Annotated in this window: 105 protein-coding genes and 1 other RNA gene (1 of these 106 only partly in view); 31 read left to right on the plus strand and 75 right to left on the minus strand. The window is 35.8% G+C overall.

What is annotated here, in order from left to right; all coding sequences use genetic code 11:
* The 28 genes from rfbC to AC4IF5_RS12290 all read right to left on the minus strand — a co-directional run.
* Positions 1-330, minus strand: partial view of a dTDP-4-dehydrorhamnose 3,5-epimerase gene (rfbC, locus tag AC4IF5_RS12155; RefSeq protein WP_490734849.1) — the 5' portion only. 216 nt of this gene lie to the left of the window's left edge; the window shows 330 of its 546 coding nt (coding positions 1-330); it begins with the start codon at positions 328-330; its stop codon lies beyond the left edge, outside the window.
* A 15-nt stretch (positions 331-345) separates the two neighbouring features.
* Complete coding sequence (locus tag AC4IF5_RS12160) at positions 346-915, minus strand: sugar transferase (protein WP_490734851.1); 570 nt, start codon at positions 913-915, stop codon at positions 346-348.
* Positions 916-929: 14 nt separating this feature from the next.
* Positions 930-2063, minus strand: a complete 1134-nt coding sequence (locus AC4IF5_RS12165) for an aminotransferase class I/II-fold pyridoxal phosphate-dependent enzyme (RefSeq protein WP_490734853.1) — start codon at positions 2061-2063, stop codon at positions 930-932.
* A 1-nt stretch (position 2064) separates the two neighbouring features.
* Complete coding sequence (locus AC4IF5_RS12170) at positions 2065-2706, minus strand: acetyltransferase (RefSeq protein WP_490734855.1); 642 nt, start codon at positions 2704-2706, stop codon at positions 2065-2067.
* 2 nt (positions 2707-2708) lie between these two features.
* Positions 2709-3320: a sugar transferase gene (locus AC4IF5_RS12175; RefSeq protein WP_490734857.1), complete on the minus strand. Its 612-nt coding sequence runs from the start codon at positions 3318-3320 to the stop codon at positions 2709-2711.
* Between the two features lie 50 nt (positions 3321-3370).
* A complete protein-coding gene (locus AC4IF5_RS12180) occupies positions 3371-4552 on the minus strand; it encodes an O-antigen ligase family protein (protein ID WP_490734859.1) in 1182 nt (393 codons plus the stop codon).
* A gap of 28 nt (positions 4553-4580) precedes the next feature.
* Complete coding sequence (locus AC4IF5_RS12185) at positions 4581-5813, minus strand: glycosyltransferase family 4 protein (RefSeq protein WP_490734861.1); 1233 nt, start codon at positions 5811-5813, stop codon at positions 4581-4583.
* Between the two features lie 6 nt (positions 5814-5819).
* Positions 5820-7064: a hypothetical protein gene (locus AC4IF5_RS12190; protein ID WP_490734863.1), complete on the minus strand. Its 1245-nt coding sequence runs from the start codon at positions 7062-7064 to the stop codon at positions 5820-5822.
* 28 nt (positions 7065-7092) lie between these two features.
* The gene (locus AC4IF5_RS12195) at positions 7093-8919 is read right to left on the minus strand and encodes a hypothetical protein (RefSeq protein WP_490734865.1); all 1827 of its coding nucleotides are present in this window, start codon (positions 8917-8919) and stop codon (positions 7093-7095) included.
* A gap of 7 nt (positions 8920-8926) precedes the next feature.
* Positions 8927-10078 carry a glycosyltransferase gene (locus tag AC4IF5_RS12200; RefSeq protein WP_490734867.1) on the minus strand — a complete coding sequence of 384 codons (1152 nt, stop codon included), beginning with the start codon at positions 10076-10078 and terminating at the stop codon, positions 8927-8929.
* A 6-nt stretch (positions 10079-10084) separates the two neighbouring features.
* Entirely contained in the window at positions 10085-10918 is an 834-nt protein-coding gene (locus AC4IF5_RS12205; RefSeq protein WP_490734869.1) for a hypothetical protein, read from the minus strand.
* A 1011-nt stretch (positions 10919-11929) separates the two neighbouring features.
* On the minus strand, positions 11930-13201 hold the full coding sequence (locus AC4IF5_RS12210; RefSeq protein ID WP_490734871.1) for a lipopolysaccharide biosynthesis protein: 1272 nt from the start codon (positions 13199-13201) through the stop codon (positions 11930-11932).
* A 90-nt stretch (positions 13202-13291) separates the two neighbouring features.
* Positions 13292-14302 (minus strand): Gfo/Idh/MocA family protein, encoded by a 1011-nt coding sequence (locus tag AC4IF5_RS12215; protein ID WP_490734873.1) that lies wholly within the window; start codon positions 14300-14302, stop codon positions 13292-13294.
* A 10-nt stretch (positions 14303-14312) separates the two neighbouring features.
* Positions 14313-14885, minus strand: coding sequence for an acyltransferase (locus tag AC4IF5_RS12220; RefSeq protein WP_490734875.1), 573 nt, complete (start codon positions 14883-14885; stop codon positions 14313-14315).
* Positions 14886-14897: 12 nt separating this feature from the next.
* Positions 14898-16022 (minus strand): DegT/DnrJ/EryC1/StrS family aminotransferase, encoded by a 1125-nt coding sequence (locus AC4IF5_RS12225; protein WP_490734877.1) that lies wholly within the window; start codon positions 16020-16022, stop codon positions 14898-14900.
* 36 nt (positions 16023-16058) lie between these two features.
* Positions 16059-17249: an L-2-hydroxyglutarate oxidase gene (lhgO, locus tag AC4IF5_RS12230; protein ID WP_490734879.1), complete on the minus strand. Its 1191-nt coding sequence runs from the start codon at positions 17247-17249 to the stop codon at positions 16059-16061.
* Positions 17250-17255: 6 nt separating this feature from the next.
* Positions 17256-18551, minus strand: coding sequence for a nucleotide sugar dehydrogenase (locus tag AC4IF5_RS12235; RefSeq protein ID WP_490734881.1), 1296 nt, complete (start codon positions 18549-18551; stop codon positions 17256-17258).
* A complete protein-coding gene (locus AC4IF5_RS12240; protein WP_490734883.1) occupies positions 18551-20950 on the minus strand; it encodes a GumC family protein in 2400 nt (799 codons plus the stop codon). The genes AC4IF5_RS12235 and AC4IF5_RS12240 overlap by 1 nt, the downstream gene beginning before the upstream one ends.
* A 6-nt stretch (positions 20951-20956) precedes the next feature.
* The gene (locus tag AC4IF5_RS12245; protein WP_490734885.1) at positions 20957-21778 is read right to left on the minus strand and encodes a polysaccharide biosynthesis/export family protein; all 822 of its coding nucleotides are present in this window, start codon (positions 21776-21778) and stop codon (positions 20957-20959) included.
* Between the two features lie 37 nt (positions 21779-21815).
* On the minus strand, positions 21816-23744 hold the full coding sequence (locus AC4IF5_RS12250; protein ID WP_490734887.1) for a polysaccharide biosynthesis protein: 1929 nt from the start codon (positions 23742-23744) through the stop codon (positions 21816-21818).
* A 552-nt stretch (positions 23745-24296) separates the two neighbouring features.
* Entirely contained in the window at positions 24297-24755 is a 459-nt protein-coding gene (locus AC4IF5_RS12255; protein ID WP_490735070.1) for a regulatory protein RecX, read from the minus strand.
* Positions 24756-24813: 58 nt separating this feature from the next.
* A complete protein-coding gene (gene glyA / locus AC4IF5_RS12260) occupies positions 24814-26079 on the minus strand; it encodes a serine hydroxymethyltransferase (protein ID WP_490734889.1) in 1266 nt (421 codons plus the stop codon).
* A gap of 150 nt (positions 26080-26229) precedes the next feature.
* Positions 26230-27135 carry an NAD(P)/FAD-dependent oxidoreductase gene (locus AC4IF5_RS12265; RefSeq protein ID WP_490734891.1) on the minus strand — a complete coding sequence of 302 codons (906 nt, stop codon included), beginning with the start codon at positions 27133-27135 and terminating at the stop codon, positions 26230-26232.
* Between the two features lie 154 nt (positions 27136-27289).
* Positions 27290-28813: a glycosyltransferase family 39 protein gene (locus AC4IF5_RS12270; RefSeq protein ID WP_490734893.1), complete on the minus strand. Its 1524-nt coding sequence runs from the start codon at positions 28811-28813 to the stop codon at positions 27290-27292.
* A 142-nt stretch (positions 28814-28955) separates the two neighbouring features.
* A complete protein-coding gene (locus AC4IF5_RS12275; protein ID WP_490734895.1) occupies positions 28956-30167 on the minus strand; it encodes an efflux RND transporter periplasmic adaptor subunit in 1212 nt (403 codons plus the stop codon).
* A 122-nt stretch (positions 30168-30289) separates the two neighbouring features.
* Positions 30290-31561: an ABC transporter permease gene (locus AC4IF5_RS12280; protein WP_490734896.1), complete on the minus strand. Its 1272-nt coding sequence runs from the start codon at positions 31559-31561 to the stop codon at positions 30290-30292.
* 98 nt (positions 31562-31659) lie between these two features.
* The gene (locus AC4IF5_RS12285; protein ID WP_490734897.1) at positions 31660-32889 is read right to left on the minus strand and encodes an ABC transporter permease; all 1230 of its coding nucleotides are present in this window, start codon (positions 32887-32889) and stop codon (positions 31660-31662) included.
* A 99-nt stretch (positions 32890-32988) separates the two neighbouring features.
* Complete coding sequence (locus tag AC4IF5_RS12290) at positions 32989-33678, minus strand: ABC transporter ATP-binding protein (protein WP_490734898.1); 690 nt, start codon at positions 33676-33678, stop codon at positions 32989-32991.
* A 424-nt stretch (positions 33679-34102) separates the two neighbouring features.
* Between AC4IF5_RS12290 and AC4IF5_RS12295 the strand changes: the two genes are divergently transcribed.
* From AC4IF5_RS12295 to AC4IF5_RS12320, 6 genes are all read left to right on the plus strand, one after another.
* On the plus strand, positions 34103-35077 hold the full coding sequence (locus AC4IF5_RS12295) for a ribonucleotide-diphosphate reductase subunit beta (protein WP_041461620.1): 975 nt from the start codon (positions 34103-34105) through the stop codon (positions 35075-35077).
* A 136-nt stretch (positions 35078-35213) separates the two neighbouring features.
* The gene (locus AC4IF5_RS12300; protein ID WP_490734901.1) at positions 35214-35504 is read left to right on the plus strand and encodes a hypothetical protein; all 291 of its coding nucleotides are present in this window, start codon (positions 35214-35216) and stop codon (positions 35502-35504) included.
* A gap of 54 nt (positions 35505-35558) precedes the next feature.
* Positions 35559-37217: a ribonucleoside-diphosphate reductase subunit alpha gene (locus AC4IF5_RS12305; RefSeq protein WP_490734903.1), complete on the plus strand. Its 1659-nt coding sequence runs from the start codon at positions 35559-35561 to the stop codon at positions 37215-37217.
* A gap of 265 nt (positions 37218-37482) precedes the next feature.
* Positions 37483-39639, plus strand: a complete 2157-nt coding sequence (locus AC4IF5_RS12310; protein WP_490734905.1) for a T9SS type A sorting domain-containing protein — start codon at positions 37483-37485, stop codon at positions 39637-39639.
* A 100-nt stretch (positions 39640-39739) separates the two neighbouring features.
* Entirely contained in the window at positions 39740-40630 is an 891-nt protein-coding gene (locus tag AC4IF5_RS12315) for a DUF72 domain-containing protein (RefSeq protein WP_490734907.1), read from the plus strand.
* 167 nt (positions 40631-40797) lie between these two features.
* Positions 40798-41028: a hypothetical protein gene (locus AC4IF5_RS12320; RefSeq protein WP_490734909.1), complete on the plus strand. Its 231-nt coding sequence runs from the start codon at positions 40798-40800 to the stop codon at positions 41026-41028.
* A gap of 48 nt (positions 41029-41076) precedes the next feature.
* Here the strand turns inward: AC4IF5_RS12320 and AC4IF5_RS12325 are convergent, their stop codons facing one another.
* The 6 genes from AC4IF5_RS12325 to AC4IF5_RS12350 form a co-directional block, all read right to left on the minus strand.
* Entirely contained in the window at positions 41077-41676 is a 600-nt protein-coding gene (locus AC4IF5_RS12325) for a hypothetical protein (RefSeq protein WP_490734911.1), read from the minus strand.
* A gap of 150 nt (positions 41677-41826) precedes the next feature.
* Complete coding sequence (locus AC4IF5_RS12330; protein ID WP_490734912.1) at positions 41827-42471, minus strand: HD domain-containing protein; 645 nt, start codon at positions 42469-42471, stop codon at positions 41827-41829.
* Complete coding sequence (locus tag AC4IF5_RS12335) at positions 42468-43313, minus strand: alpha/beta hydrolase family protein (RefSeq protein WP_490734914.1); 846 nt, start codon at positions 43311-43313, stop codon at positions 42468-42470. The genes AC4IF5_RS12330 and AC4IF5_RS12335 overlap by 4 nt, the downstream gene beginning before the upstream one ends.
* Before the next feature lie 88 nt (positions 43314-43401).
* Positions 43402-44292, minus strand: coding sequence for a PfkB family carbohydrate kinase (locus tag AC4IF5_RS12340; RefSeq protein WP_490734916.1), 891 nt, complete (start codon positions 44290-44292; stop codon positions 43402-43404).
* A 67-nt stretch (positions 44293-44359) separates the two neighbouring features.
* Entirely contained in the window at positions 44360-44995 is a 636-nt protein-coding gene (locus tag AC4IF5_RS12345; RefSeq protein ID WP_490734918.1) for a DUF4241 domain-containing protein, read from the minus strand.
* Between the two features lie 92 nt (positions 44996-45087).
* The gene (locus AC4IF5_RS12350) at positions 45088-47703 is read right to left on the minus strand and encodes a valine--tRNA ligase (RefSeq protein WP_490734920.1); all 2616 of its coding nucleotides are present in this window, start codon (positions 47701-47703) and stop codon (positions 45088-45090) included.
* Between the two features lie 128 nt (positions 47704-47831).
* Between AC4IF5_RS12350 and AC4IF5_RS12355 the strand changes: the two genes are divergently transcribed.
* Complete coding sequence (locus AC4IF5_RS12355; protein ID WP_490734922.1) at positions 47832-48296, plus strand: DUF1573 domain-containing protein; 465 nt, start codon at positions 47832-47834, stop codon at positions 48294-48296.
* 209 nt (positions 48297-48505) lie between these two features.
* Positions 48506-49375 (plus strand): polyphosphate kinase 2 family protein, encoded by an 870-nt coding sequence (locus AC4IF5_RS12360; protein WP_490734924.1) that lies wholly within the window; start codon positions 48506-48508, stop codon positions 49373-49375.
* 95 nt (positions 49376-49470) lie between these two features.
* Here the strand turns inward: AC4IF5_RS12360 and rnpB are convergent.
* An RNA gene (gene rnpB / locus AC4IF5_RS12365) (RNase P RNA component class A) lies at positions 49471-49812 on the minus strand.
* A 273-nt stretch (positions 49813-50085) separates the two neighbouring features.
* Here rnpB and AC4IF5_RS12370 point away from each other — a divergent pair.
* Genes AC4IF5_RS12370 through AC4IF5_RS12380 form a run of 3 tightly spaced genes read left to right on the plus strand, consistent with a single transcriptional unit; the run spans position 50086 to position 52926 of the window.
* On the plus strand, positions 50086-50577 hold the full coding sequence (locus tag AC4IF5_RS12370; RefSeq protein WP_309428301.1) for an RNA polymerase sigma factor: 492 nt from the start codon (positions 50086-50088) through the stop codon (positions 50575-50577).
* Positions 50570-51244, plus strand: coding sequence for a DUF8845 family protein (locus AC4IF5_RS12375; protein WP_490734926.1), 675 nt, complete (start codon positions 50570-50572; stop codon positions 51242-51244). The genes AC4IF5_RS12370 and AC4IF5_RS12375 overlap by 8 nt, the downstream gene beginning before the upstream one ends.
* A gap of 59 nt (positions 51245-51303) precedes the next feature.
* A complete protein-coding gene (locus AC4IF5_RS12380; protein WP_490734928.1) occupies positions 51304-52926 on the plus strand; it encodes an AMP-binding protein in 1623 nt (540 codons plus the stop codon).
* A 68-nt stretch (positions 52927-52994) separates the two neighbouring features.
* On the opposite strand, the gene rpoN is transcribed toward AC4IF5_RS12380, so the two are convergent.
* The 10 genes from rpoN to AC4IF5_RS12430 form a co-directional block, all read right to left on the minus strand.
* Entirely contained in the window at positions 52995-54458 is a 1464-nt protein-coding gene (gene rpoN, locus AC4IF5_RS12385; protein ID WP_490734930.1) for an RNA polymerase factor sigma-54, read from the minus strand.
* A gap of 159 nt (positions 54459-54617) precedes the next feature.
* On the minus strand, positions 54618-56066 hold the full coding sequence (gene asnS, locus AC4IF5_RS12390; protein ID WP_490734932.1) for an asparagine--tRNA ligase: 1449 nt from the start codon (positions 56064-56066) through the stop codon (positions 54618-54620).
* Between the two features lie 239 nt (positions 56067-56305).
* Positions 56306-57295, minus strand: coding sequence for an HlyD family secretion protein (locus AC4IF5_RS12395; RefSeq protein ID WP_490734934.1), 990 nt, complete (start codon positions 57293-57295; stop codon positions 56306-56308).
* Positions 57296-57611: 316 nt separating this feature from the next.
* A complete protein-coding gene (locus tag AC4IF5_RS12400) occupies positions 57612-59816 on the minus strand; it encodes a peptidase domain-containing ABC transporter (RefSeq protein ID WP_490734936.1) in 2205 nt (734 codons plus the stop codon).
* On the minus strand, positions 59813-60862 hold the full coding sequence (gwsS, locus tag AC4IF5_RS12405; RefSeq protein ID WP_490734938.1) for a grasp-with-spasm system SPASM domain peptide maturase: 1050 nt from the start codon (positions 60860-60862) through the stop codon (positions 59813-59815). The genes AC4IF5_RS12400 and gwsS overlap by 4 nt, the downstream gene beginning before the upstream one ends.
* A gap of 141 nt (positions 60863-61003) precedes the next feature.
* Positions 61004-61954 (minus strand): ATP-grasp domain-containing protein, encoded by a 951-nt coding sequence (locus AC4IF5_RS12410; RefSeq protein WP_490734939.1) that lies wholly within the window; start codon positions 61952-61954, stop codon positions 61004-61006.
* A gap of 29 nt (positions 61955-61983) precedes the next feature.
* A complete protein-coding gene (locus AC4IF5_RS12415; protein WP_490734941.1) occupies positions 61984-62931 on the minus strand; it encodes a hypothetical protein in 948 nt (315 codons plus the stop codon).
* Between the two features lie 15 nt (positions 62932-62946).
* Positions 62947-63117: a hypothetical protein gene (locus tag AC4IF5_RS12420; protein ID WP_157837402.1), complete on the minus strand. Its 171-nt coding sequence runs from the start codon at positions 63115-63117 to the stop codon at positions 62947-62949.
* A gap of 12 nt (positions 63118-63129) precedes the next feature.
* Complete coding sequence (locus AC4IF5_RS12425) at positions 63130-63324, minus strand: hypothetical protein (protein ID WP_490734943.1); 195 nt, start codon at positions 63322-63324, stop codon at positions 63130-63132.
* A 249-nt stretch (positions 63325-63573) separates the two neighbouring features.
* Positions 63574-65316 carry a helix-turn-helix domain-containing protein gene (locus AC4IF5_RS12430; RefSeq protein WP_490734945.1) on the minus strand — a complete coding sequence of 581 codons (1743 nt, stop codon included), beginning with the start codon at positions 65314-65316 and terminating at the stop codon, positions 63574-63576.
* 205 nt (positions 65317-65521) lie between these two features.
* Between AC4IF5_RS12430 and AC4IF5_RS12435 the strand changes: the two genes are divergently transcribed.
* Genes AC4IF5_RS12435 through AC4IF5_RS12450 form a run of 4 tightly spaced genes read left to right on the plus strand, consistent with a single transcriptional unit; the run spans position 65522 to position 70980 of the window.
* Positions 65522-65707 (plus strand): hypothetical protein, encoded by a 186-nt coding sequence (locus AC4IF5_RS12435; protein ID WP_490734946.1) that lies wholly within the window; start codon positions 65522-65524, stop codon positions 65705-65707.
* Between the two features lie 7 nt (positions 65708-65714).
* Complete coding sequence (locus AC4IF5_RS12440) at positions 65715-67910, plus strand: prolyl oligopeptidase family serine peptidase (RefSeq protein WP_490734948.1); 2196 nt, start codon at positions 65715-65717, stop codon at positions 67908-67910.
* Positions 67911-70148: a lantibiotic dehydratase family protein gene (locus AC4IF5_RS12445; RefSeq protein WP_490734950.1), complete on the plus strand. Its 2238-nt coding sequence runs from the start codon at positions 67911-67913 to the stop codon at positions 70146-70148. It begins immediately after the preceding gene.
* Positions 70141-70980, plus strand: coding sequence for a thiopeptide-type bacteriocin biosynthesis protein (locus tag AC4IF5_RS12450; RefSeq protein WP_490734952.1), 840 nt, complete (start codon positions 70141-70143; stop codon positions 70978-70980). The genes AC4IF5_RS12445 and AC4IF5_RS12450 overlap by 8 nt, the downstream gene beginning before the upstream one ends.
* Positions 70981-71851: 871 nt before the next feature.
* On the opposite strand, the gene AC4IF5_RS12455 is transcribed toward AC4IF5_RS12450, so the two are convergent.
* Both AC4IF5_RS12455 and AC4IF5_RS12460 read right to left on the minus strand, forming a co-directional pair.
* Positions 71852-72427, minus strand: a complete 576-nt coding sequence (locus tag AC4IF5_RS12455; RefSeq protein ID WP_490734953.1) for a hypothetical protein — start codon at positions 72425-72427, stop codon at positions 71852-71854.
* 4 nt (positions 72428-72431) lie between these two features.
* Positions 72432-73070, minus strand: coding sequence for an LA_2272 family surface repeat-containing protein (locus tag AC4IF5_RS12460; protein WP_490734955.1), 639 nt, complete (start codon positions 73068-73070; stop codon positions 72432-72434).
* A gap of 105 nt (positions 73071-73175) precedes the next feature.
* Between AC4IF5_RS12460 and AC4IF5_RS12465 the strand changes: the two genes are divergently transcribed.
* Positions 73176-74105, plus strand: a complete 930-nt coding sequence (locus AC4IF5_RS12465) for a helix-turn-helix domain-containing protein (protein WP_490734957.1) — start codon at positions 73176-73178, stop codon at positions 74103-74105.
* A 23-nt stretch (positions 74106-74128) separates the two neighbouring features.
* Here AC4IF5_RS12465 and rimM read toward each other — a convergent pair whose 3' ends face one another.
* The 4 genes from rimM to AC4IF5_RS12485 form a co-directional block, all read right to left on the minus strand.
* Entirely contained in the window at positions 74129-74671 is a 543-nt protein-coding gene (gene rimM, locus AC4IF5_RS12470; protein ID WP_490734959.1) for a ribosome maturation factor RimM, read from the minus strand.
* Positions 74672-74685: 14 nt separating this feature from the next.
* Positions 74686-75249: a 30S ribosomal protein S16 gene (locus tag AC4IF5_RS12475; RefSeq protein ID WP_490734960.1), complete on the minus strand. Its 564-nt coding sequence runs from the start codon at positions 75247-75249 to the stop codon at positions 74686-74688.
* A 186-nt stretch (positions 75250-75435) separates the two neighbouring features.
* Positions 75436-75945 (minus strand): nitroreductase family protein, encoded by a 510-nt coding sequence (locus AC4IF5_RS12480; RefSeq protein ID WP_490734962.1) that lies wholly within the window; start codon positions 75943-75945, stop codon positions 75436-75438.
* Positions 75946-76048: 103 nt separating this feature from the next.
* Complete coding sequence (locus AC4IF5_RS12485; protein WP_490734963.1) at positions 76049-76498, minus strand: hypothetical protein; 450 nt, start codon at positions 76496-76498, stop codon at positions 76049-76051.
* A gap of 132 nt (positions 76499-76630) precedes the next feature.
* On the opposite strand from AC4IF5_RS12485, the gene AC4IF5_RS12490 reads away from it, so the two are divergent.
* The gene (locus tag AC4IF5_RS12490) at positions 76631-76990 is read left to right on the plus strand and encodes a DUF805 domain-containing protein (protein ID WP_490734965.1); all 360 of its coding nucleotides are present in this window, start codon (positions 76631-76633) and stop codon (positions 76988-76990) included.
* A gap of 118 nt (positions 76991-77108) precedes the next feature.
* On the opposite strand, the gene AC4IF5_RS12495 is transcribed toward AC4IF5_RS12490, so the two are convergent.
* The gene (locus AC4IF5_RS12495) at positions 77109-77633 is read right to left on the minus strand and encodes an SRPBCC family protein (protein WP_490734967.1); all 525 of its coding nucleotides are present in this window, start codon (positions 77631-77633) and stop codon (positions 77109-77111) included.
* A gap of 211 nt (positions 77634-77844) precedes the next feature.
* Here AC4IF5_RS12495 and AC4IF5_RS12500 point away from each other — a divergent pair, with 211 nt between their 5' ends.
* From AC4IF5_RS12500 to AC4IF5_RS12520, 5 genes are all read left to right on the plus strand, one after another.
* Positions 77845-79863, plus strand: a complete 2019-nt coding sequence (locus AC4IF5_RS12500; RefSeq protein ID WP_490734969.1) for a M3 family metallopeptidase — start codon at positions 77845-77847, stop codon at positions 79861-79863.
* 187 nt (positions 79864-80050) lie between these two features.
* A complete protein-coding gene (locus tag AC4IF5_RS12505) occupies positions 80051-80434 on the plus strand; it encodes a hypothetical protein (protein ID WP_490734970.1) in 384 nt (127 codons plus the stop codon).
* Between the two features lie 29 nt (positions 80435-80463).
* Complete coding sequence (locus tag AC4IF5_RS12510) at positions 80464-80664, plus strand: YqaE/Pmp3 family membrane protein (RefSeq protein WP_490734972.1); 201 nt, start codon at positions 80464-80466, stop codon at positions 80662-80664.
* A gap of 21 nt (positions 80665-80685) precedes the next feature.
* On the plus strand, positions 80686-81417 hold the full coding sequence (locus tag AC4IF5_RS12515; RefSeq protein WP_490734974.1) for a class I SAM-dependent methyltransferase: 732 nt from the start codon (positions 80686-80688) through the stop codon (positions 81415-81417).
* Between the two features lie 122 nt (positions 81418-81539).
* A complete protein-coding gene (locus AC4IF5_RS12520) occupies positions 81540-82643 on the plus strand; it encodes a serine hydrolase domain-containing protein (protein ID WP_490734976.1) in 1104 nt (367 codons plus the stop codon).
* 45 nt (positions 82644-82688) lie between these two features.
* Here the strand turns inward: AC4IF5_RS12520 and AC4IF5_RS12525 are convergent, their stop codons facing one another.
* Entirely contained in the window at positions 82689-84125 is a 1437-nt protein-coding gene (locus tag AC4IF5_RS12525) for an MFS transporter (protein WP_490734978.1), read from the minus strand.
* Between the two features lie 39 nt (positions 84126-84164).
* Positions 84165-84728, minus strand: a complete 564-nt coding sequence (locus AC4IF5_RS12530) for a TetR/AcrR family transcriptional regulator (RefSeq protein ID WP_490734980.1) — start codon at positions 84726-84728, stop codon at positions 84165-84167.
* Between the two features lie 142 nt (positions 84729-84870).
* Between AC4IF5_RS12530 and AC4IF5_RS12535 the strand changes: the two genes are divergently transcribed.
* The 5 genes from AC4IF5_RS12535 (at position 84871) to AC4IF5_RS12555 (ending at position 89181) form a co-directional block, all read left to right on the plus strand.
* Complete coding sequence (locus tag AC4IF5_RS12535; protein ID WP_490734982.1) at positions 84871-85539, plus strand: hypothetical protein; 669 nt, start codon at positions 84871-84873, stop codon at positions 85537-85539.
* Positions 85540-85550: 11 nt separating this feature from the next.
* Positions 85551-85928 (plus strand): VOC family protein, encoded by a 378-nt coding sequence (locus tag AC4IF5_RS12540; protein WP_490734984.1) that lies wholly within the window; start codon positions 85551-85553, stop codon positions 85926-85928.
* Between the two features lie 143 nt (positions 85929-86071).
* Complete coding sequence (locus tag AC4IF5_RS12545; RefSeq protein WP_490734986.1) at positions 86072-86695, plus strand: hypothetical protein; 624 nt, start codon at positions 86072-86074, stop codon at positions 86693-86695.
* Positions 86696-87132: 437 nt separating this feature from the next.
* Positions 87133-88332: a tyrosine--tRNA ligase gene (tyrS, locus tag AC4IF5_RS12550; RefSeq protein WP_490734988.1), complete on the plus strand. Its 1200-nt coding sequence runs from the start codon at positions 87133-87135 to the stop codon at positions 88330-88332.
* Between the two features lie 408 nt (positions 88333-88740).
* A complete protein-coding gene (locus AC4IF5_RS12555) occupies positions 88741-89181 on the plus strand; it encodes a GNAT family N-acetyltransferase (RefSeq protein ID WP_490734991.1) in 441 nt (146 codons plus the stop codon).
* 281 nt (positions 89182-89462) lie between these two features.
* Here AC4IF5_RS12555 and AC4IF5_RS12560 read toward each other — a convergent pair whose 3' ends face one another.
* The 8 genes from AC4IF5_RS12560 to panD all read right to left on the minus strand — a co-directional run bounded on the left by AC4IF5_RS12560 (position 89463) and on the right by panD (position 97097).
* Complete coding sequence (locus tag AC4IF5_RS12560; protein ID WP_490734993.1) at positions 89463-90974, minus strand: helix-hairpin-helix domain-containing protein; 1512 nt, start codon at positions 90972-90974, stop codon at positions 89463-89465.
* A 5-nt stretch (positions 90975-90979) separates the two neighbouring features.
* Complete coding sequence (locus AC4IF5_RS12565) at positions 90980-92206, minus strand: PP2C family serine/threonine-protein phosphatase (protein WP_490734995.1); 1227 nt, start codon at positions 92204-92206, stop codon at positions 90980-90982.
* A gap of 80 nt (positions 92207-92286) precedes the next feature.
* A complete protein-coding gene (locus tag AC4IF5_RS12570; protein ID WP_490734997.1) occupies positions 92287-93330 on the minus strand; it encodes a TerY-C metal binding domain-containing protein in 1044 nt (347 codons plus the stop codon).
* An 18-nt stretch (positions 93331-93348) separates the two neighbouring features.
* Positions 93349-93987 (minus strand): vWA domain-containing protein, encoded by a 639-nt coding sequence (locus AC4IF5_RS12575; protein WP_490734999.1) that lies wholly within the window; start codon positions 93985-93987, stop codon positions 93349-93351.
* 87 nt (positions 93988-94074) lie between these two features.
* Positions 94075-94749, minus strand: coding sequence for a TerD family protein (locus tag AC4IF5_RS12580; RefSeq protein ID WP_490735001.1), 675 nt, complete (start codon positions 94747-94749; stop codon positions 94075-94077).
* A 33-nt stretch (positions 94750-94782) separates the two neighbouring features.
* Positions 94783-95358: a TerD family protein gene (locus AC4IF5_RS12585; RefSeq protein ID WP_490735003.1), complete on the minus strand. Its 576-nt coding sequence runs from the start codon at positions 95356-95358 to the stop codon at positions 94783-94785.
* 302 nt (positions 95359-95660) lie between these two features.
* Positions 95661-96743, minus strand: a complete 1083-nt coding sequence (locus AC4IF5_RS12590; RefSeq protein WP_490735005.1) for a lysylphosphatidylglycerol synthase transmembrane domain-containing protein — start codon at positions 96741-96743, stop codon at positions 95661-95663.
* A gap of 3 nt (positions 96744-96746) precedes the next feature.
* Positions 96747-97097, minus strand: coding sequence for an aspartate 1-decarboxylase (gene panD / locus AC4IF5_RS12595; protein ID WP_002976902.1), 351 nt, complete (start codon positions 97095-97097; stop codon positions 96747-96749).
* A 399-nt stretch (positions 97098-97496) separates the two neighbouring features.
* Between panD and AC4IF5_RS12600 the strand changes: the two genes are divergently transcribed.
* Positions 97497-97787 carry an HU family DNA-binding protein gene (locus AC4IF5_RS12600; protein ID WP_027379880.1) on the plus strand — a complete coding sequence of 97 codons (291 nt, stop codon included), beginning with the start codon at positions 97497-97499 and terminating at the stop codon, positions 97785-97787.
* Positions 97788-98027: 240 nt separating this feature from the next.
* Here the strand turns inward: AC4IF5_RS12600 and pdxH are convergent, their stop codons facing one another.
* Positions 98028-98669 carry a pyridoxamine 5'-phosphate oxidase gene (gene pdxH, locus AC4IF5_RS12605; RefSeq protein ID WP_490735008.1) on the minus strand — a complete coding sequence of 214 codons (642 nt, stop codon included), beginning with the start codon at positions 98667-98669 and terminating at the stop codon, positions 98028-98030.
* A 24-nt stretch (positions 98670-98693) separates the two neighbouring features.
* Between pdxH and AC4IF5_RS12610 the strand changes: the two genes are divergently transcribed.
* Together AC4IF5_RS12610 and AC4IF5_RS12615 are read left to right on the plus strand one after the other, a co-directional pair.
* The gene (locus tag AC4IF5_RS12610) at positions 98694-99242 is read left to right on the plus strand and encodes a YqgE/AlgH family protein (protein WP_490735010.1); all 549 of its coding nucleotides are present in this window, start codon (positions 98694-98696) and stop codon (positions 99240-99242) included.
* Positions 99243-99345: 103 nt separating this feature from the next.
* Positions 99346-99927: an N-acetylmuramoyl-L-alanine amidase family protein gene (locus AC4IF5_RS12615; RefSeq protein WP_490735012.1), complete on the plus strand. Its 582-nt coding sequence runs from the start codon at positions 99346-99348 to the stop codon at positions 99925-99927.
* Positions 99928-100011: 84 nt separating this feature from the next.
* Here the strand turns inward: AC4IF5_RS12615 and AC4IF5_RS12620 are convergent, their stop codons facing one another.
* From AC4IF5_RS12620 to AC4IF5_RS12675, 12 genes are all read right to left on the minus strand, one after another.
* Positions 100012-100827, minus strand: coding sequence for an aminotransferase class IV (locus AC4IF5_RS12620; protein ID WP_490735014.1), 816 nt, complete (start codon positions 100825-100827; stop codon positions 100012-100014).
* A gap of 78 nt (positions 100828-100905) precedes the next feature.
* A complete protein-coding gene (locus AC4IF5_RS12625) occupies positions 100906-101292 on the minus strand; it encodes an START-like domain-containing protein (protein ID WP_101239698.1) in 387 nt (128 codons plus the stop codon).
* 188 nt (positions 101293-101480) lie between these two features.
* On the minus strand, positions 101481-102656 hold the full coding sequence (locus AC4IF5_RS12630; protein ID WP_490735072.1) for an aspartate aminotransferase family protein: 1176 nt from the start codon (positions 102654-102656) through the stop codon (positions 101481-101483).
* Between the two features lie 130 nt (positions 102657-102786).
* Positions 102787-103563 (minus strand): hypothetical protein, encoded by a 777-nt coding sequence (locus AC4IF5_RS12635; protein WP_490735016.1) that lies wholly within the window; start codon positions 103561-103563, stop codon positions 102787-102789.
* 1 nt (position 103564) lies between these two features.
* Positions 103565-104392, minus strand: coding sequence for a hypothetical protein (locus tag AC4IF5_RS12640; RefSeq protein WP_490735018.1), 828 nt, complete (start codon positions 104390-104392; stop codon positions 103565-103567).
* A gap of 1 nt (position 104393) precedes the next feature.
* A complete protein-coding gene (locus AC4IF5_RS12645) occupies positions 104394-105296 on the minus strand; it encodes a hypothetical protein (protein ID WP_490735019.1) in 903 nt (300 codons plus the stop codon).
* A 765-nt stretch (positions 105297-106061) separates the two neighbouring features.
* Complete coding sequence (locus AC4IF5_RS12650; RefSeq protein WP_490735021.1) at positions 106062-107804, minus strand: OstA-like protein; 1743 nt, start codon at positions 107802-107804, stop codon at positions 106062-106064.
* A gap of 3 nt (positions 107805-107807) precedes the next feature.
* Positions 107808-108281, minus strand: a complete 474-nt coding sequence (locus AC4IF5_RS12655; RefSeq protein ID WP_002976876.1) for a Fur family transcriptional regulator — start codon at positions 108279-108281, stop codon at positions 107808-107810.
* A gap of 67 nt (positions 108282-108348) precedes the next feature.
* Positions 108349-110340, minus strand: a complete 1992-nt coding sequence (locus AC4IF5_RS12660) for a KUP/HAK/KT family potassium transporter (protein WP_490735023.1) — start codon at positions 110338-110340, stop codon at positions 108349-108351.
* Between the two features lie 113 nt (positions 110341-110453).
* Positions 110454-111434, minus strand: a complete 981-nt coding sequence (locus AC4IF5_RS12665) for a pyruvate dehydrogenase complex E1 component subunit beta (protein ID WP_490735025.1) — start codon at positions 111432-111434, stop codon at positions 110454-110456.
* Positions 111435-111886: 452 nt separating this feature from the next.
* Entirely contained in the window at positions 111887-112306 is a 420-nt protein-coding gene (locus tag AC4IF5_RS12670) for a DUF2147 domain-containing protein (RefSeq protein WP_490735027.1), read from the minus strand.
* 283 nt (positions 112307-112589) lie between these two features.
* Positions 112590-114518 carry an LTA synthase family protein gene (locus AC4IF5_RS12675; RefSeq protein WP_490735029.1) on the minus strand — a complete coding sequence of 643 codons (1929 nt, stop codon included), beginning with the start codon at positions 114516-114518 and terminating at the stop codon, positions 112590-112592.
* Positions 114519-114607: 89 nt separating this feature from the next.
* On the opposite strand from AC4IF5_RS12675, the gene AC4IF5_RS12680 reads away from it, so the two are divergent.
* On the plus strand, positions 114608-115321 hold the full coding sequence (locus AC4IF5_RS12680) for a CDP-alcohol phosphatidyltransferase family protein (protein ID WP_490735031.1): 714 nt from the start codon (positions 114608-114610) through the stop codon (positions 115319-115321).
* Positions 115322-115343: the final 22 nt, after the last annotated feature.

Here is a 115343-nt window from a genome sequence, read left to right on the forward strand (position 1 = left end):
CTGTAATTTATTTTCTGCAGTAAGTTCAATTCCGAACCATTTCCCAAATGTAGGAGAATCTTCTCTAAGATCTACCGCAACGTCCCACACACTTCCTTCAAGACATGACACAAGCTTTGCCTGGGCATGTTCTCCTTTCTGAAGGTGGAGACCTCTCAATACTCCATAAGAAGATTTGGAAATATTATCCTGTACGAAATGTCCGTTCATTCCGGTAAGTTCTTCAAATCTTTTTTCGTTGAATTTTTCAAAGAAATAACCTCTTTCGTCTTCAAAAACGGTGGGTTCTATGATGTAGCAATCTTTAAGCGGGGTTTCTTTAATTTTCATGATGGTAAGAAAATTCTATTTCAATAGGGTTATTAATGTTTTAAACAAAATTTTAGTATCATTTCTGAAAGATATATTTTCTAAATAATCCAGATTCATTTTTACTTTATGGGGAAATACTATTTCATCATTATACTTTAATGGATCTTTCTGGTCTTTCAGGAGATTTTCTTCATTTCTATATTGTATGCTTGCTTCACAGGTGAGTCCCGGCTTCAGTTCCAAAACCTTTCTTTCCGCTCCTGTAAGTTTATCATAATATCCTTCTATATCAGGCCTGGGGCCTACAAAGCTCATTTCACCTTTCAGAATATTAAACAATTGAGGAAGCTCATCCAATTTAAACTTTCTGAGCGTCTGCCCGATCCTGGAACAGGTCCTTTTTTCCTCATGAATTGTTTTAAATTTAAAAATAGTAAAAGGTTTTCCGTACTGTCCTATTCTTTTCTGGAAAAAAATGCCGTTGGAAGAGGTGTCGAAGCTTGCGATAATAAACAGAATGATCAGTAACGGTATCAGGAAAATGGTCAATATTACCGCAAAGATAAAGTCAAGCACAACTTTCCAATATGTATACCGATTCATCAAATCCAAAGATATTAAATTCCAAAATAATTATGGATTACATTTGCAATTCTGCTTCTGTCTTCATCTGACAAATTGGAACCTGAAGGCAGGCACAATCCGTTATCAAAAAGTTTTTCGGAAATATTTCCTCCGTAATACGGAGCATTTTCAAAAACCGGCTGTAAATGCATTGGTTTCCAAAGCGGCCTTGATTCTATATTATCTTCTAAAAAAGCAAGTCTTAAGCCTTCTCTTTCTTTTCCTGTATCAGGATCAATGATTATGGCTGATAACCAATGATTGGAATAGAAGTCACCTCCCGGCTCTGAAAATACGGTCACTCCTTCAACATTTTTAAAAATCTCAAGATAGAAATCATGCATGGCTCTACGGGCTGCAATTCTGTCTTTAAGAACTTCCATCTGCCCTCTCCCAATACCTGCTACGATATTACTCATTCTGTAATTGAAGCCAATATGCGAATGCTGATAATGAGGGGCATTATCTCTTGCCTGCGTTGAAAGAAAAACAGTTTTATCCTTATCTTCCTGAGTATGGCAAACTAAAGCTCCTCCTCCTGAAGTAGTAATAATTTTGTTTCCATTAAAGCTTAAGACTCCAAAGCGTCCGAATGTCCCACAGGCCTGTCCTTTGTAAGTAGAGCCAAGAGCTTCGGCTGCATCTTCTATTACCGGGATCTGATATTCTGCAGCAACGGCAATAATTTCATCCATTTTTGCAGGCATACCATATAAGTGAACCACAATAATTGCTTTAGGCTTTGTTCCTTTTTGTATTCTGTCTTCAATGGCACCTTTCAGAGCTTTCGGGCACATATTCCATGTATCCGGCTCACTGTCTATAAAAACAGGAGTTGCTCCGCAATAGGCAATAGGATTGGCTGAAGCGGAAAATGTCATCGACTGGCAGATCACCTCATCTCCATGCTGTACTCCGCATTCAATAAGAGCAAGATGCAATGCTGCTGTTCCTGCGGAAAGCACAGCTACTTTTGTATTTTCACCTAGAAACTGCTCCAGGTCATCTTCAAATCCATTCACATTAGGCCCCAATGGTGCCACCCAGTTCTCTGCAAACGCTTCGTTGATATATTTTAATTCATTGCCTCCCATATGCGGGGATGACAACCAGATTTTCTGTTCCATATTATTCATGAAATTTTATAGGTTTTGCAGGAATTCCAACTGCTGTACAATTTGCAGGTAAACTTTTATAAACTACAGCTCCTGCCCCAACAATAGTATTTTCGCCAATCTCAAGAAGGTTTATTATTTTCGCTCCTGTTCCTACATATACAGAGTCATTTACAATTACTTCACCTGAGATATTTACTGTAGGCATAAATGAGCAGTAATTCTTTATCGTTGTATCGTGCCCTACCGTACAGGAAAGATTAAGAATAACAAAATCTTCGATTTCAATATCAACCGTAATAATAACACCGGCACAAATAATATTCCCTTTCCCTATTCTTGTATTATCTTCTCCGATAATGACTGACGGATGTATTAAAGTCGGATACTCAATATGGTGATTATTTATTCCCTGAATGATCTTTTTCTTTGTTTTGGGGTCTCCTATAGCTACTGCAATACATAAAGGAAAGTCTACTTCATTTATTTTTTCGATCTTTCCTAAATAAGCAACTCCGTTGATATTATGATCATAAGGCTTGTCATCATAAAAACCCAGAATTTCATACTGTTTTTCTTTTTGGTTGATATGATCGATCAGCATTTTTACCTCACGTCCAAATCCTCCTGCTCCAATAATTGCTATTTTTTTCATATTTAAATATTTCTATTTCCTTTAAACGGTTCCATCGTTGCTTGTCCTTCTTGTGAAATACCTTCTCTGATAAATACTTTTTTTACTGTTAAAAATAAAATTTTCACATCTAAGATAAATGATAAATTATCAACGTACCAAACGTCGTAGTCAAATTTTTGATCCCACGAGATAGCATTCCTTCCATTGATTTGTGCCCAGCCAGTAATTCCCGGTCTCACTTCGTGCCTTCTTGCCTGATGTTCATTATACAATGGTAAGTACTGAACCAAAAGAGGTCTCGGCCCAATAAGTGACATATCTCCTTTTAAAACATTGATCAACTGCGGGATTTCATCCAGAGATGTTTTACGAACAAATGCTCCCATTGCTGTCAATCTTTCCGCATCTGATAACAGGTTTCCATTTGGATCCTTTTTATCATTCATGGTCTTAAACTTTATAATTTTAAATATCTTTCCATTTTTCCCAGGTCTTAATTGGAAGAAAAAAGGTTTACCATTATTGGAAATTAGCAACCCCAACATCACAATAAGAAAAATGGGAAGCAGAAAAATAATCCCCGTGAGAGAAAATATAAAGTCAAAGATTCTCTTTAAATAATTTTTATACATTTTTAAAAGTTAGAATGGGTTTATTACTTCTATATTCTGTCAACATTCCCTTATTTTTTTTCTGTATTTGCACTCAAGCTGATTCCTATAATCATCGAACTAAAATACAAAAATTCCGGTATATCAAAAAGATTGCAAGAAGTCTGTACCAAAGTAAAATATTGCAAGAATAAAACAAAAATCAATTTATAATATATATTTCCTTTTTTAATGTTCCAGAATATATCAGAATTCTTCAATACGGGCAAAAACTTTAAAAAATAAATAATAAACCCTAAGATACCGGTAGACATTAATAATTCCAGAAAAATATTATGTGGATAGCCTCCATCCTCATACAATACTCTTCCACCAAAAAACCAATTTGAATTAAAGATTTGAAGAGCTCTGCTGAACAGAGGTTCTCTGCTGGTGGTATCTCCAAGTACTATCCATTTATATACCCTATTAAGGCTTATTATTTGTCCATTACCATAGTGTTCATGCAAAATAACCACACCTATAAAACCTATCATCAGAATAGCAACAGACCACAAATATTTCCTATTTCCTTTTAAAACAAACAAATAAGAGGAGCACACAAAAACAGCGACGATAGGGCTTCTTGCAATAGATTCAAAAACATTAAATAACCCCAAAAAAAGACAGAACAATAAAAGAAATATATTTTTATAATTTCCCCTGCAAAATAATAATAAAAATAACGATATGATGTATAATGAAGCTCCTATATGTCCGTACATAATATAATATGTACTGAAAATAAAGTCTGATTCGAAATAATTGTATATATAACTTATAATGAGAAGAACAGATAAAACCATAACACTGTACTCTGCTATGCTTTTAAAGTTTATTCCACTATAGTCAATACATAATAATGCAAAACTTGGTAAAAATGTAATAAAAATAATTCTGAAAACATATTCGCTCTCCAATAAGCTTACTTCTTCATTAAAAGAATAATTATTAAAAGAGTAGATAAGTTTGATCAGATAATAAATCCAAAATACAACAAGACTTATAACTGAAATATTTTTAAAAGTAATATTCCTTCTTTCTTTGTATATAATAAATAAAGAAAAAATAATAATAAACACTCTGTAGGATATAGAGAAAACTCTGCTATCCATACCAAGAGGTTTAGCAAAAGAAATAGCAATGACATTGCCCAAAATAAAAGACAGCAGGAATAGTTTATAAATGAAGTCATTATGGATAGTAACCTTCATAAAGAAGCCTTATGTTGTGGGGTTAATATTATTTCTTTTGTTTATTAGACTGCAATAATATCGCATCAATATATTGCTTACCTAATAACGGATATGTTCTGTTTTCAAAGATCCACTTTCTTCCGTTGTATCCAATCCTAGTCCTTTCTTCTACACTCATCTCTGCATAATATAAGATTGCCTTCTTAATGTCTTCTGCAGAAGTACTCTTGATAAACTGACCACAATCAGCTTCATTAATCATGGAAGGGTATCCCGTATAAGAGGCTATAATAGGTTTCGCAGCCAGCATATATTCTACCACTTTGTTCATAGACTGCCCGTACTCCCATACTTTTGAATCTTTGGTAGATAAATACAAGATATCACAGACCTGAAGGAAGTATTTAACGTCATTTTGTTGAATCCTCTGCAAAAAAGTTACATTCGAGCAATCTTTTAATTGTTCTTCATATGTTGCTCTAAGGTCTCCACTGCCAACAAGCAAAAAATGAATATTACTGTTGTTTTTCATCAATTGTATAGCTTCAATAAAAGACTCCAGTGCATTGGTAACTCCCATACTGCCCGCATACCCAATGATTACTTTATTCGGAGGTACTATCTCTGAAAATGGATTTTTTTCCTGCAGGAACTCCTCAGAATAATTTTCAGGATCAAATCCTAACGGAGAACAATGAAACGGTTTTTTATATCCTAATATTTGTTCTACATGCAGATCAAGTCTGGGCATCGTACCTGCAACCAGATCAGCTTTTTTGTACCCGAACTTTTCTATGAACCCTATCAATAAAACAAGTGGATTCCATTTGGAAAACCCGGCTTCTTCAGTCATCGTTAAGGGCCAGATATCACGGATTTCAAAAACTAAAAAGCTGCCAAACTTTCTTTTCAGATAATATCCATAGATTATAGAAAAAATAGAAAGTGATGAGATAATAACGATATCAGGCTTGGCAAGTTTAGAAAGATTCATTGAAAAAAGCTTCCGTTCAAAATCAAGCCAGGACAGGATTCTATCTATAGACGCTGTTCTAGTATATTTTTTTGTTTTAATCCATTTTATAGCGACTCCATCCTGCTCTTCATCATTATATATCTTATCCGTTTCAGGACAATTGGTAAAATGATTTGCATCTGATGTTATTAATAAAGCTTCATTCTCTAATTTTTTAAACTCTCTCGCCAGATAAAAAAGGCGTGATGGAGCTTTTGCATATTGAGGTGGTGAAGCATATTTTGAAATTAACCAGATATTCATCCGTGTTTATTTTAAATTTACAATTTCTTGAAAATATCCTTTATTATCATTGATATAAGGATTATGACCAGAGTAATAAGAATATTTAAGAGAAATCCTTTCATACATTAAATTGACTTCATCGGTATTCAGCATTTTCCACCATCCATAGAAAATATGAGAATAATCTTCAGATGGCAGCAATCCTTTATCTCCTGCTTTAAGGTTACTTCTAAAGTGACTATTATTTCCATCCACAAAATTATTGAAGGTATAAATTCCATCTTTAGAATTATACACCGCAATATTGTTCAATAATTGTTGAGAAAGCATTTTATTTAGTTTTTCCAGATAAGCAAATTTTGATTTATCAGATTGAAAGGCAAGTTTCAGAAGATATAGATAAGCAGGCATTCTAGAAAAGTGGGATGAATCCCAATTAACACTTTCATTATTTTTTAAGGCAACATCCTGATAATTAGGATGATCTTTCCAAACATTCGGTTGTAAATACCAGACATTATCTTTGATTACTACTTTTTTCCGCATCACTTCATAAAATTCATTTTTAATCGTTATCAAATCTGATGTAACCCTGAGCCCAGCTTCTTTTTCTATGAGTGAAAGACTAACACCTGTCGCCATAAGATAAAGTTCAAAATCGGTAATTGCACTATAATAACTCATATTTCCATTATACTGCCCACTCAGTAAATACTGTATCCTTTGTTTTGCGCCATAAAATCTTGTAGACTCTGCATCCCAAACGTTTGCGTAAGTATTATTCCAATAGTTTAACACTTCTTTTTTAATGAAATTAAACATTTTGGTGTTTTCCACATTGCCACGTATACCACTTCTTCTTAAATATTCAGAAACTGTAAAATAGAAAGTTCTTTTACTTAAATCATCTACATCTGATCTATTTTTTATGGTAAGCAACGTATTATAAGTAAAAAATATCTGCAATCTTTTTATCACTTCCTGATTTTTAGTATCATAAGCATATTGTATCGGAATATATAAAAAAGCAGCACAATCATAAGGGGCATTTGGCCAATTCGTCATTTTTGTTTCGGAAGCAAAAATATCATTATAATGATTGATCAGATTAATGATTTCTGTAACTGCCAGATCTTTTTGTCTGAATACAGACTCATCCGATATCAAAGAAGTTCTACTTACAGATGCTTGTACCATCGAGCAAATGCCGATGGTACCAAACAAACAAATAAGAATAAACCTCAGTTTGTAAATTAATAATTTTTTCATCTTATAGATAGATATTTAGAACTATGCTCTATTCCTTATACAATTTTGGAATACTATTAACTATTTTTATCACACGATCAAAATCAAGCCCCAAAGTATCTAAATACCATCTGATATTTTGGTAACGGGGAGCATTTTCTATTTCAACAAGTTCTAAAGCTCTTTCTCTGGTCATTTGTCCCTCTCTGATCTGATTACTTCTAAAAGTATCATGCTCTGTAAAGCCAGCTACCGTATAATATACATAGTTGTAAAATGCAGCAGTACCATCACCAATTCTCCATGTAGTAGTAGTATCTATTGCTTTTTCCCAATTATAATCGTTTAAAAGCGTATTATCTACCTGCTCTTCATCCCATCTCCAGTAATCGAAAATATGGTAATAATCTTGCTTTTCGGTAAAGCTACGATAATATTCACCAGAAAGGGTATCCCAAAGTGAGCTATTGAAATATCCGGGACTCTCCATCATCGCTCTGAATCTTTTGGAGTGATATCTCAGCTGCTTCATGGCACCATGGCTATATACTCTTTTTTCTTCAAAGTCTGGTTCAATGCCTAAGAATCCTGTTTTAAAATGAGTTACTTCCAGTGGATTTACTCCCCAAAGGTTTAGATTGATTCCGGTTTGTTTCTTTATGCTTTCAACGTACCTGAAGAAATGTTTATCTCCTGCTGTAAGCATTGCCATCATTCCTAAATGTGGTGATTTCAGCCATGCTTCAAGGTTCATTCTGATGTTCTTTCTTTTAAGTGAAATATCGGCAGCGACAATAATATTTTCTACTCCCAGATCTGCACACATACGGCTGATATTCCTTCTTCCTAAATCCGTTACCATTCCCCAGTCATAAGTATAGGTAACCGGTTTCATTTCCAGTTCCTTTACGATAAGGTGCAATCCGTAGCAGCTATCTCTACCTCCTGAAAAAGGAACGATACAGTCTAATTCTTTTCCTTTTCTACGATATGGTTCAACCAATTTAAATAATTCTTCTTTCGGTTTTGGATTATTTCTTGGTTTGTAATTTTTACAATAGTTACATACACCAGCTTCATCAAATTTTATAAAAGGCATGGTTTCCGGAAGTATACATTTCGTACATCTTTTGATGTTCAGCTTTTTATATTCCAGCAAACCCTCTTCAATGGTATTAAATTTAAACTCAGGAATTAAATTTTCTACTCTGCTTTTTTCATCTACAATTGTCAGCTTTTCACTTGATACGGGTATATCAAGAATTAAGGCCTCATCTTTGATTTGACTAATGTTTTCACACCCAATAATTTTAAGTCCATAGTTTTCTGAGGCAAAATAAGTTTTACCTTCATTATATCCAACATATAAACTACCATTATTAGAAAAAAGAAGCAGCTTTCCTTTTTCCGGTAACACGAGAGCACATGCAACGACACCTTTACATAAGGAAAGAATCTCATTGGGAAGGTCTTCGACTTTTCCCTCTTTACTCAAAAATTCTTCAGCAATGGCTACGATAGCCTCAGAATCAATTTTCAGCTGTCTGGTTACAGATAACTTACTCCACACTTCTTCTTCATTGACAATAATACCATTATGTATGGCGCATATATTGTCCCTAACTACCGGCTGGTTATCTCCCAAACCATTAGTGATCAATCTACTATGTCCTAATACGATATGATTATCATAAGGTTTAACTTTATTCAACAGTTTCTCAATACTGTAGTCTGCCCTATTTACTTCATAGTGATTGTTTTGATAATAAATCAAACCACTGGAGTCCACTCCTCTTTGTTCGGAATGTTTTACCAGAGTTTGAAATTTATGCTTATTTATACTTGTCTTCGATACGACACCAAAAATTCCACACATTTGTTTTTTATTTTTTATTTTTTAAAATATTATTATACGTTTTTAATAACTCACTTTCCTGAAAGTTCCAGCTAAGCGGGTAAAGATCTTTTTTTATTCTGTTACCTAAATCTAAATATTCAATATCTTTTACAATTTCAAATAAGCTTTCAGCATTTAAGCTACTGCATTTTCCTAAATTGTATTCTTCAACAACATTTTTAATATCTGGAAAATCTGATGCTAAAATATATAATTCTGAAAAGGCATATTCAAATAATTTATTTGGTAAGCAATAATAATCACTTAAAGAAACAGCTTCTACTAAACAAAGCCCCACATCTGCTGAAGTTGAAACCTCTACCACCTGATGATGAGGGACTGCCGGATGATAATGGATATTAGCATTATTGTATGCTGCCTTTTTTATTTCATCAACATATTCACCATATCCTATAAATACAATATGAGCATCTATTTCTTTTCTCTGGAAAACATCCAAGTACAAATTTACACCTCTTCCGGCTTCACTTATTATTCCCAGATATAAAAATATTTTTTTACCTTCAGGAATATTAAATTTTTCTCTGAGATAATTATTTTTATTGTTTTCTTTGTAAGAAGAGTCAAGCAAAGGAGAATTCAATATCAGAACACTTTTCTTCTCACCCAAATGCTTATTATACCACTCAATAATTGAAGGGCTTACACTGATCAGGATATCAATATCTTTCCACATTATTTTTTCAATGAAAAGGGTATACTTTGAAAGTATTTTCGATTGGCCAGCTTTATCTGATTCAAGTTCATGCGCATCGTAGATCAACTTTGATCCACTAAATAATTTGATAACTTTCGCAATGGGTAAATATAATGTATCATGACAATGGATAATATCCGGCTTATACTTAATTCCTGGAAAAACCATTCTAATAAATGCCTCTATAAGATTCAGAAAATATCTGATAGGTCTTGGCAAAAATTTCAGATTTTTTGTAGCAATATTAAATACCCTGATAAAAGGAATGTGTTCCGTTTCATATTTGTGCCCTTCAGAGTCATCAATACCATAGGCTACTAAGGTGGTGTTTTCAATCTTTTTTACCGCCTTCAGCTCCTTTAAAATCCTGCTGTCATACCGGATATCTGTAGGAGAAATATGTAAGATTTTCTTATTCATTTATTTTTATTTAGATCTAGGCATTAAATAAAGCAAAAAGCAAACGGCCAGAAACCCACCTGAAATAAGTGCTGTAAAAAAAGCACCATTGATAAACAGAACTCCAAAAGAAAAACTAGAAATCAAATATATTCTTGCGTCTAATTTAAAGCTTGACATATCAAATACTCTAAAGAAATAAGCTCTCAAAAAGGGAAATACCAGTAGGGAAACCCACCCAAATTGTGCATAATCATTTCCAATCAAACCTGTATTGGAAGACATATCCGGGTCATTAAAATAAGTTGCCGCTATTATATAAGGGGAGTTATTTTTATGATTTACATTGGTCTCAAACCAATGTCCGAAATGTTCTCTAAGATAAAGTAATTCATGAGTTGAAAAATAATCATAATGAAAGTAGGCTAATAGTGTAGGCGTAAAAAAGGTTCTTGAATAAAGACCAGCAATACTGATTTGAACACTCTCACTTCCAAATTCCACAAAAAATATCAAAATAAGATTGAACCCAATAAATGCATGAAGAAGATACTTGTTATATTCTTTCTTATAAAAAAAATAAATAAATATGGTCAATATCAACAATACGAAATCTGTCTTATGTGCACCAAAAGAATACATCATTAAGCCAAAGAAGAAAAACAAACAGCTTAGAAAAACATTTTTTTGTATCAGATAATACATAAAAGAAATTGTAATAAACATACTTGCTATCGGCCGGAGATAATTAATGAATGAAGGCATATTTAATTCACTGACTTTCGCTCGTATTTCATACACTTCTTCAAAATCAAATTTAATATTAAAACCATTATATATAACGGAAAAAACGATCATCATCAGTACCACTGTATATAGGAAAATTTTAAACAAAATCATCGATTGGGAGTTGTCAAAAATTTTGTAATATTTCACGTTTCCGTATCTTACATAAAACAAAAAGAGAAGAGCACTATATAAAACACTATATAAAAAAAACTCAAAATTATCAGTATATATACAAAAAGTTAAATTGGGTAAAAAGTATAATAGATAAATCAACATAAGAATTAAGCTTGCGGGCGTGTCTTTCTCTAAAATCTTTTTAAAAAAATAAGTATAAAATACTATAGCAACGTAAGAAAGGTTATTAATTGTATGACTAAACTCTCTTATATAACCAAGATATCCGTAATGTACAGATATTGAATTAACATAGAGATAATCTAAAGATAATTTATATATAATAAAAAATATTAATAGTGTAAAATACTTCATAGCAATAAAAAAATCAGGACTTATTAAATAATAAATATCTAAATAGAATTACTCCCACATAAATCCATATAAATAAATCGATAGTAGAACTCTTTTTCCTTTTAACTAATACACCACTTGAATAATGAGAAAAACATGCGGAAATAACAAATGCAAAGTATCTGTATTTTATTATAATATGGTGAAATTCTCTATAAATCAACTTTCTCTTTTGTATTATAAGGTAAAACATTATGAATATAGTAGCTACAAAATTAGGGATCACATAAGATGATACCAAAACCCAATATGATAATTTTATATAATAACCAGAAAGTATAATTATACCTACAAATAGAGAGTTTAGTATCATTGATTTACTTATAATATTCAGCAAGCCTTTTTTTATAAGAATATCTTTTGGCACACTATATAAGGATCGGCTAAATATGAGCATTGGTATGATTAAAAAATTAGGAATCTATATTGAAAAATAAAGTTGAAATAAATATAATGAAAAAAAGAAATCATCGATGTAGTAATACTTAAAAAGTGTAAACTTGTTGATAAATAATGACATACTCCTCAATTATATTTATTTTTATTATTTCTAATTTATACAGAATCATTAGTTCCTGAAATTTTGTATGAATTAAAAATTAGTATTATATTAAAAACAGAAGCTGAAATCGTGAAAAAGATCAGCGAAATATATGCATCTGCAAAAATCACATAACCAAACAAAATCATTATAAACCCTAAAACTGCATTAAGCAATTGAAGTTTCATAAGCAACTTTTGCTTTCCTCTTATATAATAAATTGAACTAAGAGGTGTAGCAATAAATTCAAAAAATAAAAAAATTGAAATAACTTGTGAATATTCGCCTGCCACATACCATTGTTTTCCAAAAATCAGGCTAAACAAAAATTTACTCGTTAAAAACAGAAACAAATATACCGGCAATGAAAGAAACACTAATTTCTTCATTGTAGAAAGGTACAGATCCCTACAATTCCCCTTTATTCTGATCTCATCTATGGCTTCATTCCTGAAAACATTACTGATCGCACTGGTGATGACAATATTAGGGATTCTTATTATCCTGTTTGCCATAGAAAAAAAGCCTACCACAGTGGTACTATATAATACAGAAAATATAACCGGTATAAATTGTTGACTGGCCACTAACGACAAATCCGAAAATGTCATATATTTTGGAAAAGAAGAGTATTGCAATGCTATACTTCTCACTCCATTTTGTTTCATTACATGTTTTATTATTTTATTTTCGGTTAATATATGATAAAAAACACCCACCAGAATACCTATCATCAAAGCTAATATAAGTCCTGATTTCACATTGAAAAATCCCAATATGAGACTCGCTAACGTTGTACTAATTATCTGTAAAGTAGTAGCAATAGTAATAGTTTTGTATGACTTTTTTCTTTGTTTCCAGTAATTTAATGCTGAAAAAACAGCAATAGAAAAAATATAAAAAGGAGCCCAATAATATTCGTCCTGAGATAAAAATATATCTTTATCTAAAACTTTCAATATATATTTCACTATTATTATCAGCAACAAATAGATGAGAGAGACAAAACAGCCGATAATTACAATTAATTTTATAATTTTATACGAATCCTCGTTTGATTTCGGAAGCCCAATTGCCAGTTCATATCTTCCTGTAGAAACAACAGCCAAAAAAGCAGTAACGCTTGTAAATATTGCCAAATTCCCAAAAGACTCTACCGGATAAATTCTCGATAAAAAGGGAGAGGCTAAAATAACTAAAATTTGTCCAATTATAGTACCTGAAGCCAGTGTTGTGACTCCCTTAAAAAAGTTATCTTTGAATATACGTAAAAGTTTCTCTTGCAAAATATTAGTTTAAAGTTTTTGAAATACGCCTTAATTGATAACCTACTTTTTAGAATATACTAGCACACTTCTATCATTATAATATTATAATTACTTAAGACTATAAATCCTTTCAATAATATCTACTACTTTCAATCCTTCCAAGGCATTAGTAGTAATTGTATTTCTCCCTTTTAGCACATCTACAACATTTTCAATAATATAATGATGATTTGCTGCAGATCCTTTATAAGCTCCGTAGTCATTCCCTGGATTTGTTGGAGGTAATTCCGGCATTACATAATCTTTTACATTACAAACCTCCACTTTATCCATATATTGCCCTCCAATTTTCACTGCACCATTTTCAGCAATGATCGTCATAGAGCTTTCAAGATTCTGATTCCAAACTGAAGTGGAATAGTTTAAAGACCCCATTCCTCCATCTACAAAATCAAAGCTTACAAAACCTGAATCTTCAAAATCCGTAAGATTTTTGTGATTAAAGTCTGCGAACTTCGCCTGGATATTGGTGATATCACCGAATAACCAATACATGATGTCTATAAAATGGGAAAACTGTGTAAACAAGGTTCCTCCATCCAGATCTTGTTTCCCATGCCATGATTCCGGTTTATAATATCTGTCGTCACGGTTCCAGTAGCAATTAAGCTGAACCATATATATTTTCCCAAGTCTCCCGCTTTCTACCATTTCTTTGACCCATGCAGAAGGTGGAGAATATCTGTTTTGCATAACGGCAAAAACCTGCTTATGTTTATGTAGTGCCTGGAAAATAAGTTTTTCAGCGTGTCGTTTTTTCAAAGCTATCGGCTTTTCTACCACCACATGTTTTCCGGCATCGATAACTTTATAAGACTGTTCGAAATGAAACCCGTTTGGAGAAGCAATATTAATAACATCAACCCCGATTCCAGAATTCAGAAATTCATCCAATGATGCAAAAAAAGGAACATCATAATTTTCTATTCCCAGTACAGACTTATCTTTCACATCGATCAATGCAACCAATTCGCATTCCGGATTTCTTGAGATCATTTCGGCATGTCTTTTTCCAATATGCCCGCAGCCAACTACTGCAAATTGTATTTTTTCACTCATTTGTATGTTTTTAAATTTTTGAAACCTTATTATTTTCTAATTTGTATTTTTCTCCGCTTTCTTCACAAACGGCAATATTTTCTGCATCAAATTGAAGCCTGTGCCCAAATTCGCTCATCCACCCCATTTGTCTGGCAGGGTTTCCTACCACCAATGCATAATCCGGTACTTCTTTTGTGACCACAGCACCTGCTCCAATAAAAGCAAACCGGCCAATATTATGTCCACAGACAATCGTTGCATTAGCTCCTATAGATGCCCCTTTTCCAACATGTGTTTTCAGATATTCATTCTTTCTGTTTACTGCACTTCTTGGATTTATTACATTGGTAAAAACCATTGAGGGACCTAAAAAAACATCATCATCACATGTTACCCCTTCATAGATAGAAACATTATTCTGAACTTTCACATTCTTTCCTAAGACTACTTTAGGTGAGATGACAACGTTCTGACCAATGTTACATTTTTCACCCAAAATGCAACCTGTCATAAGATGTGAAAAGTGCCAAATTTTGGTTCCGTTTCCTATTTGACATCCTTCGTCAATAACGGCTGTTTCGTGTGCAAAATAATCCGACATATCTGCTTTATATTAATTAAAATAATTCTTAATTTCTGTAACAATAACATCCAGTACTTCCTGATCAAATTCTGTATGTACAGGAAGTGAGATCACTTCTGCACAAAGCTGTTCTGTAACCGGAAGACTAAAACCCTCTTCTACATACGGAAGAAAAGCTTCCTGTTTGTAAAGAGGTAAAGGATAATACACCATACTTGGGATACTTTTTTCCGCCAAATATTTTTGCAATCCATCTCTTTTTCCATTCTTCACTCTAAGTGTATACTGATGAAATACATGGGTAGAATTTACGGATCTTTTCGGAATCTGAACTTCTGAAATACCAGCCAGATTTTTATCGTAATAATCTGCCATTTGATTTCTGGCAGCAGAATATTCATCCAAATAATTAAGTTTAACTTTTAGGACAGCCGCCTGAATTGTATCCAGTCTGGAATTACATCCTAAAACTTTGTGGTGGTATTTTTTCTCCTGGCCATGGTTAGCAATCATTCTGATTTTTAACGCCAACTCATCATCATTGGTCATTATTGCGCCTCCATCACCATAGCATCCAAGATTTTTTGATGGGAAAAACGAAGTACATCCAATATCCCCGATAGTTCCTGTTTTTCTTGTAGTTCCATCAGAGAATGTATAATCAGAGCCTATTGCCTGGGCATTATCTTCAATAACAAAAAGATTATGTTTTTTTGCAAACTCAACGATCTTCTCCATATCAGCACTTTGTCCGTATAAATGAACTGGTACAATTGCTTTGGTATTTGGTGTCAGATATTTTTCCAGCCCATTTAGATTTATATCAAAAGTATCTTCGTTTACGTCTACCATTACCGGCTTTAGTCCTAAAAGGCCAATAACTTCTGCCGTAGCTACGTAAGTGAAAGCAGGGCAAATTATTTCATCGCCGGGCTGCAGATCAAGTGCCATCATGGCAATTTGAAGAGCATCTGTTCCGTTAGCACATGGAATAACATGTTTTACTCCCAGATATTTTTCAAAATTTTGTTGAAATTCTTTTACAGCAGGACCGTTAATAAATGCTGTATTGTCTATACATTGCTGAATACCGGCATCTATGTCTTCTTTTATTTTCAGGTATTGACCTTTAAGGTCAACCATTTGAATTTTCATATTCTTAGTTTTTGAATGCACGTAGAGGTGCATATTTTAATTTACAATAAGCTCACTGATCTTATTTCCTATGGAAAGACAGGACGTGGCTGCCGGAGAGGGTGCATTTCTCACATGAATGATATTCCCGTTTTTCACGATATCAAAATCATCAATTAATCCTCCGTTTCTGTCACAAGCCTGAGCTCTCACTCCTGAACCTCCCGCTACAAGATCATCTTCCTTTATTTCCGGCAGAAGCTTTTGTAATGCTTTTGTAAATGCAGACTTGGAAAGTGAGCGGTGCATCTCACCCATCCCGGTTTTTCCATATTTTGCTACAATTTTTCTGAAACCTGGCCAGAGCATAGTCTGCATGGTTTCACTGAAATTAAAGTCAAAAAAGTTATATCCTTCCTTTTTAAAAGCCAGGACAGCATTAGGTCCGGCCTCTATATTCCCATCGATCATTCGCGTAAAGTGAACACCAAGAAAGGGAAAGCTAGGATCAGGAACAGGATAAATAAGGTGTTTTACCAGATATTTTTTCTCATCTTTGATCTTATAATATTCTCCTCTGAAAGGAATAATGACCACGTCATTTTTTTCGTTGGTCATTTTGGTAATTTTATCAGAATACAGTCCTGCGCAGGAAATCAGTTTTTGGGTTTTAAATTCAGAAGTATTGGTGGTTACAATAATTTCAGTGCCTTTATCAGTAATATTTTTTACTTCATTATTAAATCTCACTTCTCCCCCAAGTTCCTCGAAGAGTTCCTTTATCTTTCTGGCTATTCCCGGATAATCAATTATTCCGGTTTGTGGAACTTTGATTGCCTTTATCCCTTCGCAATGAGGTTCTATTTCACGGAACTCTTCTCTCGAAAGGTATTTCAAATCCTGAAGTCCGTTTTCCACTCCTCTTTTATAAATATTATCCAGAAGCGGTAATTCTTCCTGTGAAGTAGCTACAATAATTTTTCCGCAGAGGTCATATCTTATTCCGTATTTCTCAGCAAAGTTAATGACTGAGTTATAGCCTTCAATACAATTCTTTGCTTTAAGGCTGCCCGGCTTATAATAAATTCCGCTGTGGATCACTCCACTATTGTGTCCCGACTGATGCAATGCGACATCATTTTCTTTTTCTAAAATTAAGATTTTAGAATCAGGACTTTTCAGCTTGATCTGATAGGCCGTAGCCAACCCTACCAAACCTGCACCAATGATTATAATATCATAGTTCATTCTCAGTTACAGTCTTGCATCTACCAAACTTCTGTCCAGACATGCTTTGGTATCAAAAACCACAGCATTTTCTTTTTTAAGTTGATTCAAATCCATTTCCAGAAACTCATTATGAGAAACAGCGATAACCAGAGAATCATATTTTTTACCTTCCTGAAGTGCATCTAAAATATCAATTCCATATTCATGTTTCACTTCTTCCTTACTGGCCCATGGATCATAAATATCTACATTCACTCCATAATCAACAAGTTCTTTGTAAATATCTACCACCTTTGTGTTTCTTACATCCGGACAATTTTCTTTAAATGTAACTCCTAAGATCAGGGCACTAGAGTCTTTGATCACACCTCCTTTCGCAATAAGGAGTTTCACTACTTTAGAAGCAACAAATTTAGCAATAGAATCATTGACACGTCTACCGGATAAAATAACATCCGGATGATATCCTAACTGCTCTGCTTTGTGAGCAAGGTAATAAGGATCCACAGATATACAGTGTCCTCCGACCAATCCAGGTTTATATTTAAGGAAATTATATTTTGTTCCTGCAGCTTCCAATACATCATTAGTATCAATCCCCACTCTGTCAAAAATTAAAGCCAGTTCGTTAACAAAAGAAATATTGACGTCTCTTTGTGCATTTTCAATAGCTTTTGAAGCTTCTGCAACTTTAATACTAGAAGCTTTATGAGTTCCTGCAGTAATAATTTTCTTATAAAGATGATCTACTTCTTCAGCAATTTCTTCTGTAGAACCAGAAGTCACTTTTTTTACACTTGTAAGCGTATTTACTTTATCTCCCGGATTGATCCTTTCCGGAGAGTATCCTACAAAAAAGTCTTCATTAAACTTAAGTCCTGAATATTGTTCAAGAACCGGCACACATTCTTCTTCTGTACATCCAGGGAAAACCGTGGATTCATAAATCACAATATCTCCCTTTTTAATGATCTCACCAAGCATTTTAGAAGCTGAGATCAAAGGATTAAGATCCGGTGCATTGTACTTATCTATAGGAGTGGGAACTGTTACAATGAATATATTGGCTTCTGAAATTTCAGATAGCTGGCTCGTTGCTTTATAACCTAAAGTACCATTGGATTCATTATACTTTTTTAGTCCTGCATTTAATTTATCAAGATCTGCTTCAAGCGTTATATCCTGTCCGTTATTAAGCTGGTCAACACGTTGTGTATTAATATCAAATCCGAATACCGGATAATGTCCTGCAAATTCAAGAGACAGAGGAAGGCCTACATAGCCTTGCCCTATAACAGCTATTTTATATGTTTTCATCATTAGCTAAGTTTATTTTTTATTTTTTGGAACCATGATTGCTCACTATGACTATTATAACCATAACCATATTTGTTACTATATCCTAAATTTTCTCTGCTTACATCATTAAGAACAAATCCAACGTTTCTGATTTTCTTCTGATCAATATTTGTATTTGCAAATTCTAACAATGCTTTTTCTGTATATTTGGATCTTGAAACGTAAATGACAATATCTGCTAATTCCGCGATAAGGAATGTATCTGTAACCAGCAGCAATGGTGCAGTATCCAGAATGATGTAATCATATTTTTCTTTCAATTGATCTAAGAGTACTTCATAACGGCCATTGGATAACAATTCTGTTGGGTTAGGAGGTATCATTCCGGAATAGATAACATCCAAATGAGCATTAAAAGAAGAAACATGAATAATATCTTCAAGTCTGGTTTGATCAGAGTAGAGGTATTCCGTCAGTCCTGCTAATCCTTTTCTGGCAGGATTATATCTTTGTAACTGTGGATTTCGTATATCTGATCCTATAATGATTGCTTTCTTCTTAGGATTAGCAAGTGTTAAAGCAAGATTAACCGATGTAAAAGTCTTTCCTTCTCCTTTTACGGTTGAAGTAACAAATACAACTTTTCCTTTTTTATCCTTTGGAAGCATAAAATTCATATTGGTAATAAGAATTCTGAATGCTTCAGCCATAGGAGTAATATCATTTACTTTTACTATTTCAGAATCACCTTTTTCAAGACTAGGCAATTCAGCAATAATAGGCGCATGTACAAGCTTTTCAAGATCATGTTTTGTAACAATTTTATTATTGAAAAGCATTCTTAAATAAATAATAATAAAAGGAAGTAGTAAGCCAGCTACTAAATAAATCGTCAGAATAACATTACTTTTGGGTGAAATTGCCACAGGTGAAGCATATGCAGCATCTACAACTTTCGCTTTTGGAGCTGTAATAGACTGAGCAATAGCTGTCTCTTCTCTTTTTTGAAGTAAAAGCAAATACAAATTCTCTTTAATCTGCTGTTGTCTTTCTATGCTTCTGAACATTTTTTCAATAGAAGGAAGTTTTGATATTTTTCCGAAAACTTTATTTTGTTCTCCTAAATATTCATTTTTTGCCAGCTCAAGTCCTACTCTGTTTCTTTGAAGGCTTTGCATAATAGAACTACGCATTTCATTGATCTGCTTTGTAACATCTACCACTGTTGGGTTTTCTGCAGTAGCAGATTCAAGTAATCTATTTCTCTGTAAAACCAACTGATTATATGTAGATATGCCAGATATTGCTTCAGGACTATTTAATCCCACATTCGCAGGTAAAACCTGATATTGTCCCTGTTTAGAAACATAACCTATAAGAGCATTTGTAAGCTCCAACTGTGCATCAACATCCAACTGCTTAGCTCTAGCAGCGGCAGAGCTTTCTAAATTGATCTTCGCTTCTGTTTCTAAATCGGTAAGATTATTCTTAGATTTAAAGCTTTCTTTCTGATTCTCAACTTCTCCTAATTCTCCCGACAACTTCTTGATTCTATCTTCAATAAAATCTAAAGTCTTTTTTGATTCTGAATTTTTATCTGAAATAGCATCATTATTATAAGCTACTACTAAACTATTGATAATATCTTTTGCTTTTGATACCTGAGGATATTGAAACCCAAGTTTAAGTACAGTAGTTTCTCTATTTACCAGATCAACATTAAGTGATCCCTGAAGACTATTTACCGCTGCTTCCAGAGAAGAAATCTGAAGCGTTAAATTATTAGTATCAAGGCCTTTAACTTCTGCAGGGTTAAATTCAGGATTTTTTGTTATTATAATATTTGCAAATGGTAAACTTATTGTCTTACCATAAGTTGTAATAATTTCTTTCTTAAGGTTTTCAGCACTCAAGGTTAATTTCTCTCCATCGATAGCAAGTTGTAATATATTTACAGGGCTATTCTTCCCTGGTTTTTCTGCAATGACTCTTACTTCTACAGGACAAGTTTCTTTATACAACTCTAATGTTCTAATTTTTCCTTTTGCTGTAATATTGGTTTGAAGATTCAGACTGGTGATAACTTCACCCATCATTTTTTTTGACTTCAAAATTTCTATTTCATTGGCTATACTATTGGTTTTAAGGCCTCCAATTCCTGATAAATCAGGTAAAACGCCCAAATCGCTTGCCATTACTTGTGAAGAAGAGTTTTTTGCGTCTTTAATAAGAATTGTAGACTGTACACCATAGACAGGAACCATAAATTTCAATGAAATGTAGCCTATTACCAAAGCAATAAATGCACTTATAATAAACCAAGGCCATTTCCGGATAAATGGTTTTATAATTTCACTAATATTAATATTTTTTACGTTGTTTTCTTCTTCTGAAAATTGTGAAGATTTCTGGTTATCCATCAATTTTTATTTCTTATTAAATAAACTTACTACGACAGCTACTGCTGTAATACCAATAGAAATTGCCGTCAGGTAAAGGCCGGTATTTGGATTTTGCTTTGCTATAAGGTCTCTTGTATTATTTGAAGATACAATAATCGCATCACCTTGTTTCAAATTATAATATGGAGAATTGATCAGATTGGCATCCTGAAGATTAACACGTCCATGAGAAACTTCTCCATCCTCTGTTCTGATCACTAATACATCTTCCCTCTTACCATACTGTGTCAGGTCACCAGCAAGCCCTAAGGCATTAAAAATAGTTGCCTGTCCATTTGAAATCGTATAATCTCCTTGTCTATTTACTTCTCCCAATACTGTAACTTTGAAATTAGCAAGTCTGATATTGATCGTAGGGTTGATGACATATCTTGTCATTTTATCTCTTATTTCATCTTTAAATTCAGTTAGAGTTTTTCCAGATGTATTTAGTTTCCCCAATATTGGGAAATCAATATCCCCATTAGTATCTACAATATATGTAGGACCCGCCATTGTAGTCGTTCCTTGATTAGGAGTATTCCCTCCAGCTCCTGCATTGGTCTGAATAAGTTCGGATGAAGAATAGTTTTGATTAAATGGTTTAACAACATCCATATCTTTTGCAGTAATTAAAATTACTAACTGATCACCTTTCTGTATTGTGGACTTAGAATTTTTTGCAGATGCTTCTATGGCTACCTTTTCTATATTCTGCATATAGTTTAGGTCATTATTTGCTTTCTGGTTAGTTTTACAAGAAACCAATATCAATGCCAGGAATATTGCCAGTACTTTACCCTTCATATTTTTTAAATTATGCAAATATACATTTATATTTTTTCTATTTATCCAATGCCTCATATATAGAGTTATTACTTCTAAATTCCGGCACAATCGTCTTTAATATTTTTACAACTTCTACCTTATCTCTCCTTAAGGATGCTTTTGTTATTTGCTTAGTCAATGAATCTATTTCTTCAAATCCCATTGACGGATCTTTAGAAATCATAATTTTATCATTATGGGTAGGAAGAGTCTTTGCATCGTCACTCAGAAGTTCTTCATAGAGCTTTTCTCCTGGCCTTAGACCTGTATAAATGATTTTGATATCAATATTAGGTTCAAATCCTGATAATTTTATCATTCTTCTTGCCAGATCCAGAATCTTTACAGGTTCTCCCATATCAAATACAAAAATCTCACCTCCTTCTCCCATTGTTCCAGCCTGAAGAACAAGCTCACACGCTTCAGGAATCGTCATGAAATATCTTACAATTTCCGGATGGGTAATTGTCACAGGACCTCCAGCTTCAATCTGTTTTTTAAAATGCGGGATCACAGAGCCATTAGAGCCTAATACATTTCCAAATCTAGTTGTAATAAATTTAGTAACATTACCTTCTACATTTTGAAGCGATTGAACAAAAAGTTCAGCTGCCCGTTTTGAGGCCCCCATTACATTTGTCGGATTTACCGCTTTATCAGTCGATACCATGACAAATCTGTTTACTTTATATTTACTGGAAAGCCTTGCAACGATCTTGGACCCCAATATATTTACAAAAATGGCTTCGTGTGGATTTTCTTCCACCAGTGGGACATGTTTATAAGCTGCAGCATGATACACCATTGAGAAATTATACTGCTGGAATAAAGATTCCATCCTATGTTGATTGGAAACATCCCCTAAAACAAATTTGAAAGCGATATGAGGAAACTTATCTCTCATCTCCAGTTCTATCTCATAAAGTGGAGTTTCCGCCTGATCCAGGACAACAATCAAAGAAGGGTCAAAAAGAGCTACCTGTCTTACAATCTCACTTCCTATAGACCCTGCTCCTCCGGTTACTAATACTGTTTTATCAAAATGTCTGCTTTTAACTTTCTCATTCTGAATCTTAATAGGTTTTCTATTAAGCAGATCCTCTATCTGAAGATTCCTGATAGATCCGCCCAAATCACTGTCTCTCAATTTCTGTACAGATGGTGCTTTGAAGACATTAAGATCTTTTTCCAGGAATAAGTTAACCCATGAATTCACTTCATCTCTTGCCATCATTTCTTTGACAATAAGGACACCATCAATAATAAGATCTTCTTTCGTATGTTCTTCGATTTTTTTCTTTTCATAGATAGGTTTTCCAAGTAAGGATGCTCTTTTCGAGTCTTTCCTTTGCGTCAAAAAGCCAACCACCTGATAAGGTAAACTCGGATTATCCAAAATAGCTCTTGCAACGGCAATCGATTGCTCATCAATTCCCAATACCAAAATCCTTTTTTTCAAGGCACTTCTTCTATATTCCCTTACAATATGAAAGAATTCTTTCACATAAAGTCTAAACAGAAACAGCCCCATAAAAGAAATAACAAAATACAGGATCAGATAGGGTGTAAGAATAAATTTACTTCCAGTTATCCAGAAATAAAGCAGATTTATGGTCCCGATAGTAAACATGGTACAGAAACATGATACCAGTAGTTTGAAAAGGTCTATAAATGTTGAATGTCGGATGATTCCTGCATAAGTCTTAAAAAAATACATAAATACTGTATTCACAAGAATAATAAAAGCAAAAATAAGACTCTTATCTTCATGGTAAATAAAGTCAATTTGTGTAATTTTTTCTATAATATAAGTTGATAGAAATAGCGAGATAGCCAGAATAACAATATCTATTATAAGTATTATCCATCTGGGAAGATATCTTACGTCCGAGAGATTGACAACATTATCTCCTCCAAATATTTTTTTCCTGAGAGAATTATACATTGTCTTTATTTATGTTCATATATTAATACGGTACTAATCTTAGTTAATCGTCTAAATGCTTTCAAAGCATTCATGCAAAATTAAAATAAAATATCATCTATACTTAGATTTCAATAATAAATTTAATTTCCTGAATTTATTAACTCACTCATTATTTATTATTATTGTCATCTGAATTAACTCCCGATGATAAACATAAAGCCCTGTCAAAATATATACCATAAGCATATTTTCAAAGAAATTGATTTTTCTGAACAATGGCATCGGACTCACAACAGCCCATAAACATCTGAGTTCTATATTATTATTTTATAAAAATTCTTTTTTTAAAATTTCCTTTCATCATTACATTATTATTCAGCCAGCTCTAACAATAGATTTAAAATTTCCATCTCTCTAAACAGTATTTAATGGTTAGAATATTCCGGATTTCAGCAAGGTTTCAAAATCGTTTTTCAGATCTATCTATCCCGCATGTACTTCAATCTACTCCTTCTTCTATGTAAAAAACGCTCAATAATAAGATTTTTTCTTTCTATTTTCGTTTAAAATTTAGTCAAAAATATCATTTATTTTCTCATATTCAAAACCCCGGCTCATGAGATATTTTATGGTTTTTGATTTTTTCTGATATTCCTGCAAACCCTTCTGTTTAGAAAAATAATCTTCATAGATTCTTGTAATGGTTTTTCTGTAGTCATCTTCATGGATCTCATCAAAACAGGAATTTATCAGCCTTTCTGAGATCTGCTTCTGTTTCAGATTCATCCTGATCTTATTCTTACCCCAGTGTTTGATATAAAACTTACCTCTGATATAACTTCGGGTAAATCGTTCTTCGTTCAAATAATTTTCTTTCAGGAGATATAATATGATCTCTTCTTTCGCTTCATCGATCAGAAGAAATTCTCTCATTTTCTGATCCACTTCTGCATGACACCGATCCTGATAAACACAGTAGTTGACCAGTTTCTGCTTAATCTCTTCAAAAGTAAAAGATTTCTTTTCCATCGGGATAAAAAAAGAATGAGCAAATCCGCCCATTCTTTGTATAATATTGTAATGCCTGTTAGTAATTGAACAGCGCCTTACCTTCCATTAATTCATTAACTTTCTTTCTTACAGATGTAAGAACTTCTTCATTTTTGATGTTGTCTACCACCTCAGAGATCAATCCTGCAATAGTGTCCATATCATTTTCTTTAAGACCTCTTGTAGTAATGGCAGCAGTTCCCAATCTGATACCAGATGTAGTGAACGGTGATTTATCATCAAAAGGAACCATGTTTTTGTTACAGGTAATATCAGCAAGGACTAATGCTTTTTCAGTTTCCTTACCATTTACCCCCTTATTTCTAAGGTCTACCAACATCAGGTGATTGTCTGTACCGCCACTTACAATATCAAATCCTCTGTCGATCATCGCTTTTGATAATGCCTGAGCATTCGCTTTAACCTGCTTTGCATATGTTTCGAACTGACCATCCAATGCTTCTCCGAAAGCTACAGCTTTACCAGCAATAACATGCTCCAACGGCCCTCCCTGGATACCTGGGAATACAGCTCCATCCAATACCTGGCTCATCATTTTGGTCTCTCCTTTAGGAGTTTTGTGACCATATGTATTTTCGAAATCCTTCCCCATCATGATCATTCCTCCTCTTGGACCTCTCAATGTTTTATGTGTAGTCGTTGTTACCACATGACAGTGTTCAAACGGAGAGTTTAGTAATCCTTTTGCTACCAAACCTGCAGGGTGTGCAATATCTGCCCACAGGGTTGCTCCGATTTCATCAGCAATCTCTCTGAATTTAGCATAATCAAGATCTCTTGAATAAGCAGAGAATCCGGCGATCATCATTTTGGGTCTTTCTCTTAAGGCAACTTCTCTCATCTGATTGTAATCGATAAGGCCTGTTTCTCTTTCTACTCCATAGGAAACCACTTCATATTGAATTCCTGAGAAGTTTACAGCAGAACCATGAGTAAGGTGTCCCCCCATGGAAAGGTCCATTCCCATGATCTTATCACCAGGTTTCAAAACGGCAAGATAAATGGCTGCATTCGCCTGAGAACCGGAATGTGGCTGAACGTTCACATAATCTACTCCGAAAAGTTCTTTCGCTCTGTTGATAGCCAATGTTTCAACCTCATCTACTACTTCACATCCTCCGTAATATCTTTTTCCGGGATATCCTTCAGCATATTTGTTTGTCAGTACACTTCCCATTGCTTTCATCACATTTTCAGAAACAAAGTTTTCTGATGCGATAAGCTCTAATCCATGGGTCTGTCTTTGTCTTTCCTTTTCAATCAGGTCGAAAATAATATCCATTTTACTTTTAGTTTTTGAAATTTCCACCCCAAATGTACGGAAATTTCACCGAGATTACGGCATTAAAAAAATGATTTTTAAACACCAAAAAGGGACATGCAAAAAAGTAAATTCAGTATTTTTTTCATTTTATTATAACCTCAAAAAAGATTAAAATTCTTCTTCAGAAAGTTCTTTGTTCAACACCGCTCCGGCAAAATTCCCCTGTGCTACCGCATTGGCCACAGACCTCATCATGGTCACATTATCTCCACAGGCAAAAACTCCCGGAACAGTTGTTTTCTGCATAAAATCCACTTTAATAAATCCTTGTTCAGTCAATTCACAACCTAAATTTTCTGATGCATTAAAATTCTGCTCAAAAGGGATTTTTGCATACAAGGTGTTCAAAGAAACAGAGCTCCCGTTTTTAAAAATAATCTTTTGAATATGTCCTTTATCATGTTCTATTTTTTCAATCTCATTTTCATTAAGATTGATCTTATTCTGAATTAATTTTTGAATCTGCTCTTCCGTAAGGCTTGATTTTCCATTGGTCAATAAGGTTAATTGTTTTGTCAGGTTGAAAACCAGTTTCGTAAATTCATAAGCCATATCCCCATCAGACAAAATCCCTGTTACCTCATTTTTCACCTCATATCCATGACAGTAAGGACAATGCAATACAGAGATTCCCCAACAGTCTGCAAATCCCGGAATATCCGGCATCAGATCTTTCACTCCGGAAGCCAGAATCAGTTTTTTGGCATATCGCTTTTCACCGGATGATGTTTCTACTTCAAAACCTGATTCTATTTTAGCCGCTTTTATAACAGTTCCTTCATAAAACTGAATGGTATTGTATTTTTCAACATCCTTTCTGGCCAGCTCTCCAATTTCTTTCGGGGTCCTCCCATCATGTGTAATGAAATTATGGGAATGCGGAGTCTGTCTGTTACAAGGTTTTCCATCATTAATAATCAAAACACTTCTTAAAGATCTTCCCAAAGCCATTCCTGCAGATAATCCTGAATAGCTTCCTCCTATTATAATGACATCAAAGTTTTTATTTTCCATACTTATTGATCAATGATAGTGCAAAGTTAAAATAATTTTAATTAACGCAATAAAGTTGCAATAATATTTTTTATTATAAATCTTTAGAAAATCAAACTAAGGTTTAGTGTTTATCTGCTCTGTTATTTTTCAATTTCTTGATAGCAGCTAAGTATTACCATTCTTTTTTATACTCATTTATCTCATCACGGATTCTTGCATTGATATCTATTTTCGCTCCTTTAAAACTGAAAACAGTCGTCCCTTTTTCTCTGGCAAACGGATTCATAATAGAGCCTACAATCTTTGAATTTTCAAAATAAGATCCTGTTTCTATAAGTTCATCTTCACTTTCAGAATACTCCTTAACTCTAATAAGATTGTCATATTTTTTACTCAGATCAAACCAGTTGATGTAATCTGCATGGAATGAAACAGCTCTTATTCCTTTTTTAGAGTAATAATTAACAGCTCCCGTCTGACCGTAATTGTCACATAAGACCAATGTATTTCCGGATTTCGACAGCTTATCATATTCCTGATCAACTTTTTGAGCCAGTTCTTTCCAGCCCTGCATGTCTGCAAAATCCTGAGGTAAAGAATGATCTTTTCCATCTTCCCAACGCAATAATCCCAGTTTTCTGTAATTTTCCTGATGATTCACGATATACTCAGGGCTTTTATTCGGAAATGCAAGGTTATATAAAGGCAGAAACAACAGTATCGGGATTATAAGACTGACCGGTTTCAGAAATTTTCTCCAATCTTTTCCGAAGAAATGAGCAAGAAAAACAGACCCAAAAGCAATATAAACAGGGTATAATCCTATCGCATAATAATCTTTAGCCTTAAAAAACAGGAAGAGGGCTATCGTGATAATATAACTCCAAAATAAAAACCTGAACTTTTCAAAGGGCTTGTAAAGCAACAGCGCAGCCAATCCGGCAAAGACCACAAAGACAGAGCCGATAAAAAATAAAATCTGGGATTTTAAAAAATCAATTCTATCCACATTGACCAACTGTCTTTCCGAAAGCTCTTTCATATGGTGAATCACCGGAAGCTGATGGTTATACTGCCAGAGAAGATTTGGGAAAATAATGAGCAGAACCAATAGCCCAGCCCAATAAAGATGAGGCAGCATAAAAATTTTCCTCTGCTTTGTCAGCAATAATGCCGGAATAAGTCCCAATACCGAAAAGGCAATGTTATATTTATTTAATATCCCTATTCCAAAGGCAAAGGCTGCTACATAAAGCCATTGTGCTTTTTCTGAGTTAAAATATTTAATCAGGGCATAATAAAGAAATGACCACAATAAAACTTCCAGGGAGGTAGGCTGAAACAGCATATTCACCCGAAGAAGCACTGACAACAATATTCCCAGAGATGCAAGCACTTTTGCAAATAGATCCCCGTTCAATTCCTCAGCAATTTTCCAGACTACGACTATTGTCAACGCTCCAAATAAAGCAGGAAAAAATTTAACCCAAAACACAGCATTTCCCAATATTTTAATAAGCCATGCCAGCCATGAATTCACAGGAGGCACTGATAGATATCCCCAGGCTAAATGATTTCCCTGGTCAAGATGCAAGTATTCATCCCGATGCAATTCATATTCCGGACTTATCAGGGAGTACTGAAGGATAAATTTAGCAATGACAAAAAGAAAAAGAATCAGGTAGTCTTTTTTCATGGTCTACTGTTTGAATTTTAAAGGTAAGACATTTTAAACTCACTATTTATTACCTGTTTACATTTTTAAAAATATCATAACATCAAAAATCCCGGAGAAAATTCTCCGGGATCAAACAGTTTAAAGTTTATAGTGAAGTTTATTATTTTGTCTTCGCTTTTTCTTTCAGTTCTTCTTTGTCTTTATCTGACGGATTCCAGACTTTCACTTCAGAATCTTTTGTAATATCTGAACCCGGAAGAATCTGAACATTGATCCCATCACTGGCTCCAAGTTTTACATATACTTTCTTAAATTTCCCGTCTTTTTGTTTTACTTCTACAAAAGGAACATCTTTCCCTTGTTTCTTTTCATACTGAACCAAAGATTCATCCAGCAATAAAGCGTTTTTCTGTGAGCTTAGAACAATTTCGCCGTTAGCGGAGAAACCGGCTCTGATATATTCGTTATTAGGATTACTTACAGTACCTTCCACCGGGAATTTGATCGTACCCGCGTTATCTTTTCCTTTAGGAGCGATCATAGTCAGTTTTCCAGGGAATGTTTTATTCTGTAATGCTCCGATCACAATATTCATATCCATACCCTGACTCAGCTTTCCAGCCTGCGCTTCATCAATTTCCCCCTTAAAGATCAGAGAGTTTAAATCCGCTACTGAACAAATTGTAGTTCCGGCATTGAAGTTATTCGCCTCAATCACCTGGCTTCCTAATTTCACAGGAACTTCAAGAACGGTTCCTGAAGCCTTGGAACGGATCTGCGTAGTCGCCAGCCCTTGCCCCTGAAGCTCAGGAGTTGCTCCCGTCTTGGCGATCTGCAATCTTTTTTGAGCTGTAATCAACTGCTGCTGTGCGTTTTTAAGCGTCTGCTGCTGAGAAAACAGTTGCTGCTGTGAGTTCAGATATTCCTGTTTAGAGGCTACACCTTGCTTATAAAGCTTATCCTGCATCTCAAACTGCTTCTGCATATTGCCAACGTTCAGCTGGGCGTTATTGATCTGAAGCTGGGCATTCTGAACTTCCTGCTGAGCTGCATTGACCTCAGAAATACTTGGTACAATCCTTACAGTAGCGATCAACTGTCCCACTTCCACCTTATCGCCTTCTTTTACTAAAATTTTATCGATAATTCCTGTAATATTGGGCTTGATTTCAATTTCTTCTTTTGGAACGATGGTTCCTGTAGCCATCACCTTATCATCCATATTCTGAACGGTAGGTTTACGGGTAAGGAAAGCTTCACTTTCTTTAGAGTTTGATTTAACAAGATAGCCAATCCCTGAGAACAATGCCACTGCAAATAAAAGCCCCAACACTATATAAATGGCTTTTTTCCAAGTGAATTTCTTTTTCATATGTATAGTTTATTTTTTTATTTAAAGATCGAATGATTTAAAAATTAAAAGATCAATCCGGTACATTGATAAACCGGCCGTCTCCATTTTCAAATTTTCAAATTATTTCATTTTCAAATTAATTACTCTGTTCTTAACGCTTCAATAGGTCTGATCTTTACCGCTCTCTGTGCCGGAATCATCCCGATGATCAATCCCAGGATCACCATCACCGCCATTGCTGCAAATACATTTACATAATTCACCGTGGGATTGTAGAAAGGAAATGAATCCTGCCCCTGCGTAACCGCATTTAAGATCATCAGCACAAAGATCCCAAACATAAAGCCCAGCAATCCTGATGAGAGTGTAATCACAACACTTTCAAGCAATATCTGATTTCTTACTTCTGCAGGTTTTGCACCCAATGCTCTTCTGATCCCGATTTCTTTTGTTCTTTCTTTTACCGTGATCAGAAGGATATTTGAAATCGCAATTACCCCTGCAAGGATTGTCAATGTCCCTACAATAATGGTCAACAGCTGCATTCCCGTAAGGAAACCTGTCAGTTTTTTAAATTCTTTACCGAGATTGAAGCTTCCAAAGGCGTTCGTATCTTCAGGGGAAACCTTATTTTTGTTTTTCAATACCTGCTTCACATCTTCTTCTACTGAATTGACATTAGCATTAGGCTTACTTACAATAGCAAACATATCGATCTGATCACCTGCATTATACATCTTGGTATAGGTAGAAAGTGGAATAAAAGCAGTCCTGTCATTTTCGAATCCTCCTCCTTTTTTCACACGGAAAACTCCGATCACATTAAAGAATATTCCCTTGATATTGATAGATTGCCCGATTGGATTTTCTTTTTTCTTGGAATCAAAAAAGTTTTTATATATCTCTTCTCCGATCACTACTACATTTTTATTGCCTGAAACATCGGCATCATTGATGTAACGTCCGAAAATAAGCTTCTTTTCTGAGATTTTATTTCCCACAGAGTAGTCGCCTGTAAGAGAGTAAGTCCCGTTTTTACCATTTTTTGACATAGCCTCACCGGGAGTCCCCGTAAAGCTTCCTCTTGCATTCTGAGGTGATATATAGTCTATGGCGGTTACCTTTCTTTTCAACATTTCCATATCGGATAAATTCAGGTGAACTTCCCTTCCTTTGGGAAATCCTTCGTAAGGGATAGATGTTTTCTGAGCCCATAAGAAGATCGAATTGGTCGCAAAACCAGAAAATAATTTATCAAAACCATTCTCCATTCCTTTTGCGGCACCAAGAAGGCTTACATACAAAAACATCCCCCATCCTACTCCGATCATGGTAAGAAATGTACGGAGCTTATTATTCCTCAATGAATAATAGATCTCCTGCCAAGTATCTTTTTTAAATATGATATTCACCTTTCTTTAATTATAGATTGTTAACATTTGAAAAGGGCAAATAAGCGAATTGCCTGGTCATTGTCACATTTTCAAATTATTTCATTTTCAAATTAATATTATTCTGTCCTCAATGCTTCAATCGGCTTGATTCTCGAAGCCCTGTATGCCGGAACAAATCCTGCAACTAACCCGGAAAAGATTAATGCAATGAACGCCATGAAGATTGCTCCCCATCCTACACTTGGACTTTTAATAAAGAACTCTTCAAGGCTGTCACCAATAAGACTTAGTGTCAAAACGCCTACTCCTACTCCAATAAGTCCGGAAACCACAGTAATCACAACACTCTCCTGAACAATCAGGCCTACAATTCCTCTTGGTTTAGCTCCAATAGCTTTTCGTACTCCGATCTCTTTGGTTCTTTCCTTTACGATATAGACCATAATGTTACTGATCCCGATAATTCCCGCCAGCAATGTTCCCAATCCAATAAATCCGACAATAGCTGTAAGGACTGCCATAAATGTAAATGTATCGTTCATGTTCTTGGCATTATTCCAGACACGAACACCATTTTCATCATCAGGAGAAACATTTTTTCTTGCCTTTAATTTATCTTTAAGCTCATCCCCATACTTGATTGCTTCCTGAGGATTCAGTTTATCACTATATGTGATGTAAGCAGTATTTACCGTATCTGAACCTTTTTTCATCTGCTGCAAAGTGGTAATAGGCACTGTGATATGTCTTTCGTCCCAATCTCCCCCATCATCTGAAAATACTCCAACCACTTTAAACATAGTTCCGTTGATATTCAATTCCTTTCCTACAGGACTTCCGTTCTTAATCAAATCTCTCTGAACCATCCTTCCGATGACTGCGACATTTTGCTTTCCTTCCAGATCTCTGGGTGTAATATAGCGGCCGTCAATCATCTTTCTGTTTTCGATTACCTGTTCTCCCGGTTCTGCTCCATGTACCTGATAGATTCCGCTTTCTTTCCCGTATTTCACCATTAAGCTGGCATTATATCTTGGACTTGAAGCGCCCACATTCTTCTTATCGGCATTAATAAGGAAGTCATAGTCGTCATTATTCATCGTAACATTCCGATCTGACTGCAATCCTTTATAAGCCAATGTAGTTTTCCCTGTAGTAATGGTAATCAGGTTTTTGGCATCGCCTGAAAATCCTTCAGAAAATGCATTTTGCAGTCCTTTTCCTATTCCAAAAAGAACAATGAAAATAAACAGGCCCAGAGCTACCGTAAACCCCGAAAGTACCGTCCGAAGTACATTACTGCGGATAGAACTGAATATTTCCTGCCAACGATCTAGGTCAAACATTTTATTTAAATTAAAAAATTCAGAGAGTAAGAAATTCAGAGATCCTTTGGGAAGTACATTTTCAAATTATCTCATTTTCAAATTCTCAAATTAACGTATCTACAGCACAATTTGTTTAATAAACTCATCACTTTCAATAATCCCGTCTTTCAGCACGACGTTCCTTTTAGTCTGTGCAGCGACATCAGGTTCGTGGGTGACCACAATGATCGTTTTTCCTTCGTTATTAATGTCCTGAAGGAGTTTCATAATATCATGGGTCGTTTTTGAATCCAATGCCCCGGTAGGTTCATCCGCCAATACTACTTTAGGATCTGTGATCAACGCCCTTGCAATAGCAACCCTCTGCTTTTGCCCTCCGGAAAGCTCGCTGGGAAGGTGACTTGCCCATTGGGCCAATCCTACTTTCTCCAGATATTCCAATGCCTTCTGGTTTCGCTCTTTTCTTGGTACATTCTGATAGTACAAAGGAAGCGCTACATTTTCTATGGCTGTTTTATAATTGATCAGATTAAAAGACTGAAATATAAATCCCAGAAACTTACTTCTGTATTCCGCCGCTTTTACTTCAGATAGATGTTCAATAGGAACTCCATCCAGTTCATAGGTTCCCGAATCTTTTTCATCCAGAATACCAATAATATTAAGAAGCGTGGATTTTCCGGAACCGGAACTTCCCATAATAGAAACAAACTCGCCCTCGGAAATATTCAGATTAATTCCCTTGAGAACATGAAGCTTGCTTTTCCCTGTATCGTATGACTTATGTAAATCCTGAATTACTAACATTAAGTGATCTATGTTTTATACCCAATAAGTAGATGATATTTTCAAATTGTTACAAGAAAGAAAATTTATTCAAATATTTTTTTGTTTAATATAATAACCCTTTATTTATAACAGTTTACACTTTTATGTTTAACTGTAACTCCTAATTTACATCCATTTATCCTCAATATTGTGGTTCAGCCTATTATTCGAGCCTGTTTCATGTAAATGTGGAAAACTTTTACAGCTAAAAGTCAGTCGATTAGTATTTACCCCTTTTAAAATCAGTTCTTTTTTTCGAACTTTGTCTTTAGTTCTTTGCAAGAAATATGGATTTTGGAAAGTGAATAACTTTTATTTACAACCAACACAAAAACAAAAAGTTAAGTATTTCTGGAACGTTATCCACAGAGATCTAAATTATTTAATTATAAAGATATTTAATATGGGAATTTTTGATAAAAGAGTAAGTTATAAGCCATTTGAATACCCGGAGGTTCTTCAATTTGTAGAGGCCATCAACAAATCGTTCTGGGTACATTCGGAAGTGGACTTTACTGCAGATGTTCAGGATTTTCATTCGCAGTTGGAACCACATGAAAAGCACGCTGTGAAAAATGCGCTGTTAGCCATTGCACAGATCGAGGTGTCTGTAAAGACATTCTGGGGAAATTTATACAACCACTTACCAAAGCCGGAGTTCAATGGATTAGGATCTACTTTTGCGGAATGCGAGTTCCGTCATTCTGAAGCATATTCCCGTTTATTAGAGGTACTGGGATATAATGATGAATTCCTTAACGTAATTGAAATCCCTGCTGTAAAGGGCAGGATAGAATTTCTTGGAAATGCTTTAAAACATGCGAACTCAGCTACTCCTAAAGAGTATGTGTCAGCCTTGTTATTATTCAGTATTCTGGTAGAAAACGTTTCTCTTTTCTCTCAATTTGCCATTATCCTTTCTTTCACCAGATTCAAAGGATTTATGAAAAATGTTTCCAATATCATCGCATGGACCTCTGTAGATGAGCAGATTCACGCTAATGCCGGAATCTACCTGATCAATAAGATCCGTGAAGAACAGCCGGATCTGCTGACAGACAGCGACATTGAAGATATCTATACTCTTGTAGATGAGTCCATTGCAAGAGAAGGCGATATCCTGAGCTGGATCTTTGAATTGGGCGAGATCGACAACGTTTCTAAAGAGGACCTGCTAAACTTCATGAAATACCGTGTAGATGACAGTCTGAAGAAGATCAATATGAAAACAAGATACAACATCACTCCTGAACAGTACAGACCGATGGTATGGTTCGAAGAGGAAGTTTTCGCTAACTCATTAGATGATTTCTTTGCCAAAAGACCTGTAGACTATACAAAACACGATAAGAGTATTACGGCAAACGATTTGTTTTAATACCTGGGCGCGAGCGAAGCGAGCGTCAAAGCAGATAGTATTAGCGTCTTGTCATTCTGAATGAATTGAAGAATCCAACATAACGGATTACCTACCCCCGGAATGACAGTTCAATACTAAAACACAAATATAAAAGATGATCAATGTATTAGTAACCTATACGGTAAATTCCGAATTTGTTCCGGTCAATAAGGCTCATATTCAAAAGTTTTTGGATGATTTTAAAAATTTAGATCAGTCCACCTTTGAATATAAGGTTTATATAAAGGAAGATGGTGTTACATTTGTACATTATTCAAACTATATCAATGAAGAGATTCAGCGTAAAGTTTTGAATGTACCGTCTTTTAAAGAATTTCAGAAATTAAGGGATGAAAGTGGGCTGAACGGTTCCCACAAAGTAGAATTTTTACAATCAATATTATAAAAAACAAAATTCCGGGGTGATCATCTCATCCCGGAATTCGAAAATATAACATCTATGGAAGAGCAAAATTCAAATATATGGTGGCTCAATGAAGAGTCTGAGCAGATGTTGAACAGAGGATATCTGTTGAAAGGTGAAACGGTAGACGGAGCTATCGACAGAATTACCACTGCTGCTGCAAAAAAGTTATACAAGCCTGAGCTTCAGCCTGCATTCAAAGAAATGATCACTAAAGGGTGGATCAGCTTCTCTTCTCCTGTATGGGCTAATATGGGAACACAGAGAGGTCTTCCGATCTCATGCTTCAACGTTCACATTCCTGACAGCATTGAAGGAATTACCCACAAAATGGGTGAAGTGATCATGCAGACTAAGATCGGAGGAGGAACTTCAGGATATTTCGGGGAATTGAGAAACAGAGGAACCGCTGTAACTGATAACGGAAAGTCTTCAGGAGCAGTTTCATTCATGAAGCTTTTTGATACCGCGATGGATGTTGTTTCTCAGGGTGGGGTAAGAAGAGGGGCTTTTGCTGCTTACTTAGACATTGACCACGGAGATATTGAAGAATTCCTATCCATTAAAGATATCGGTAGCCCAATCCAGAACCTGTTTACCGGAATTTGTGTACCGGATTACTGGATGCAGGATATGATTGACGGTGATATGGATAAGCGTAAAATTTGGGCAAGAGTATTGGAAAGCCGCCAGCAAAAAGGGCTTCCTTATATTTTCTTTACAGATAACGTAAACAGAAATAAGCCTCAGGTATACAAAGATTTAGGAATGACAGTAAATGCGAGTAACCTTTGCTCTGAGATCATGCTTCCTTCAACAATGGAAGAGTCTTTCATCTGCTGTCTGTCTTCTATGAACCTTGAGCTTTATGATGAGTGGAAAGATACTGACGCTGTAAAACTGGCAATATACTTCCTCGACGCTGTTTTATCAGAATTCATCGATAAAACGGAAGGAAACTACTACCTGCAGGGAGCAAGAAACTTCGCCATGCGCCACAGAGCACTTGGACTGGGAGTTTTAGGATATCATTCCTATTTACAAAAAAATATGATCCCGTTTGAAAGCTTTGAGGCGACCCAATTCAATGCAAGAGCATTCAGACATATCAAAGAACAAGCTGAACAAGCTTCAAGAGAGCTTGCCAACATATACGGAGAACCGGAAGTATTGAAAGGATACGGATTGAGAAATACGACAACAATGGCTATTGCCCCTACCACTTCAAGCTCTGCAATTTTAGGACAGACTTCTCCTGGAATTGAGCCTTTCTCTTCAAACTATTATAAAGCAGGTCTTGCTAAAGGAAACTTTATGCGTAAGAACAAATACCTGGCAAAATTACTGGAAGAAAAAGGACTGGACAACGAAGAAACATGGAGAACAATCATGCTGAACCACGGTTCTGTACAGCACCTGAATGAGCTTACTCCTGAAGAAAAGGCAGTATTCAAAACATTTAAGGAAATTTCTCCTATGGAGATCATTTCACAGGCTGCACAGAGACAGCAGTATATCGACCAGGCACAATCGCTGAACCTTCAGATTCCTTCCACAATGCCAGTAAAAGACGTAAACTACCTTTACATCGAAGCTTGGAAAAAAGGAGTAAAGACACTTTATTACCAAAGAAGCTCTTCCGTGTCCAAAGAAATGATGGTGAACTTCGTATCATGCTCAAGCTGCGAGGCATAAGATCAAATAATAAACACACCATATCAGTATAGCACACCTTTTGGTGTGCTATTTCATTTTTTGAGCATAATTTTATTTCTACAATTTATGTTATTTTATTTAAAAATTTTAATAAAATTAAACTTTATTAAAATAAAATAATACAAAATACAATAATCATTTAAAAACATCAACAATCAATATATTTAAGGAAAAATAATTATATTTATATCATCAGATTCCTAATACATAATCCATAACAGGATCTGCTATAAAAACTCAAATTATGAAAAAATTATTACTTACCTTCTCAGTAGGCTGCTTTTCTGTAGTCTCCTCTCAGAATCTCAGTTTTTCTGATGTAAAATTCAAAGCGCTGCTTCTAAGCTCAAACTCAACAAATCAAATTGCAAAAGATTTTAATGGAAATTCTATTGCTGTAGACAATAATGGAGACGGAGAAATTCAGCTTTCGGAAGCACAGCAGGTTAAAATATTAAACATCAGGCAAGATCCTGACCAGATGTATATTGACCCCCAGGGAAATATACAGGACCCTGGTAATATAAAAATGGCTTATTATAACAGCCATTTACCGGATGGTATTTCAGACGCCCTGCTTTTCCCGAACCTTGAAGAACTCTATTTCTGGCATACTAAAACAGCCAACATCAGTTTTGTCAACAGACCTCAGATTAAAAAAGTGCAGGGAAGACCATTTTACTACGACTTTTCTCAATCCGGTCAGTATACTCCCTCACCCATCAACCTTTTGTTCGATAACTGCTCAGGAATCCAGGATATTGCAGATATAATCGCTTATCAGGCTACAGGTAATCCATGGTCTTCCCCTGAAAATAGCCTGAGCATCAAAAACTGCCAACAGATCAACAGCAATGCGATTATTAATTCTGCCGAACTTAAAGAGCTATATATTCAGAATTCTACTATTCAGACGTTGACATTTAATTCATGTAAGCTTTTAGAAAAAATTTCAGTACCTGGCCTGAGCTCTTTAACGAAAATTTCAGTGCTGGGAGATACCGGAATATCTTTTTTAACCGGTAATAATCAGGACATTGAACTGATAGCCAATAATTGCATTAATTTACAGGAGATCGTAGCAGATACCGATCATTATTCAACGACAGGCGCCTATTTCACCTCAGTGAACCTTAACGGATGTTCCTCTTTAAAAAAGATTCAGGGTCTGAATGCTCCTTCCATTGATTTTACGACAGCAGGATTAGCCAACCTGGAAGAACTGGATTGCTCTTTTTACAACAGATACGGATACAATACAACATCAGGAGTCTATTTTGGGGATGTAACTTCACTGAATCTTTCCGGTCTTCCAAAGCTTAAAATATTAAAAGCTTTTAATCAAAAAATCACCAATTCCGTCAATTTTAGTGTAGCCCAGGTTCTGGAAAATATTGATATCACCAACTCATGCGGCTACATGAACATTGTGAATGTCAGCAACCTTCCTCATTTACAGACCTTGCAAACAAGCAGGATTGAAACCATGAATACCCAAGGTAATGCGGATCTTCAAGCCATTATCGCTAAAAACTGTATAGCTCTGACTGATTTTAGATTTAAAAATAATAGCGATTTAAGAAATCTGGATTTAGAAAACTGCCCTGGTCTGCAAACCTTAGCAATAGGCTATAACTATCCTGATGGAGCATTTCCCAATTTGGAAAACATCAACCTGGACCAATGTACGGGGTTTAAAGAAATCACGATAAGAAATACTAAAATATCCACCCTGAACACTAAAGACTGTACTGCATTACAATCATTAGAGCTTTCGCAGATCGAGCCACTTTCTTCTCTAAATATTACAAACAACACCAATTTAGAGTTTCTGGACCTGTCATCATTACCTTTGTTGACACAGGTAAACACTTCCGATAACATCAATCTGAAAAACGCGGCCTTCAGTAATTGCCCCCAAATTACCCAGCTTAACCTTTCATCTTCTTCCCATTTACAGGGACTTAGTCTATTAAATATGCCTAACCTTACCTATGCTAATATAAGAAACGGTTCTATAGAGGAATTCCATGATTATTCAAATTATAATCCCAATTTATCAATGTGTGTAGATGATGCTCAACTGAATGACCTTCAGTCTATGTATCCTGATATCACATTTACTACAAGCTGTGGAAGCTTTCTGCACAGCAACAGTTCAGAAATCAATACAAAACGGATAAGAGTTTTCCCTAATCCAGTAAAAGATGTGTTGCAGATCAGCTCTCAGACTCCAATAAAAAATATAAAACTGATCGATCTCCACGAAAGGATTCTCTTTGATCAAAATTTCAACCAGGATCTTATAAAAATTGACCTTTCCGACTATCCAAGTGCTGTATACCTGATGAAAATTACAACCGGTAAAAATCAGATTACCGAAAAGATCATCAAAAAATAATCCGCACCGATACAATTATTTTCACCAAAAATCATAGAACCCTCTATGATTTTTTTGGTTTATATTTGTGTTTATTATTTAATGCTATAACACAACAGATATGAAATTCGGACAAGTAGAAGACCCATCAAAAATAGATTTCACCCTTCCCAAAGATCATTCCAGAACAAAAGAAATTTTAGGACTGAATAAAAAAGGGCTGAAAAATATCTCCATCGGATGTGCAAAATGGAATAAGACCGACCTTAAAGGATTCTATCCTAAAGGCACGAAAGACGAATTGACGTATTATGCCACCCAGTTTAATTCGATTGAGCTGAATGCTACTTTCTACGGCTTGCCTACCCCTGAACAGGTGAAAACATGGAAGGAGAAGACACCGGAAAATTTCAAATTCTTCCCTAAGATCACCAATACGGTATCCCATTTCAGAAGACTGATCGATGTGACAGATCCTGTCACTCATTTTGCTTCGGCAGTCATTAATTTTGATGAGAAATTGGGTATGGCTTTCCTTCAGCTTCATGATAACTTTAAACCTAAAGATTATGACAGGCTGGAAAAGTTTGTCAAAGAATGGCCGAAGGAAGTACCTCTTGCCATAGAGCTCAGAAATACAGAGTGGTTTACCAATGAAGAAATCCTGAATACAACCTGTGAGCTTTTCGAAACCCACAATATCACCAACATTATTGTAGATACTGCCGGAAGAAGAGATATGCTCCATATGCGCCTTACCACTCCTAATGCGTTCATCCGCTATGTAGGAGCCAATGCAGAAAGTGATTATGAAAGACTGGACGACTGGCTGAAACATCTCACAAAATGGAAAGAAGAAGGCCTTCAGAATCTTTACTTTTTTGTACACCAGAATATTGAAAAGGCTTCTCCCCTGTTATCAGCCTATTTTATCAAAAAGCTGAATGAGGAATGGAAAACCGATATTCATATCCCTCAAATGGCAACGGAAAATATGGGAACGCTCTTTTAAATGATTATAGTTACTGTAAAAGTAATAGATAATCAAACACAAAATTTTAAATAGACTAATTTTAATTTACTCTTCAAAAGCGATAAAACCCTTTTCATAACAGAAAATTTCCTATATTAGGATATACCGTATTTCACGAATCCGGTATACTTAAAAAGATAAATGTCATGAAAAAAGAAATCTGTAAAATCAGTATCGCAAGCAATTGGCTGGGCGATGAGTATACCTTTTATGAGAATCATACCATAAAAAGAGTATTTGATCATCACAGCCTTAATTCTAATAAAATTGAATGGCTCAATCCCAGCCAGATCAGCAAACAGAATAAAGATAAGCTGATAAGAAGCTGTCCGGAAGAGTTTAAAGAACAGATCATGCAGATCCTGGATTATCCTTAAAAAAGTAATGGGTAATGAGCCAGCTCTTATACAGCTCATTACCCGTATTTATTTATTTTTGCTTTTCTTCAGGAGCAATACCAGATTGAGAAACAAAAGCAGGAAATCTAATGTGATCCATATCCCCAGTTTTGTATTTTCATAATTATAGGCATCCACCTGTTTTTTTGCAGCATCAGAAAGCTTCATACTCTGATTGATATAATTCTGTACTTCTACAATCTGATCAATATTCTTATTCGGTACGGAATGCTGGGAAAAGTACACGAGATTCTTTTTCCCCAGATACCCTATAATCCAGTATTCATCAGACTTATCCATCTTCAGATATTCTATTCTGTAATATTCCGGCCGTATTTTCCCGATATGCTTAGGTTCAAGCGTAGTATTTTTATCCGTTTTATTCACGTTGATCAGATAAAAGTCCAATGCTTGCGGAAGCTTATTGATCACCTGAAGTCCCACTGAGTTATCCACAAATGCGACAGCGCTTTTTTTGATGAACCAATAGGTAAAAACAGAGATCGAGAAAACTACCGTTACTATACGGAACAGCTTGGCCCATTTTGCCTTTCTTCCGGATTTTACCTTGAACAGGACCAAAGAAAGGATGGAAGCCAGAAATATTATAAAAATAATCAGTGTCATATTTTACAAAGATACTTCTTATCTATATTTTATCTATAGCCAAGCCATAAAAAAACATTTTCGGCGGTAATGTAAAAAAATAATGCTCATCAAAAATCTTAAACGGGGAAGCACCGCTTCACATCCTTCAATCATCAGATATACTATTTTCTAATCCACATTCCATTCTTTATAAAACTGGTCGAGGAAATTCAGCATATAATGATGTCTTTCTTCGGCCATTTTTTTTCCTTCTTCAGTATTCATCAGATCTTTCAGAAGAAGTAGCTTTTCGTAAAAATGGTTGATGGTGGTACCATTAGATTTTTTATATTCTTCTTTGGACATTCCTAGATTAGGTTTAGCAGCGGGATCATACATCAGATTATTTTTGAATCCTCCGAAATTGAATGTTCTGGCAATTCCAATGGCTCCTATAGCATCAATACGGTCAGCATCCTGTACGATTTTAAGCTCAATCGGTGGATTTTCCGGGGCCTGGCTTCTGTTTTTAAATGAAATATTTTCAATCACAAATAGAACTTTTCCTATCGTTTCTTCAGAGACATTTTGACTTTCGAGAAATTGTCTGGATATTTTAGGGGCTATGGTTTCATCTCCGTTATGAAATTTAGGATCGGCAATATCATGAAGCAATGCAGACAGTTCCACTACCTCTCTGTCACAATCTTCTGTCTCAGCTATTTTAGCGGCAAGTTTCCAGACTCTTTCAATATGGAACCAGTCATGTCCTGCCTCTGCTCCTTCTAATTTTTCTTTTACAAATTCTACTGTGTTGTCAATCGTACTTTTCATTTATCTGTCAGTTCATTTAAAATAATATCCCAGAGTTTGTTGTTAAAACTTCTAAAAAAATTAACATGCCCTATCTCTTTTTTATCAGATTCGGAAGTTTTCACCAGCCTGTAAGTCGGCTTAAGGTTAGGATAGGTGTTATTTAATAAGCTCAATACGCCTTTTTCAGTCAGCCATACATCATCCTCGGCACGAATTACAAATACATTCTGGTTTAAATTTTTAGAGTAATCATCAATTTTTTCCAACAGCCGGTTGGTTGATTTCTTGTTTAAAATTAAGGTTCTCCAGTCATATGCACAATTTTTTGGAAGACTTTCTCCAAGTCCAAACCAATGAGCAGGAAAATAACCTAGTAATGAAGTGGTTAAAGGCTGAACAATTCCAAATCCCAGATAAGCCTCAATTTTTGTCTTCCATTTCAGGTTACCGACAAAGGCATTCTGGGTTCCCACAAAAACAAATTCTTCAAACATTCCTGAATCTTCATTCATTCCCAGGATCAGCGCGCCAACGGAATGCCCCAAACAATATTTCCGGTAATCCGGAAAATTCTTTTTAATATATTGAGTTAAAGTTTTATAATCCTTCGAACCCCATATTCTCATAGAACTGTGAAAGCCTTTCATATCTTTCGGTTTGGAAAGTCCTATTCCCCTGTAATCATAAGTGACAACCGTAAATCCCTGCTGAGAAAAATAAGTAGCAAAGGAAAAATAGACCTGCTGTTTCACTCCTGTTGCAGAATTAATGAGCAGTAGTTTTCCATTACTTTTTTCGGGATGAAAAAGATGAACAGCCAGAGCAGCATGGTCTTCCGTGTTAAGTATTAGTTTTTCCATATCATAAAAGAAAAAATCCACTATAAAAGTGGACATTTTACATATATTTTTATGTTAAGTTTCAGACTTTTGATATGCCGTAAATAGCTTAAGAAAGAAAATCTGAGATTCTTGGCAGCCCTGTCTGGGACCCCTTACCCCCGGAAACCCTTGATGAAACTTCATTTCCAAATTTCACACATTCTTCAATAGAGTTTCCATGGCAGAGCGCTATGGCAAATCCCGAAGTAAATGCATCTCCCATTCCCATCTTATAAATGGTTTCATCCTTATCGTTTCTGTAATATTTCATTTCTGTACCATCAAAATAAATGGTCGAATTGGTATCATCTCTGACAAAGACCTTATTGAAGTATTTTTTTAGAACCTCTTCTCTTTTCTCTTCACCAAAGATAATATATAATTCACTGCTTTTTGCTACAATAAAGTCAACATTATCTAATATTTCTTCACTGATTCTCATAGCAGGGGAAGCGTACAATCCTACTTTTTTGCCATATTTCTTGGCTTTTTTAACGGTGTATTCCACTACATTTAAGGAAACCTCAAGCTGTACAAGCACAAGATCTACCGTATGAAAATACCGGTCTGCTTCGTCTATATGCGCGTTATTAAGGTATTTATTGGCAGCCGGCACTACTACGATCGCAGCATTTCCGTTAGAAGTTGTCACATAAGCAGTTCCCGTTGATTCTTTGTCTGTTTCATGAACAAAGCCTACGTTCACATTTTCACTTACCAGATTTCTCATGATCTGCTGTCCGAGAGGATCCATTCCCACACAACCTATAAAATAAACGCTCGCTCCCAATCTGGCAGTCCCTACCGCCTGATTGGCTCCTTTGCCTCCAAAATAGCTGTCTGAATTAACGGCTAAAACTGTTTCATTGGGTAAAGGAAGTTTTTCGGTTTCCAGAACCAGGTCTATTGATGAGCTCCCTACAACAATAATTCGGGGTTGTTCTGATGAGAAATTCATTGTGTTTTATTTGGCTTTAAAGTTTAATATTTTTTTTAAAATGGTAATTCAAAAATAACTATTTTAATTAACTTATTTCAATAAATTCAGTAATTATCTTCACGGGTGACTGATCCTTATCATAAGCAATATAGCTGGCATAAAAGCCCTCACCATATCCGGTCTCAAAAGCAAATATAGTTCCGGGATGTTCCTTTGCCGGTTTTAGGAAAGCATATTGATCGATCGCTCCGTTTTCATCAAAAAAATGTTCATGGAAAAATTCTTCATAGATTCCCATAAAGTCTCCTCCTTTGTTGTGATATAACTTTTGTTCCAGTTCGTTGAGACTGTTTTGAGTATCAACGTCCATGAAGCATCCCATTCCACTTTCCACAGGGTAACCGAACACTTCTCCTTCAGCCAGTTCTTTTACGTCCTGTCCTGCTGTGGTAGCGAGTTTCCACTCTTTAATTTCAGAATCATTAAAGATAATTTCCGCATATGCCACACAGTTACTTTCTCTTTCTTTGTGCAGGATGACGGAAAAATCTCCCTTAGGAAATCCCGTAGAAAAAGGCAGCATATCGTTCGTGATCAATGGATCACAAGCTACCAGCTTGCCACTGGAAAGATAGATCTTCCCTACTTCAAAACTTTCTAATAAAGGACTTTCTACAAAGTCTTTCGAGAATAGTTTTTTGATGTTTTCTATATGTGTCATTTTATTTATTCTTTAAACCATCAGGCTGGATACAAGTTTTCATCTGTATCCAGCCTGAGATTATGACAAAATTATTGTCTATGTCTTTAAACTTATAAGCTTTTCAGCTTCTCTTCCAGGATGGCAATCTTGTCAAGAGCATCTTTTTGCTTCTTACGTTCAACCTCTACAATTTCCGGTTTCGCATTGGCAACGAATTTTTCGTTGGAAAGTTTTTTCTCTACCGAAATCAAAAATCCTTTTAAATATTTCAGTTCTTCTTCAGTCTTTTCTTTCTCTTCTCCCAGGTCTAAGTTTTCACTTAATGGAATAGACACTTCAGTCGCTCCTACCAGAAAAGTAAAGCTTGGTTTATCTGTTTTCTGTCCAAAATGGATATCAGAAATATTAGCCAGCTTTCTTATTACCGCTTCATTCGCAAATTCAGAGGCATTAGTATACACTTCAACAGTTTCTCTAGGTGAGATTCCTTTTGTCTGACGGTAATTTCTAACCCCGGAAATTAATTCTGCCGCAGTTTCAAAATTCTTAATAATGATCTCATCAAACGCTCCTTCTTTTTTCTGCTGTGCAATAACTAAAGCTTCATCAATACTTCTTTCCGAAATAGTCTGCCATAATTCTTCCGTTAAGAAAGGCATGAAAGGATGAAGCAGCTTCATCAGTTCCTCAAAGAAATAAATCGTTTTATTGTAAACTTCCTTAGAAATTCCTTCTCCGTAGTTAGGCTTAATAGCTTCAAGATACCAACCACAAAAATCATCCCAAATTAATTTATAGATCAGATGAAGTGCATCAGAAATTCTGAACTTCTCAAACTGGTCATTAATTTCAACGATTGTTTTACTTAATTTATTTTCAAACCAATCTATCGTCTGGGTTTCCGTTGAATTAGCTGTTTTATCTTCATGGTTCCACATATTGATCAAACGGAAGGCATTCCAGATCTTCGTCATGAAGTTTCTTCCCTGAAGCATAAGATCTTCATCAAAAAGAAGATCGTTACCTGCTGCGGAACTCAGTAGAATACCTACACGAACTCCATCTGCACCATATTTATCGATCAGCTCCAGCGGATCCGGAGAATTCCCTAAAGATTTTGACATCTTTCTTCTCTGCTTATCTCGTACAATTCCTGTAAAGTAAACATTTTTGAACGGAACTTCTTTTCTGTATTCCAATCCGGCCATAATCATTCTTGCTACCCAGAAGAAAATAATATCCGGGGCAGTAACCAGATCTGAAGTAGGATAATAATAATTGATATCCTTATTTTCAGGATCAAGCAGTCCGTCAAATACAGACATTGGCCACAGCCAGGATGAGAACCATGTGTCTAATGCATCATTATCCTGTTTAAGGTTTTCAGCTGTCAACCCAGAGTTTCCTGTTTTTTGTTTTGCCAATTCTAAAGCTTCTTCCTTAGTTTCAGCCACTACAAAATCTTCATCTCCTGTACCATAATAATAGGCAGGGATCTGCTGGCCCCACCAAAGCTGACGGGAGATATTCCAGTCACGGATGTTTTCCATCCAGTGTTTATAAGTGTTTTTGAATTTCTCCGGATAGAACTTCACCTCATCATCCATTACCACATCCAGTGCAGGCTGGGCAATTTCAGACATTTTCAGGAACCACTGTACTGAAATTTTAGGCTCAATAACAGCGCCTGTTCTTTCAGAGGTCCCTACTTTATTAACGTAATCTTCTGCTTTTAGTAAAAGATCTTTTTCTTCAAGCTCCTTTGCGATCTGCTTTCTTACTTCAAATCTGTTTTTACCGGCATAATGAAGGCCATGTTCATTAAGGTTTCCGTCATCATCCAAAGCATCGATCATTTTTAGCTGATGCTTCTGCCCGATCTCATAGTCATTGGTATCGTGTGCCGGAGTGATTTTCAAAGCTCCTGTTCCAAACTCAATATCAACATATTCATCCTCAATGATCGGGATTACTCTGTTTACGATCGGTACGATTACATTCTTACCTTTCAGGTGAGCATATCTTTCATCATCAGGATTGATACATACGGCAGTATCCCCGAAAATCGTTTCAGGACGCGTAGTAGCAACAGAAAGAAACTCTTCTGAACCTTCAATTTTATATTTAAGGAAATACAGTTTCCCGTTCTGCTCTTTAAATATTACCTCTTCATCTGAAATATTGGTCTTTGCCTCAGGATCCCAGTTTACCATTCTGTACCCTCTGTAGATCAATCCTTTATTATATAGGTCTACAAAACTTTTAATGACCTGTTGTGAAAGTTTATCCTCCATTGTGAAACGAGTCCTGTCCCAATCACATGAGCATCCCAGCTTTTTCAGCTGCTCAAGAATAGTCCCTCCATATTTATGGGTCCATTCCCAGGCATGCTCCAGGAATTGTTCACGGGTAATATCGGATTTGCTGACTCCCTCAGACTTCAGCTTAGCAACAACTTTAGCTTCAGTAGCGATCGAAGCGTGATCTGTTCCCGGAATCCAACAGGCATTAAATCCCCGCATTCTTGCACGGCGGACCAGAACATCCTGAATGGTATTGTTCAGCATATGCCCCATATGTAAGATCCCCGTAACGTTTGGCGGAGGAATTACTATGGTATATGGCGGCTTGTCATTAGGTTCTGAATGGAAATACTTATTCTCCATCCAGTAATTGTACCATTTCTGTTCTGTTTCCTGTGGGTTATACTTTTCTGAAATCTGCATAAATTCTATTTCTTTGGCTTACAATTTGCAAAAATAGTTTAAAGAAAAAAATTTTTAAGCATGAATTAAAATAATTTTTAACTTTGTTTCACAAAATTTATCTAACAAACATATTAACATTCAAGAATATGAAAAAATTAATTGCAGGAATTGCGTTATTCGGAACATTTGCTCTAGCAACTGCACAAACTATTACATTTGATAAAACCACTTTTGACTACGGGACTATCAAACCTAATGCTGACGGTACGAGATTCTTTACTGTAACGAACTCAGGTGACAAGCCTTTGATCCTTTCAAACGTAAAGCCTTCTTGCGGATGTACTACACCTGAATTCAGCCAGGATCCGATTATGCCAGGAAAATCTGCTAAGATCAAGGTTGGATACAACACCGCTATTCCTGGACCTTTTAACAAAATGATCGAGGTTTTCTCTAACGACCCTGCAAACAACAGAAGCGTAATCTACATCAAAGGTAACGTAGATGCTAATGCTCCTGAGCCAAAAGCATTGACTGCTGCTGAGCAGAAAGAAGCTGCTAAAGCAGAGAAAAAAGCTGAAAAACTAGCTAAAAAGGCTGCTGCGAAGTAATCTTTACTCAAAAAATAAAAAAACCGTCTCTATAGAGGCGGTTTTTTTATTACATTTATGTTGAAATAGATGTTAGAGGCTAGAAGTCAGATATTAGATATTATATGCCGGAATTTGAATGATAGCCAAAATCTTTTAATCTTTTAATCTTTTAATCTTTTAATCTTTTAATCTTTTAATCTTTTAATCTTTTAATCTTTATAAAAAACATGGACACCAATTTCTCAGATGACTTTCAGGTAAACGGAAAATTCTCAATAAAAAAACATTCAACATCTTATGAGGGAAAACTAACCAAAGAAGAAGGAATACAATTATTAGCCCAGGAAAAAGAAAAACTGCGTGAATTACAGGAAAAGCTTTATGCTGACGGAAGCAAATCTTTATTAGTGGTTCTTCAGGCAATGGATGCTGCAGGGAAAGACAGTCTGGTAGAGCATGTCTTTGGTGGTGTAAACCCACAGGGATGCAATGTCACCAGTTTTAAAACGCCGAGTTCTAAAGAATACTCCCACGATTTCTTATGGAGACACTACCTCGCGCTTCCCCAGAAAGGGATGATCGGAATTTTCAACCGCTCCCATTATGAGAGTGTCCTGGTCTGCAAAGTACATCCTGAATATAATCTAAGTGAAAAAACATGGTCCTCTGTAAAAGATTTTGACAACAAATTCTGGGAAAACAGATATGAAAGTATCCGCAATTTTGAGAAGCACCTTTCTCAAAACGGAACGACTGTCATCAAACTCTTTCTGAACGTATCTAAGAATGAACAGAAGAAAAGATTTCTCGACAGGATCAATGAACAGGAAAAAAACTGGAAATTCTCTATGGGAGATCTCCCAGAAAGGGCATTATTTGATCAGTATATGGATGCCTACGAAACAGCTATCAATGAAACTTCAAAAGACCATGCCCCATGGTATGTGCTTCCTGCCGACAACAAATGGTTTGCCAGGGTTGCCGCCATCCAGATCATTATTGACACACTCGAAAAAATGGATCTTAAGTACCCGACACTTTCTGAAAAAGAAAAACAGGAGCTTACCGATGCTAAGAATACCCTTGAAAATGAATAATAAAAGAATCCTCAGGTAGTATAATCTGAGGATTCTTTATTTATAAAGGATTTTGTTCTGTCATTATTCAGGAATCCTGATGGCTATAAAGAAAAATCACGAGAAAATCTATAAGCCGGATTTTGTACTTCCTAAGAAGTGCCTGTTATTTATCTACGCTTTACATTGCTGCCAAGCTTGAGCTGATTACCCCTCGGTTTTCAGGACGAGCCGCCCCTATTTTCATGATTAAAGTTACCTTCATCATTGAAAAGAACCGATATACTTACCATTGCACCGCAAAGAGTTTACCTGGTTTCACTACAGCCGAACTGTACCTGCTTTCTGTTGCACTTGTCCTACCCTCACGGGTGGCGGATGTTATCCGCTTTGCTGCTCTGTGGTGTCCGGACTTTCCTACCCCTGCCGAAGCAGGAATCAACAGGCCGATTTTCTCGCAGGTGCAAAGATACATAAATTTAAGGGAAATGGTGAAAGGACGAAAAGGCTAAGAAGACAAAGAGAGGACTATGATACAAAAGGAGCTTCGTAAAAACACCAAATGTTACCTTCAAAAAAACATATATTTCCCATCTTTATCCTCTTTGTTTACTTCACTTCTCAGCCCCTTCGCTTCTCAGCCTTTTCATATTTTTATAATTTTACGATTTTGCCTTCATTCCTCTTCATCAATTACCACATTATTATTATCTTCGTGCCATTATATATCTATGAATTCCAGAGAGAAAGAATTTGCGCAGCTTATCAAGGATAATCAGGGTCTGATTATTAAGGTATCCCGTCTGTATACCAATTCTCTGGAAGATGAGGAAGATCTTTTTCAGGAGATTGTGTTACAACTCTGGAGAAGTTACGACTCATTTAAAGGAAATTCTAAGATTTCCACATGGATGTACCGTGTAGCACTCAATACAGCCATTACTCTTTTTAGAAAAAAAAGCAAAAGCCTTCCTACCAATGAACTGGACATCAACCACAGGGATTTTGTGGAAGATGATGATGAAAAGCAGCAACAGATATCGCTTTTGTATACTGTAATCAAAACTCTTCCTAACGTAGAAAGAGCCATTGTTATGATGTATCTTGACGATCTGCCTTACAAGGATATTGCAGAAAACCTCGGAATCACTGAAGTTAATGCCCGTGTGAAAATGAACAGATTAAAGAAAACCCTTAAAGAACAGATGGAAAAATATGCCTGAATTTGATTTAGATAACTTTAAGAAAACATGGCAGGAACAGCCTGTCCAGCCTAAATATGACAACCGTGAGATTCTTCAGATGTTGAATAGAAAATCACGTAATTATGTAAAGTATATTTTCTGGATCAGTGTGGTAGAATTTCTGTTCTTCTCGGTTTTGGGATTATTTTACTTCTTTCAGGAAGAGGAATCGGAAAGCTTCCGCAAAATGCTGGAAAAATTAGGAGCACAGGAAGCACCTCAGGTAGAAAACAATTTCGGGCATGTTTATCTGGCCATAAAAATTCTGAGCTTGCTAATAACCGCCTATTTTGTATTGAAATTCTATCAGAATTATCGCAAAATAAAGATCGAGGAAAACCTGAAGGGTCTTATTACCCGGATCATTAAATTTAAAACAACAGTCAATGCATTTATTCTGATCAGTATTGTCCTGCTGTTTGTATTCACTTTTGTGCTTATAGCCTTTATATTTTATACCTTAGATTCCCAGAATATACAGCCTGCCAACTCCAATCTTACAATAATTATAGTAGGAATCATTGTCAGCACTTTCCTCGCAGTATCCATGATCTGGCTTTATTACAGACTCGTATATGGTACTATTATTAAAAAACTTGACAAAAATCTAAAACAGCTTAAAGAGATAGATTCTCAGGAAAATTAGTATTCATAGGCTATAGTTCAAGATATTATTGTTAATTTTATTCCACCAAATCTTAAACTATGCCCTTATCTTATGTTTATGGAACTTCTGAGATTCCATTATTAGGACAGACTATCGGAGGAAACCTTAAGAGTACTGTCGAAAAATACCCACATCAGGAAGCACTGGTCTGTGTTCATCAGGATTACAGAGCTACGTATCAGGAATTTTACAATCAAACGACTGCTGTTGCAAAAGCTCTCTTATTTTTAGGCGCCAAAGCAGGAGACCGAATCGGAATATGGTCTTCCAATCGTTATGAATGGGTACTTCTGCAATATGCCACAGCGAGGATAGGGACTATTTTAGTCAATATCAATCCGGCTTACAGAACCCATGAGCTGACCTATGTACTGAACCAGTCTGAAGTGCGTTTTATCTTTTCCTCTTTAAACTTTAAAACCAGTAATTATAAAGAAATGGTAGAATATGCCAGAGAGGTATGCCCCACGCTTGAGCATGAGATATTCTTCGATGACAACTGGGAAGATTTTGTCAACAACGGACAGGATATTTCAGATGAAGTTTTACACAGTTTTGAAGAACATGTACAGTTCGATGATCCCGTCAACATTCAATATACTTCAGGGACTACAGGCTTCCCGAAAGGAGTGACCCTTTCTCACCATAATATATTAAACAACGGATATTTTATCGGTATACGATTAAAATACACAGAGAAAGATCGTGTATGTATTCCTGTTCCATTCTATCACTGCTTTGGAATGGTCATCGGAAACATGTGCTGCACAGCGCACGGAGCCTGTATGGTCATTCCCAATGACAGTTTTGATCCGGAGATTACACTGAAAGCCGTTTCAGACGAAAAATGTACTTCTTTGTATGGTGTTCCCACCATGTTCATTGCCGAGCTGGCTGTAAAAGATTTTGATACGTACGATTTCTCAAGTTTAAGAACCGGGGTAATGGCAGGTTCCGTATGTCCACCTGAAATTATGAAAAAGGTGGAAAGCCTCATGAATATTAAAGAAATGAGTATCTGTTACGGAATGACAGAAACTTCTCCTGTTTCTACACAGACACTGATCGGTACTCCATTGGAAAAGCAGGTCAGTACGGTAGGAACCGTTCAGGATCATCTTGAAATAAAGATCGTCGATGAAAACGGCAGAATTCTGAAGCGTGGTGAGCATGGCGAACTGTGTACAAGGGGATATTCTGTAATGTTAAAATACTGGAATGATCCCGAAAATACAAAAAAGGTACTGGATGATGCCCGATGGATGCATACAGGAGATATGGCTGTGATGGATCAGGATGGATATATTACCATTTCCGGAAGAATCAAGGATCTTATCATCCGTGGAGGCGAAAATATCTCACCCAAGGAAATTGAAGACTTTTTGTATACCTATACCCACATTCTGGATGTCCAGATCATTGGAGTTCCAAGTGAAAAATTTGGGGAGGAGGTAATGGCCTGGATAAAAGTGAGAAAAGGCTTCACGATCACAGAGGAGGAACTACAGGATTACTGCAAGGGAAGAATTGCCCATTATAAGATTCCCAAATACTGGAAATTTGTGGATGAGTTTCCGATGACCATTTCCGGGAAAATAAGAAAGGTGGAAATGCGGGAAATTTCAATGAAGGAACTGGGGCTGGAAAAGCATAGTTCTTAGGGTAGCTGTAATAGTATTTCTAAAAAAAACAAAAAAGCATTTCAAATTGAAATGCTTTTTCTATAGGTTTAAAGTTCTTTTCTTAATCTCGCTACCGGAATATTGAGCTGTTCACGATATTTCGCGATCGTTCTTCTGGCAATATTGTATCCCTGTTCTTTTAAGATCACCACCAGAGCATCATCTGTCAGTGGTTTTCTTTTATTCTCTTTACTGATCACTTCCTGAAGATGGGTTTTAATCTCTTTGGTAGAAACTTCTTCCCCGTCATCATTAGTTAAGCTGTCTGAGAACAGATCTTTAAGATATACAATACCATTGGGTGTGTCGGCATATTTGCTTTTTACTACCCTTGAAATCGTAGAAATATCAAAGCCGGTAATATCTGCCACATCTTTCAGGATCATTGGTTTCAGAGATTTTTCATCTCCTGTGATAAAGTAATCCTTCTGAAACTTAACGATAGCTGTAATGGTCTGCAATAATGTATTCTGACGCTGATTGATCGCATCGATATACCATTTTGCAGCATCCAGTTTTTGCTTGATAAATAATGCGGCCTGCTTATGCTCTGATGAGTTTTTATCATGGGAATACGTAGACAAAATATCTTTGTATTCTTCAGAAACTCTTAACGTAGGTGCGTTTTTGCTGTTGAGCATAGGAATTACCTGGCCATCCTTCACCTGGATCACAAAGTCCGGAATAATTTCCTGATTGATCGTAATGGTCTGTGTATCAAAATTACCTCCTACTTTAGGGGAAAGTTTTGAGATCTCGTCCAAAGCATCCTTCAGATCATCCTCTTCAATATCATATTTTTGAATGATCTTATTATAATGCTTATTGGTCAGGGCATCAAACTGATGTCTCAGGATATTGGCAGCCAAAGAAACAGCTTTATCAGAGCTTACTTTCTTTTCGATCTGGAGCAGCAAACATTCCTGTAATCCTCTTGCTCCCACTCCTGGCGGATCCAGCTTCTGAACATAGTTTTCAAGGATATCCTCAACCTTTTCTTTGGTAGTATAGATTCCCTGTGAGAAAGCGAGATCATCAACAATAGATTTAATCTCCCTTCTTAAATATCCGTCTGTATCTAAGTTTCCGATAAGGTATTCTGCGATCTTCAGATCTTCATCATTGATATTCACCAGATGGATCTGCTCCAACAGATAATCATATAAAGACTGGCCTTCCGTTAAAAGGCTCTCATTATCAAATTCTTCATCATCCGGAGAGTAATTGCTGGATGCGGTTTTATAGCCTGGTTCGTCGTCATAAAGATATTCATTGACGTCGAAATCTGTTTCAATGCTTTCCGTACCCTCATCCTTATAAGCATCTTCCAAAGAAGAATAATCATCTTCCTTAGAATCCTCCTTGACAATTTCCAAAGCAGGGTTTTCTTCTAACTCTCTCTCCAACTCCTCTTCAAATTCAAGAGTATGAAGCTGAATAAGCTTCATCAACTGGATCTGCTGAGGGGCCAGCTTCTGTCCTAATTTGAGTTGTAAGTGTTGTTTAAGCATATTCTTATTTGCGTTTTAACATAACATATTCTACGAATTTAATAAATTTATTTGATAAAAAATACATTTAGCATGATTTTTGCTTTATACTTTTTAACATAATAAACTATTAAGAAATAAAAAAAGCCTTAACTTCTGATTAAGGCTTTTTTTATTATTCTAGAATTCAGCGCTTTTCGGCGTTCTTGGGAAAGGAATTACGTCTCTGATATTCGTCATTCCCGTTACGAAAAGAACAAGTCTTTCCAACCCTAAACCAAAGCCCGCATGTGGTACGGAACCGAATTTTCTGGTATCAAGATACCACCAAAGCTCGTGTTCGTCTACATGCATATCTGCCATTTTCTGTTGCAGGACATCTAATCTTGCTTCTCTTTCTGATCCACCAATGATCTCACCGATACCCGGGAAAAGAACATCCATCGCTGCAACGGTTTTGTTGTCATCGTTCAGCTTCATATAGAAAGCTTTGATCTCTTTCGGATAGTCAAATAATACGACCGGGCTTTCAAAATGTTTTTCAACCAAATATCTTTCGTGCTCAGACTGAAGGTCGGTTCCCCATTTTTCAACAGGGTAAGCAAATTTTCCTTTTTTATTCTCTTTTGAGTTTAGCAAGATCTCGATCGCTTCTGTATAGCTTACACGCTTGAAACGCTTAGCTACTACATTCTGAAGCTTTTCAATAAGACCTTCTTTGGCTCTTTCTTTTTCCGGTTTAGTTTTCTGCTCTTCTGCAAAACGCTTGTCCAGGAAGTCAAGGTCATCTTTACAGTGATCCAATACATACTGGATCACATATTTTAAGAAATCTTCCGCAAGGTCGATATTATCTTCAAGGTTGTTGAAAGCAACTTCCGGCTCGATCATCCAGAACTCGGCAAGGTGTCTTGTCGTATTAGAGTTTTCTGCACGGAACGTAGGCCCGAAAGTATAAATTCTTCCCAATCCCATGGCCGCGGTTTCTCCTTCAAGCTGTCCGGAAACGGTAAGATTCGTTTTTCTACCGAAGAAATCCTGTGTAAAATCAATTTCACCCTCTTCAGTTCTCGGTATATTGTTCAGGTCAAAATTCGTTACCCCGAACATCTCTCCTGCTCCTTCTGCATCAGCCCCTGTAATCACTGGTGTATTGATATAAAAGAACTGGTTTTGGTTGAAGAATGAGTGAACGGCAAAGCTGACAGCATGACGCACTCTGAAAACCGCACCAAACAAGTTAGTTCTGAATCTTAAGTGAGCCTGCTCACGAAGTTTTTCCAGACTGTGTTTCTTAGGCTGAAGAATCGTGCTCTGAAGTTCGTCTGTAAAGTTATCTCCTAAAATAACAATCTTTTTAGCAATAATCTCCACAGTCTGTCCCGCCCCCTGACTTTCCACTACTTCTCCTACTACTTTAAGAGAAGAAGCCGTACTGATATTTTTAATAAGCTCTTCGTCAAAATTTTCGAAATCAACAACTATCTGCAAATTATTAATCGTAGAACCATCATTAAGCGCAATAAAGCGATTGGAACGGAATGCTCTTACCCATCCGTAAACTGTAATGTCATGATGTAATACTTTCTTGTAATCCCTCAGGATTTCTTTGATCGTTTGCTTTTTCATTTGTTGATGATAAATTTTTTATATAAAAATTAATGTTGGCAAAGTTACAAAAAAACAGCGCAACTTCATGGTTACGCCGTCTTTAAAAAATCATTTATCTGGTATTTAAACAATCAAATTAAAGCAATCTCATTATTCTCAATATATGTCTTTGAGCTGCAAAGCTATAACAGCATATATTCTATGCTTGTTTGAATATAAGTAAAATAATGTTTTAAGCTATTTTCTATATATCGTATTTAAGTTTGATAGCCTAGCAATTTTCTTATCTGATAAAAAAATCGTTCAATCAATCTCAAATCCTGAGTAACAATTTCAGCGTTCCCCCTTAGCTCCTTATCAAAAGGCAAATTTTTATTATAAGTTGTTTTCAATCCTTTAGGAAGGATAACGTCCACATAATAAGAATAATTTCCTTTGTCATCAGCATTTGGAATTAAAGAAACATGAAGGACTTTCCCTTCCACAATGCCATATTCCTGAAAACGATAGTTATCAAGCTTAATCAATACTTTTTGGTTTACATTTACTTTCCCTGAATTAACGGAAGGAATAGACATTCTCCCCACTAATGCCTGTTTATCATCAGGTAAAACAGATAATATGGCTTCTCCGGTTTTTACAAACTGATTTTCTCCAAAAAATTTCTGAAAGCTTACAGTCCCACTCGTAGATGAAGTAATCAAATAACTCTGCTCCCATTTTCGTAAAGATTTTCTTAATTGTTCAAATAACTGCAATGTTTGCGAAGAATAATTAATCTTATCTTTTTCTGTATTGATGGATGTTCCGCTTTTGGTCTTATTAGAGTTAGAGATTCCTTCTTCTGTTTGGGATAAAGAAATATTAATATTTTGCAGATTCTGTTGAGCCTGTAAAAACTTTATTTTTTCATTTTCAAGTTCCATTGCTGAAATTACTCCCTGATTAAATAAGTCCTGAAATCGTCCATAGCTTTTTTTAGCCAGTTCATACTTCGAAAGCTCAAGACCTTTCTGCTGTTTAAGGGTATGTATTCTTTTTCTATATTCTGCAATATTTTGATCAGCAGCAATATTCTCTGGTTGATACGGTTGTAATTTTATAAATAATTTTTCATCCTGAAGAGCTTTTGCGAAACTATTATAATCCCCCTGCAATTCACCCAATTTAAAATGAGAGGTTTCATCTATAGGAAAAGAATTCATACTAGTATCAGTATAAGAGTTAATTATTTCCTGTAATTTCAAAACATCCTGATAGTTAGCCGCGGATTGCAAAACCATTAGTTTTTGTCCTTTTTGCACCTTTTCATGATCTTTAACAAAAATTTTTTCAATTTTGGTATTTTCTCTGGCCTCCAGCTTTTCTGGCGGATTCTGAGATGTTACAATAACAGGTGCCGGTACAAATTCGGGATACTTAATGAGATAACTCATTGCTAAAATAAGCAGAAGGATAATAAATATAACTGTATTTCCCCAACGGATCATCCAGTGTGGTGGCTGCGAAAGAACATCCTGAACATTTTCAGAGCGGAGTTCCAAATCATTTAATATATCTTTTTTAGTTTCCAAGTTCCAATTGATTTTTTACAAGTCGGTAGTATTCGCCTTTCAAGGCCACTAATTGTGCATGATTCCCCTCTTCCACCACTTCTCCATGATCCAGGACAACAATTTTGTCCGCATGTTTTACCGTAGATAATCTATGAGCAATGACAATCGCCGTTTTTCCTTTAAAGAACTGTTCCAGATTTTCCATGATTACTTTTTCATTGTTGGCATCAAGAGCAGATGTTGCCTCATCAAATAAAATGACTTCCGGAGATTTATATACAGCTCTTGCAATAAACATTCTCTGTTTTTGCCCTCCGCTTACTCCTATTCCTTCATTCCCTATTTTTGTATTATAACTTAAAGGTAAACTTTCAATAAAATCTTTAATATTAGCAATTTCTACTGCTTTTCGTAATTTGGTTTTATCCACATAATCTTCCCCCACAGCAATATTATTGGCCACCGTATCATTAAATACATACCCTTCCTGCATTACTACACCACAATGATTTCTCCACGCACGTGGTGAAATATTTTTCAGATTGGTATTCCCTATTTTAATTTCACCTTCGTTAGGATCATAAAACTTCATTAAGAGCTTTAGGAGTGTAGTTTTACCACTTCCGCTGGCTCCTACAATCGCAGTTGTCTTCTGATAAGGGATTGATAGATTTAAATCTTCGAATATATAAGAGTCAGATCCTACATATCTAAATGACAGATTCTGAATTTCAATATCTTTTTGGGGAATTTCGGAGATATAGTCCTCATCTTTTTTCTCTTCATCCTCTTTATCATGGATTTCACCTAATCGTTCAAGTGATATTTTAGCATCCTGAGTTTGTTTAATAAAGTCGATCAGTTGCAGCAATGGTGCGTTAAGCTGGCCAATAATATACTGTACAGATAGCATCATTCCCAAAGTCAGATTACCGCTAAGTACCAGTTTTGCAGAAAGAAAACTTACAACAATATCCTTTATCTGATTAATAAAATTTCCTCCCACAGATTGCCATTGTTCCAGTGACAGAGACTTTATCCGGATTTTAAATAATTTTATCTGTAAGAATTCCCAATCCCAGCGTTTTTGCTTTTCAGCATTATGCATTTTAATTTCCTGCATTCCATTGATAAGCTCGATCACTTTGCTCTGCTCTTCAGAAACCTGCGAAAATCGTTTATAATCGAGCTCTTTTCTTTTCTTTAAAAAAAAGGTAATCCATCCAATATAAAGAACTGAACCTATGATATAAACAAGAAATAAACGATAATCGTACAATAAAAGGACGATACTGAAAATTACAAGATTAACCAAAGAAAACAAGGTATTAAGCGAAGAATTCGTCAGCAGCTGTTCTATTCTGTGATGGTCTTCTATCCTCTGCATAATATCTCCGGTCATTCTTGTATCAAAAAAACTGATAGGAAGTTTCATGAGCTTGATAAAGAAATCAGAAATAATGGAAATATTAATTCGTGCTGAAAGATGAAGTAAAATCCAACTCCGGATCATCTCTATCCCCATCTTTCCTATAAAAAGCATAACCTGGGCAAGCAGGACCAAATAGATAAAATGAATATCCTGATTTTGAATTCCTACATCCACAATGCTTTGAGTAAGAAAAGGAAAAATCAAAGATAGTAAACTTCCTGCCAAGAGCCCTAATGCAAGCTGTATCACAAGCAACCTGTATTTTAATAAATACCTGGACAGGAAAGAAAAACTGGCCTTGCTTTCTTTCTCATCAAATTCTGATTGAAAAAATTCGGGTGTCGTTTCTAAGATAAGGGCAATTCCTTCTTTTGTTTCTTCATTGGCATTTTCACCAATCCACGATTTGATAAATTCTTCCTTCGTATAATTAATCAGTCCATAGCTGGGATCTGAAATATAAACCTGATCTGTCTTTTTATCTATTTTATAAACAACTACAAAATGTTCATTCTCCCAGTGGACAATACATGGCAATGGAGCTTCTTCGATCAGAATATTGAAATTTATCTGAACTCCAATAGATCGAAAACCTATCTTTTCTGAGGCTTCACTTAAACCCAGCAGAGAACTTCCTTCACGATTCGTTTCTGAAAGATTACGGATCTTTTGTAAAGGTATATTTTTGCCATAAAATTTTGAAATGATTCGAAGACAGGTAGGTCCACAGTCTTTAGCTCCCGGTTGACGATAAAAGGGAAAAGTTTTTCTAAGCTTCATATTTTTATCAGCCTCTGCATTCCGTAATATTCAATAGCTCCTTGTTTCAATGGATTTTGGCTCCATTCCTCCCACTCCCCCGAATAGGGATTGTATCCACATTTTAATGGTTTTGAGATATCCAGTCCTTCATCACTAAAATGGCTGCGTTCTGTATATGCTCTGCAGTCTGTACAAATGTATCTGAATTCACAGTCTTTACAGATCGCTACTTGATCTTTTGTAAGATTCCAGTATTTTTTAAAAGAAGCCTTACCCAGTGCTTGTTTTAAGGTGGTATCTTCAATACATCCAAAGGATTCTGGCATAGAAGGACAATTCTTAATATTTCCTGTCACATCAATACTTATTTTTTTTGCCAGGCAAGTATTAAAATTATTTGCCTCTTTAACATGATACTTATTAATGAAAAAACCGTTTGTTGATATTATTCCGCAGGATTTACAATCAGCTATGTCATCCTGAACTTCAATGAAAATCCGCCCTTGACTTAAACTTAACACTCCTGTATTCTCACTTTTAAAAAGAATAAGTTTATTTATTCTCAGGTTTTCATGAAATAATTTTTCCAGTTTCTGAAAATGGTTATGAGTCTTTTTAATGATAATTTCGATATTCTGAATGAAACTTTTTGTTTCATTCAAATAATCAACTACTTTATAAATTTCATCAGAATAATCGAAATATCTTAGTTGGACATATTTGCAGTTAAGATCGTCCAGTTGCTGCAATATATGAACAACATTATATGTAGAATGGTTATTATAGTCTATAATACAATTGTCTATTGAAAATACAGATTCTGTTTTTTTTAATGAAATTCTTGGAAAATGATCTATATTTTCCGCCTTTATTACATAATTGTCTGCTTGTAAAAGGGATAACAAATTTTCATCCATCAGCTCTACCCCCATATTATACAATTGGTGTACAGTATCATAATGGCTATTATCTAAAAAAGAAACTTCGGAATTGACGATATCAATTAAAGCTGTTCTGGTAAATCCTTTACAGGGTATTACATCAGCTCTTAAAAAGTATTTCATTACAGATCTATTATTTGGGAGATATTTTTATGATAGTTTAATGGAAGCACAGACTGGTTTCCATATTTTTTCACAGTAATTTTTTTTTGTTTAATGAGTATTTTTTCTGTTTCCTCATTATTTTTTGGAGTTTGATACTTTTTAACTGTTGCAAAGAGCAGACTTTTCTCTTTCATAAATAAATTCAAATATTTTGTTGTAAACATCAAAGTCCCCTAGAACCTCGATGATATCATATTGACCATGAGGGTTAATTTCTAAAAAATAATAGTTATTGGAATCATCAATAAGCAGATCTATAGAACCAAACGTAAGCCCCAATTCCCTCATAAGTACTATGATTTTTGATTGAATAGATGTATCCAGAACAAACGGCATATCAACATCAGAGCTTTTCAGGTGTTTGGCTACGGAAAAGATCCCCCCATCAATATACACACTGCGAACCTCAATTATATAATTAACAAGTACTTGTGATGTAGAAGGAAATAAAACCTCCTGGAAGTAATCCATACTTTTATCGTTCAGAACAATACTTTCATGTTGAAAATATTCCCCCCTTTGAGTCGTCCCCGATAAAAAATCATTGACACGTTTTGCTACAAAGGTTTTCTGAGCCCTCTCAGAGAAATATTTTTCAATATCACTTTTATGAGTTGTAATAATTGAATCAGGTATCCTAAACCCTATATTTTTTGCTATTTCATTTGTTTTCAGCTTATTCTCATTATCGTACGGAATAGATAAATGAGGTATTTTTTGTAATATAAAAGCGATAAATTCATTTATTTTGCGCCATTCTGAATTTAAGAACAATAACACTTCTTCTTTGCTGAATTCTTTAAAATCAGAATCATCAAAGTCCATGCATAAATTAAGGTTGGAGGATGAAGAGAATATACAACTGATTGAATCTAAAAAAATCCTTTTTTCATTTATAATCAAAACGGTAGGACTTTCGTGATTCTGTTCTATTGAAATAGAATAAATCTTTGTGGGATCTATAACTTCAAAACAAATATGGTGAGCTATAAATAAATCAAAAAGTTTGTAATTGGTAAAATTGTTTTCAGGATTAAAGATTAGAACCATCTGTGTTTAGCTTTTTACGGCAGATGATTTTAATCTAGTTCTAAATCATCGCCAATCATACATATTTTTTCCCGCCTTTCTTTCAGTTTATCCGGATCAATAACAGCTGGATAAATTTCTTTACGGTCATTACTTTTATAAATTCCATAAAATTGTTTGGAAATAATCCTCGGTAACTGTTGTTTCGAGTTTCCTGACAATTCTTTCGGGTTTCTTTTAAGAGCCTCTTTTAATGACTCATCTGTCGTTTTTTTGATATAATAATAATCATAAATTCTTGCAAAATGGTACGGACTAAGCTCCTGATTCTTTATAGCCTCTTTTAAATAAGGCATTAAAGTTTCAATTTGAGTCTGATTAAAATGAAGCAATGCTTGTGTAAAATCATAAGATATATCCACATGATATATATTTAGATCCTGACCACTTACCGAAATTCCGGGCCATTTTTTTACTTGATTAATAATGCCAATAAGCTTAGTGTAATTCTTATTATTAATCTCTTCCCTTTTCTTATTACTTGTCAGTAAAGATTGTGATTTTTTATCCTCATCGTGTATTTCATTAAGCAGCTTTGCGATGGCATTGTCCTTACTATACGGAACAATATTTTTCAGACTTTCTTTGATCCCGTTCTTACTAATGCAGGAAGGTACTTCATTCAGAATAGTATTAATATTCAATCCGTTTTTCAGCAGCATTTCAGAAACAGCTACAAAACGATCTTCTCTACAATTTTTCGCATACACTTTCAATGAAAAAAAGAGATCAACAGACAATGGTTTGCTGTTTGTTGACAACGCCTTCTGAATTAAAGAATCCAAAAGTACAAAGTCTGTTGATCCTTGATGATATTTTAGTTTAGCGCTGTTGAAATTCCCATAGTAAGGAGAACATGTAAAATCATCAGAAGTATCTTTTTGAGAATACAGCAACCCTACACTAAGGGTACAGAAAAATAAGATTATTTTTTTCATTTCAACAGCTATTTTTTAGCACTCTTGTACCTTTATCTTACGAAGAGAACCGTCGTTATTATCAATATAAGTAATAGAAAGACAAGTACCATCATCAGCAGTGCCTTGTACTACAGTTTTAGATCTGGCTCCCACTACTTTAGACATAGCCAGTGAATTTAATTGATTTTGCTTTAATTTTTCCATAATTAATGTTTTTTAATTTCCGTTGCTTTCTACGTATCTAATTTTTTGAACAATGGTACCATTATTTCTGTCAATGGTAGTAACTTCTGCACACACTGGTCCTCCCATATCAAGCATCTGAACGCTTTTTGATCTTGAACCATGAACCTGAGCATATTGATTTTTAGTTAACTCATGTCCTTTGAACTTTTCTAATCTGTTTGTCATTTCTGAATTTATTAGTTTAATACATACTCTTGTCATATAAGCCCTGACATGGGATTGCTGATCAGCAGTTTTTATATTTACTTTTTGTACTGTACACATACAAAAACATAAATTTTGTGTTTTTACCTGGAACAAAGATGCAGCAAGGTGAATGACTATACAAACGAATACTTTATAGATTCATGAAATTATATTTATAAATCCATGAATCCATAAAAACAAACAAATGAAAATCAGCTAATTAAAATATCAATTAGCTAATTTTTCAATTTCTTTAAGATAAATAGAAAGCGGGGTTCCGGTCCTTTTTTTGAAAGCCATAGTAAATGCCTGTTCATTATTATACCCTAACTCTTCTGCGATAAAAGGTATTTTATATGAGCGAAATTTTCGATCTGTTGCCAATCTGCTGATCGCATAATCAATGCGAAGATCATTGAGATAAGCAGCAAAATTTTTCTCTTTGTACGTATTAATAACCTCTGATAAATATTTAGAATTCGTCTTTAGTTTTTTTGCAAGACTGCTCAAAGTAATCCCTTTGGTCAAAAACTGCTCTTTACGTTCGAATGTGTCAAGCTCTTTTAATATGGTCTGAGCAATATCTTCAGAAATAGTCTTACTGGTTTTCTCTTCCGTGATTGCTATATTTTGTGGTAAAAGATCATCCGGTAATTCCTCTTTTTTTATCTCAGTCTCACTTTCAAGCTTATGTTCATGCACAGACTGAATCAGATCCTGAGCAATTTTTCTGTATTTTTTATCAGCATTTTTATACTTAAAATAAAAATTGATAAACAACAAAAGAACTACTATCAGAAAACCCAGAGCAATATAAAAGAACGTTCTTTTCTTTTTAAGCTCATCTGTAATAAGCTCTTTTTCCTGAAGTAGTTTAGGCGTGTCATATCGTCTTGGTAGCTCCCTGGATATATATCTGAATTGAGAATCCAATATATGATCAACCTTTAAAAACCTCTCAACAAAATATAATTGCTTCTCTTTATCTTTTGCCTCCTTATAATAATCAATGAGGTAGGTATAGACTTCTCTAAGTTCAGGAAAAACATAATTTGTTTTAAGAACCAAAGAGTCAATTTTAGTAAAATTTTCTATTGCTTTAGCTTTATTCTCTAACCCTGCATAAGCCTTTCCCAGATTTAAGAGCGTATAATTTTGATTTCTCTTACTTTGATCCTTCGTTGCAAAAAAATAATTTTTACACTGTAACAGGTCTTCTACTGCAATATTATATTTTTTTAACTTTAAATTATAAAATCCAAGTAGCCCAAGATTTTGATGATACCTGTAAATATCTTTATTTTTTTTAGAAGAAATCAGACCGTCCTGTATTAATGCATAGGCAGAATCCATATTATTAATTTCTATATAGGCATCTGCTAAATTTAATTTAAGATGTTCACGCTCACCTTCATCAAGATAATCAACATTGTACAAATAATATTTAAGGGTTTTAGCTGTTTCTGCATGTTTTCCGATAAAATTATTTAAATAGGCAATACTAATCTCTGCAATGGCAATCTGTCTTTTATTTTCTTTTGCTTTTGCATATTTTAAACCAAGCACATAATTATTTAATGCTGCCTGCAAATTATCAGCCTTAAAATATAAGTTCCCTCTTAATAAGTAGGTTCTGGCAGGATAATAATTTTCCTTGGAATTCTTTGTGATAACCTGTAAGCTATCAAGATATTTTAATGCATTCGGAAAAGTTTCATCATAATGCGACATTACATACCCTTCCGCAATTTGAGTAGTATTTTTTTCAGCTTTAGCTTTTTTCAGATAGTATTTTGCGATACTTATTTTACTGTTAACATCTCCTGTTCTACCATCATAGAATTCATTTTCCAATTCCTCATAAGTATAATTTTTTGAAATACCTTTTTCGATATTCTCAATATTCTTTGTTTGTGCATATAAGAGATTGCATATAATGCTAAACAGGAGAAACAATTTTATTTTCAACATTTGCCCCACATTTTTTACAAAAATATTGTTTATTTACTAAAAAAATACGAGACAGATAAAAATAAAATATTTCAGACACAATACACTGATAAAAAGCGAATTAAACACACAACCCCATCAATAAATTCATGAATTCATCAATACATTTCTCATAAAATCGAGATAATATTATTTTCTTTGTGAACTAATTTAAATTATTTCGAAAATGAAAAATAAAAATTTACCTGAAAAAAAATTATCTTTGAAAAAGTTACAAATGGCAAAAATTCATAATCTTCACAAAATACATGGTGGCCATGGTAAACAAAATCTGGATGGCTGTGCAAATGGTGACGATGGAAGTCTTGGCATTGATGACGGAATAGGTCAACCAAGACCTAAAACTAAATAGTCTTTACATGCAATATAAAATATTTATTACTATTTTTTCGAGTGTATTTTTAAGTGCCCAATCCAACAATTTATTTCAGCCAGTTCCTGTTACAGATAATCATTTTGGTATAAAAATAATTGATGATTACAGAAACTTAGAAAATCTACAAGACCCTAAAGTAATAAGCTGGATGAAATCTCAATCTGATTTCACCACCTCTGTATTAAACGCAATACCTAATAGAAACTATTATTTAAATAAAAGGTTAGAGTTTGATAAAAGAGAAGGCTATACTTTATCCGACCTAAAAATAACCGGAAATAATAAATATTTTTATTTGAAAAGAAATGTCGGAGAGAAAACGGCAAAAGTCTACTATAGAAATGGATTTGCTGGAAAGGAAATTCTGATTTTTGATCCGGCAAATTTTACTTCCTCCCAAAAAACGACAGATGCTTCTAAAAAAGACTTTGTTATTAACCTTGTAAGTCCAAGCTGGGATGGAAGCAAAGTAGCTATTTCATTGACTCAGGGAGGAAAAGAACTGTCGGAGGTCATTATAATGAATGTAGATAAAAAAAGTATCTATCCGCAAACTATTATCAATACCAACCCTGCCAATATTGGTGGTATTAAATGGTTGGATGACAATAATGGCTTTTTTTATGTTTATTATCCGGTTGTTGACTTACAATCACCGGATTTCAGAAAAAATACGCAGGCTATCCTTTATAAGATAGGAGAAGACCCTAAAGTACTGCATGATGTATTTTCAAGCACCAACAATCCCGATTTAAACATCAGTAAAACCGAATATCCTGCTATATTAACTTTCAATCCGGAAGATCAGTATTATATCGGAATCCTTGTGGATGCAGAAAAGTTCAGAAAGGCATTTTATATTGAAAAAAAGGACCTGTTACAGCACAAAAAGGATTGGAAGTTGCTGTATGATAAAGATAGTAAGGCATTTACAATAAGAGTATCAGGAAATGATATTTACTTTTTATCAGGATATAATTCTCCTAATTACAAATTGTGTAAAACCAATTTTACCAATAGAAACTTTAAGGAACCTGAAGTATTGGTTCCTGAAAAAAAAGATGAGGTCATCAATCAATATGCTCTTACAAAAGATGGTATTTACTATGTAACCACAAAAAACGGGGTAGAAGCCAAATTATATTTATATCGAAATGGTAAAGAGATTCCAATCCAATTACCATATGTATCAGGGAGTATAGATTTGCAATCAAAAGGAAAAGATTTCTCTGATGTATGGATAAGTTGTTCAGGATGGGCAAATGACGAGCAACGATTTAAGTATGATTTATCTACCAGAACCTTTACACAAGAAAACCTTCTGCCAATTATAGAATTTCCTGAATTTAAAGACATCATTGTAGAAGAACTTTCCATAAAGTCCTATGATGGAACAGAAGTACCACTTTCTTTAATCTACAATAAAAACAGTAAGAGAAACGGACAAAATCCATTACTTATGGACTGTTATGGTGCATTTGGAGAATCTGCAATACCTTTCTTTGCAAAAAGCTATCTGTTGTGGGTAAACCAGGGAGGTATCGTCGCTGTTCCACATGTAAGAGGAGGAGGAGAAAAAGGAGCTCAATGGCATATAGACGGCAAAAAAAATAAAAAACCTAATACCTGGAAAGATTTGATTGCCAGTGCTGAATATTTAATTGACAGGAAGTTTACCTCACCAGAAAAAATTGCTATCTGGGGAGCCAGTGCTGGGGGTATTGCCATAGGAAGGGCAATAACGGAAAGACCTGAATTATTTAAAGCAGCAGTAATAGAATCGGGAGTATTGAATACAACCCGATTTGAGAATAATGGTATTCAGGCAACCAGTATCAAAGAATATGGCAATCCAAATGATTCAATAGAGTTTAAGGGATTATTAGAAATGGATTCTTATCAGCATATTAAAAAAGGTAAAAAATACCCTGCTACGTTAGTTTGCGCCGGAATGAATGATCCGAGAGTTTCTCCGTGGCAGTCTACTAAGTTTGCAGCTAAGTTATTAGCTGACAATGTCTCCAAAAATCCTATCCTTTTAAACATTGATTATGAAGGAGGTCATGGTGGTGATATTCCTGTAGCTCAAAGATATTCTAATTTATCAGATATCTTCGCATTTATGTTTTGGCAGCTAGGTCATCCGGATTATCAACCTAAAAAAAATCCAGCAAAATAGATGTCTCGTTTCCCTTATCAGTTTTTTGATGAGTATGTTTTCCGTACTCCATTGTTTTCACGAAAAGACTTTCAGGAAATAACAGGTAAGGATGAGATCTTAAATACCGAATTAAAAACAATCTACTCTGATCCTATTTTTCAGGAAGCAATCTATCTGGCCTCACCCTATCTCCATGGGGAACTTAATAAATGGCTCAGCTCAGAAAAAGAATTGTTACCCCATAAAAATCAAAAACTTAAAAACAGCTTATTAAAATACTATAGCAGGATGAGCACCCGCTCAATTCCTTTTGGCTTATTTACTGAAGTTGGACTAGGGAAATTTGGATCTTCAGATTCTTCCTTAAAAAAAGATGAACTTATCAGCAACAATCTTATTAGGGATACTAAACTGGATATGCATTTCCTGTTTAGTTTATCGGGGCATTTCGTTAAAACATCTAAAATAAGAAATCGTTTGCTGTTTTACCCCAATAACAGCATCTATAAAATCAGAAACAGAATCCGGTATGTGGAATATGAATACACCAATGGAAAGAGGGACTATATTATTTCTTCGGCTCACCTTTCTGAAGAGTTACAGAGTATATTGTGCTTTTCAAAATCGGGTAAGACCATAAAGCAAATTTCAGAAATCCTGATCAATGAAGAAATCACGGAAAATGAGGCAAAGGACTTTGTTGAGGAACTTATAGACCATCAGATTCTGGTAAGTGAGCTAGAACCTGTTGTTTCAGGCCATGACTTTTTGGATCATATCATCGATATTTTGAGCCGAATAGAAGCAACTGATGAAGTAGCCACTCTAATTTCCATAAAAAATAAGCTGAATAAAGCAGATCAAAAAATTGGAAATTCCTTTTCTTTATATTCTGAAATTGAAAAGTCCATCCAATCATTCAACACCCAATACGATCAAAAATATCTGTTTCAAACCGACCTCTATTTTAAAGATAGATTCTCTTTAGCATCATATTGGAAAAAACAATTAAAAGAAGCAATCAGCTTTTTAAATAAAATCTCTTTATATCAACAAGATTCTTATCTGGAAAGATTTAAGAATGCCTTCCACAAAAGATTTGAAAAACAAGAAGTTTCTTTAGCTTATGTTCTAGATACCGAAATAGGAATTGGCTACAGACAAGATATTCCAGCCAAAGGATTACATCCTTATCTTGAAGATATAGAACCTTTTTTAGCTCAGGAAAAAAATAATCTCAAGATTGAACTTAATCCGTTTCAGCAGATTTTAAATAAAAAAATTCAGGAAGCTTTATTAGACAATGCGCATAAAATAGAATTATGCCATGATGATCTTGAAGATTTTAAAGAAAACTGGAGTGATCTTCCTGACACTATCTCTTTTGTAGCTGAGATTATTTCGGAAAATAATCAGGAAAAACTTTTTTTTAATGGCGGACTCGGAAGCAGCGCTGCCAATCTTCTAGCCAGATTTTGCTCAGAAAAGTCGGAAGTACAAAACTTAACAAAAAAAATTACAAAAAAAGAAGAAAAGCTCAATATAGACTATGTATTAGCAGAAGTTATTCATTTACCGGAAGCAAGAATAGGAAATGTAATCAGAAGACCTACACTACGCCAATATGAAATCCCTTTTCTCGCACAGTCTGTTTTACCGGAAGAATATCAGATTCCTTTGGAGGATTTATACATCTCTCTACTAAATGATAAAATTATTTTAAGGTCTAAAAAGCTCAACAAAGAAGTTAAGCCTTATTTAACGAACTCTCACAATTACTCCTCTAACCCTTTACCTGCCTATCATTTTTTATGTGATCTGCATTCCCAAAACATAAGATCAAATTTTTATTTTGACTGGGGAGATCTGAAAAAAATATATCAATTTTTACCACGCGTTGAATATAAAAATATAGTCCTCTCAAAAGCATCCTGGAAAATTACAGAAAAAGAGATGGCTCAATCTTCTATATTCAAATATTATGAAACAGAAAATAAGGGAGAGCTATTATCAGAAATAAGAAGCTGGAGAAATAAAAGACAAATCCCACAATGGATACAATGGGTACAATCTGATAATAAACTTACCATTAATCTTGAAAATTACGACCTGGTAAAAATCTTTATCGATACGATCAAAAAACTGAACACAATAGTCATTGAAGAATTTCTCTATAATGAAAATAATGATTTTATGCATCAGTTTATTTTTTCAATGTATAATGACAAAAATACAAGACCAGAAAATCATGATTGAAAGAAAATTTGCTCCCGGAGATAAATGGCTATATCTAAAAATCTATACAGGAGTAAAAACTGCTGATATTATTCTGGAAGAAACGATACAGCCTTTAACAGAATATTTTCGTCAACAACAGTCTATTTCAAGATGGTTTTTCATTCGGTACAATGATCCTAACCCTCACCTAAGGATAAGATTTGAAATCAACAACAATGAGGTGTTTGATAAAACCAACAAAGCATTACAGCAGTATGTAGACAGTGGGGAAATCTCAAATATTTTAATAGACTCTTATCAGAGAGAAATAGAAAGATATGGGCAAAATACCATTGAGGATATAGAAACATTATTTTGCATTAATAGTGAATTTACATTAGAGTGCCTCTCCTATGACGATGAAGAAAAAATTATGATCACGATGTTCTATATTGATCAAATCTTCAATAAAATTCATTTCTCTGTACAGGAAAAATTGTCCTGGATTAAAGATTTCAATATTCATTTCAAAAAAGAATTCAGAGCTGATAAGCATCTTAATTCACAATTAGATAAAAAATACCGGGGTTTTAAACCAATATTTTCGGATTTTATGCAATCAGAAGATTTTTCAGAAGAAAGAAATACGATTATTTCTTATATTGAAGAATCCGATCATGCTTTGCAGCATATCATCCACCACAATAAAAATCAATCGTTGAATATATCTTTAGAGAACTTATTTCAAAGTATATTTCATATGAATATCAACAGAATTTTTATTTCAAATCAAAGATTGTTTGAAATGATAATATATGATTATTTATTTAGATATTATAAATCGCTGGCATTTTCATCCGTTGATGAATAAAACTTCCGCATAAAATAATACTGACAATATTACAAAAATGCAGCATAACCTGATTGTTATACTGCATTTAAATCACTTATCTAAGTATTGTACTTTTTCAGAAAATCACCTTCTTATTCTATCCTCCTAATCTTCATTCTAAGGTATAATTCTATGGCTCTATATACTTTTCTGAATTTTGAAAAATCCGTTTTGATCTGCACTCAACATATTGCTTTTATCACTTTAAGAAAGAATAGATTTACTTATTCTTAGGTTTCATCATTTCTGATGTATGAAAATAGTTATTAGTTTTTAAGTGATAATTTCAAATATTAGTTTTGTCTTATTCAATCATCATATGAATATTTCTACAGACCTTTCTAATGGGTTCAATTTTTTCTCCATTACTAGATTATGATTTTTAATGATCAATACATTTTATACCTAACTTTTTAAATAATTGCTTTCATATTTTTCTTTTTTGCTGAACATTAGTTTTACTTCCTCATCTTAGTATAGTCCATCTACAACAAGATGATAAATTTTGTGTTTCTACCTTGAAGCAAAGATGCAGTAAGAAGAAGACATCTGCAAATGAATGTTCTATAGATTCATAAATTTATAGATGTATATTTTTCATTTAACAAAATATAAAAAACTAATAGTAAACATATTATACAATAACACACCCCAGTTTTAATTGATATCGAAATCAGAAAACCCGCATAATTAAAGCAGTATACCGCTTAGTTATTTCAATTTTAATTAAAGAAAATCGTTTTTTCTTTCCTTATATTCCATACAAACAGCTTGGACCATCATACTGCCATTTAGGAAGAAAAAAAATAATAAGAATAACATCTGTTTTCATGACACATTCTTTTACTTTCTAATGGATTCTTTTATATTTTTCCGCATAGTTGATTGTATATCCGGACCAGAAGAAAAATAGGAACGCTCCATTGTTATCATAGTAATCCTGAATCAATAAATTATGATCCTTCGTTACCCCTATTCTTGACTGGAAGTTCTGACATCCTCCAAACAAATAAGGAATCTTATCACAGTGCGAAGTAAAATTATTAAGCAGAAGTAACCCTTTTTTCAACTGAGCGTTATATTTAAAAGTATATTTAACGGTGCTATCTTTTAAAAATATAAATTGTACTTCATATGCTTTAGCTTTGCCTAATGGAGCAGATTTTACAATAAACCGATCACAATCATTAATCATAGAACCTTGCACATTTAACATTTTTCCTATATTTCCTGCTTCATCATATTTTTCATTGTTATTCTTAATATGCTCATACCCTTTAAACTCATATTCACCGTCGATCATTTGCATATTTTCTTTTTTCATCTCCGAGAGATCATCCTGAATCATTTTTCTGCTGAAACTAACACATGAATTCAAACTCAATACTATTGTTGTAAGTACAACTATCAAAAACTTTCTTTTCATAGCACTATTTTTTCTGTTTTTTAAAATTCCAGTTGATCAAAGGGAGTTTTCTCTTCTCATTCTCATTCCACATTCCTATTTGTATTCCTCTGAAATTGCTGCACTTATTATACAATCCGATCTGTACTCCCCTGCATTTTTGTCCTACATTGGCCAGCGGTGCCACGGAAGCTCCTTTTATTTCATGATGCAGATTAAAAAACGGTGAAACGGAAACTCCATTGGTCACAGTGTACGTACTGATATTGCTTGAAATATTAACCTCCAGACCATTCGTAACTGTGGGCTCCATATTGATCAATGACAGCTGCATTCCATTGATCCTGTTCATTTTTTCTCTGGAAATAATTTCATAGCTATGGTCAAGATTCCAATCCTTTACAGATGGTAAGCTAAAAAGCAGAAGCGGTGGAAGAAAAACGCCTATAAAATTGAAGCCCATTCCTAATCCATTTACTTTTTTGGGGGTAAAATCCTCTTCTTCATCATAATATTTAAACAAAACTCCGTTGACATTTCTGACATTCTTCGCGGGAGATGCCGCTATAAACCTGGGCTTCAAAGAATCTGCTTTTAAACTGTCTGATGCATACAGCAAGCTATTGAGTAAAAGAACTGCTGTTAGTAAGATTCGTGTTTTCATAACTCATTATTTTAAAATTACATTTCAAAATTATCAGCAGAAAGCCCAGTGATGAATGTGAAAAAAAATTAAAAAAAATACTACATTTGTGAAAATCGCAAAATCATGCATCAGGAAGCTTTACTGAAGGAAATCCGAAGAAAGATCGGCGAAAGATCTTTAAATGATGAGATCGCTAATATTCTAAACATTAGCTATGATGCCGCTCACAGAAGAACTTCACTGAAAGCCAAATTCAGTTTTGAAGAGGCCCTGGAACTCGCAAAATATTACCAGATCTCTCTGGATCAGTTTCTGGGAACAGAAAATCAGTTGGTAGTGAAAAGAACGCAACCCGTAAAAACAACGGAAGATCTTTTACATTACTTTGAAAGTTCACTTAAGATTCTGAACGTCTTTCAGGACATTACCAATTCCAGGGTATTTTATTCAGCGAAAGACATTCCGTTTTTCTACACCATTTCAGATTCAATCCTCTCCCGCTTCAAGTTCTATGTATGGATGAACTTATTGAATCAGGATAAATTTTTGAGTCCGTTCCATGAGTTTAATTTAGAATACCACTCTGTAAAAAATGAGATGCTTAAAGACCTGTATGACAAGCAAAATGTTACAGAAATATGGAATGATACTACCATTATGAGCGCCTTGAGGCAGATCTCATTTTATTATGAAATGGGCTTGCTAAAAAATCATGACGCTGATCTGATCCTTGAAGATCTGAAAAAGCTGTTGGAAGAGCTTGAAAATAAAACATTGGAAAAAAACAATTTTCAGATTTACGTCAATGATCTGGTGATCCTGAATAACAGTATTTTATTCAAAAACGGACAGCAGTGCTCTTTCTTCGTTCCGTTCAGCATGTTCGGATATATGATGACCAATGATAAAATGACCTGTGAAGATTCTCTCAGCTACTTTGAGCATCAGATCAAAAATTCAAGATCGCTGAATGAATCCGGAAACCGGGAAAGAAAAATCTTTTTTAATAAGATGTATGTACAGATTGAAGAAGTAAGGAAGAAGATGATCTAAGAGGCAAAATTGCTTATTGCAAATTATTCATCTTTTTTTGATGGAACCAGGAATACGTCCATCAGGCCTTCCGGCAGCTGCATTTTAATGAATCGTTCTTCTCTGTTGACTTCCAGTATCCAGTCTTTGATGAGAGGAATAACGATTTCTCTTCCTTCAAATCCTAAAATGAAATAATTCTGAGCAGTCTGATCGTTTACCGATCGGATAACTCCACAGTCGTTATCATTTTCATCAAAGATATTGTATCCGATGATTTCGTGATAGTAGAATTGTTTTCCGGAAAGTTTAGGCAAAGTAGCAAGCGGAAGGTAAACACTTTTACCCAAAACCTGATCTACCATAGCCTCAGAAGAATTTTTAAATGCGATATTCAGAGCGTCTGATTTGCTCCATGATGATTTTTCAATAAAAAATGGAACCAATAATCCGTTGATTTCAACGAATATTGATTCCAATTTATTGTAAAGTTCGGGCTGATCGGTATCCAGTTTAAGGATAACGTTTCCCGCAAGTCCGTGTCTGCGTGTGATTTTACCTAAAAAATAGCAATCTTCTTTACGCATAACAGGGGTTGTTCTTAAGCTTCAGTGTTTTCTTCAGTTTCAGCAGCAGGAGCTTCTCCTTCTGTAGCTTCAGCAACTTCTTCAGCAGGTGCGTTTGCAGCTTCCTCAGCAGCTTTAGCATCAGCTTCAGCCTGAGCAGCAGCAGCGATTCTAGCTTCGTTTACTTTTGCTTCAGCTTCTAAAGCAGCTTTTTTAGCATCAGCCTGTGCTTTTGATAAACCTTCTACTTTACCTTGTACTTTCGCATCCTTAGCTTCTACCCAAGCATTGAATCTTTTTTCAGCTTCAGCTTCGTCAAAAGCACCTTTAGCTACACCACCTTGTAAGTGTTTTTTGTAAAGGGCACCTTTGTAAGAAAGGATAGCTCTGGCAGTATCAGTAGGCTGAGCACCGTTGTTTAACCACTGTACAGCAGAATCAACGTTCAATTCGATAGTTGCCGGGTTAGTAATTGGGTTGTAAGTTCCTAGTTTTTCGATGAATCTACCATCTCTTCTAGCTCTAGAATCTGCAACCACGATGTGGAAGAAAGGTTTTCCTTTTTTACCGTGTCTTTGTAATCTGATTTTTACTGACATAATGTTTGAATTTTATGGGAACTCGTCCCAGTTAAATATTTAAGAGTGCAAAGATAAATAAAATTTTCAATCTAACAATTTAAAAATATAAGAATTTACCAATCAATATACAGCAGTACTTTTTGCCCTTCTGATAAAAAAGCCTTTGGTAAATTGCTAAACTGTTAAATTGTTAGATTGAATTAATTAAATATTCCCCATATAGAAAAGCCCTAAACACTTCTGGTTTTCCTCAATTGTCAGAGATTCTTTCAGATGATCTACAATTTTAGGAGAGCTCCAGTAGCAGCCGATATTGTTTGCGGTGCACGTAAGATACATATTCTGTACCGCCATTGAAGTGGCAGCGATCTCTTCCCACTCAGGGACCATTCCGCTGAAATTGACAACAATGGATACAATAACATCTGCTTTATTGATTTTAAAGCCTATATCATTGTATTTTTTCTCCAGAAAAAGCTGTTCAGGCTGAGTCGCTTTGTAGATAGCCTGCATTTCTGAAGCCAGCTTTGCCTTTTCTTCACCTTTGAATATCTTGAAACGCCAGGGTTTGGTACGTTTATGATTGGGAGCCAAAGTCGCTGAATGTAAAATTTCATCAATAATTTCCTGGGAAATTTCGGCGTCTGTATAATCTTTCGGGAAAATACTTCTTCTTTGCTCTATGATCTCTTTTAAAACTTCTGCTTTATTCATACCTGCAAATTTACAACATGAAATCCAATCTGTTTCATTTAAAACGTTAAGTACTGATCATAAGCTTACGATTTTTATAAGCTTTGGAATTACTTACCATAAATTACAGCACCTCCACAATCTTCTGATGAATCTTATTCAATGTAAACTCATCTCCGGATTTCATTCCCATCATTTTTTTGGCCATGGGACTTTCAGGAGAGATGGCATAGAACCGGTCCCCCTCAAAAAAGAATTCTCCCAGTGAAACGGAAATATAAAAACGGGCCTTATTGGTAATAACCAGTGCCCCCAGCTGAACCCGTTCAGTAGATGTATTAAGGACCTTTGCCATATTCCTTTTAAGGTCATTCAAAGCGCCAAGCTGTCGCTGCATCTGGTAAATTTCTTCCTGCATCTCTTCCCTCATGCTGTCATATTTTGGAGTCTTTTTTATGTCACGGCTGGCCTCCAGAGTAAATTCTATAAAGTTTTTAAGCTTCTCAATTTTCTCTGCAATGGTAGTTTTTACAAAGTCTCTGATATCACTTTTTTCAAATACAGTCTTCTCCATACAATCGATTCTTTATATAAAGATAATATTTTTAGAATAATATTTCTTTGACTTAACATAAAATAACTCTTTAAAATCTTCCATTATTTTAAAAAAAATATTTCTAGATTTGTCTTTTTAAAACTAAAAACCATGTTTAAAGCACCATTTTCATTTGATGGGAGAATCAGAAGAACAGAATATGGATTATCATACCTTATATATCTGGTATTTTCTGTGCCTTTCAATATTTATTTCCAAAGCAACGAACCGTCAGGAACCGTTGTGATACTTTTCTTTATTTTACTTATCCCATTTCTTTGGTTCATTCTGGCACAAGGTGCGAAAAGATGCCATGACAGAGGAAACTCCGGCTGGTTTCAGCTCATCCCTTTTTATGGATTATGGATGTTATTTGCAGACAGCGATCACGGGCCAAACGAATACGGACCTAATCCTAAAGGAGAAGGAAACTATAATTCGATCAACGAGATTGGTAAAAAAGAACTTTAATCAATAAATAAGAGGCTGTCTCAAAAGGTAAACCAACGCTCTGAGAATTCCTTAAATGACAAAAGTTGTCAGACAGGAGTCCGAGAGAGGGTGGACTTTTGAGACAGCCTCTTCCAATTTATTTTTCTGACAATCTCTTCAGGTCTTCCAGTCCCTGACCAAACATTTTATCCATATTACTATCCATCATAGGCTTCATGATCTTCATGAAAGTGGTTAGTTCATTATCGATCATCCAGGTTACTTTTGTTCCGCTTCCTTCAGGTGTCAGTACAATATTACTTTTAGCAGTTCCTTCGAAAGGCTTTATAAAATGAAGCTGGGTACCCAGTTTTGCATTCGGTACAATCTCAGTGATAGATTGCTCTCCTTCGCTGTCATCTCCTTTCCAATGATAAGAATCTCCTATGGTATGACCTTCGCCGGAATAGGTAACAGAAAAGTTTTTGATTTCTTTAGAAAAGGGATCCCAGGTATTGTATCCTTTTAAAGAACCAGCATACTGCCACACTTTTTCTTTGGGAGCATTGATCACAACAGATTTTTCATAATGATAATCTTTACTGAAAGCCAGCATAGCGATTACCGCATATATCACCACCAACAGAATGATGATACCGATGAATTTTAAGAGTGTTTTCATAGTCTATTTTATTTAAGGTTATTTTGTTGTAAAAGATGCATGAATCTGTCCTCAAAATTAAATATTCCGGCATTACTCCCACTTTCCATATGACAAGATTATTTAAAGATAAGGTATTTTTGTCATACCTTGATATTCGGGCATTATTTTTGCGCATTTCAGTTGTGATTCCCGATGAATCATTAAATTTACCTTATATAAAAATCGAAAAATGAATATTTTAACAGAGAAATTTAATACTCCATATCACGCAGCACCATTCAGTGACATTAAAAATGAAGATTTTCTTCCGGCTTTTAAAGAATTGATCCAACGATCTGAAGCGGAAATAGATGCGATTGTCAATGATCCTGCAGCTCCTACCTTTGAAAACGTCATTGAAGCGTTAGCCTACTCAGGAGAGCAGCTGGATGTGGTATCCAATATATTTTTCAACCTGAATTCTGCAGAGACCAATGATGAGATTCAGCAGATCGCACAGGAAGTTTCTCCGATCCTAACGGAATATTCTTCAAAAATCTCCCAAAACGAAGCCCTTTTCAACAAGATCAGAAAGGTATATGATGAAAAGGAAAAATATAACCTGAATGAAGAGCAGGAAATGCTTTTGAATGAAACCTACAAAGGTTTTGTAAGAAGCGGAGCTTTATTGAATGACGAAGACAAGGAAAAATTAAAGAAAATCAGTATGGATCTTTCTTTAAAATCCTTACAATTCGGACAGAATGTACTCGCTTCTACCAATGCTTACTTCAAACACATCACGAATAAAGAAGATCTGGCCGGAATTCCGGAAGCAATTATTGAGCAATACGCCGAAGAAGCAAAAGAAAGAGGTCTTGAAGGCTGGGTAGTGACTTTACAGTATCCAAGCTATATTCCGTTCATGACCTATGCGGAAAACCGTGAACTGAGAAAGGAGCTGGCATTAGCCAATGGGAAAAAATCCTTTGATGGCGGAGAACATGACAACCAGAACCTGATCAAGGAGCTTCTTCATTTAAAACAGCAAAAAGCAACCCTTTTAGGATATAAAGACTATGCAGATTTTGTTCTTGAAGAAAGAATGGCTAAATCTCCGGTTAAGGTTTTTGATTTTTTAAATGAATTATTAACCAAGGCAAAACCGTATGCTGATAAAGAGATTGAAGAATTAAAATCTCTTGCAAAAGCTGACGGTATTGAAGATATGCAAAGCTACGACCATGCCTTCTATGCTGAAAAGCTTCGTAAGCAGAAATTTGACCTTAATGACGAAGAACTGAAACCTTACTTCCCGTTAAATCAGGTTCAGGATGCTGTTTTTGGCCTGGCTGGAAAGCTGTTCGGTCTGACTTTCGAAGAAAGAAATGATATTCCGAAATACCATGAAGAGGTAAAAGTATATGAGGTAAAAGAGAACGGAACTTACAAATCCCTGCTATATGTTGATTATTTCCCAAGAAAAGGGAAAAGAGCCGGAGCATGGATGACAAGCTACAAAAGCCAGTACAAACAAAACGGAGAAAATTCACGTCCGCATATTTCCATAGTTTGTAATTTCAGCAAACCAACGAAAGATACTCCTAGCTTACTGACATTCCAGGAGGTGACTACATTGTTCCATGAATTCGGACATGCTCTTCATGGCATGATGGCCAACACGCAATATCCTACCCTTTCCGGAACTTCTGTAAAATGGGATTTTGTGGAGCTTCCGTCACAGTTCCTTGAGAATTTCTGTTATGAACCTGAATTCCTGAAAACGTTTGCCAGGCATTATAAAACGGGAGAAGTTCTTCCTGACGAAAAAATCGAAAAGATCGAGCAGTCTAAAAACTTCATGGAAGGCTATCAGACCTTGAGACAATTAGGCTTCGGACTTCTGGACATGAACTACCATACAAGGGCTGGAGAGCTAGAGCGTGAGAGTGTAAAGGAGTTTGAAGATAAATATACCAAAGCTACGGCCCTGTATCCTACCAATCCTCAAACAGCAATGAGCCCGAGTTTCTCCCATATTTTCCAGGGAGGATATTCTGCAGGATATTATTCTTACAAATGGGCGGAAGTCCTTGATGCGGATGCTTTTCAGTATTTTAAAGAAAACGGAATCTTTAATCCGGAAATCGCGGCTAAATATAAAGTGCTTCTTTCTTCAGGCGGAACAAAAGATCCTATGGAGCTGTACAAAGATTTCAGGGGAAGTGAACCGAAGGTGGAAAGCTTGCTGAAGAGAGCATTTGGATAATAGAAAGTTTAGAACTGATTTTTTTCTTAACTCAAAAAGATTTTGAGGGTATATTTGATTATAATTTGAGGGTATATTTGATTATAAAAACTCATTAGAACGTATGCAGAAAAATTATGGAATAAACAGGTACAAAATTAATCTGTAAATTGCATACAAAAAGCATCGACTCTATAATTTTTAAATAATGAGTACTATAACATCAAGATTAGAAAATGTAAAAAAACTCCAGGCTAAAAGATGGGAAAATGAAGACCATTGGGATAGCTTAAATGATCTATTAGTCAAAGAATTAGATGAAATTTTACTTATTGAGCCTAAAAATACTTCGGCTTTAATCAATATTGGTGCTATTTATTCTGATATGGGAGAAAACGAAAAGGCTTTAGACTATTTAAAGACAGCGTTACATTTAGGTTCGGACGACAAAAATTTGTTTGTCAATCTGGCCATTGTACTTATTTATATGGAGCAGCATCAGGAGGAATATTTGGAATATCTTGATGAAGCTGAGGGTAAAACTGAGCATCCTCTTACTTTTAAAGCTTATTTCGATCCTCAATCTCATTGAAAATTGATTACTGATTAAAATTTAAAACCATGTTATTAGCCATTCTATTACCATTTTTATCCTTCATAATCCGAGGAAAAGTCATCACAGGAATTATCTGCCTGATTTTACAAATCACTTTAATTGGCTGGCTACCTGCCGCAATATGGGCCGTCATCTCATTGAACAACGCGAGAGCAGATAAAAGAACAGACAGATTAATCAAAGCCATGCGTGAAAACCAAAAATAGAATTTAAAAAGATTCTATCCCATGAAAGAAAATAAATACGACAACCCGGCTTTTTTTGATCAGTATGAAAAAATGCTCCGTTCCCAACTGGGATTGGAAGGAGCCGGAGAATGGCATGCCCTGAAAAATATGTTGCCGGATTTTAAAGAAAAAAATGTTTTGGATCTCGGTTGCGGATTCGGATGGCACTGTCGTTATGCTATTGAAACGGGTGCAAAATCTGTGGTAGGAATTGACATTTCTGAGAAAATGCTGACCAAAGCTAAGGAGATCAACAATCTGGAAGGTATTCAATATGAAAGAAAAGCATTAGAAGATGTCAGCTACCCTGAACATACATTTGATATTATCCTCAGTTCATTAACCCTGCATTATGTGGAGTCATTTGATATTCTTGTACAAAATATCCATCGATGGCTGACTTCCGGAGGACATTTTATATTCTCGGTAGAGCATCCTGTTTTTACTGCTGAAGGAAGCCAGGACTGGATCTATGACACCAATGGCCATAAAACCTGCTGGCCGGTTGACCGTTATTTTATAGAAGGAAAAAGAAACACCACCTTTTTAGGAGAAAACGTTATAAAATACCACAGGACTTTAACCTCCTATTTAAATACTTTATTAAAGCAAGGTTTCAGCATCAAAGAAATTATCGAGCCTGAACCGAATCCGGAAATGCTGAAAGAGATTCCGGAAATGAAAGAAGAGCTCCGCCGTCCGATGATGTTATTGATCTCGGCAGAAAAATAAAGTCACTTTCTAAAAACTGAAAATCAATGCTATACTTTTGAATACTAAAATAAACAAATTACTATATTGCATTACATAGTAATAGGAATAATTAATATCTTTGTATAACAAAGTATATAAATATGATTATTAAAAAACTTATAACCGGCCTTATTCTGCTTTTTTTCTTCAACAATATCCTTGATGCTCAAATACATACAAAAAGATATGAAAAGAAAATGGACAGCCTTATCCTTACAGAATTTGGAAATAAAAATGAGCCTGGAGCTGTTTTTATGGTAACCCGGCATGGGAAAAATATTTATAGAAAAGCTTTTGGGAAAGCAAATCTGGAACTTGATGTCAATATGACTCCCGAAAATGTTTTTCAAATTGGCTCTATGACCAAACAGTTTACTGCAATAGCAGTATTGATGCTTGAGCAGCAGGGAAAACTCAATGTCAGTGATCCTGTTTCAAAGTATATCAAAGATTATCCTAACGGAGATAAGATCACTATTCATCACCTTCTCACCCATACTTCAGGGATTAAAGACTTTACCAAAATAAAAACATTGCCTACCATAGCTCAAAAAGAAATGAAGCCGGAAACCATGGTAGATTTTTTCAAAAATGAACCGGTTGATTCTGTACCGGGTGAAAGGTTTGATTATAACAATTCAGGGTATGTGGTATTGGGATACCTTATAGAGCTTATTTCCGGCGATACCTATGAAAATTTCATTAAGAAAAATATTTTTAACAAAGCAGGAATGTCCCATTCTCACTATGCATCTGATCGGAAAGTAATTCCCAAAAGAGCTTACGGCTATCATAAAAAAGAATATGGATTTGTCAATAAGACAGTGATCAGCTTCAGTGTTCCCTTTTCTTCGGGTTCATTGATGTCTACTGTGGATGATATGCTGAAATGGCAGCAGGCTTTAAATCAAAATATTCTATTAAACCCTGAACAAACACAAAAGGTTTTTCAAAAATACAAGCTGAACAGCGGTGAGGAATTTTCTTACGGATACGGATGGCATCTGAAAGATATTAACGGTATTCCGGACAGGGAACATGGCGGAAGTATTTTCGGATTCAAAAGCATGGCCGTTTATATCCCCGCTACAGATATTTATGTGATCGGATTAAGTAATTGTGATTGCCATTCCCCGACTGATATCACCAGAGACATTGCTAAAATAACATTAGATGAACTGAAAGCCACGGCCAGGAAACCTTAGCATTGCATTAAATTGAAAAGCATATTTACTGTCCTGAAAATCTTTTCACTCACTGATGGATGATCGCTGACTTTTCATTCTACAAATCTTTCTTTTGGGTAAAACATGGTCAGGTACCCTGGAAACCGTAAGTATTACGATCATTATACAGAGGATATTGATCAGCACAGCTATTGAGAAGGCTTTATGATAATGCTGTATCAGAGGTTTGTCCCCAAGAAAATAATAAAAAATGCTTCCTACGGCAACAATTCCGATGATCGCTGCAGCCTGCTGAAACGTATTATATACTCCTGAAGCATTTCCCGTAAGCTTTTCAGACATGCCGGACAAGGCAATATTGGCAAGGGAAGGAATGACGGAGCCTACCCCTACACCATGTAAGAACAGCAGCAGGCAGAAAAAATAAAAACCGGTCTGCATCCTGAATAGAAAAATTTGAAGAATAAGAACTATCATGATGAAAATGAGTCCCGCTACCAGGGCTCTTTTTCCATATCTTAAAATCAGCTTTACAGAAAAAACAGAAGCCAATATAAAACCCAGCCCCTGAAAAACGATCACGATCCCGGCTTCTAAAGGACTGATCCTTAAACCATCCTGAAAAAACAGGGAAAGAATATAAAAATAGGAATCCAGCATAATGAAAAAGAAAGAAACAGCCACAATTCCCAGATTGAAATTTTTATAATGAAAGAGTTCGAAATCGATAAGGTAGGCGCCTTCTTTTTTCAGCTTGCCTTTCTGATCCTTCACAAAATACACCAATATACAGACTGAAATAATAACCAACAGCAGATTCCGGGCATCCAGACCAGCCTGCTCAGATGCCGTCAGCGCATAGGTAGAACAGAACAATCCAAGTGATAGTAAAAAAACTCCTTTGATATCAAAGCTTTGTTTGGCCATGACCTTCGATTCATCCAATTGCCTGATACTATAAAAAACAGCGATCAGACAAACGGGAATATTGATCAGAAAGATCAGCCTCCATGGTTCTTCCAACACTTGTAATGATGAAAAATATCCACCCAGGAATTGTCCTGAAACAGTACCTATCCCAATGGTGATGCCATACCATCCCATAGCTTTGGTCCGTTCTTCATGGGCCGGAAACAGGATCTGTATCATGGAAAGTACCTGTGGAGCCATCATAGCAGCACTTATCCCCTGTATAAGCCTTGAAACCATAAGCTGAACCGCTCCGGATGATAACCCGCACGCCACAGAACTCACCATAAAAAACAGCAATCCTATAATGAAGATCTTTTTTCTGCCATATAAATCACCCATTCGACCTCCTGTGATCAGAAATGACGCAAATCCAATGAGATAAGCAGCAATCATAAACTGCATTTCCCCATTGGAAGCCTGAAGATCCCGCTGTATTGAAGGAACCGATACATTGATAATAAAAATATCCATAATGGTAAGCAGCTGCCCCATCAATACAACAATCAATTTCAAATACTTATGTTTCATTTTTATATAGATATATCTATTTTTTTAATAGTAAAAAAATTAAGAGATCAGGCCCTTAATCATTTTTTTTATCTGATCAAAAGAGTCACTCTGCTTACTGATAGTAGACGTTACTACTGCTCCTTCTATGAGCAGAAAAATATGTTCAGTTATCAAATCCATATCAGAAGGCAGTGCATTTGCATTACACTCTTTTACAAGTGACCGGATAAGCTCTTTTTGCTTGTCTTTATGTTTTTTTACAAACCCGGAGATGGCTGCATTTCCCTCTCCTATTTCAGAGATGATCTTAATAAAGTGACAGCCGGCAAATTTAGAAGATTGCTGCAATTTTTTCCGGTAGTCAACAATCGCCAGTAATTTGTCGCCAGATTCGGGAATATGAGAAATGCTTTTTTCAAATCCTTCAAACCAATTCAGTTCCTCCCGGATCAGATAAGCCTGCAGAAGATCATTTTTGGATGAAAAATGATTGTACAGCGAACCGATCGCAATATCTGCTTCCGCAATGATCTGGTTGATCCCCGTAGAATTATATCCCTGTCTGTAAAACAGATCCGAAGCTACTCTGATAATTCTGTCCTGTACTTTTTCTTTTTTCATATTGAAAATTTTTACAAAGCTATATAAAAAATAGATAAGTCTATCTATTTTTTTTTAATCATAATAAATTTTGTTGATTTTCTTTGCCTAAAAAATTTTATTATTACTAAATTAAACCACCTTTAATAATAAAACACAAGCCATGTTCAAATTTTTCAAGAAGAAGAAAAAAAGTAAAGCTACACTTCACTCAATAATCCTTCCTGATCAGGGATGGAATAAAATTTCTGAAGACAGCCACATCATAAGATGGGTCAATCCTGAACAATCTGTTCTCATTGCCCTGCACTTTTTTGATAAGGAACCGGATCTTCCTACGGTAAAAGATCTCGATTATCTCAAAAAGTTTTACCGCAATATAGCAGCGTCCTCCAACGGAGGTACGATTGAAACGGATATTATCCGGATCCATGACATACCCTCTGTAAAGACCCTTATCAAGATTCCTCAGCAGGAAACCGGAATGATCTATGTTGCGGCAATCACCATTCCTTTTGAAAGCTGCAGCTATGTTGTAAGGATACAGGCTAATGAAGTCGGGATGACAGGACTGAGGGATGCCGTTATCGCAAGCAGATTAATTGGAGATGGTGAAGTGGAAATTGATGGAGAAAGCATGAACAACTGGTTTGAAGATCCTTATGATCCGGATTTTAAACAGGGAACACCGATGAATAAATCTGAATTGGAAAAGTATGACCCGGAATTTCCGGAACATCCTCTTTCCATTGCCAGATCCCTGATCAGATCAATAGCAGCAGAAATTGTTTTTAAACCGGAAATAAAAAAACTTTCATTATTTAACAAATAAAGATAAAGCACATGAACACGTCAAATCCTGTTGTCTATTTTGAAATTCCCGTTACTGACCTTGAACGTGCTGAAGTATTCTATTCTGCGGTATTCAATTTCAGTTTTGAAAAGGAGATCATCGATCACTACGAAATGGCAGTATTTCCTTTTGAAGAAAAAAATAGCGGAATTACCGGTACACTGGCTAAAGGTGATGTATATCAGCCTACCAAAGACGGGGTCATTATTTATTTTAAAACAGCAAGTATCGATGATACGCTGGAAAAAGTTCTTCAGCACGGAGGGAAGATACTCTACCCTAAAAGGATTGACGAAAAATACGGATGCGCTGTAGCAGAATTTGAAGACTCAGAAGGAAACAGGATTGCTCTGCATGAAACGCTTTAAAATATTTATGTAACATACCAACCATAAGGAGGCATAAAAGATTAACTGTTTACCATTCAATACATACCACTTTTTGAATGAAATTACTGCATATTTTGTATCTTTAAATAACCATTTTAATAAAAATTATTTGGTAAACAGCTATGGCAGAAGAACTTTATTTCATCAAAACCAATCCTAATATTGCCAAAATTAATTTGTACAATAAGCTCAGCCGTGAAGAGGAAAATATTCTGAACTTTCTGCAGCCTGATGCAAGAGCCCATCTTGAAATCATTAAAAATAAAGTAAAGGATTCTGTGGAAGAGCTTACCCAGGAAGAGCTTTTACAAATTTTCTCATGGTTCAACCAAACCTATTCAACAGATCATGAAGAAGCAAAAACACAGCTGTTCATCAACGGTATAGATCTCTTTTATGAAATTCCCTCTACCCATCATGCTGAAAATTTTCTACAAATTCTCTCCGATTATGAAAAACTGTCGAAACAACATCTTGACTATATTGCCGACGCTCAAAGCTTCAACCAATTTCTGATCTACGGAATATTTTTCACAGAAATTTCCAGCAGGGAACAGGATCATGAAAATATTCTCTCTGATTATCTTAAATCCGATTACCAGCCTTTATATCTGCTTGCAGAACATCAGCTGAACTCACAAGATTTTGATGAAAAGGTGATTCCTGATCTTCAGCATTATTTTGCAGATCTGTATGATCAGACGAAATTCTATAAAGGTCCTATTATCAAGCTTGAAAACCAGTAAAAAAGAGATTTTCCTCTTCAGTGTCTGGAAATGCAAAAAGAAATCTTTTCATGATAAAAAACATATAAGCCTGTTTTAAATAATTTATGGCATGGAATTAGCTAAAAAAATGACAAGTAAAATTGTTTTGAACCTTTATTTTAAACCATTAAGATTCGTAAACGGTTAAGTTTTTTCTAAAAACAAATCTTGTTATAACCTTTACACTACATCTTAATGGTTTAAATACTGGAATGACAGGAAAACCTGTTATATTTGCACTAGAACAAATGAAACATTTAAACAGCATATTGCGTCTTCCTTTCTTTAGTGAATATTACGCTCCGAGCTATCGTTCGGGAAGACTTTCTATATCTGTAATCCACTAAATAATCTAACGTATATATAGAGCCCGGACAGTACCTGTCCGGGCTTTTTCATTTAAAAAATTGGTAAACATGATCCATACATTAAAAGAAAATGCAGCCATTATTCTCCCGGAAAACGGGTTGGAAGAAAAACTGGCACAAGCCCAAGAAGAAAACAGAAAGCTATCCATCAAGCTTGGCTTTGACCCAACTGCTCCTGACCTTCATCTGGGTCATGCTGTCGTTCTCAAAAAACTGAAACAGTTCCAGGATCTGGGACATCAGATCATTATTGTCGTAGGAAGCTTTACGGCAAGAATCGGTGATCCTACAGGGAAAAACAAGGCAAGAAAGCCTTTAAGCGCAGAAGAGGTACAGCATAATGCACAGACTTACATCAACCAGCTTTCTAAAGTCATTGATATTGAAAAAACAAAAATTGTATTCAATTCCGACTGGCTTGATGCGCTGGGTTTTTCAGAGGTGATCCAATTGCTTTCTAAAGTAACGGTAGCCCAGCTGATGCACCGTAATGACTTCCATAAAAGATTTACAGAGAATACTCCTATTGCCATGCATGAGCTGGTATATCCTATTCTTCAGGGATTTGATTCTGTACAGATCAAATGTGATATTGAAATGGGCGGTACAGATCAGCTTTTCAACTGTACCATGGGAAGGCAATTGCAGGAAGTACATCAGATGCCTGCTCAGATCGTCATGTGTATGCCCTTGCTGAAAGGGCTTGACGGAAAGGAAAAAATGAGCAAGTCATTAAACAATATTATCGGACTGACCGATGAGCCTGGCGAAATGTTTGGCAAAACCATGTCGATTCCCGATAGTCTTATTGAAGAATTTATCGACCTTACCACTGATCTTTCAGCTGAAGAAAAAGCTGCCTTAAAAGCAAGAATGGAAAAGGGTGAAAATCCTATGAATATTAAAAAGCTGGTGGCAAAGAACATCATCAGTCAATACCATGATGAAACGGCAGCTGAAAATGCCGAACAATTCTTCAATAATCAGTTTCAGAATAAGAATTTTGAAGAGAAAAGCTTTGAGCCTGTCTCCATTCATTCACTCAATCATGCTCAAAACAAAACAACAGTTCTTGAACTTTGTCATCAGCTGAAGAATGACCTCAGCAAATCTGCTGTCCGGAGACTGATTCAAAGCGGAGGAGTTCAGATCAATACGGTTAAAATACTGGACCCGGATCAGGAAATTGAGCTTTTAAAGGAAATCAGGATAAAAATTGGGAAAAGAAATTTCTTTGAACTGATATAAAAAGGAAGCTGAATGCCGGAAAAAGATTTTTTGAGGTAAAGAAAAGTATCGGTATAAGAGCCTGTTTAAATTTTGCTAATCATTTTGTATAATTAATTTAACGCTTTACTTTTTTTATTTTCCCGCTGATTTTGCAGATTCAGCAGATCATTATTCGTAAATCAAATCAGCGAGAAATAATATTTTAATACAAATTTAAACAGGCTCTAAGATTCTGCTCAGAAATATCTTCCGGCATCTCACCCCTGGAGCTTTTTATTGAACCCTATTTTTATATTCTTTGGTTCAGGTTAAATCAATATCTTCACCAATAAATAAAAGAAATCAAGGATTAATACACAAAATAATCCGAGAATCATTATCTTGGACTCTATTGAAAAATGGCATGAAATTGAAATTCTACAATCTATGAATACTCAACTTACCTATCAAAAAGCAACAGAAAATGATATTGATTATCTTCTTGATCTCAGGATAAAGACCATGGTCCCGCATTATGCCGATTCAGGTCTTCCCACCGACGGAGAAACCACTCTTCAAAGAATTCTGTACCAATTTGACAAGGCCAATATTATTCTCCTGAATGGACAGCCTATTGGACTGCTGAAAATAAACAGAACCGATACCAATATAGACATCTTACAGCTTCAGATTGACCCCAGGCAGCAGGGAAAAGGGCTTGGAAAAATGATTCTGACCGATATCCTGCAAGAAGCTTTATCAACAGGAAAAACGGTGGCATTAAGCGTTTTAAAAACCAATAAGGCACAACATCTTTATTCCAGCTTAGGCTTTAAAATCGTAGGAGAAGATGAACATTCTTTCTTTATGAAACACCAACTGCTTTAATTTGAAACACAAAATTCACAAAAATAAGCTGCACTAATATCCACAATCATCTGTGAAAATTTGTGAGATCTGTGGTAAAATCAAGATATAATTATCACAAACAGCTGACACCAATAACCACAATCATCCGCGTAATCAAAAAAATCTGCGAGCGTATAATAAATAATACAAGAAATATTTATCCTTCTGATTAAGATTCACACATTACAATATACAATCAGAAACCACTTCAATATCATTACTGCCTAACCTCTAACCTCTAACCTCTAACTTCTAATAATCTACGCATCCACCATAGTCACATAAATGAGCCTCCCTCCCTCTTCAGGAGATAACAGTATTTTTTTTCCGTTGGTTAGTTCCACCATAGAACCGGGAGGAATATCTCTTTGCTCCGTAATATCCTTCATGCCGGATAAACTCTGATTCACCAGCACCCATTTTCCCTGATGGAATGCAAAATATCCTGCAGGCATCTTATCCTGCATGGTCAGATTTTCATTCCGGATCACTTTCCTGGAAACATGCCACTTAAATAAATACTGGTTATGATAGACCATCAGCCTGTGATTTTCCGGCTTCCATACCTCATCATCAAATTTAAAATACAGATCTAAAACCGGTAACGTACCTTGATGTGGCGTTTCGCAGAATGGGCATTTCGGCTTACTGGTATTGTCAAAGACATACCATTTCTCTGTACAGTCAGCATTATGACAAGGCTGTATGAGATCTACGGTTTTCAGCAATGCCGTTTCCCATTCGTTGGCTGTGGGACGTCTGATAGGATCATGTAGCCCTTCTACAAAAGCTTTTCTGAACAGATCTGAAATATAAGGGCCTGTTACGGTATAGGAAATCTTTTGAGGGTCTCCCCAGAATGCATCCCATTTTCTAAGCTGATCAGCTTTTACATGATTGGTGGAATTTTCAGGATGCTCCACAAACATGGCTTTTTCACCCATTGATATGATTTCATCTTTCTCAGAATCAAGATCCCATATCTTCCCTCCACGTAAAGGGTGCCTTCGGAGCAGATACATATAGATCAAAACGGCGAGAGCGTGTAAATCGGTTTTTTGGTTCGGCAGATGTCTGCCGGGATTCTGAAGGCTTAAATGCTGGGTTCTCAAAACTTCAGGTGCAATAAAATCTGCTGTTCCGATTACTTCAGGCGGGAATAGTTTTGGAACGACAAGACCGTCTATATCAATAATGCAGGCAGATTTTGTAACAGGATCCACCAGAATATTATTATACGAAAGGTCAGAGTGTGCCAGCCCCATCTGGTGCAGTTTCTTGACTCCCCTGCTAATATTGATCGCAATCTGGAAATAGCTCAGCCAGTCTCCTAACTCTGACTGATCGAGTCTCAGCGGATATTGTGGGTTCCGGAACATAGGTGCCGTAAACCATTTTCCTACTTTATCCTGTCCCTGGATATTATCTGAGCCGATATACCCTTTGGCAAAGAAAAATTTCTTATGATAAACAGGAACAACAATTCCTGTGAGCTTATCTTTTTCAACAATATCATGGGGCCATCTGAATATTTCATTCAAAAAATATTCGGAAGCATTTCCGTTCTGTATACTTTGCAGATAGGTAGATACGATCCTCATGATGCGCTCTTTTTGTCCTTCATCCAGCGGGTTCCGGTAAAAAGCCACCACATACTCCTTATCAGGAGAAAAGTAAACATCCTTTACGCCGCCCCGAATCGGGTTTTCATCAACAAATTCATATGATTGGGCTGCATCCAGAACAGAAACAACCTTAATGGTCTTTTTCATGATTATTAATAGATTATGGCCAATGTACGGTCGTCATGATTTCCTCTGCTCCAGAAATCCATCCATTGTAAAAGCTGCTCATCAATGTCTGCATCGTTCGTAAAGTCTACTTTACTGCCATCATCATTATTCCCGGACAGGTCATTGAAGAATGTCATCCAGCTCTCTGCATCTTCCAGCTTGTTTTCCGTGCCGAATTTAGGATCATAGATTCCATCCGTCATTAAAACAAGATGTGAAAACTGATCCACGCAGGTAATTCCGAAACGGGAAGCAATATCGTCATTAAAAATTTCCTTCATGGTAATAAAGCGGGTACCGCCGCTAAACTCACCCACATCCATCTGATTAAGGAGTTTAATTTCAGAGACCTCAGTATTGATCAGATTAATCGGGCAGTCTCCGACTCCAAAGCTCAGAATAACATATCCAAAGCTGAATTTTTTAACCAAAGCAAAAATAAGGGTAGCATTGAGGTCATTAACAGCAAAGGAATGGTCTGCAGCAGTTTTATCCAATGTATTATAGGCATATAAAACACTCTTATACAAGAGCTTCAATATATTTTGCCGGGCTTCTGTGCGCTTCTCCTGAGACTGTCCTTCTGTATAAAGGGTTCTTACATTATTTTCCATTTCATCCAGGACTTGCTGTGAGCTAAAAAACGCATTCACTGAAACGGTTGCCAGCCTGGACCCTTCTCTTGCCAGTTTGGCTGAACCTGCCCCATCAGAAACAGAAATAATACTCCATTCCGCAGGAAGTTCATTGACTGCAAAATCATCTTCCCTAAACTTCCCTTCATGAGCATGGGAACGGCCTCTTTTGGAAGCCACAACAATTTTCTTGTCTAAAAATTTTCCTTTATGAGAAGCTTCATCCGGTTTATGAAAAATTTCATTTTGATCACTCGGAATATTTTTCCACAAATCTTTAGGATCTGCATTCACAAACAGATCCACTTTCTTTACCTCAATATTTTCTTCGTCACCGATATGGTAAAATTCAATATCCAGGTGGTAGACATTATTGGCAACCGGAATTCCTGAAATTTTATTTTGTTCAAAAACAAGCCCGGTTTCTTCAAGGTTCCTGATATTCTGAATTCTTATATTCGGAAATTCTTCCATGTCAAAGCTGAATTCATAAAACGTATTGGAATTGGCATTTTTTAAAACCCAATATGCCTCTTTAAATTCTTCTTTTTCCCTATAAACAAAAGATTTCTCCATAGTTTTCTTTGGCTTTCCAAAATAAAATCCGGGTATTTTCATAAGTCGGTATCATTAAAAATTACAACGTACCGGATCCTTTATCCTAACGTTCTGTTGATATCGAATCCTTCGCTGGAGAAACCGTAATAATCCGATGTTCCACACCATGGACATATGCTATACCCTTCGCCACTCAGGCAATGAATACCACCACAGGAACAGGTCGCTAATGCAATAGGATTAGCACAATGAGGACATGAAGTTCCTCCCTGAAGTTCTTCTATAGAAATTTTCAGGTTATTCTTCCGGGAAGAGGAAAGCCTGTAATAGGCTTTTTCATCGATCTTATAAGCGCCATCCAGTTTATAATACCTGGTGGACATTCCGGGTATACCCGACTCCGCAAATGTTTTTTTAAATTTCATCAGATACAGCTTCTGCGTTTCTGAACATTTACCGTTCAGCACCACAAAATTATTATCAGGAAATCTCTGTTCCATTTCAGGGTCTACCTTTTCCAGAATATGAGCATCAATTTTTGAGAGATTGATTCCTTCTTTTTTCGCTTCTGTAACACTCTGGCTGGTCGTTTTAATAGAATCTGTCACCCATTTGAAAAATTCTTTATAGGAATTCTCATCGGAATTATTAAACAGCAATACATGGTCTGCTAAAGATCCCAGAAGTTTATAGTTAGTGTTCTCACCTATCGATACAGCAATAGTATTGGATTTTCCATGATATTTATTGTTCCATCTCTCTATGGCCTTGGTGGCATCGTCGGTTGGAACTCCATCGGTGAAAAGAAAAACAATAGGCTTCCAGTCTCCTTTTCTGTCATAGGTGGTTTTCACAATATCCCGGTCTATACAATCCATTACCTTGATCAGCCCCTGTGAAAGTGATGTACCGCTCCCAATAGGAATCTTTGTGGGATAAAAGCTGATAATATCCTGAAGCGGTGTAATCACTTCAGCTTCTCCGGCAAAGCCTATCACGGAAATATAAACCGTTTCCAGGGAATACGGATCTTTTTTCAGCTCCCTGATAATATTGGCAATACCTTCCTGAACCTGTTCAATAGGCTCTCCTACCATAGACTCGGAAACGTCTACTAAAAAATAAATCGGCAGTCTTCTCATGATTGTAAAGACAATTTTTTAAATAATAATAGTAAGCTCCGATGGTGGCGGAGGCAATGTTATATTATCTTCCGTATTCTGTGATTGCCCTCCCTGTGTAATGGAAGAGCTCACCCATCTGAAAAAGGAAGAAAGGGTAATAGCATCTGTAGTATCCAGTTTCACCACATGATCTGTAAGCTCCTTAAGAAACTGTTCATCAGCTTTTGGACCCGCCGCACAACCTACAATTGCACCGAACTCCAGTCCTCTGATCACAGGAATCATCTGACGGTATTTCTGAATATCAGAAGGTTTACCATCGGTAAATATAAAAAGTAACGGCTGCCAGTCTCCTTTTGCATCAGAAGATTCTTTTACCAATTCTTTCTGAACAAGCTCAGAAACCATTTCCAATGCAGCTCCCGTATGAGTAGGCCCGCTGTCCGGACAGGTGATCTCCATCGGATAAAAGCTGGCCAGATCAATAAGTGGAATAATATTTTTAACTTCCCTATCAAAGGTGATGACACTTATATGAAGGCTGTCCATCGCCTGAGGATCTGCACGGAGCATACTGATCAGTCCGTTGAAGCCATTGTTCAATGCCTGAATGGGTTCTCCGTTCATAGAGCCGGAAGTATCCAATAAAAAATAGGCTAATAATCTTCTGGTCATTGTAAGACAAGTATTAATTCTGAAGCCGGCGGAGGAAGTCGAAGACTTCCAAGCCGGTTTGTATGATGTTTAATAAAAATGTAAAATCTAATTGGAATACGCGTATTGTTGTCTCAGAATATCGATAAAATTATCGGTATGATGCGGTTCTCCCACTGCACGGAACTTCCAGTCTCCATTATGACGGTATGCTTCCGCAAAGACCATTGCACACATTCCGTTCATACTTGAGTCCCCGGAAAGACTGTATTTTGTAATTTCTTTACCTGTAGCATCCACTGCACGGATGAAGGCATTATCAATCATTCCGAAATGCTGATTATTGCTTCTTCCCTGATAAATAGTCACAAGGAATACTATTTTCTGATAGCTTGGGTCCAACTGATCGAGCTTTACAATGATCTGCTCATCATCTCCGTCTCCTGCACCTGTTCTGTTGTCACCTGTCAGCCACACATTTCCGCTTGGGTGCTGCATAGAATTAAAGAAAACCACGTCTCCCTGATACAATCCTATCTGTCTTCCGTCATTGGTCTGAACCGTTTTTCCAAGATTGGCCACTTTACCGTTTCCGTCTAAAAGGAACGCCACTGCATCAAGGTCATATTCTGCCTCTTTATTGAATAATTTCCCGAAAAAACCTCCCTGTTTTCTTACATCCCATCCCAAGCCGATCGTCACTCTTGAAAGATCATAAACACTTTCTCCACGGTCATTCTTTCTTAAATCAATCGTCTGACCTTTCTGTAAATTAATTGCCATAGTTATTATTCTGTGTATTTGATTATTAGATAATTATTTAATGATTTGTCCTTTATAGTATTTCTCTAGGAAGAATCCTAAATCTGCTCTGTAGCCTATTCCTGAAGCTTCAAACTTCCAGCTTCCGTTTCTTTTGTATAATCTTCCGAACTCAACTCCTGTTTCGATGGAGAAGTCTTCATCCAGTTCATATTTTGCGATTTCCTGGTTTGAATTGTTATCCACTACTCTGATATATGAATTTCTTACCTGTCCGAAATTCTGTCTTCTTCTCTCAAAATCCTCAATAGTTACTACAAAAAGGATTTCTTCTACTCTTGAATCTACTTTATCAAGATCTATAATGATCGCTTCATCATCATCCCCATCACTGTTTTTACCGTTAGGATCATCTCCCGTATGGGTAAGCGCTCCATCCGGAGAATGAAGGTTATTATAAAAAACAAAATACTCTTCGCTTACTAATTTCCTGTCGGCATCGATCATGATTGCAGATGCATCCAAGTCAAAATCATAGCCTGTCCCTTCATTAGGATCCCAACCAAGTCCAATCGTCATTTTTGTCAACCCTATTTCGATCTTTTGCCCTTTCTGTAGATTAATTGCCATAGTGTTTTATATTATGAATTATTTTTTGCATTAAGATAAATTTGATTTATGAATTGACCAAATTTATTTATGAAAAATAATCAGTATCCTTCAATTCAAACTATTTTTATTTGAAATCTTTTTAAATTTTTAAATCGTCACTATAAAAGGGCAAAAAATTTCAACACTTAAGCTTTTAAATCGCCTGCTCATATTCTAAAATTTCTTTATATTCTTTACTTCTTCCTTAAACAGGAAATAAAAAAGGTTCAATTTTTCAATTGAACCTTATATTATAATATTATATAAAAAGACCATTACAGTTAATCTTTAAAATCCTTATCTGAAACAGCCGCATTTCTGGCTTTTGCCAACATCGGAATAGAAATCAGTCCCATCACCAGCATAATCACAATCTGCAGCGGCAGAGAAATAAATGAATACGTAAGCCCCATTTCTCCTCCCAGTTCAGCACTTTTTCCCATTGAAATAAAAAGCGCCATAAAACCCAATTTCATAGCCAGGTTATAAGCTCCGATCCCCCCACTGGCCGGAATGATCATTCCCATTGTTCCCACTACAATTATAAAAAAACCATCTGCCAAGGTAAATCCTGAGGTTTCAGGAAGCGCAAAACATACAAGATAAGCGGCCAAATAATAGCAGATCCAGATTCCTAATGTATACAGGATGAATTTCCCTTTTTGTTTTAACTTAAAGATAGATGTTAAACCTTGAAGAATTCCTTTACCGAAATTGATCAGCTTTTCCTTCTTATATTTATAAAGCAAACCTAAGCCTATTAAAACCAATAGTCCTAAAATAATTTTAATATAAAAATAAAATGAATCAAAATCACTGACTCCCAACTTCATCATTTGTTTTTCAAAAAAGTTAGGAATAAACTCCTCTTTCTCGTCTTTCTTATTCATTACAAAATCATAAAAAGAATGAATTGCATCAAATTTAAAAACCAATGTTAGAAGTAAAAACACAAACATACACACCAGATCAACCACTCTTTCCAGAATGATGGTCCCAAAAGATTTATCTACCGGTACTTTTTCCACTCCATATAGGGCAGTAGCTCTCGCCAGTTCCCCGCTTCTTGGGATGGTAAGATTCATCAGATATCCGAATGATATAGACCATAAGGAATTGGAATTGGAGATGCTGTGTCCCATCGGCTCCAGCATCAGATTCCAGCGAATAGCCCTGAACCAATAAGCAAGAAGACCAAATACGGACGCAAATAATACCCAAAGATAATTGGCTTTTGCCAACGACTGCTTAATCACTTTAAAATCGAGCCCCTTTAAGGCCAGCCATAAAAAAAAGCCTGCAAAAGCAAGCGATATTACTATTGTAAGTATAGATTTTAAAGGATTTTTCGATGTTTTCTCCATGAACTAGGTAAGCAGGTTTGTTTTTTCATCCGGGAAGACTATTTTCGGCTGGAAGTCTTTTGCTTCCTCAGGAGTCATCTGCGCATAGGCAATAATGATAATGATATCATCTTTCTGTACTTTTCTTGCTGCAGGCCCGTTCAGACATACTTCTCCCGATTTTCTTTTTCCTTTGATAACATAGGTATCAAAACGCTCCCCATTATTCACATTCACGATATAGACCCTTTCTCCCACTACCAATCCGGCAGCTTCAATAAGATCTTCATCTATTGTTATACTTCCTATATAATTAAGGTCAGAGGCTGTCACTCTCACCCTGTGGATCTTAGACTTGAAAACTTCTATTAACATACTGCAAATTTATTAATAAAAATTAATAAAACAGACCTTTAGTATCATTTAAAAACTCCCACAAACACAGGTGATTGATTTCACAAAATATAAGAAATTTGAATTTTAGTTATAAAGTTAATAATCATATGCTTAAAAACATCAATACTTTATACCTGATTTAGGATTTAATAAATACAGGAAATAATATTAACTTTTTGCTAAAGTCAATAAACATAAGCATTTGGCATGATTTTAGTAACCCGTAACGTAGATTTTTCGTGAAAAAACGAATTATCATATTTTAACTGTTTTCACTGAAAAGTAAAAAAATTGTATAAGTTTTAATAAAAAAATTGCACAATTAGAAAATAGTATTATATTTGCTATAATTACGAACTAACTTTAATATTAAAAATTATGAACAAGTCTGAATTAATCGACGCAATCGCAAAAGATGCAGGTATCACTAAAGTTGCAGCAAAAGCTGCTTTAGAATCTTTCATTGGTAATGTAACTTCTACTTTAAAGAAAAAAGATGGAAAAGTTTCTTTAGTAGGTTTCGGTACTTTCTCAGTAGCTGAGAGAGCAGCTAGACAAGGTATTAACCCTGCAACTAAAAAACCAATCAAAATTGCCGCTAAAAAAGTTGCTAAATTCAAAGCTGGAGCTGATCTATCCAATGCAGTTTCCGGTGCTAAGAAAAAATAATCATTCAGATTACAAAAATTCAAAGGCTGTTTCTTTAGAAGCAGCTTTTTTTATTCCTTATAGCTGCTGATTGATTTTGAATTTTGATTAAAGATATTTGTTTAATAGGAACGGACTAAAGCCCGTCTTAGTTATAAAAAGCAAAAAAAATAAGCGGGCAAAAACCCGCTATTCATATTATAAAGCTACTTGCTGTATTTCAATTATCAGCCAAACCACCACTTCTAACTTCTAATCCCCTTAAGGTGCCAATCTTGAAATTTTCCAGTCCAGGTTTTCCAGCGTGTAGACGATCCTGTCATGAAGTCGGTTAGGTCTTCCCTGCCAGAATTCAATTTCATAAGGTCTTGCCAGGTATCCTCCCCAATTGGAAGGTCTTGGAACTTCAGTATTTTCATATTCTTTTTCCAGCTGCTTTAATTTTTCTTCCAAAAATTCTCTGTTGGGAATGATCTGGCTTTGCGGAGACACTACGGCTCCCAGCTGGCTTCCTTTCGGTCTTGAATGAAAATAACCGTCACTTAAGTTTTCAGCCACTTTTTCCAGGTCTGCTTTGATAATGATCTGTCTTTCCAGATTAGGCCAGAAAAAGTGCAGACACGCTTTATGGTTACTCTCTATGGCTTTTCCTTTACGGCTGTTATAATTGGTATAAAAAATAAATCCTTCATGAGTATATGCCTTCAGCAGCACCATTCTTGTCCGGGGACAGCCGTCTTCCTCTACTGTAGAAACAGCCATGGCATTAGCTTCTGAGATCATCGGGCTCTCACTGGCTTCCAAAAACCAGTCTCTGAACTGCTCGATTGGATTTTGTTTTATCTCACTTTCAATAAGTTGGGATTTCTCGTACACTTTTCTTTTGTCGTGCAGGTTTTCCATAAATATTTTTTATTAAATTTGAGTATGAATCACTCATACAAAGGTAAAATATTAATCTCGACACCTGACATTTCCGGCGATATTTTTTCCAGATCTGTAGTATTGGTTATTGAACATAACGAAAGCGGTGCATTTGGTTTGATATTGAATAAAAAGAACAGCCAGATGAGTAATAAATTCAAAGATTTTTTTGATTTTAAAATTGAAGTGTATGATGGCGGGCCTGTGGAAAACGATAAAGTGTTTTTTATCGTAAAAGGTGAGAAAGTCACTGAAATCTACACAGAGATTACTCATGAATATTATCTTACAGAAGATATTGAACGTATCATCAATGCTGTTTTAAGCAACGAACTGGACATTCATAATGTAAAGATATTTTCCGGGTATTCCGGCTGGTCTCCCAATCAACTTGACACTGAGGTTCAGAGGAAGGTATGGACGGTAGTGGATGTATACAATCTGGACTATACCCTTCCCAATGACCAGACCCTTTGGAAATCGATCATGCAGAATCTGGGCGGGGAATTCCTTCTTTGGGCCAATTCTCCTGAAGATATTTCATTGAATTAAATATCTCATTGTAAAGCAGTGAAATAATTAACAAACTTTAAGATTCCATTAACCAATTTTAAAGAAAGTTTTTCCGTTCTTTGGAAAACCAAAAACCACTGAAATGAAAGGAATTACATTACTTGCTTTATCAGTCTTTTCCGCTACATTTTTATCATTTACTCCTCTTAACAAAAAATATATTGTCATAGATGCCGGCCACGGTGGAAATGATAAAGGAGTGGTGTATGATAATTTCACAGAAAAAGACATTTCATTAAACATCGCAAAAGAGATTCAAAAACTCAATAAAGCTCAGGATAGATACGAAGTTGTGCTAACGAGAGACAACGACAGCTATCCTACTCTTTCTGAAAGAACAGAACAGATCAACAAGCTGAATCCGGAAATGGTTATTTCACTTCATGTCAACGGATCTTCTCAGAAAGAATCCAACAGCCAGGGAACTGAAATCTACGTTCAGAATTCTGAAGTTTCGAAAAAGCTGGCTGAGAAAATTTCACAAAAATTAAACGCCCGTAAAATTGAAGAGCGTAATCTTCATATCTTAAGAGAAACCAAAGCTCCTGCTGTATTGGTAGAACTTGGCTTTATCAACAACACAACCGATAGGAACTATATCACCAGTGAAAAGGGGCAAAAAGAAATCGCACAGAAATTCGTTGAAGTCATCAATGAACAATAAATAAAAGAAACAATTTCTGATTTATTCAGAATAAAACCCGGTAAAGGACTTTTGGAACTTTGTTGTTTACCGGGTTTGTCAATTTTATGGGTTAAAACTTTTTTTCCAGCTTTCCACCAGCTCCAGAAAACGGGAGCTTTCAAAAGTTTTATTTCTTATTTTTCCTACAGAAAATATTCCCTTTTCATCAGAGATCATTAAAATTTCTTCCGCCTTTTGAGATTCAAAGGCGATAATTTCATGTTCCTGAATATCGGCAAGGTTATTCTTGTGTAAAAAAGTAACAAAGTTTTCCAGCAAAGGAGAAATGTAAGCTCCTTCAGTCTGTTTCGGAACTTTGATTACTTTCCCTTCCAGAAACAGAAGATTTCCGGAAGTAGTCCGTGCAATTCTTTTATTGGGATTCAGAAGAATAACATCATCCAAGTCATTTTCCTGAGCATAGATTCCGCCGTAAATATTTTCAGGGCAATGTACCCTTATATTGCTCAGCAGATTATTATTTACATTGATCTCCTTAATGAGATCCAGTTCCTGCGGTCTCTGGTGAACAGCCAGCACATCATTCATCTCCGTCACTTCATAGAAGTAGGAAACGGAAGATTTTGCCAGTGTCAACCCGTCATTATTTCTGAATACCTGAAAGTTGATAATCCCGTTCTTTACTCCCTTACCCTCTATGATATCTTTATGAAATAATGATTGGAAGAACTCCAGTGTATAGGTCAAAGGAATATTCATTCTCATCTTTCTCATGGAAGCCATCAGGAAAAAATAGCATTCCTCATCCATGATCAATCCACCATTTCTTACAAAGAAAGAAACCTTCACCGAGTCTCCCAAAAGAAAGGCTCTGTTATTTACATTTAGCTCGTCTGATGTAAAATATTGATTTTCCAATTTTTGATGTGATTTATTTACAAAAAAATAATGAACGATAAATCGTTCATCAGTTTTATCATTTAATACAGTCCGGCGTTATGCCGCACCTAATTTTATTCTGAGGTTCTCAATAAGATTTTCCCAATACATTGCGTTTTCCTCTTCATCTCCTTCTTCACAGAAATCTGTAATATTAAGAGATAAATCTTCTGTAATATCATCTATTACGATAGTCATTTCAAAGAAGTTTTTAGTTCCTTCATCTTCTTCCCATCTGAAACGCACGAAACCTTCAGGCTTATATCTGATCAAAGTGGCCTTTTCAGCAGGGCCTCCACCCCAGCTAAAAAAGAAATCATCGCCTTTCTCTGTTACCTCATCCGCAAACCATTCAGACAACCCCTCCGCAGTAGCCAGATATTCATACAAAATCTCTGATAAACAGTGCATTGGAAATTCGTAATGGACTTTATGTTTCGCCATATAATCTTTGTTTTATCGTCCCGCAATATATAAATTAATTTTTTTATTACACAAAAAAGCAATTATTTTTTTAAAGAATCTGCATGATATTTATCACGGGTTCCGGATCAGTATTATGTTAAGTTATTCTCTTGAAAATTACGATGTAAAGCATAAAAAAATCGCTCCTGTCCGGAGAGATTTTATAGCTAGTTTTCATCAAGTATATCAAGAATAATCTGACAGCCTTTTTTGATTTCTTCCTCAGATAATGTGAGCGGTGGAGAAATTCTCAGGTATTCGTTTCTGTACAACTGCCAGAAAACAATAAGCCCCTTTTCCATACATTTTTTAGCAACTTCCAGGGTATATTCCGGAGATCCCAGGTTCACCGCCAGCATTAAGCCTTTACCATTGATATTCTTAATTTTCGGATGAACCAAAAGTTCTCTGAACAGTTTTTCTTTTTCCTCAACTTCATTCATCAGACCGCTATCCAATACCTCTTTTAAGGTAGCATAGCTGGCTGCAGCGATCAGTGGATTTCCTCCGAAAGTAGTGATGTGGCCCAGTTTAGGTGAATGAGATAAAGTTTCCATAATTTCCCGGGAGCTCATAAAAGCGCCTACAGGAACTCCTCCGCCCATTCCTTTTCCCATTACCAGAATGTCAGGGACAATTCCGAAATGCTCGAATGAAAAAAGTTTACCTGTTCTCCCGAATCCCGGCTGTATTTCATCCAGGATCAGCAGGGCTCCTACTTCTTCACATCTTCTCTTCAGCTTAATCAGATAATCATTATCAGGAACAAGGAATCCTGCTGCTCCCTGAATGGTTTCCAGGATAACGCAAGCAGTCTTCTCTGTGATCTTACCGAAATCTTTTTCATTATTAAATTCAATAAAAGAAATCATCGGCAGCAAAGGACGGAATTCTCTTTTATGAATCTCATTTCCTGAAACGCTTAAAGCTCCATGGGTATTCCCATGATAAGAATTTTTAAAAGAAACGATCTCCTCTCTTCCCGTATATCTTTTAGCCAGCTTCAGGCTTCCGTCAATAGCTTCGGCTCCGCTGTTTACCAGGTAAGTAACCTCCAGAGGCTCTGGGGTGGCTTCTGCAAGCAGCTTACACAATGCTACAGGCTTTTCCTGCGCGTATTCCCCGTATACCATTACATGAAGGTATTTATCTGCCTGTTCTTTGATCGCATTGACAATTTTCGGATGGGAATGTCCCAAAGTATTGGCTGAAACCCCTGCTACAAAATCAAGATATTTCTTGCCGTCTGTACCGTAAATATAACTTCCTTCTGCTTTTTCAACTTCAAAACCCGCGGCAAATTTTGTGGTTTGCGCCTGATATACAAAAAAATCTTTATGCATTTCCATCGTCTCAAAAAATTTCAGCAAAGCTATAAAAGATTCAGCAAATGTGGAAATTATTGATTGTGAATAAAAAAATCACCCTTAAAAAATTAAGAGTGATTTAAGATTTAAACTAATTGTATTTGATCTATAATACTTTTTCTACTGTTACATAGCTGTCCGCTGTAACATTATAAGACGTTGTTCCTCCTACTTCAGAAATCGCTTCCAAAGTGATATACTGTCCCTGGACCGCATATACAGAAAAATCCAAGTTGATTTTACGGTTCGTCCCGTCGAAATTAACGGTTTCTTCCAATAGCTGGAACCTTTTGCTATCATTCACATACAAGCTGGCTCCCAGTCTGTTGCTAAATGATCCTGCCGGGCCTGTAAAATTAAGATTCAGGTTGATTCTATACAATCCTGTCTGCCTGATGTATAACCTGTTAAGATTAGCTCCTGTTGTAGGCACATTGGTTTTAAGTTTTAAAGGATCCGCAAGAAAGTTGGCTTTATTAATGAGAGAATTGATCGGAAGCAATACAGCCCCTGAAGTCGTAGATGCCGCATTGAGCTGGAATCGTGATATATTATCGGATTCTACTTCAAAAGCTTTACTCCATACCAGTCCATCAAAAACCATTGCCTGGGCCGTACTTTTAACAAATAAAAGCATTCCCCTTAATTCCTCGATTCTTACTGTGGGAGCATTCACCCCTGTATAGGGCAGATTCGCTTCTGTATCTACTGCCGGAAGTCCAAATCCTTTTACCCCGGAGGCTTCATTGGTATTGGTAATATACATCATTACCTGATCGTTTCCATTGGCATTGGAATCCGGGTTCGGAAGATTGGTGAAATTAACCTGTGCACTGTAAATATTCATCACAAATAAAGACAGTCCGAATAAATATTTTTTCATCTTAATAAGCTTTAATTAAACGTGCTGCAATGTAAGAATTGATCGAATTGGTATCGGTACCATAAGCAGATAATGATCCGCCTGATCCTCCAATCGTTCTGATGGTAGGTATTACTCTTAGTTCGGCACCTACAGGTAAAGAAATGGTCTGAGCAAAGCTGCATGTTTTATTACCCTGAGTGTCAACTATAAATACAACAGAATAGTTCGATTTGGTAGCAATTGTTTCCCAGTTTCCGCCTGATGTATATCTAACCTGCAATGTGAGCTTAAATTCTGTAACACCGATCTGTGCTCCTACCGATCCCCCGGTAAAGCCCAAAGCAGCAGCAACATCATAAATCCCGTTTTGTTTTATCGTTACTGAACTTGCATTTTTCAATCCAAGATTATCGACAAGAACTTCACTTCTATCATCCGGAGCCAAATAAACAGCAGAACCTGTTGAAAGACATATCCCTAAACCGAAAGCAATACATGGAATCGATATCCCGGAAGAAATTCCCAATCTTGAGCCTCTAGGCTGGAATATCCCCTGAATCTGTCTTGCCGGGTTCCAGGCATAGCCATCATATTTGTAATACTGGTCGTCATTTTTATTGTAAATAAGGCCACCGACAAGGTTAGGGTAATCATTAAATAAATCTGTTACTCCCGCATTATATCTGGGAAAAGAAGTAAAGCTGTTTGAAAAAGGGAGTATTACTCCTTTTTCTCCGTCCTGAACCTTCACAATATTTTTAGCACTATAGATATTTGCTCCTATACCAATCTGAGCATCCAAAAGATAAAGAGAGAAAAGAGCCGTAAGTAATATTATTTTTTTCATCTTATTGCATATTTATTTTTTCAACAATAATTTCTGATATAGAATTTCCTGTGGTATTCATAGCAAAAAACATATTGGACCCCAGACAGCCTCCAACCGACATGGTCTGATTTCCAAAAAAACGTAATCTTGCTCTGTCTCCAGCGTTGAAAACACCTACATAAGTAAATGCCAGCGACTGGCCTACATCCACTGATCCAACCGGAATTGATCCTAATGACAACAGCCCTCCGGCAGTATTGCTTACTGTATTGTTAACAGGTCTCCATGTAGCTCCGTTATCAGAGCTTACTTCTAAATTCAGTCTGGAGAACAGGTTAGTCGTTGCCCCAATGCATACAGCTTCACCCACATTAAGCGCACCACTTTTAAATGATAGCTTATACAGCCCTCTGGTTTTAAAATTGATTACATTGCTTGTCGGGTTTATCAGATCAACATCTGTCGTAATATCATTCACACTTGGACTACTTGTCGTAAACGGTACATCTACAGCAGCACACGCCCTATTAGACCCTATAAGACAGGGATTAAAAATAGTACAGCTTTCACACGTTGTAGTAACAGTACCACTTCTTACAAAGCGTGCCATCTTATTATTCTTCATTGTAGTAACAATTGGATCTGAGATTTTCCAGGTGGTACCATCATTCTGAACAATACTTCCGGTTTCACGGTTAAAGATAATAGAACCCTGGGTTCCGTCTCCCGTAGTACCTGGTGATGAAGTGGGCAATACTGCTGTCGTATTGGCTCTTGGCAGTCTGGCTGCGTAATCATCTTGTTTTACATGCAGCTGTGCTCTGGTATCGGGTTGAAAAACCGCATTTTTCGAAATCCCAACTTGAGCAAAAATCTTTACTATACAGAGTGTAAAGATCATGGTAATAAACTTCAATTTCATAGTGTTACTTTTTAATTAACTTGGCTTATTAAATTTATAAAATATTACAATTGAATATTTACATATTGATAAAAAAAAATATAAGTCTAAAAAAGAGGAATTTTTAAAACCACTAAAAACCTCTGTATTTATCAAGGTTTTCTAATCTTACAACACACCAAAAAAAAATATATATTTTTTTGATAAGAGCCTAAAATTTTGATTTTTTATAGCATTTTAATTACTTTTTTAACCTAAAAAATTCACCATTTATTGATATGAATGTGCGGATTTTTAAATTCTCAATTAGAGAAATTGAAAAACGTTCTGTTTTTACCTTTAAAAGTATCTCAATGCAAAAACAATACATAATTATAACAAAATCAATAGTTTATATAAATTTTATTTCATTAATAATTCTTTGTTAATTTTAGTTCCGTTTTCATTTTTTCTTTAGTCGTTAAAAGAATTATTCTCTGATTTATTTCACTTAAAATTGAATAAATAGTATAATTTCAGCTTTTCATATAAAATTATCAAAAACTCAAAAAAACAGATAGTGTTTAACATAATCAGCGACATATATCCTATATTTTTGTAATGCAAAAAAAATTATGAAGAGTCTGCTTTTTTATCAATAGTAATATAGGAGGAATACCCCGCACAGATCTCGACAGCAAACACTTCTTTAATTGCCCAATACGGTAGTTCAGCTGACGGACATCCATTTATGGAACCTTATTACAATAAAAAAGAACCGCTGTAGTAAACAAACGGTTCCTTATATTATTTTCTGGTTCTTTTGGGTTTCTTGGCTTCTTCCTTAGCTCTTTCTTTTTCTATGGCATCCTGTGCCTGATCATAAAGTTCGCTATCTGCCGAATATTTTATTTCTTCATAATCAGGACTGTCTACCAGGATGTCCTGCCATTTCCTGATCCTGTCTTTGGTATTCCAGTTGAAATCCGGGAATTTCCTTCTCGCCGGCTCTATTTTGCTCATCGGATAAGTATCTGACGTTGCGCCAATACTGCATGAAATGATCTGTAATGCTCTTTCTTCGAACAATGCTCCAATAATTCCACAGGCAGAAAGGGTAATTCCTATTCTTTCCGGCTTTTTGGTTTCCTGATCAGTATCATCAACATAAACAATAGACTGCGCATTTCCTACTACTCTGGCCTCTTTAATATCATTCTTTTCGTAATAGACCGTCATAAACTTTCCTTTCACCTGATTGAATTCATCTTTCAGGTTCAGTGAATCAACTTTACTGATGGCAAAAGCATTTCCGATCACTTTCAGAGAGTCTATATTCTCATTCTTGGTATTAAAGTAAGCCTCTACCTTATCTCCGGTTACCTGCTTTTCACCACTCCAGAGGATTGGCTTTGTATACATGTGCATGATACCGTCCGTTTCATTGAAAGTAATAGAGTCTGCTCTTCCCTGTGCATTGGATTTGTAGACACGGGCTTTTTTATAGGCCCTTAAATAGCTTTTCTTTACATTGATATCCAATGAATCCGGTCTTTGGTAGGAGATAATCTTTTCCGCAGCAAAATAAACGGAATCTTTTTCCATTGCTTTGACTGCATAAGGTCCTTTCGTCATCATGGCAGAGTCTTTTTTCTCAAAAATCTCACCATAGCCTCCTTTTATGTATCTTCTTTCCTTTGGATCATCTAAAGTAACATTTCCCGTTGCTGTACCAAACCCTGTAATCTGATTGAAATACATATCATCTCCTGTAAGGATCTTATCATTATAGAATATCTTGGAATTCTTATTAAGGAAAGCTTCCTTCGTTTCCATTCTGTATGTTCCTCTTTCAGTATATACCCTGTTCTTGGGATTAGCTTTGTTAGTAATCGTTGTAGGCCCAAAAAATTCAGCCACCTTGGTGTTCTGATTCTGTTTGATATTAACGCCTTCAATGGTATATTGAGCATTGTCTATTCTGACATTGCCCACAAAATCTATCATTTTCGTATTCAGAAAATAGGTCGCAGATTTTGTATACATTACATTCCCCTGGCTATCAGTGATTGTTCCTCCCGTATTAAAATAAGCCTGGTTTGCAAGCCTGTCATAATACAGGATATCTGTTTTTATAGTTTGCTTCGGATCTGTAAGGACAACATTCTTTCTGGCAACACCTTTTTGGGTATTACCGTCATATTCCATCTCTCCCGCAGTAATCACAGAGCCGTCCGTATTCTGAAGTCTTGTGTTGCCTATAGCTTTTACAAAGTTTTCTTCACTATACACCACCACTTCATCGGCTGTAAGTACAGAGCCCTGATGCTCTATCTGAACGTTCCCGCTAAAGTATTGATTCCCTTCATATTTCTCAGGGTCTTTGATAATTTTATCTGCATGGATGATTTTTATTTTTTCTTCCGGTTTCAGCGGCTGCGTTCTTACCGGAGAAGAAGGCTGCAGATAAGGATCTCTCTTCACAGGAGCTTTCTCCTGCGCAAAACTGAGGGCAGAGATCAGGATAAACAGAAAAAGGATTTTTCTCATTAATTAGTCATTCTTAGTGCCATAGAAATATAGCGAATGAGAATCAATTTTTACGCCAAATGCTTCTTCAATGGCCTCTTTGATTCCTTGAATTCTCGGATCGCAGAATTCAATAATTTCCTCAATTTCTTTATCAGAGTCTTTTTTATAGATCACCAAATGGTCATGCTGCTTATCAAAATAAGACTTTTCATAAGATGAAGAGGTCAGTGTTTTTTCTCCGAACTGATGCTTACGGATCAGACCCGCATCAAGGAAAATCTCAATAGTGTTGTAAATCGTTGCTTTGGAAACGTGATACTTTTTCTGCATCATAAGAAGATACAGATCATCAACATTGAAGTGATGATCCATATTATAGATTTCTTCTAATATCGTATATCTTTCCGGTGTGTTTCTGAACCCTTTTTCTAATAAGTAGTTCCTCAAAACATCCTTGATCAAAGCTATATTTTTTTCTTTTTGTATTGTATCCATTAAAAAAATTATCTACAAATTTATTGATTTTTATTTAAATAGATATTATGGTTAAATACCCGGAGAGCTAAGAACTGTGACGGAAGTATCCTGACTGTTCGATCTTGTTGTCGTACACGGTGAGTTCCGTAATCGGAGCAGACTCCACTTCAACATTATGTGAAGATACTCCCCAGGCCTTAAAATCGTCACTACCGATATATTTCACAAAGCTGTAAATATTAAGGGTAATCTTCTGTTTAACAGTTAAAAGAATATCGTTGATATATGTATTATCTATAATCACATACTTGAGATCCGGTGGAATATTATGAGCTCTTAAAGACGGATGGCTGCTTCTTGAAGGAATAGTACCGTCTGCCATCAGGTCTCTCAACACCATGTTGAAATAGTCATTGATTCTTCTGTCCACTTTAAATCCTAAAAGGAAATTGATCTTGTAAACCGTTCCCGGCAAGATCTCATCTACCGTATATTTAAAAGTATATGGATCTTCCTGATTGACAATACTTAAAATAAAGTAATGGTCTGCTCTTTTCGGTTGCTTCTTGATGATGGAATAGATAATCTTTGATTCCACCTCATCATTTCTTTTTGCCCGGCTCAGATAAGCAAGGTTGGTGGCATATTTCGGAATGGTCTCATCCAGCTTCATATCTTTAAGAATAGATACATATTTGTCTATCTTTACATATTGAATGAAATTTGCTTTGATCAGCCTGCCGTTATACCATGCATACATACATACGGCGATGAATCCACCTAATACCATTGTCAGCCAGCCTCCGTCTACAAATTTGATAACGTTCGCATAGAAGAATCCTGATTCAAGGAACAGATAAACCATGGCAAATCCAATGATAAAGATCTTATTGACTCTTGTACGGCTCAGCCAGAATAACAGCAGAATCGTAGTCATCAACATGGTGATGGTGATCGTAAGCCCATAAGCTGCTTCCATACGTTCAGACTTCTGAAAGAATACCACCACGACAAAGCAGAAAGCCATCAGCCCCCAGTTGATCCTTGGAATATACATCTGACCTTTAACTCCTGAAGGATATTCAATATGCTGATTCGGCCAGAAAGAGATAGACATGGCTTCTGAGAACATGGTGAATGATCCGGTAATCACAGCCTGGCTGGCAATGATCGCAGCCCCAGTAGCTAAAATTACACTGGGCAGAACAGCCCACTCCGGCATGATTCCAAAGAAAGGATTAACCCCGTTGTGTACCTGATGGTAGTTATCCAATAACCATGATCCCTGTCCTAAATAATTAAGGATAAGCATCAGTTTAACAAAAATCCAGCTGATTCTGATATTCTTTGCCCCGCAATGTCCCAGATCGGAATATAAAGCTTCAGCTCCTGTTGTACAAAGGAAAACCGCTCCCATGATCACAATAGCACTTGAGGAATGGGTAATCAGGTTATAGGCGTACATCGGATTGAAAGCTCTGAGGATCTCAATATGATCAAAAATGTGAAGTGATCCTGCAATTCCCAACACTAAGAACCATGTTACCATGACAGGCCCGAAAAACTTACCGATAGAAGCGGTTCCGAACTGCTGAACCACAAAGACCACAAATAAAATGACCAGGGTGATAAGGACGACCGGAGTTTCCGGATTGTATATTTTAAGTCCTTCAATAGCTGACATTACCGTCAGTGAAGGAGTGATAACACTATCTGCCACCAGCGTGGAAGCTCCTATGATGGCAACTACATACAGCCATTTCTTTTTGAGCTTTTTCACTAATGAATACAAGGCAAGAATTCCACCTTCTCCTTTGTTGTCCGCTCTTAAAGCAATGATCACATATTTCAGGGTTGTCTGAAGCGTCAACGTCCATATGATACAGGATAAAGCTCCTTCAATATATTCATCAAACGGCATTGAGGCACCATCTTTTCTTGCATTCACAATCGCCTTCATTACGTAAAGCGGTGACGTACCAATATCTCCGAAAACAATTCCTAGAGACACTATAACGCCCACAAATGAAAGCTTCTTTAAGTCAAAGTGATGACCGCCTTCTGTAACTTCTGCCATATCAGCCAATTTATTTTAAAAGCGCAAATTTATATCAATTTTATGACGTCAAGAATTATTCTTCATGAATATAATAAATGAAAAAACTTCCTTTCGGAAGTTTTTCTCTATTATTATTTAACGTACATCGCTTTTTTGATTTCCTCTTTTACTTTTTCAAGTTTAGGGAACCATTCTGCAAATAATGCCGCAGAATATGGAGCAGGTGCATCAGGAGTCGTAATTCTCTTAATAGGTGCATCTAAATAATCAAATGCTTTTTGCTGTACCATATAAGTAATTTCAGAGGATACTGAACCAAATGGCCAGGCTTCTTCCAGGATCACCAGTCTGTTTGTCTTTTTTACAGATTCTAAAATCGTATCAAAATCAAGAGGACGAACCGTTCTAAGGTCAATCACCTCTACAGAGATCCCTTCTTTCTCCATATCCTCAGCTGCCTGAATAGCAAGCTTCATGATCTTACCGAAAGAGACCAAAGTAACATCTTTACCTTCTCTCTTGATATCTGCTTTTCCTATTGGTAAGTAGTATTCTTCTTCAGGAACTTCCATTTTATCTCCATACATCTGCTCAGATTCCATGAAAATAACCGGGTCATTATCCTGAATTGCTGTTTTCAATAATCCTTTTGCATCATACGGGTTGGAAGGTACCACAACCTTAAGTCCCGGGCAGTTAGCATACCAGCTTTCAAAAGCCTGGGAGTGGGTAGCTCCTAGTTGTCCTGCAGAAGCAGTAGGGCCACGGAAAACGATCGGGCAGTTCCACTGTCCACCGCTCATCTGACGGATCTTTGCTGCATTATTGATAATCTGATCAATTCCTACCAATGAGAAATTGAAGGTCATAAATTCTACGATTGGTCTGTTCCCGTTCATTGCAGCTCCTACGGAGATCCCTGCAAATCCAAGTTCTGCAATCGGTGTATCGATTACTCTTTTCGGACCAAATTCATCCAGCATTCCTTTTGAAGCTTTATATGCACCATTATATTCTGCAACTTCCTCCCCCATCAGGTAGATGGACTCGTCTTTACGCATTTCCTCGCTCATTGCCTGTGCAATTACCTCACGAAAAGTATATTCTGCCATATTTTCTTGAAAAATTTAGACTACAAAAATAGTGTTTTTTTATTATACACATCATAAAAAAGGCATCTCATTTGAATGGAAAGCTATAATATTAATAATAATTCAGGATAGGATATTTTGTGAGAAAAGGGAGTCGGAGGCTGGAAGCAGGGAGTTATTGAAGCTAAAAGAACCATGAAAAAATAAGTTTCATTACCTTTTTAAGGCTTTCTTTCTCACATTCTATTTAAATGGAGAGATTCAGAGCCTGTTTAAATTTGTATTAAAATATTATTTCTCACTGATTTTGCAAATCCCGCTGATTTGATTTACGAATAATGATCTAAAACATAAAGCGCTAAATTAATTAGACAAAATTATTAGCAATTAAATTTAAACAGGCTCTCAGTATTTTTCAAAAAAAACAGCATCTCATTTCTGAAATGCTGTCTTAAATTCTATTTAAACTTAAATTAATTGGCTTTCTCCCAAACCTGAGTCCTGCCTAATAGAGATAGTCCCAGGTAACCTCTTACATTCAGCTTATCACCATTTTTTGTAATGGTACATTTGTAAGTCTTCCCTGTTTTAGGGTCTGTGATGCTTCCACCTGTAAACTCTTCTCCATCCTGTTTCAATCCTCTGATGATTTCCAAACCTAAAATCGGTTTCCCTTTTCTGTCATCTTTACATGCTGTACAGTTAGGATCAGCCGGCTTTATCAATAATTGGGAAACCTTTCCGTAATATTTCCCGTCTGATTTCTTGAATATCTCTACAATCGATTTAGCCTGCTTTGTCTCATCATCAATCGTTTTCCACTTGCCTTCTATCTGTGCAAAAGTAAGCACGCTGAACAAAGAAAGCACGAATGTTAATAATAATTTTTTCATATTTCTTATAGTTTTAATTTTAATACCATATTCTTTTCTATGTATTGATAAAAATATAAATTAATTTTCAACAAACAAAAACTTTTATTATACAAAGCATAAAAGCGAAGAAAACTGAGTAGATAGAGAAGCAAAAAAGGCAAAAAGCGGAATTGCAAATAGGTAAAGAAAGCCAGCAAAGGACGGACAGGTTGTTAATACATAAATTTGCCAATTAATCTGTCTACCCTTTCGCAGTTTTACTTTTTTGCCTTTTTGCAGTTTCGTCTTTTTTCTTTTAACCCTAGTCCAGCTTCCTGTTGATCACCCTATCCATATAATCCTGATACCAGGCTTTTACCGTTTGTTTTCCCTGCTCTACTTCCGGAATTTTAAGTTCCCCAACCAGATTTTTTTCCATCCCCAGATCAGATTTTTCATATACCCCGATGATCTCTTTTCCGTCAAAACGATAAATATAGTTTCCGATCATGAACTGCTCTGTGCTTCCGTCTGAATTAACCACAATAAAAGGATATTTTTTATCACTTACCAGACTTCTTCCCCAGCTTCTGATAGGTTTATTATATCCAATAAGGTCTGCTAACGTAGGATAAATATCAGCCTGTTGTGCTGTATCAGGGTTTACCCCTTTAAGTTGGTACGCAGGATTCGGAGAGTAGAAAATCAATGGAACGGCATAGCGGTTCATGGCTCTTTCATATTCAGGATAATACACCTGATTGGTATGATCTCCGGTGAAAACAAATATTGTATTATTGAACCAGGGCTGCTTTTTAGCGGTTTCAAAATATTTTTTGATCGCATAATCCGTATACTGCATCGGCTCATGAATTTCTATCTTTCCTTTTTTAAATTTCCCGTTATATTTTTCAGGAATTTTAAAAGGGTGATGTGATGAAGCGGTAAATACGGTTGTCATGAAAGGCTGCTTCTTTCCAACATTTTTAGCAAAATACTGGAGGAAAGGCTCGTCCCAAATTGCCCACATGCCGTCAAAGTCTTCGTCATGATTGTATTCCGTCTTTCCAAAATAATGTTTAAATCCTAAAATATTACCAAATCCAAGGAATCCCATAGAGCCGTTAGGTGCGCCATGGTAAAAAGAGGTATCATATCCCAGATCGTTGCAAACAGAAACAATAGACTGAATCTTCTGATTGGAATACGGTGATCCCGTAAAAGCATCAGTAAGACTGGGAATCCCTGCCAATACGCTGCTCATCCCATGAATAGACTGTCTTCCGTTGGCAAAGGTATTGGGAAAAATAAGACTTTGGGTAGCCAGACTATCTATAAACGGAGTATAGGAAACATAATCTTTAATGTTTTTATCTTTATTAAAAGCTCCTGAATATTCTCTTCCGAAAGATTCTACAATAAAAATTACAATATTCGGACGGTTTTCAACTTTCCGGTCATATACCTTATAAGGCTGTACATTCTCTGTGATGTACTTTTCATCTACAAAGTGTACTTCTTTAAAGTTATTGGTATTTAAAGTACGGAAAAAGGAGAAAGTACTGTTCAATACCATATTCCCCTGCAGCGGATTCGTTACAAAACGGGTAGCGTCTACCATATTGATCGGCCTTGTACTGTGCTTAAAATCTCCACGAATTCCTCCCACAACCAACACTGTCGTAATACATAAGGTAAGTATGGAGTAAAGAAAGTATGGAAGCAACCTGGCCGGCTTTACATCTTCTACTTTCACTTTTTTATAAAGAAAAACCCACAAGATCATCAGAACCACATACCCTATCAATACAAAAGGATGCTGTCCGATGGAGATCATAAGTGTTTTGGAAACATTGGACTCGTGCTCTGCCACCTGAAATACTGCTGAAGTAAGCCTTGCCTGTGAAAATTTATAATAAATAAAATCCCCGAAATTCATGGCATAAGTCAGCCCGTTGGTAATAAAATAAAGCCAGAAAAGAATTTTCTGATAGACTTTCTTTGTATTGATGACCAAAGGCAGAAGACTGAGAAGAATAAACAGCGAATTGACATATAATATCGCAGTCGTATCGAAAGCCGTACCATGGTAAGCAAGCTTGATATAATCTGTGACAGAATCAACTTTTATCAGGTCTTTATTAAAATACCAGAATAAAAGTCTTGCGATCTGATAAAAAACATAGGCTAAAAAAATCCTGTACAATAATGCCAGAACTTCCTGTTTTCTAAATCCTTTTAAAAATTTCATGCGGCAAATTTACATCAAAATCATTTTAATGCGTTTTTTAGTTCAGATTATTTTGAGTTGGAATTTTTAAAAACTGTAATTTTGCGGTTATGGATTTTATAAAGAATAATCTGGCCAATGCCTTGACCCTGGCTAATTTATTTGCAGGCTGTATAGGTGCAATACACCTTATTTTAGGAGATTATCAGACTACGGCGATCTGCCTTATCCTCTCTTCGATCTTCGATTTTTTCGATGGTTTCGTTGCCAGAGCTGTAAAATCGAATTCCAATCTGGGGCTCCAGCTTGATTCTCTCGCGGATATGGTCAGTTTCGGATTGATTCCCGGACTTACCATGTATAAAGCTCTTGAGCCATTCGGAACTGCATTGCTGGGTCTTCAGCTTCCGTTTGAAATCAAATATTTCGGACTACTGGTTACTGTATTTTCCTGCCTGAGACTGGCTATCTTTAATCTTGATGAAGAGCAGCGTTATTATTTCAAAGGATTGAATACACCTACCAATACTGTTTTACTTTTCGGGTTGTATTATGCTTTTAAAGAAACCGGAACATTCAGCTTTTTGTTTGATAACGAGCTGCTGTTGGTTTTACTTACCATTATTACTTCCTGGCTTCTGATCAGCCCGATCAGGATGATGGCCATGAAGTTCAAATCCAGACAATTGAAAGATAACTATCCTAAAATAGTACTGCTCGTTGGGGGCATCGCTATTCTTGCTCTATTTCAGATCGTAGGAATTCCGATGCTTGTTATTTATTATATACTGGTATCGCTTATTTTCCAAAGACAATTAAAATAGAAGTTAGAAGCTAGAAATTAGA

The sequence above is a fragment of the Chryseobacterium sp. UF-290 genome, assembly GCF_058245615.1.

What these genes read in the sequence shown, in the direction of transcription:
- AC4IF5_RS12555 (WP_490734991.1), top strand. Translation starts at nt 88,741, where the DNA reads ATGAATACTCAACTTACCTATCAAAAAGCAACAGAAAATGATATTGAT.
- AC4IF5_RS12310 (WP_490734905.1), top strand. Translation starts at nt 37,483, where the DNA reads ATGAAAAAATTATTACTTACCTTCTCAGTAGGCTGCTTTTCTGTAGTC.
- panD (WP_002976902.1), bottom strand. Translation starts at nt 97,097, where the DNA reads ATGTTAATAGAAGTTTTCAAGTCTAAGATCCACAGGGTGAGAGTGACA.
- AC4IF5_RS12590 (WP_490735005.1), bottom strand. Translation starts at nt 96,743, where the DNA reads ATGGAGAAAACATCGAAAAATCCTTTAAAATCTATACTTACAATAGTA.
- AC4IF5_RS12340 (WP_490734916.1), bottom strand. Translation starts at nt 44,292, where the DNA reads ATGAATTTCTCATCAGAACAACCCCGAATTATTGTTGTAGGGAGCTCA.
- gwsS (WP_490734938.1), bottom strand. Translation starts at nt 60,862, where the DNA reads ATGAAATACTTTTTAAGAGCTGATGTAATACCCTGTAAAGGATTTACC.
- AC4IF5_RS12675 (WP_490735029.1), bottom strand. Translation starts at nt 114,518, where the DNA reads ATGAAATTTTTAAAAGGATTTAGAAAACAGGAAGTTCTGGCATTATTG.
- AC4IF5_RS12680 (WP_490735031.1), top strand. Translation starts at nt 114,608, where the DNA reads ATGGATTTTATAAAGAATAATCTGGCCAATGCCTTGACCCTGGCTAAT.
- AC4IF5_RS12305 (WP_490734903.1), top strand. Translation starts at nt 35,559, where the DNA reads ATGGAAGAGCAAAATTCAAATATATGGTGGCTCAATGAAGAGTCTGAG.
- AC4IF5_RS12650 (WP_490735021.1), bottom strand. Translation starts at nt 107,804, where the DNA reads ATGAGAAAAATCCTTTTTCTGTTTATCCTGATCTCTGCCCTCAGTTTT.
- AC4IF5_RS12270 (WP_490734893.1), bottom strand. Translation starts at nt 28,813, where the DNA reads ATGAAAAAAGACTACCTGATTCTTTTTCTTTTTGTCATTGCTAAATTT.
- AC4IF5_RS12195 (WP_490734865.1), bottom strand. Translation starts at nt 8,919, where the DNA reads ATGTGTGGAATTTTTGGTGTCGTATCGAAGACAAGTATAAATAAGCAT.
- AC4IF5_RS12460 (WP_490734955.1), bottom strand. Translation starts at nt 73,070, where the DNA reads ATGAAAACACGAATCTTACTAACAGCAGTTCTTTTACTCAATAGCTTG.
- AC4IF5_RS12575 (WP_490734999.1), bottom strand. Translation starts at nt 93,987, where the DNA reads ATGACCAGAAGATTATTAGCCTATTTTTTATTGGATACTTCCGGCTCT.
- pdxH (WP_490735008.1), bottom strand. Translation starts at nt 98,669, where the DNA reads ATGGAAAACCTGCACGACAAAAGAAAAGTGTACGAGAAATCCCAACTT.
- AC4IF5_RS12335 (WP_490734914.1), bottom strand. Translation starts at nt 43,313, where the DNA reads ATGGAAAAACTAATACTTAACACGGAAGACCATGCTGCTCTGGCTGTT.
- AC4IF5_RS12510 (WP_490734972.1), top strand. Translation starts at nt 80,464, where the DNA reads ATGTTATTAGCCATTCTATTACCATTTTTATCCTTCATAATCCGAGGA.
- AC4IF5_RS12635 (WP_490735016.1), bottom strand. Translation starts at nt 103,563, where the DNA reads ATGAAAAAATATTTATTCGGACTGTCTTTATTTGTGATGAATATTTAC.
- AC4IF5_RS12525 (WP_490734978.1), bottom strand. Translation starts at nt 84,125, where the DNA reads ATGAAACATAAGTATTTGAAATTGATTGTTGTATTGATGGGGCAGCTG.
- AC4IF5_RS12240 (WP_490734883.1), bottom strand. Translation starts at nt 20,950, where the DNA reads ATGGATAACCAGAAATCTTCACAATTTTCAGAAGAAGAAAACAACGTA.
- AC4IF5_RS12600 (WP_027379880.1), top strand. Translation starts at nt 97,497, where the DNA reads ATGAACAAGTCTGAATTAATCGACGCAATCGCAAAAGATGCAGGTATC.
- AC4IF5_RS12475 (WP_490734960.1), bottom strand. Translation starts at nt 75,249, where the DNA reads ATGTCAGTAAAAATCAGATTACAAAGACACGGTAAAAAAGGAAAACCT.
- AC4IF5_RS12665 (WP_490735025.1), bottom strand. Translation starts at nt 111,434, where the DNA reads ATGGCAGAATATACTTTTCGTGAGGTAATTGCACAGGCAATGAGCGAG.
- AC4IF5_RS12660 (WP_490735023.1), bottom strand. Translation starts at nt 110,340, where the DNA reads ATGGCAGAAGTTACAGAAGGCGGTCATCACTTTGACTTAAAGAAGCTT.
- AC4IF5_RS12235 (WP_490734881.1), bottom strand. Translation starts at nt 18,551, where the DNA reads ATGATGAAAACATATAAAATAGCTGTTATAGGGCAAGGCTATGTAGGC.
- AC4IF5_RS12360 (WP_490734924.1), top strand. Translation starts at nt 48,506, where the DNA reads ATGGACACCAATTTCTCAGATGACTTTCAGGTAAACGGAAAATTCTCA.
- AC4IF5_RS12320 (WP_490734909.1), top strand. Translation starts at nt 40,798, where the DNA reads ATGAAAAAAGAAATCTGTAAAATCAGTATCGCAAGCAATTGGCTGGGC.
- AC4IF5_RS12480 (WP_490734962.1), bottom strand. Translation starts at nt 75,945, where the DNA reads ATGAATAAAGCAGAAGTTTTAAAAGAGATCATAGAGCAAAGAAGAAGT.
- AC4IF5_RS12495 (WP_490734967.1), bottom strand. Translation starts at nt 77,633, where the DNA reads ATGAAAACACTCTTAAAATTCATCGGTATCATCATTCTGTTGGTGGTG.
- AC4IF5_RS12640 (WP_490735018.1), bottom strand. Translation starts at nt 104,392, where the DNA reads ATGAAAAAAATAATATTACTTACGGCTCTTTTCTCTCTTTATCTTTTG.
- AC4IF5_RS12430 (WP_490734945.1), bottom strand. Translation starts at nt 65,316, where the DNA reads ATGTTGAAAATAAAATTGTTTCTCCTGTTTAGCATTATATGCAATCTC.
- AC4IF5_RS12245 (WP_490734885.1), bottom strand. Translation starts at nt 21,778, where the DNA reads ATGAAGGGTAAAGTACTGGCAATATTCCTGGCATTGATATTGGTTTCT.
- AC4IF5_RS12290 (WP_490734898.1), bottom strand. Translation starts at nt 33,678, where the DNA reads ATGTTAGTAATTCAGGATTTACATAAGTCATACGATACAGGGAAAAGC.
- AC4IF5_RS12520 (WP_490734976.1), top strand. Translation starts at nt 81,540, where the DNA reads ATGATTATTAAAAAACTTATAACCGGCCTTATTCTGCTTTTTTTCTTC.
- asnS (WP_490734932.1), bottom strand. Translation starts at nt 56,066, where the DNA reads ATGAAAAAGCAAACGATCAAAGAAATCCTGAGGGATTACAAGAAAGTA.
- rimM (WP_490734959.1), bottom strand. Translation starts at nt 74,671, where the DNA reads ATGCGTAAAGAAGATTGCTATTTTTTAGGTAAAATCACACGCAGACAC.
- tyrS (WP_490734988.1), top strand. Translation starts at nt 87,133, where the DNA reads ATGATCCATACATTAAAAGAAAATGCAGCCATTATTCTCCCGGAAAAC.
- AC4IF5_RS12180 (WP_490734859.1), bottom strand. Translation starts at nt 4,552, where the DNA reads ATGAAGGTTACTATCCATAATGACTTCATTTATAAACTATTCCTGCTG.
- AC4IF5_RS12440 (WP_490734948.1), top strand. Translation starts at nt 65,715, where the DNA reads ATGCAATATAAAATATTTATTACTATTTTTTCGAGTGTATTTTTAAGT.
- AC4IF5_RS12500 (WP_490734969.1), top strand. Translation starts at nt 77,845, where the DNA reads ATGAATATTTTAACAGAGAAATTTAATACTCCATATCACGCAGCACCA.
- AC4IF5_RS12380 (WP_490734928.1), top strand. Translation starts at nt 51,304, where the DNA reads ATGCCCTTATCTTATGTTTATGGAACTTCTGAGATTCCATTATTAGGA.
- AC4IF5_RS12505 (WP_490734970.1), top strand. Translation starts at nt 80,051, where the DNA reads ATGAGTACTATAACATCAAGATTAGAAAATGTAAAAAAACTCCAGGCT.
- AC4IF5_RS12375 (WP_490734926.1), top strand. Translation starts at nt 50,570, where the DNA reads ATGCCTGAATTTGATTTAGATAACTTTAAGAAAACATGGCAGGAACAG.
- AC4IF5_RS12420 (WP_157837402.1), bottom strand. Translation starts at nt 63,117, where the DNA reads ATGGAAAAATTAAAGCAAAATCAATTAAATTCACTGGCTATGTCTAAA.
- AC4IF5_RS12160 (WP_490734851.1), bottom strand. Translation starts at nt 915, where the DNA reads ATGAATCGGTATACATATTGGAAAGTTGTGCTTGACTTTATCTTTGCG.
- AC4IF5_RS12490 (WP_490734965.1), top strand. Translation starts at nt 76,631, where the DNA reads ATGTTTAAAGCACCATTTTCATTTGATGGGAGAATCAGAAGAACAGAA.
- AC4IF5_RS12200 (WP_490734867.1), bottom strand. Translation starts at nt 10,078, where the DNA reads ATGAATAAGAAAATCTTACATATTTCTCCTACAGATATCCGGTATGAC.
- AC4IF5_RS12615 (WP_490735012.1), top strand. Translation starts at nt 99,346, where the DNA reads ATGAAAGGAATTACATTACTTGCTTTATCAGTCTTTTCCGCTACATTT.
- AC4IF5_RS12580 (WP_490735001.1), bottom strand. Translation starts at nt 94,749, where the DNA reads ATGGCAATTAATTTACAGAAAGGTCAGACGATTGATTTAAGAAAGAAT.
- AC4IF5_RS12565 (WP_490734995.1), bottom strand. Translation starts at nt 92,206, where the DNA reads ATGGAGAAATCTTTTGTTTATAGGGAAAAAGAAGAATTTAAAGAGGCA.
- AC4IF5_RS12355 (WP_490734922.1), top strand. Translation starts at nt 47,832, where the DNA reads ATGAAAAAATTAATTGCAGGAATTGCGTTATTCGGAACATTTGCTCTA.
- AC4IF5_RS12220 (WP_490734875.1), bottom strand. Translation starts at nt 14,885, where the DNA reads ATGTCGGATTATTTTGCACACGAAACAGCCGTTATTGACGAAGGATGT.
- AC4IF5_RS12175 (WP_490734857.1), bottom strand. Translation starts at nt 3,320, where the DNA reads ATGTATAAAAATTATTTAAAGAGAATCTTTGACTTTATATTTTCTCTC.
- AC4IF5_RS12190 (WP_490734863.1), bottom strand. Translation starts at nt 7,064, where the DNA reads ATGAAAAAATTATTAATTTACAAACTGAGGTTTATTCTTATTTGTTTG.
- AC4IF5_RS12450 (WP_490734952.1), top strand. Translation starts at nt 70,141, where the DNA reads ATGATTGAAAGAAAATTTGCTCCCGGAGATAAATGGCTATATCTAAAA.
- rpoN (WP_490734930.1), bottom strand. Translation starts at nt 54,458, where the DNA reads ATGCTTAAACAACACTTACAACTCAAATTAGGACAGAAGCTGGCCCCT.
- AC4IF5_RS12655 (WP_002976876.1), bottom strand. Translation starts at nt 108,281, where the DNA reads ATGGATACAATACAAAAAGAAAAAAATATAGCTTTGATCAAGGATGTT.
- lhgO (WP_490734879.1), bottom strand. Translation starts at nt 17,249, where the DNA reads ATGAACTATGATATTATAATCATTGGTGCAGGTTTGGTAGGGTTGGCT.
- AC4IF5_RS12250 (WP_490734887.1), bottom strand. Translation starts at nt 23,744, where the DNA reads ATGTATAATTCTCTCAGGAAAAAAATATTTGGAGGAGATAATGTTGTC.
- AC4IF5_RS12425 (WP_490734943.1), bottom strand. Translation starts at nt 63,324, where the DNA reads ATGACAAACAGATTAGAAAAGTTCAAAGGACATGAGTTAACTAAAAAT.
- AC4IF5_RS12265 (WP_490734891.1), bottom strand. Translation starts at nt 27,135, where the DNA reads ATGGAAAATAAAAACTTTGATGTCATTATAATAGGAGGAAGCTATTCA.
- AC4IF5_RS12410 (WP_490734939.1), bottom strand. Translation starts at nt 61,954, where the DNA reads ATGGTTCTAATCTTTAATCCTGAAAACAATTTTACCAATTACAAACTT.
- AC4IF5_RS12535 (WP_490734982.1), top strand. Translation starts at nt 84,871, where the DNA reads ATGTTCAAATTTTTCAAGAAGAAGAAAAAAAGTAAAGCTACACTTCAC.
- AC4IF5_RS12330 (WP_490734912.1), bottom strand. Translation starts at nt 42,471, where the DNA reads ATGAAAAGTACGATTGACAACACAGTAGAATTTGTAAAAGAAAAATTA.
- AC4IF5_RS12315 (WP_490734907.1), top strand. Translation starts at nt 39,740, where the DNA reads ATGAAATTCGGACAAGTAGAAGACCCATCAAAAATAGATTTCACCCTT.
- AC4IF5_RS12670 (WP_490735027.1), bottom strand. Translation starts at nt 112,306, where the DNA reads ATGAAAAAATTATTATTAACATTCGTGCTTTCTTTGTTCAGCGTGCTT.
- AC4IF5_RS12325 (WP_490734911.1), bottom strand. Translation starts at nt 41,676, where the DNA reads ATGACACTGATTATTTTTATAATATTTCTGGCTTCCATCCTTTCTTTG.
- AC4IF5_RS12285 (WP_490734897.1), bottom strand. Translation starts at nt 32,889, where the DNA reads ATGTTTGACCTAGATCGTTGGCAGGAAATATTCAGTTCTATCCGCAGT.
- AC4IF5_RS12465 (WP_490734957.1), top strand. Translation starts at nt 73,176, where the DNA reads ATGCATCAGGAAGCTTTACTGAAGGAAATCCGAAGAAAGATCGGCGAA.
- AC4IF5_RS12630 (WP_490735072.1), bottom strand. Translation starts at nt 102,656, where the DNA reads ATGCATAAAGATTTTTTTGTATATCAGGCGCAAACCACAAAATTTGCC.
- AC4IF5_RS12295 (WP_041461620.1), top strand. Translation starts at nt 34,103, where the DNA reads ATGGGAATTTTTGATAAAAGAGTAAGTTATAAGCCATTTGAATACCCG.
- AC4IF5_RS12225 (WP_490734877.1), bottom strand. Translation starts at nt 16,022, where the DNA reads ATGAAAATTCAAATGGTTGACCTTAAAGGTCAATACCTGAAAATAAAA.
- AC4IF5_RS12570 (WP_490734997.1), bottom strand. Translation starts at nt 93,330, where the DNA reads ATGAGAAGACTGCCGATTTATTTTTTAGTAGACGTTTCCGAGTCTATG.
- AC4IF5_RS12300 (WP_490734901.1), top strand. Translation starts at nt 35,214, where the DNA reads ATGATCAATGTATTAGTAACCTATACGGTAAATTCCGAATTTGTTCCG.
- AC4IF5_RS12350 (WP_490734920.1), bottom strand. Translation starts at nt 47,703, where the DNA reads ATGCAGATTTCAGAAAAGTATAACCCACAGGAAACAGAACAGAAATGG.
- AC4IF5_RS12185 (WP_490734861.1), bottom strand. Translation starts at nt 5,813, where the DNA reads ATGAATATCTGGTTAATTTCAAAATATGCTTCACCACCTCAATATGCA.
- AC4IF5_RS12585 (WP_490735003.1), bottom strand. Translation starts at nt 95,358, where the DNA reads ATGGCAATTAATCTACAGAAAGGGCAAAAGATCGAAATAGGGTTGACA.
- AC4IF5_RS12415 (WP_490734941.1), bottom strand. Translation starts at nt 62,931, where the DNA reads ATGAAAAAAATAATCTTATTTTTCTGTACCCTTAGTGTAGGGTTGCTG.
- AC4IF5_RS12645 (WP_490735019.1), bottom strand. Translation starts at nt 105,296, where the DNA reads ATGAAATTGAAGTTTATTACCATGATCTTTACACTCTGTATAGTAAAG.
- AC4IF5_RS12400 (WP_490734936.1), bottom strand. Translation starts at nt 59,816, where the DNA reads ATGAAGCTTAGAAAAACTTTTCCCTTTTATCGTCAACCGGGAGCTAAA.
- glyA (WP_490734889.1), bottom strand. Translation starts at nt 26,079, where the DNA reads ATGGATATTATTTTCGACCTGATTGAAAAGGAAAGACAAAGACAGACC.
- AC4IF5_RS12275 (WP_490734895.1), bottom strand. Translation starts at nt 30,167, where the DNA reads ATGAAAAAGAAATTCACTTGGAAAAAAGCCATTTATATAGTGTTGGGG.
- AC4IF5_RS12515 (WP_490734974.1), top strand. Translation starts at nt 80,686, where the DNA reads ATGAAAGAAAATAAATACGACAACCCGGCTTTTTTTGATCAGTATGAA.
- AC4IF5_RS12205 (WP_490734869.1), bottom strand. Translation starts at nt 10,918, where the DNA reads ATGATGATCGTTTTTTCCGTTATATATAATGGTTTTAATATTAAATTT.
- AC4IF5_RS12165 (WP_490734853.1), bottom strand. Translation starts at nt 2,063, where the DNA reads ATGGAACAGAAAATCTGGTTGTCATCCCCGCATATGGGAGGCAATGAA.
- AC4IF5_RS12345 (WP_490734918.1), bottom strand. Translation starts at nt 44,995, where the DNA reads ATGACACATATAGAAAACATCAAAAAACTATTCTCGAAAGACTTTGTA.
- AC4IF5_RS12455 (WP_490734953.1), bottom strand. Translation starts at nt 72,427, where the DNA reads ATGAAAAGAAAGTTTTTGATAGTTGTACTTACAACAATAGTATTGAGT.
- AC4IF5_RS12625 (WP_101239698.1), bottom strand. Translation starts at nt 101,292, where the DNA reads ATGGCGAAACATAAAGTCCATTACGAATTTCCAATGCACTGTTTATCA.
- AC4IF5_RS12170 (WP_490734855.1), bottom strand. Translation starts at nt 2,706, where the DNA reads ATGAAAAAAATAGCAATTATTGGAGCAGGAGGATTTGGACGTGAGGTA.
- AC4IF5_RS12530 (WP_490734980.1), bottom strand. Translation starts at nt 84,728, where the DNA reads ATGAAAAAAGAAAAAGTACAGGACAGAATTATCAGAGTAGCTTCGGAT.
- AC4IF5_RS12560 (WP_490734993.1), bottom strand. Translation starts at nt 90,974, where the DNA reads ATGAAAAAGACCATTAAGGTTGTTTCTGTTCTGGATGCAGCCCAATCA.
- AC4IF5_RS12255 (WP_490735070.1), bottom strand. Translation starts at nt 24,755, where the DNA reads ATGGAAAAGAAATCTTTTACTTTTGAAGAGATTAAGCAGAAACTGGTC.
- AC4IF5_RS12215 (WP_490734873.1), bottom strand. Translation starts at nt 14,302, where the DNA reads ATGAGTGAAAAAATACAATTTGCAGTAGTTGGCTGCGGGCATATTGGA.
- AC4IF5_RS12445 (WP_490734950.1), top strand. Translation starts at nt 67,911, where the DNA reads ATGTCTCGTTTCCCTTATCAGTTTTTTGATGAGTATGTTTTCCGTACT.
- AC4IF5_RS12545 (WP_490734986.1), top strand. Translation starts at nt 86,072, where the DNA reads ATGGCAGAAGAACTTTATTTCATCAAAACCAATCCTAATATTGCCAAA.
- AC4IF5_RS12485 (WP_490734963.1), bottom strand. Translation starts at nt 76,498, where the DNA reads ATGGAGAAGACTGTATTTGAAAAAAGTGATATCAGAGACTTTGTAAAA.
- AC4IF5_RS12370 (WP_309428301.1), top strand. Translation starts at nt 50,086, where the DNA reads ATGAATTCCAGAGAGAAAGAATTTGCGCAGCTTATCAAGGATAATCAG.
- AC4IF5_RS12435 (WP_490734946.1), top strand. Translation starts at nt 65,522, where the DNA reads ATGAAAAATAAAAATTTACCTGAAAAAAAATTATCTTTGAAAAAGTTA.
- AC4IF5_RS12610 (WP_490735010.1), top strand. Translation starts at nt 98,694, where the DNA reads ATGAATCACTCATACAAAGGTAAAATATTAATCTCGACACCTGACATT.
- AC4IF5_RS12540 (WP_490734984.1), top strand. Translation starts at nt 85,551, where the DNA reads ATGAACACGTCAAATCCTGTTGTCTATTTTGAAATTCCCGTTACTGAC.